Annotated in this window: 111 protein-coding genes, 1 tRNA gene and 2 pseudogenes (2 of these 114 cut by a window edge); 44 read left to right on the top strand and 70 right to left on the bottom strand. The window is 65.1% G+C overall.

Going from position 1 to position 113056, the window contains the following annotated elements; genetic code table 11:
* The 3 genes in view from purQ to MSP7336_RS08685 are tightly spaced (at most 50 nt apart) and all read right to left on the bottom strand, a layout consistent with a single transcriptional unit that may run on beyond the window.
* Positions 1–645 carry the 5' portion of a phosphoribosylformylglycinamidine synthase subunit PurQ gene (gene purQ, locus MSP7336_RS08695; RefSeq protein WP_069395776.1) on the bottom strand. The gene continues 30 nt to the left of window position 1, outside the view, so the window shows 645 of its 675 coding nt (coding positions 1–645); it begins with the start codon at positions 643–645; its stop codon lies beyond the left edge, outside the window.
* On the bottom strand, positions 642–881 hold the full coding sequence (gene purS / locus MSP7336_RS08690) for a phosphoribosylformylglycinamidine synthase subunit PurS (protein WP_069395775.1): 240 nt from the start codon (positions 879–881) through the stop codon (positions 642–644). Before purS ends, purQ begins: the two co-directional genes overlap by 4 nt.
* A gap of 50 nt (positions 882–931) precedes the next feature.
* The gene (locus tag MSP7336_RS08685; protein ID WP_069395774.1) at positions 932–1600 is read right to left on the bottom strand and encodes an ATPase; all 669 of its coding nucleotides are present in this window, start codon (positions 1598–1600) and stop codon (positions 932–934) included.
* A gap of 32 nt (positions 1601–1632) precedes the next feature.
* Between MSP7336_RS08685 and MSP7336_RS08680 the strand changes: the two genes are divergently transcribed.
* Positions 1633–2271: an MBL fold metallo-hydrolase gene (locus MSP7336_RS08680; RefSeq protein WP_069395773.1), complete on the top strand. Its 639-nt coding sequence runs from the start codon at positions 1633–1635 to the stop codon at positions 2269–2271.
* Here the strand turns inward: MSP7336_RS08680 and MSP7336_RS08675 are convergent.
* The 4 genes from MSP7336_RS08675 to MSP7336_RS08660 all read right to left on the bottom strand — a co-directional run bounded on the left by MSP7336_RS08675 (position 2268) and on the right by MSP7336_RS08660 (position 5792).
* Positions 2268–3914 (bottom strand): FAD-binding dehydrogenase, encoded by a 1647-nt coding sequence (locus MSP7336_RS08675; RefSeq protein ID WP_113963511.1) that lies wholly within the window; start codon positions 3912–3914, stop codon positions 2268–2270. The two genes, MSP7336_RS08680 and MSP7336_RS08675, sit on opposite strands and share 4 nt — an antisense overlap.
* 17 nt (positions 3915–3931) lie before the next feature.
* On the bottom strand, positions 3932–4636 hold the full coding sequence (locus MSP7336_RS08670; protein WP_113963510.1) for a DUF2334 domain-containing protein: 705 nt from the start codon (positions 4634–4636) through the stop codon (positions 3932–3934).
* A gap of 75 nt (positions 4637–4711) precedes the next feature.
* Positions 4712–5200: a glutathione peroxidase gene (locus MSP7336_RS08665; RefSeq protein ID WP_113963509.1), complete on the bottom strand. Its 489-nt coding sequence runs from the start codon at positions 5198–5200 to the stop codon at positions 4712–4714.
* Between the two features lie 28 nt (positions 5201–5228).
* Entirely contained in the window at positions 5229–5792 is a 564-nt protein-coding gene (locus MSP7336_RS08660) for a TetR/AcrR family transcriptional regulator (RefSeq protein ID WP_113963508.1), read from the bottom strand.
* Between the two features lie 95 nt (positions 5793–5887).
* Here MSP7336_RS08660 and MSP7336_RS08655 point away from each other — a divergent pair, with 95 nt between their 5' ends.
* Positions 5888–6334: a DoxX family protein gene (locus tag MSP7336_RS08655; protein WP_113963507.1), complete on the top strand. Its 447-nt coding sequence runs from the start codon at positions 5888–5890 to the stop codon at positions 6332–6334.
* On the opposite strand, the gene MSP7336_RS08650 is transcribed toward MSP7336_RS08655, so the two are convergent.
* Positions 6263–8413, bottom strand: coding sequence for a S9 family peptidase (locus tag MSP7336_RS08650; protein ID WP_113963506.1), 2151 nt, complete (start codon positions 8411–8413; stop codon positions 6263–6265). The genes MSP7336_RS08655 and MSP7336_RS08650 overlap by 72 nt on opposite strands.
* The gene (locus MSP7336_RS08645) at positions 8410–9303 is read right to left on the bottom strand and encodes a phosphoribosylaminoimidazolesuccinocarboxamide synthase (protein WP_113963505.1); all 894 of its coding nucleotides are present in this window, start codon (positions 9301–9303) and stop codon (positions 8410–8412) included. Before MSP7336_RS08645 ends, MSP7336_RS08650 begins: the two co-directional genes overlap by 4 nt.
* A gap of 241 nt (positions 9304–9544) precedes the next feature.
* Between MSP7336_RS08645 and MSP7336_RS08640 the strand changes: the two genes are divergently transcribed.
* Positions 9545–10168, top strand: a complete 624-nt coding sequence (locus tag MSP7336_RS08640; protein ID WP_113963504.1) for a hypothetical protein — start codon at positions 9545–9547, stop codon at positions 10166–10168.
* A 34-nt stretch (positions 10169–10202) separates the two neighbouring features.
* Here MSP7336_RS08640 and MSP7336_RS08635 read toward each other — a convergent pair whose 3' ends face one another.
* From MSP7336_RS08635 to MSP7336_RS08620, 4 genes are all read right to left on the bottom strand, one after another.
* A complete protein-coding gene (locus tag MSP7336_RS08635) occupies positions 10203–10733 on the bottom strand; it encodes a hypothetical protein (protein WP_142706770.1) in 531 nt (176 codons plus the stop codon).
* 48 nt (positions 10734–10781) lie between these two features.
* Positions 10782–11453, bottom strand: a complete 672-nt coding sequence (locus MSP7336_RS23555; RefSeq protein WP_142706768.1) for a hypothetical protein — start codon at positions 11451–11453, stop codon at positions 10782–10784.
* Positions 11454–11666: 213 nt separating this feature from the next.
* Positions 11667–12191 (bottom strand): hypothetical protein, encoded by a 525-nt coding sequence (locus tag MSP7336_RS08625; RefSeq protein ID WP_142706766.1) that lies wholly within the window; start codon positions 12189–12191, stop codon positions 11667–11669.
* 194 nt (positions 12192–12385) lie between these two features.
* Positions 12386–12928, bottom strand: a complete 543-nt coding sequence (locus MSP7336_RS08620) for a hypothetical protein (RefSeq protein ID WP_113963500.1) — start codon at positions 12926–12928, stop codon at positions 12386–12388.
* A 153-nt stretch (positions 12929–13081) separates the two neighbouring features.
* Between MSP7336_RS08620 and MSP7336_RS08615 the strand changes: the two genes are divergently transcribed.
* Positions 13082–13789 (top strand): TetR/AcrR family transcriptional regulator, encoded by a 708-nt coding sequence (locus MSP7336_RS08615; RefSeq protein ID WP_084226328.1) that lies wholly within the window; start codon positions 13082–13084, stop codon positions 13787–13789.
* A gap of 38 nt (positions 13790–13827) precedes the next feature.
* Here the strand turns inward: MSP7336_RS08615 and MSP7336_RS08610 are convergent, their stop codons facing one another.
* Genes MSP7336_RS08610 through purB form a run of 3 tightly spaced genes read right to left on the bottom strand, consistent with a single transcriptional unit; the run spans position 13828 to position 17440 of the window.
* Positions 13828–14784, bottom strand: coding sequence for a tellurite resistance/C4-dicarboxylate transporter family protein (locus MSP7336_RS08610; RefSeq protein ID WP_113963499.1), 957 nt, complete (start codon positions 14782–14784; stop codon positions 13828–13830).
* Positions 14781–16028 carry a cytochrome P450 gene (locus MSP7336_RS08605; protein WP_113963498.1) on the bottom strand — a complete coding sequence of 416 codons (1248 nt, stop codon included), beginning with the start codon at positions 16026–16028 and terminating at the stop codon, positions 14781–14783. Before MSP7336_RS08605 ends, MSP7336_RS08610 begins: the two co-directional genes overlap by 4 nt.
* Positions 16025–17440: an adenylosuccinate lyase gene (gene purB, locus MSP7336_RS08600; protein WP_113963497.1), complete on the bottom strand. Its 1416-nt coding sequence runs from the start codon at positions 17438–17440 to the stop codon at positions 16025–16027. Before purB ends, MSP7336_RS08605 begins: the two co-directional genes overlap by 4 nt.
* A gap of 40 nt (positions 17441–17480) precedes the next feature.
* On the opposite strand from purB, the gene MSP7336_RS08595 reads away from it, so the two are divergent.
* Entirely contained in the window at positions 17481–18341 is an 861-nt protein-coding gene (locus MSP7336_RS08595) for a DUF429 domain-containing protein (RefSeq protein ID WP_113963496.1), read from the top strand.
* Here the strand turns inward: MSP7336_RS08595 and MSP7336_RS08590 are convergent.
* Together MSP7336_RS08590 and MSP7336_RS08585 are read right to left on the bottom strand one after the other, a co-directional pair.
* The gene (locus MSP7336_RS08590) at positions 18338–19765 is read right to left on the bottom strand and encodes an APC family permease (protein ID WP_244917439.1); all 1428 of its coding nucleotides are present in this window, start codon (positions 19763–19765) and stop codon (positions 18338–18340) included. The genes MSP7336_RS08595 and MSP7336_RS08590 overlap by 4 nt on opposite strands.
* Positions 19766–19794: 29 nt before the next feature.
* Positions 19795–20415 (bottom strand): TetR/AcrR family transcriptional regulator, encoded by a 621-nt coding sequence (locus MSP7336_RS08585; RefSeq protein ID WP_069394907.1) that lies wholly within the window; start codon positions 20413–20415, stop codon positions 19795–19797.
* A 99-nt stretch (positions 20416–20514) separates the two neighbouring features.
* On the opposite strand from MSP7336_RS08585, the gene MSP7336_RS08580 reads away from it, so the two are divergent.
* Positions 20515–21387, top strand: coding sequence for an alpha/beta hydrolase-fold protein (locus MSP7336_RS08580; RefSeq protein ID WP_069394906.1), 873 nt, complete (start codon positions 20515–20517; stop codon positions 21385–21387).
* 93 nt (positions 21388–21480) lie between these two features.
* On the opposite strand, the gene MSP7336_RS08575 is transcribed toward MSP7336_RS08580, so the two are convergent.
* Entirely contained in the window at positions 21481–22656 is a 1176-nt protein-coding gene (locus MSP7336_RS08575; RefSeq protein WP_181786658.1) for a thiolase family protein, read from the bottom strand.
* Between the two features lie 72 nt (positions 22657–22728).
* On the opposite strand from MSP7336_RS08575, the gene ggt reads away from it, so the two are divergent.
* Positions 22729–24312 (top strand): gamma-glutamyltransferase, encoded by a 1584-nt coding sequence (ggt, locus tag MSP7336_RS08570; RefSeq protein WP_113963494.1) that lies wholly within the window; start codon positions 22729–22731, stop codon positions 24310–24312.
* On the opposite strand, the gene purD is transcribed toward ggt, so the two are convergent.
* The 5 genes from purD to MSP7336_RS08545 are packed head-to-tail and all read right to left on the bottom strand — an operon-like array spanning position 24309 to position 29117.
* Positions 24309–25577 carry a phosphoribosylamine--glycine ligase gene (purD, locus tag MSP7336_RS08565; RefSeq protein WP_113963493.1) on the bottom strand — a complete coding sequence of 423 codons (1269 nt, stop codon included), beginning with the start codon at positions 25575–25577 and terminating at the stop codon, positions 24309–24311. The genes ggt and purD overlap by 4 nt on opposite strands.
* Positions 25578–25588: 11 nt before the next feature.
* The gene (locus tag MSP7336_RS08560; RefSeq protein WP_113963492.1) at positions 25589–26026 is read right to left on the bottom strand and encodes a carboxymuconolactone decarboxylase family protein; all 438 of its coding nucleotides are present in this window, start codon (positions 26024–26026) and stop codon (positions 25589–25591) included.
* Entirely contained in the window at positions 26026–26883 is an 858-nt protein-coding gene (locus MSP7336_RS08555; protein WP_113963491.1) for an NAD(P)-dependent oxidoreductase, read from the bottom strand. Before MSP7336_RS08555 ends, MSP7336_RS08560 begins: the two co-directional genes overlap by 1 nt.
* Positions 26880–27629 (bottom strand): SDR family oxidoreductase, encoded by a 750-nt coding sequence (locus MSP7336_RS08550; protein WP_113963490.1) that lies wholly within the window; start codon positions 27627–27629, stop codon positions 26880–26882. The genes MSP7336_RS08555 and MSP7336_RS08550 overlap by 4 nt, the downstream gene beginning before the upstream one ends.
* Positions 27630–27647: 18 nt before the next feature.
* A complete protein-coding gene (locus tag MSP7336_RS08545) occupies positions 27648–29117 on the bottom strand; it encodes an aldehyde dehydrogenase (RefSeq protein ID WP_113964837.1) in 1470 nt (489 codons plus the stop codon).
* 172 nt (positions 29118–29289) lie between these two features.
* On the opposite strand from MSP7336_RS08545, the gene MSP7336_RS08540 reads away from it, so the two are divergent.
* From MSP7336_RS08540 to MSP7336_RS08495, 10 genes are read left to right on the top strand one after another with little or no spacing between them, the layout of a single operon-like run.
* Positions 29290–29883 (top strand): TetR family transcriptional regulator, encoded by a 594-nt coding sequence (locus MSP7336_RS08540; protein ID WP_181786954.1) that lies wholly within the window; start codon positions 29290–29292, stop codon positions 29881–29883.
* 28 nt (positions 29884–29911) lie between these two features.
* A complete protein-coding gene (locus MSP7336_RS08535) occupies positions 29912–31123 on the top strand; it encodes a cytochrome P450 (protein WP_069394898.1) in 1212 nt (403 codons plus the stop codon).
* Positions 31124–31948: an SDR family oxidoreductase gene (locus MSP7336_RS08530; RefSeq protein WP_069394897.1), complete on the top strand. Its 825-nt coding sequence runs from the start codon at positions 31124–31126 to the stop codon at positions 31946–31948.
* On the top strand, positions 31945–33291 hold the full coding sequence (locus MSP7336_RS08525) for a cytochrome P450 (RefSeq protein WP_069394896.1): 1347 nt from the start codon (positions 31945–31947) through the stop codon (positions 33289–33291). Before MSP7336_RS08530 ends, MSP7336_RS08525 begins: the two co-directional genes overlap by 4 nt.
* Positions 33292–33305: 14 nt before the next feature.
* Positions 33306–33512 carry a ferredoxin gene (locus tag MSP7336_RS08520; RefSeq protein WP_069394947.1) on the top strand — a complete coding sequence of 69 codons (207 nt, stop codon included), beginning with the start codon at positions 33306–33308 and terminating at the stop codon, positions 33510–33512.
* A 2-nt stretch (positions 33513–33514) separates the two neighbouring features.
* On the top strand, positions 33515–34057 hold the full coding sequence (locus MSP7336_RS08515; protein ID WP_069394895.1) for a nuclear transport factor 2-like protein: 543 nt from the start codon (positions 33515–33517) through the stop codon (positions 34055–34057).
* Between the two features lie 56 nt (positions 34058–34113).
* On the top strand, positions 34114–35241 hold the full coding sequence (locus MSP7336_RS08510; protein ID WP_069394894.1) for an NDMA-dependent alcohol dehydrogenase: 1128 nt from the start codon (positions 34114–34116) through the stop codon (positions 35239–35241).
* A gap of 18 nt (positions 35242–35259) precedes the next feature.
* Positions 35260–37260 carry an NAD(P)/FAD-dependent oxidoreductase gene (locus MSP7336_RS08505; protein WP_244917438.1) on the top strand — a complete coding sequence of 667 codons (2001 nt, stop codon included), beginning with the start codon at positions 35260–35262 and terminating at the stop codon, positions 37258–37260.
* 12 nt (positions 37261–37272) lie between these two features.
* Positions 37273–37698, top strand: a complete 426-nt coding sequence (locus MSP7336_RS08500; protein WP_069394893.1) for a nuclear transport factor 2 family protein — start codon at positions 37273–37275, stop codon at positions 37696–37698.
* 5 nt (positions 37699–37703) lie between these two features.
* Entirely contained in the window at positions 37704–38573 is an 870-nt protein-coding gene (locus tag MSP7336_RS08495) for an SDR family NAD(P)-dependent oxidoreductase (protein ID WP_113964835.1), read from the top strand.
* A gap of 28 nt (positions 38574–38601) precedes the next feature.
* Here MSP7336_RS08495 and MSP7336_RS08490 read toward each other — a convergent pair whose 3' ends face one another.
* A complete protein-coding gene (locus MSP7336_RS08490; protein ID WP_069394944.1) occupies positions 38602–39807 on the bottom strand; it encodes an IS110 family RNA-guided transposase in 1206 nt (401 codons plus the stop codon).
* A gap of 228 nt (positions 39808–40035) precedes the next feature.
* On the opposite strand from MSP7336_RS08490, the pseudogene MSP7336_RS08485 reads away from it, so the two are divergent.
* Positions 40036–41271 (top strand): annotated as a pseudogene (locus tag MSP7336_RS08485) (HNH endonuclease signature motif containing protein); the annotation flags it as partial.
* Positions 41272–41334: 63 nt separating this feature from the next.
* Positions 41335–41751 (top strand): HIT domain-containing protein, encoded by a 417-nt coding sequence (locus MSP7336_RS24195; RefSeq protein WP_139819698.1) that lies wholly within the window; start codon positions 41335–41337, stop codon positions 41749–41751.
* On the opposite strand, the gene MSP7336_RS08480 is transcribed toward MSP7336_RS24195, so the two are convergent.
* From MSP7336_RS08480 to MSP7336_RS08470, 3 genes are read right to left on the bottom strand one after another with little or no spacing between them, the layout of a single operon-like run.
* Positions 41723–42436, bottom strand: coding sequence for a hypothetical protein (locus MSP7336_RS08480; protein ID WP_069394892.1), 714 nt, complete (start codon positions 42434–42436; stop codon positions 41723–41725). The two genes, MSP7336_RS24195 and MSP7336_RS08480, sit on opposite strands and share 29 nt — an antisense overlap.
* A gap of 35 nt (positions 42437–42471) precedes the next feature.
* Complete coding sequence (locus MSP7336_RS08475) at positions 42472–43905, bottom strand: sensor histidine kinase (RefSeq protein WP_113963487.1); 1434 nt, start codon at positions 43903–43905, stop codon at positions 42472–42474.
* 17 nt (positions 43906–43922) lie between these two features.
* On the bottom strand, positions 43923–44642 hold the full coding sequence (locus MSP7336_RS08470; protein WP_069394890.1) for a response regulator transcription factor: 720 nt from the start codon (positions 44640–44642) through the stop codon (positions 43923–43925).
* Between the two features lie 129 nt (positions 44643–44771).
* Here MSP7336_RS08470 and MSP7336_RS08465 point away from each other — a divergent pair, with 129 nt between their 5' ends.
* A complete protein-coding gene (locus MSP7336_RS08465; protein ID WP_069394889.1) occupies positions 44772–45500 on the top strand; it encodes a hypothetical protein in 729 nt (242 codons plus the stop codon).
* Between the two features lie 25 nt (positions 45501–45525).
* On the opposite strand, the gene MSP7336_RS24190 is transcribed toward MSP7336_RS08465, so the two are convergent.
* The 6 genes from MSP7336_RS24190 to MSP7336_RS08435 all read right to left on the bottom strand — a co-directional run bounded on the left by MSP7336_RS24190 (position 45526) and on the right by MSP7336_RS08435 (position 51248).
* Positions 45526–45858: an HNH endonuclease gene (locus MSP7336_RS24190; protein WP_113963486.1), complete on the bottom strand. Its 333-nt coding sequence runs from the start codon at positions 45856–45858 to the stop codon at positions 45526–45528.
* Between the two features lie 32 nt (positions 45859–45890).
* Positions 45891–45966: transfer RNA gene (locus MSP7336_RS08455), tRNA-Thr, on the bottom strand.
* 225 nt (positions 45967–46191) lie between these two features.
* Positions 46192–46509 carry an STAS domain-containing protein gene (locus MSP7336_RS08450; RefSeq protein WP_069394888.1) on the bottom strand — a complete coding sequence of 106 codons (318 nt, stop codon included), beginning with the start codon at positions 46507–46509 and terminating at the stop codon, positions 46192–46194.
* On the bottom strand, positions 46509–49016 hold the full coding sequence (locus MSP7336_RS08445; protein ID WP_113963485.1) for a SpoIIE family protein phosphatase: 2508 nt from the start codon (positions 49014–49016) through the stop codon (positions 46509–46511). The genes MSP7336_RS08450 and MSP7336_RS08445 overlap by 1 nt, the downstream gene beginning before the upstream one ends.
* Positions 49017–49124: 108 nt before the next feature.
* Entirely contained in the window at positions 49125–50216 is a 1092-nt protein-coding gene (locus MSP7336_RS08440; RefSeq protein ID WP_069394886.1) for an NAD(P)H-dependent amine dehydrogenase family protein, read from the bottom strand.
* 6 nt (positions 50217–50222) lie between these two features.
* Positions 50223–51248 (bottom strand): aromatic ring-hydroxylating dioxygenase subunit alpha, encoded by a 1026-nt coding sequence (locus MSP7336_RS08435; RefSeq protein WP_113963484.1) that lies wholly within the window; start codon positions 51246–51248, stop codon positions 50223–50225.
* Positions 51249–51400: 152 nt separating this feature from the next.
* Here MSP7336_RS08435 and MSP7336_RS08430 point away from each other — a divergent pair, with 152 nt between their 5' ends.
* Positions 51401–51976, top strand: a complete 576-nt coding sequence (locus MSP7336_RS08430; RefSeq protein WP_069394942.1) for a TetR/AcrR family transcriptional regulator — start codon at positions 51401–51403, stop codon at positions 51974–51976.
* Here MSP7336_RS08430 and MSP7336_RS08425 read toward each other — a convergent pair.
* The 12 genes from MSP7336_RS08425 to MSP7336_RS08370 all read right to left on the bottom strand — a co-directional run bounded on the left by MSP7336_RS08425 (position 51949) and on the right by MSP7336_RS08370 (position 64492).
* The gene (locus tag MSP7336_RS08425) at positions 51949–52530 is read right to left on the bottom strand and encodes an ester cyclase (protein WP_069394884.1); all 582 of its coding nucleotides are present in this window, start codon (positions 52528–52530) and stop codon (positions 51949–51951) included. The genes MSP7336_RS08430 and MSP7336_RS08425 overlap by 28 nt on opposite strands.
* A gap of 5 nt (positions 52531–52535) precedes the next feature.
* Complete coding sequence (locus tag MSP7336_RS08420) at positions 52536–52988, bottom strand: universal stress protein (protein ID WP_069394883.1); 453 nt, start codon at positions 52986–52988, stop codon at positions 52536–52538.
* 86 nt (positions 52989–53074) lie between these two features.
* A complete protein-coding gene (locus MSP7336_RS08415) occupies positions 53075–54622 on the bottom strand; it encodes an MCE family protein (RefSeq protein ID WP_069394882.1) in 1548 nt (515 codons plus the stop codon).
* Positions 54616–55770 (bottom strand): virulence factor Mce family protein, encoded by a 1155-nt coding sequence (locus tag MSP7336_RS08410; RefSeq protein WP_069394881.1) that lies wholly within the window; start codon positions 55768–55770, stop codon positions 54616–54618. Before MSP7336_RS08410 ends, MSP7336_RS08415 begins: the two co-directional genes overlap by 7 nt.
* The gene (locus MSP7336_RS08405; RefSeq protein WP_069394880.1) at positions 55767–57329 is read right to left on the bottom strand and encodes a virulence factor Mce family protein; all 1563 of its coding nucleotides are present in this window, start codon (positions 57327–57329) and stop codon (positions 55767–55769) included. Before MSP7336_RS08405 ends, MSP7336_RS08410 begins: the two co-directional genes overlap by 4 nt.
* Positions 57326–58864, bottom strand: coding sequence for a virulence factor Mce family protein (locus MSP7336_RS08400; RefSeq protein ID WP_069394879.1), 1539 nt, complete (start codon positions 58862–58864; stop codon positions 57326–57328). Before MSP7336_RS08400 ends, MSP7336_RS08405 begins: the two co-directional genes overlap by 4 nt.
* Positions 58861–59901 carry a virulence factor Mce family protein gene (locus MSP7336_RS08395; protein ID WP_069394878.1) on the bottom strand — a complete coding sequence of 347 codons (1041 nt, stop codon included), beginning with the start codon at positions 59899–59901 and terminating at the stop codon, positions 58861–58863. The genes MSP7336_RS08400 and MSP7336_RS08395 overlap by 4 nt, the downstream gene beginning before the upstream one ends.
* A complete protein-coding gene (locus MSP7336_RS08390) occupies positions 59898–61208 on the bottom strand; it encodes an MCE family protein (RefSeq protein ID WP_069394877.1) in 1311 nt (436 codons plus the stop codon). The genes MSP7336_RS08395 and MSP7336_RS08390 overlap by 4 nt, the downstream gene beginning before the upstream one ends.
* A 5-nt stretch (positions 61209–61213) precedes the next feature.
* Positions 61214–62083: an ABC transporter permease gene (locus MSP7336_RS08385; protein ID WP_069394876.1), complete on the bottom strand. Its 870-nt coding sequence runs from the start codon at positions 62081–62083 to the stop codon at positions 61214–61216.
* A 1-nt stretch (position 62084) separates the two neighbouring features.
* Positions 62085–62879, bottom strand: a complete 795-nt coding sequence (locus MSP7336_RS08380; protein WP_069394875.1) for an MlaE family ABC transporter permease — start codon at positions 62877–62879, stop codon at positions 62085–62087.
* Positions 62880–63322: 443 nt separating this feature from the next.
* Positions 63323–63994 carry a TetR/AcrR family transcriptional regulator gene (locus MSP7336_RS08375; protein ID WP_113963483.1) on the bottom strand — a complete coding sequence of 224 codons (672 nt, stop codon included), beginning with the start codon at positions 63992–63994 and terminating at the stop codon, positions 63323–63325.
* 180 nt (positions 63995–64174) lie between these two features.
* Positions 64175–64492 carry a hypothetical protein gene (locus MSP7336_RS08370; protein WP_069394873.1) on the bottom strand — a complete coding sequence of 106 codons (318 nt, stop codon included), beginning with the start codon at positions 64490–64492 and terminating at the stop codon, positions 64175–64177.
* A gap of 398 nt (positions 64493–64890) precedes the next feature.
* On the opposite strand from MSP7336_RS08370, the gene MSP7336_RS08365 reads away from it, so the two are divergent.
* Positions 64891–66402 (top strand): LCP family protein, encoded by a 1512-nt coding sequence (locus tag MSP7336_RS08365; RefSeq protein ID WP_244917533.1) that lies wholly within the window; start codon positions 64891–64893, stop codon positions 66400–66402.
* Here the strand turns inward: MSP7336_RS08365 and MSP7336_RS08360 are convergent.
* The 3 genes from MSP7336_RS08360 to MSP7336_RS08350 are packed head-to-tail and all read right to left on the bottom strand — an operon-like array spanning position 66399 to position 69843.
* Positions 66399–67322, bottom strand: coding sequence for an alpha/beta fold hydrolase (locus MSP7336_RS08360; RefSeq protein ID WP_113963481.1), 924 nt, complete (start codon positions 67320–67322; stop codon positions 66399–66401). The genes MSP7336_RS08365 and MSP7336_RS08360 overlap by 4 nt on opposite strands.
* Before the next feature lie 49 nt (positions 67323–67371).
* On the bottom strand, positions 67372–68154 hold the full coding sequence (locus MSP7336_RS08355) for an SDR family NAD(P)-dependent oxidoreductase (RefSeq protein WP_069394871.1): 783 nt from the start codon (positions 68152–68154) through the stop codon (positions 67372–67374).
* 21 nt (positions 68155–68175) lie between these two features.
* On the bottom strand, positions 68176–69843 hold the full coding sequence (locus MSP7336_RS08350) for a flavin-containing monooxygenase (protein WP_113964834.1): 1668 nt from the start codon (positions 69841–69843) through the stop codon (positions 68176–68178).
* Between the two features lie 52 nt (positions 69844–69895).
* Between MSP7336_RS08350 and MSP7336_RS08345 the strand changes: the two genes are divergently transcribed.
* From MSP7336_RS08345 to MSP7336_RS08315, 7 genes are all read left to right on the top strand, one after another.
* Positions 69896–71080, top strand: a complete 1185-nt coding sequence (locus MSP7336_RS08345) for an acyl-CoA dehydrogenase family protein (protein WP_069394870.1) — start codon at positions 69896–69898, stop codon at positions 71078–71080.
* A 12-nt stretch (positions 71081–71092) separates the two neighbouring features.
* Positions 71093–72013 (top strand): biphenyl-2,3-diol 1,2-dioxygenase, encoded by a 921-nt coding sequence (gene bphC / locus MSP7336_RS08340; protein WP_069394869.1) that lies wholly within the window; start codon positions 71093–71095, stop codon positions 72011–72013.
* A complete protein-coding gene (locus MSP7336_RS08335; RefSeq protein WP_069394868.1) occupies positions 72010–73476 on the top strand; it encodes an FAD-dependent oxidoreductase in 1467 nt (488 codons plus the stop codon). Before bphC ends, MSP7336_RS08335 begins: the two co-directional genes overlap by 4 nt.
* 136 nt (positions 73477–73612) lie before the next feature.
* Positions 73613–74440 (top strand): IclR family transcriptional regulator, encoded by an 828-nt coding sequence (locus MSP7336_RS08330; protein WP_069394867.1) that lies wholly within the window; start codon positions 73613–73615, stop codon positions 74438–74440.
* A gap of 48 nt (positions 74441–74488) precedes the next feature.
* Positions 74489–75427 carry an alpha/beta hydrolase gene (locus MSP7336_RS08325; RefSeq protein ID WP_069394939.1) on the top strand — a complete coding sequence of 313 codons (939 nt, stop codon included), beginning with the start codon at positions 74489–74491 and terminating at the stop codon, positions 75425–75427.
* An 8-nt stretch (positions 75428–75435) separates the two neighbouring features.
* The gene (locus MSP7336_RS08320; protein WP_113963480.1) at positions 75436–75783 is read left to right on the top strand and encodes a hypothetical protein; all 348 of its coding nucleotides are present in this window, start codon (positions 75436–75438) and stop codon (positions 75781–75783) included.
* Positions 75776–76399, top strand: coding sequence for a Dabb family protein (locus MSP7336_RS08315; RefSeq protein WP_069394865.1), 624 nt, complete (start codon positions 75776–75778; stop codon positions 76397–76399). The genes MSP7336_RS08320 and MSP7336_RS08315 overlap by 8 nt, the downstream gene beginning before the upstream one ends.
* Before the next feature lie 7 nt (positions 76400–76406).
* Here MSP7336_RS08315 and MSP7336_RS08310 read toward each other — a convergent pair whose 3' ends face one another.
* Positions 76407–77294 (bottom strand): SDR family NAD(P)-dependent oxidoreductase, encoded by an 888-nt coding sequence (locus MSP7336_RS08310; protein WP_113963479.1) that lies wholly within the window; start codon positions 77292–77294, stop codon positions 76407–76409.
* Positions 77291–79189, bottom strand: a complete 1899-nt coding sequence (locus tag MSP7336_RS08305) for a flavin-containing monooxygenase (protein ID WP_113963478.1) — start codon at positions 79187–79189, stop codon at positions 77291–77293. The genes MSP7336_RS08310 and MSP7336_RS08305 overlap by 4 nt, the downstream gene beginning before the upstream one ends.
* Before the next feature lie 104 nt (positions 79190–79293).
* Here MSP7336_RS08305 and MSP7336_RS08300 point away from each other — a divergent pair, with 104 nt between their 5' ends.
* From MSP7336_RS08300 to MSP7336_RS08285, 4 genes are all read left to right on the top strand, one after another.
* Positions 79294–79767, top strand: coding sequence for a nuclear transport factor 2 family protein (locus MSP7336_RS08300; RefSeq protein ID WP_069394862.1), 474 nt, complete (start codon positions 79294–79296; stop codon positions 79765–79767).
* Positions 79764–80636, top strand: coding sequence for an SDR family NAD(P)-dependent oxidoreductase (locus MSP7336_RS08295; protein ID WP_113963477.1), 873 nt, complete (start codon positions 79764–79766; stop codon positions 80634–80636). Before MSP7336_RS08300 ends, MSP7336_RS08295 begins: the two co-directional genes overlap by 4 nt.
* Positions 80620–81552 carry an alpha/beta hydrolase gene (locus MSP7336_RS08290; protein ID WP_113963476.1) on the top strand — a complete coding sequence of 311 codons (933 nt, stop codon included), beginning with the start codon at positions 80620–80622 and terminating at the stop codon, positions 81550–81552. The genes MSP7336_RS08295 and MSP7336_RS08290 overlap by 17 nt, the downstream gene beginning before the upstream one ends.
* Before the next feature lie 95 nt (positions 81553–81647).
* Entirely contained in the window at positions 81648–82724 is a 1077-nt protein-coding gene (locus tag MSP7336_RS08285; RefSeq protein WP_113963475.1) for a hypothetical protein, read from the top strand.
* Positions 82725–82748: 24 nt separating this feature from the next.
* Here MSP7336_RS08285 and MSP7336_RS08280 read toward each other — a convergent pair whose 3' ends face one another.
* Entirely contained in the window at positions 82749–83003 is a 255-nt protein-coding gene (locus tag MSP7336_RS08280; RefSeq protein ID WP_113963474.1) for a ferredoxin, read from the bottom strand.
* Positions 83000–84133 (bottom strand): 3-ketosteroid-9-alpha-monooxygenase, oxygenase component, encoded by a 1134-nt coding sequence (locus tag MSP7336_RS08275; protein ID WP_113963473.1) that lies wholly within the window; start codon positions 84131–84133, stop codon positions 83000–83002. The genes MSP7336_RS08280 and MSP7336_RS08275 overlap by 4 nt, the downstream gene beginning before the upstream one ends.
* Before the next feature lie 99 nt (positions 84134–84232).
* Between MSP7336_RS08275 and MSP7336_RS08270 the strand changes: the two genes are divergently transcribed.
* The gene (locus tag MSP7336_RS08270; protein WP_113963472.1) at positions 84233–85936 is read left to right on the top strand and encodes a 3-ketosteroid-delta-1-dehydrogenase; all 1704 of its coding nucleotides are present in this window, start codon (positions 84233–84235) and stop codon (positions 85934–85936) included.
* Here the strand turns inward: MSP7336_RS08270 and MSP7336_RS08265 are convergent, their stop codons facing one another.
* Entirely contained in the window at positions 85937–86596 is a 660-nt protein-coding gene (locus MSP7336_RS08265) for a PadR family transcriptional regulator (protein WP_069394855.1), read from the bottom strand. It abuts the gene before it with no gap.
* 91 nt (positions 86597–86687) lie between these two features.
* Between MSP7336_RS08265 and MSP7336_RS08260 the strand changes: the two genes are divergently transcribed.
* Positions 86688–87302: a PaaI family thioesterase gene (locus tag MSP7336_RS08260; RefSeq protein ID WP_113963471.1), complete on the top strand. Its 615-nt coding sequence runs from the start codon at positions 86688–86690 to the stop codon at positions 87300–87302.
* Here the strand turns inward: MSP7336_RS08260 and MSP7336_RS08255 are convergent.
* Positions 87299–88573 (bottom strand): amidohydrolase family protein, encoded by a 1275-nt coding sequence (locus MSP7336_RS08255; protein ID WP_113963470.1) that lies wholly within the window; start codon positions 88571–88573, stop codon positions 87299–87301. The two genes, MSP7336_RS08260 and MSP7336_RS08255, sit on opposite strands and share 4 nt — an antisense overlap.
* 115 nt (positions 88574–88688) lie before the next feature.
* Here MSP7336_RS08255 and MSP7336_RS08250 point away from each other — a divergent pair, with 115 nt between their 5' ends.
* Positions 88689–89576: an NAD(P)-dependent oxidoreductase gene (locus tag MSP7336_RS08250; RefSeq protein WP_113963469.1), complete on the top strand. Its 888-nt coding sequence runs from the start codon at positions 88689–88691 to the stop codon at positions 89574–89576.
* Here the strand turns inward: MSP7336_RS08250 and MSP7336_RS08245 are convergent.
* Together MSP7336_RS08245 and MSP7336_RS08240 are read right to left on the bottom strand one after the other, a co-directional pair.
* Entirely contained in the window at positions 89559–90374 is an 816-nt protein-coding gene (locus MSP7336_RS08245; RefSeq protein WP_069394851.1) for an SDR family oxidoreductase, read from the bottom strand. The two genes, MSP7336_RS08250 and MSP7336_RS08245, sit on opposite strands and share 18 nt — an antisense overlap.
* A gap of 11 nt (positions 90375–90385) precedes the next feature.
* A complete protein-coding gene (locus MSP7336_RS08240; protein ID WP_069394850.1) occupies positions 90386–91321 on the bottom strand; it encodes an enoyl-CoA hydratase in 936 nt (311 codons plus the stop codon).
* A gap of 152 nt (positions 91322–91473) precedes the next feature.
* Here MSP7336_RS08240 and MSP7336_RS08235 point away from each other — a divergent pair, with 152 nt between their 5' ends.
* From MSP7336_RS08235 to MSP7336_RS08225, 3 genes are read left to right on the top strand one after another with little or no spacing between them, the layout of a single operon-like run.
* Positions 91474–91638, top strand: coding sequence for a hypothetical protein (locus MSP7336_RS08235; RefSeq protein ID WP_113963468.1), 165 nt, complete (start codon positions 91474–91476; stop codon positions 91636–91638).
* Positions 91639–93105: an alpha,alpha-trehalose-phosphate synthase (UDP-forming) gene (locus MSP7336_RS08230; protein ID WP_069394849.1), complete on the top strand. Its 1467-nt coding sequence runs from the start codon at positions 91639–91641 to the stop codon at positions 93103–93105. It begins immediately after the preceding gene.
* Positions 93106–93146: 41 nt separating this feature from the next.
* Entirely contained in the window at positions 93147–93722 is a 576-nt protein-coding gene (locus MSP7336_RS08225; RefSeq protein WP_425325737.1) for a hypothetical protein, read from the top strand.
* A gap of 131 nt (positions 93723–93853) precedes the next feature.
* Here the strand turns inward: MSP7336_RS08225 and MSP7336_RS08215 are convergent, their stop codons facing one another.
* The 12 genes and pseudogenes from MSP7336_RS08215 to MSP7336_RS08160 all read right to left on the bottom strand — a co-directional run bounded on the left by MSP7336_RS08215 (position 93854) and on the right by MSP7336_RS08160 (position 105796).
* A complete protein-coding gene (locus tag MSP7336_RS08215; RefSeq protein ID WP_113963467.1) occupies positions 93854–94336 on the bottom strand; it encodes a mammalian cell entry protein in 483 nt (160 codons plus the stop codon).
* Positions 94336–95016 (bottom strand): mammalian cell entry protein, encoded by a 681-nt coding sequence (locus MSP7336_RS08210; protein ID WP_113963466.1) that lies wholly within the window; start codon positions 95014–95016, stop codon positions 94336–94338. Before MSP7336_RS08210 ends, MSP7336_RS08215 begins: the two co-directional genes overlap by 1 nt.
* Positions 95013–96791 carry a virulence factor Mce family protein gene (locus MSP7336_RS08205; RefSeq protein WP_084226324.1) on the bottom strand — a complete coding sequence of 593 codons (1779 nt, stop codon included), beginning with the start codon at positions 96789–96791 and terminating at the stop codon, positions 95013–95015. The genes MSP7336_RS08210 and MSP7336_RS08205 overlap by 4 nt, the downstream gene beginning before the upstream one ends.
* Entirely contained in the window at positions 96791–97951 is a 1161-nt protein-coding gene (locus tag MSP7336_RS08200; RefSeq protein WP_113963465.1) for a virulence factor Mce family protein, read from the bottom strand. The genes MSP7336_RS08205 and MSP7336_RS08200 overlap by 1 nt, the downstream gene beginning before the upstream one ends.
* Positions 97948–99312, bottom strand: coding sequence for a virulence factor Mce family protein (locus MSP7336_RS08195; protein ID WP_113963464.1), 1365 nt, complete (start codon positions 99310–99312; stop codon positions 97948–97950). Before MSP7336_RS08195 ends, MSP7336_RS08200 begins: the two co-directional genes overlap by 4 nt.
* Entirely contained in the window at positions 99309–100370 is a 1062-nt protein-coding gene (locus MSP7336_RS08190; protein ID WP_113963463.1) for an MCE family protein, read from the bottom strand. The genes MSP7336_RS08195 and MSP7336_RS08190 overlap by 4 nt, the downstream gene beginning before the upstream one ends.
* The gene (locus MSP7336_RS08185; RefSeq protein ID WP_113963462.1) at positions 100360–101409 is read right to left on the bottom strand and encodes a virulence factor Mce family protein; all 1050 of its coding nucleotides are present in this window, start codon (positions 101407–101409) and stop codon (positions 100360–100362) included. The genes MSP7336_RS08190 and MSP7336_RS08185 overlap by 11 nt, the downstream gene beginning before the upstream one ends.
* Positions 101409–102611, bottom strand: a pseudogene (locus MSP7336_RS08180) (MCE family protein). Before MSP7336_RS08180 ends, MSP7336_RS08185 begins: the two are co-directional and overlap by 1 nt.
* Before the next feature lie 9 nt (positions 102612–102620).
* On the bottom strand, positions 102621–103463 hold the full coding sequence (locus MSP7336_RS08175) for an MlaE family ABC transporter permease (protein ID WP_113964832.1): 843 nt from the start codon (positions 103461–103463) through the stop codon (positions 102621–102623).
* 66 nt (positions 103464–103529) lie between these two features.
* On the bottom strand, positions 103530–104294 hold the full coding sequence (locus tag MSP7336_RS08170) for an MlaE family ABC transporter permease (protein ID WP_069394840.1): 765 nt from the start codon (positions 104292–104294) through the stop codon (positions 103530–103532).
* 261 nt (positions 104295–104555) lie between these two features.
* Positions 104556–105473: a 3-oxoacyl-ACP reductase gene (locus MSP7336_RS08165; protein WP_069394839.1), complete on the bottom strand. Its 918-nt coding sequence runs from the start codon at positions 105471–105473 to the stop codon at positions 104556–104558.
* Positions 105474–105604: 131 nt separating this feature from the next.
* Entirely contained in the window at positions 105605–105796 is a 192-nt protein-coding gene (locus MSP7336_RS08160) for a ferredoxin (protein ID WP_069394838.1), read from the bottom strand.
* A gap of 146 nt (positions 105797–105942) precedes the next feature.
* Here MSP7336_RS08160 and MSP7336_RS08155 point away from each other — a divergent pair, with 146 nt between their 5' ends.
* The 4 genes from MSP7336_RS08155 to MSP7336_RS08140 all read left to right on the top strand — a co-directional run bounded on the left by MSP7336_RS08155 (position 105943) and on the right by MSP7336_RS08140 (position 111303).
* A complete protein-coding gene (locus tag MSP7336_RS08155) occupies positions 105943–107124 on the top strand; it encodes an acyl-CoA dehydrogenase family protein (protein ID WP_069394837.1) in 1182 nt (393 codons plus the stop codon).
* 10 nt (positions 107125–107134) lie between these two features.
* Positions 107135–108232: an acyl-CoA dehydrogenase family protein gene (locus MSP7336_RS08150; RefSeq protein WP_069394836.1), complete on the top strand. Its 1098-nt coding sequence runs from the start codon at positions 107135–107137 to the stop codon at positions 108230–108232.
* A gap of 50 nt (positions 108233–108282) precedes the next feature.
* Entirely contained in the window at positions 108283–109791 is a 1509-nt protein-coding gene (fadD17, locus tag MSP7336_RS08145; protein WP_113963461.1) for a long-chain-fatty-acid--CoA ligase FadD17, read from the top strand.
* 78 nt (positions 109792–109869) lie between these two features.
* Positions 109870–111303 carry a flavin-containing monooxygenase gene (locus MSP7336_RS08140; protein ID WP_372507664.1) on the top strand — a complete coding sequence of 478 codons (1434 nt, stop codon included), beginning with the start codon at positions 109870–109872 and terminating at the stop codon, positions 111301–111303.
* Here the strand turns inward: MSP7336_RS08140 and MSP7336_RS08135 are convergent.
* Positions 111258–112712 carry an aldehyde dehydrogenase gene (locus tag MSP7336_RS08135; protein WP_069394833.1) on the bottom strand — a complete coding sequence of 485 codons (1455 nt, stop codon included), beginning with the start codon at positions 112710–112712 and terminating at the stop codon, positions 111258–111260. The two genes, MSP7336_RS08140 and MSP7336_RS08135, sit on opposite strands and share 46 nt — an antisense overlap.
* Before the next feature lie 92 nt (positions 112713–112804).
* Between MSP7336_RS08135 and MSP7336_RS08130 the strand changes: the two genes are divergently transcribed.
* A protein-coding gene (locus MSP7336_RS08130) for an aromatic ring-hydroxylating oxygenase subunit alpha (protein WP_113963460.1) crosses the window boundary here: on the top strand, positions 112805–113056 show its start. It continues 1017 nt past the right edge of the window; the window shows 252 of its 1269 coding nt (coding positions 1–252); the start codon lies at positions 112805–112807; its stop codon lies off the right edge, out of view.

Here is a 113056-nt window from a genome sequence, read left to right as displayed (position 1 = left end):
GTAGAACAGGCCGAGCCCGTCGTCGGAGGGCCCGGTAAGCCCCTCGATGGCATGCTCGGGATGCGGCATCAGGCCGACCACGCGGCCATTGGCCGAACTGATTCCGGCAATGTTGCGCAGCGAGCCGTTGACGTTATCGTGGTAGCGAAAGACCACTCGCCCTTCGCCTTCCAGTTCGTCGAGTACCTTTTCGGGGGCGACGTAGCGGCCCTCACCGGACTTCAGCGGCACCAGCAGATCAGCCTGAGGTTCGAAACGCGAGGTCCAGGCCGTCGTCGTCGACTCGACCCGCAGCCACACGTCGCGGCAAATGAAATGCAAACCGGCGTTGCGGGTCAGCGCCCCCGGCAATAGCCCAGCTTCACAGAGCACTTGAAAACCGTTGCAAATACCTAAAACTGGCAGACCGGCCCGGGCTGCGGCCATGACTTCACCCATCACCGGGGCGAACCGGGCGATCGCACCGGCGCGCAGGTAGTCACCGTAGGAGAACCCGCCCGGCACGACGACCGCGTCGACGCCTTTCAGATCGGCGTCGGCGTGCCACAGATTGACCACCTCGGCACCGACGAACCGGGCCGCGCGGGCCGCGTCGACGTCGTCGAGAGTGCCGGGAAAGGTGATGATCCCGATGCGCGCCGTCATTGCGCTTCCCTGCTGACGGTCCAATCCTCGATCACGGTGTTGGCCAGCAGCGATTCGGCTATCTCGGCAAGAACGGAGTCATCGACGCTGTCGTCGACCTCGAGTTCAAATCGCTTGCCTTGCCTCACATCTGAGATTCCGGTATGGCCCAGCCGGCCCAGTGCGCCGACGATCGCCTGGCCCTGCGGGTCGAGGATCTCGGCCTTGGGCATCACGTTCACAACCACCCGGGCCACCGGGGTCCTCCTTCGATCGGTTTGCTCGGCCATCAACTCTACCGGTGAGGTCAGCCACACGAGCTGATGTAGGCCTCGCACAGCGGCCCGGTCATCGCGTCCAGGACCTGGTCGTCGGAGAGCACCGGCCAGGGCACCCTCGGCGGCCCCGACGACCACAGCGCAAGCGTGCTGATTGTGCTGCTCTGCGGATGCGCGACCAGGTAGGTGTGCATGATCACCGGTCCGCTGATCACCACTGCCAGCCGATTCGGCCCATCGACGGTGACCGACGGCGACTGGTCCGGCGAGCCCAGCTGGCAGCCGCGCAGCGCCGCCCCGGCGATGGTGAACACCGACATGACGTTCTGGCCGCCGCGTGCGGTGTCACCGCGCCAGTGCAGTATCTGAGCCTGCAACTGCCACTGACCTTGGGGGTTGACCACACTCGCGCGTGCCGTGACCGCGAAGTCGCGAGTGTCCTGGGGGAACACCGGGGTGGCGCACAACTCCTCAAAGCGGAACCGCGGCGTCATCTGGGTCAATGGCTCGGCGATGCGGGCAAGGGATGGCCAGCGATATGCCGAGTTCAGCGGGATATCCCGGGGTTGGATCCACGCGGTGTCGGGGATCTTGTCGCACGTCGGCGGGCAGGTTTCCGAGTCGGCGCGGGCCGCGCCGAGCGCAGGTCCGCCCGCCAGAGCACTCGCCAGCAGCACCGCTGCCAGGATCACCCGCATAGCCTGCACCCCTCGAGCGCACAATCGTAGACATGGAACTTACGCACTTCGGCCATTCCTGTCTGCTCGCCGACTTCGGCCATACCACTGTGTTATTCGACCCGGGTAATTTCTCGCACGGTTTTGAGGGAATCACCGGCCTGTCCGCGATCGTGATCACCCATCAACATCCCGATCACGTGGACGCCGCGCGGTTGCCGGCGCTGTGCGAGGCCAATCCCGGCGCCGCGTTGTACGCCGACCCCCAAACCGCCGAGCAACTCGGCGAACCGTGCAAGGCCGTGCATGTCGGCGACGAGCTGTCTGTCGGCGGGCTGACGATTCGGGCCGTCGGCGGCCGGCATGCGGTCATCCACCCGGAAATCCCGGTTATCGACAACATCTCGTACCTGGTGGGCGACGGCGATCATCCCGCGCGTCTCATGCACCCCGGTGATGCGCTATTTGTTCCCGACGAGCCGGTGGACGTGCTGGCCACCCCGGCCGCGGCGCCCTGGATGAAGATTTCCGAGGCAGTGGACTATTTGCGTGCGGTCGCGCCAACCCGCGCGGTGCCGATCCACCAGGCCATTATCGCGCCCGAGGCGCGCGGCATTTTCTACGGTCGGCTCAGTGAGATGACCGACACCGATTTCCAAGTGCTGCCCGAGGAAAGCGCGGTCGGTTTCTAGGCGATGTCGCTCGCCGCGCCCCGGCCGGCGGCTCGGCCGGAGAAGATGCAGCCGCCCAGGAAGGTGCCCTCGAGGGCTCGGTAACCGTGCACACCGCCGCCGCCGAAACCCGCCACCTCGCCCGCGGCGTACAACCCGTCCAACGGGGTGCCGTCGGATTTGAGGACGCGCGAATCCAGGTCGGTCTCCAGCCCGCCCAACGTCTTTCGGGTCAGAATGTGCAGCTTGACCGCGATCATCGGCCCGGCCTTGGGATCGGTCAAACGATGCGGCGCGACCACCCGGCCCAGCCGATCGCCCAGGTAGGTGCGTGCGGCCCGAATCGCTGTGATCTGGCTGTCCTTGGTGAACCGGTTGGCCACCTCGCGGTCACGTGCGGTGACCTCCTCAGCCACCGTCGCATAGTCCAGAGGCACCACGTCGGGCAACTTGTTCATCGCAGACACCAAGTCCCGCAACGAGTTAGCGCTGACGAAGTCCACACCGCGATCGACGAATGCCTGCACCGGCCCCGGAGGGCCGGACCGGGCCCGCGACGCAAGCAGCTGACGAACGCTGCGTCCGGTCAGATCCGGGTTCTGCTCCTGCCCCGAAAGCGCGAACTCCTTCTCAATGATCTTGGCGTTCAACACAAACCAGGTGTAGTCGTAACCGGACTGTGCGATGTATTCCAACGTGCCCAGCGTGTCGAAACCCGGATACAGCGGCGCGGGCAGTCGCTTACCCTTGGCATCCAGCCACAACGACGACGGACCGGGGATGATGCGGATGCCGTGGCGCGGCCAGATCGGGTCATAGTTGGTGATGCCCTCGGTGTAATGCCACATCCGGTCACGGTTGATCACCCGGGCGCCGATTTTCTCGGCGATCCCTATCATCCGCCCGTCGACGTGGGCCGGCACTCCGCTGAGCAGCTGCTCGGGTACCCGGCCCATCCGCTTGGGCCAGTTCGCCCGGACCATGTCGTGGTTGCCACCGATGCCGCCGCTGGTGACAATTACCGCAGGCGCACGGAACTCGAACTGCCCCACCACAGTTCGCGACGATGCCACTCCGCGTGGCTCCGCCGAGGGTTCCAAAATGCTGCCCCGCACCCCGGTCACCGCGTCGTTTTCGACGATCAGCTCGTCGACTTGGTGGCGGTGCGCGAATCGCACGGTTGATCGATCGCGCAGTTGGCGCGCAAATATCTCTACGATCGCCGGCCCAGTGCCCCAAGTGATGTGGAAACGCGGCACCGAATTACCGTGCCCGCGTGCGTCGTACCCGCCGCGCTCGGCCCAGCCCACCAACGGGAAGATCCGCAGACCACGCGAACACAGCCAACTGCGCTTCTCCCCCGCCGCGAAGTCCACGTAGGCGTGTGCCCATTGCCGCGGCCAGTAGTCTTCCGGCCGGTCGAATGCGGCGGTGCCCAGCCAATCCTGCAACGCCAACTCGTGGCTGTCGCGGATACCGAGACGGCGTTGTTCGGGGCTGTTGACGAAGAACAGGCCACCGAACGACCAGAACGCCTGCCCACCGAGATTGGCGCTGTTCTCCTGGTCGACGATCAGCACCCGCATGCCGCGATCGGCCACCTCGCAGGCGGCGACGAGACCGGCCAACCCCGCTCCGACAATGATCACGTCCGCGTCAGTCATGCCGGCAACCCTAGCGGTCAGGCTGCGTCGCGCACCTTCCGATCGTCGGTCCACTGGTACACAGTCGGTTCGCAGCGGTGCAGCGCAGCAAGGTCGACGGCGTCCAACATCGCCTGCAGCGGACCGGGCTTTTGCAGCTGGCGGGCGGCGACCGCGACCCGGACTGTGCCGCCGCGGCGGGCGATGCGTTCGGCCGAGAGCACCAGCATCCGGCACCACCAGGACTCGGCGAGGAAGCCTTCACCGATGCCCAGCACGCGGGCGCGTTCGGTGGTGCCGCGAACCAGATCCGTGATGCCATGCAGAGCAGCAAGCAGCCGAAAACCATTGCGCGGCAATGCAGTTACCGCACTCGGCGAGGCTGTCCAGCCGGGCGGTGCGAATAGCCGGGTGCGCAGGCCGAGGTGTTCGAGGACGCGGTCGGCTGCCATCAGCCGCAGGTTGGCCTCGTGGGCCGGCAAGGTGGCGAACTCGCCTCGGCGCTTCTTGGTTGCCGCTTCGTCGTAGCCGTGCAAGACGATGGCGTCGCCGCCGGCGCGCCTCGCGGTCAGCCACTCGACGGTGCGCGGATCGCGGTCGAGCCGGTAGCCGCCCTTGAGTCGCGGCGCCACCAGCAACGACACCGGCACGTTGCGCGCGTCCATCTGCTCACAGAATGCGTCGACGTCGTCCAACGTTTGCTCGCCGATCCCGGAGACCGAGACGATCAGCTTTCCAGACACGCCACAAGTGTGCCGATCACAGGTTTACAGACGGTGAAATTTATGCAGCGTCTCGGCGTCGATACGTCCTGCCAGCTAACTCGGCAGCACGGCCTCGATAGCGGCGATGACCTCGGGCGCATCGGGCGTGGTCCGCGGCCTGAATCGATTAGCCACCGCCCCGCCCGGCGCGATGAGGAACTTCTCGAAATTCCACTGGATGTCGCCGGCCTCACCGGTTGCATCGGGCGTCTTGGTCAGCTCGGCGTACAGCGGATGCCGGTTAGGCCCGTTCACCTCGGTCTTGGCCAGCAACGGGAAGGTGACACCGTAGTTGGTGGAGCAAAACGCCTGGATCTCTTCGGGACTGCCCGGTTCTTGGCCCATGAATTGATTGCATGGGACGCCGATCACAGTAAGGCCGCGTTCGGCGTAATCCTGCGCCAGCTGCTGTAGCGCGCTGTATTGCGGAGTGAGACCGCATTTCGACGCGACGTTCACCACCAGCACGGCGCGGTCGGCGTAGTCAGCGAGCGACAACGGGCGGCCATCGAGAGTGGTCAGCGCAATCTCGGTAAGTGTCATGGCGATGAGGTTACGCGGCGCGGCTGCGCTAATCCGAAAACAGGATCGTGGCGATCCGTTCGACGGTTCGCATCGGATCGGCGCCCTTGACCCGTTCGTCGACCGCGTCGTTGAGCCATAACATCGAAAACCCGTGCACCAGTGACCATGCCGCCAGCTCGGCGCCGTCCGGATCGGCCTTGGCCCGCGGATCACGCAGACTCGCTATCCCTCGCGACAACTCCGCAGCGGCCGCGGCCTGGGCGGCAGCCAACTCGCTGTCCGACGCGTCGACCAGCGACCTGTCGAACATCACCGCGTAGTGGCCCGGATGCTCGATGGCGAACCGCACATACGCCAGCGCCGCATCCAAAAAGCGCGGGCGGGCCTCGACGAGCGCCGCGGCCAGCAGCTCGAAACCCTGCGTGGCCAGCGCGGTGAACAACCCGCGCCGATCGGTGAAGTGATGCGCCGGGGCGGCATGCGAAACGCCGGCCTCGCGGGCCAGTTCGCGCAGTGATATCCGGTCGGCGCCCCGCTCTGCGACCAACCGCGCTGCCTCGGCAAGGATCACTGCCCGCAAATCGCCGTGGTGATAACTGGAACGCGTCATGCGACCAGCGTACGGGACAATCTTGACAATGGCTAGATCTCGGCCGTATCGTCATCGCTCGTAACTTGTCACTGTCTAGATTGAGAGGTCAGCCCATGGCGCCGTTAATTACTTTGCTGGTCAGCGGCATCATTGCCCGGGTTGTCGGCGGGCTCGGCGTCGACTACGTCAGCACCTGGACCAAGGCGATCGCGGTCGGCCTGGCAGCTATGTTCGTCCTGACCGCTGTGGCGCATTTCGTGCCGCCGCTGCGCGGCGACATGATCGCGATCGTTCCGCCGCGACTGCCCGCGGCCGGTTTCCTCGTCACGCTCACCGGAGTGCTGGAGTTCATCGGCGCTGCGGGCCTGCTGCTCCCCGCGACGCGCGTCGCCGCCGCGATCTGCCTGCTGCTGCTGATGTTGTTGATGTTCCCGGCCAACGTTCACGCCGCCCGGATGCCCAATCCGCCGAAGTCGATGACGACCCGGCTACCCCGGCGCACCGCTGAGGAGATCGTCTACCTGGCCGCTGCCATAGTGGTCATGGTCGGCAGCAGCTAGCAGCCACGCATACTGGTAGGCGATCTCCTTCCATCGCTCGTAACGACCGCTGATGCCGCCGTGACCAGCGCTCATCTGAGTCTTCAGCAGCACCGGGTTACCATTGGCGTTTGTGTGGCGCAGTGCCGCAACCCATTTCGCGGGCTCCACATAATAGACCCGGGTGTCGTTGAGAGAAGTCATCGCAAAGATCGGCGGATAGTCCTTGCGGGTGACGTTCTCGTACGGTGAGTAGGACTTCATGTAGTCGTAGACGTCCTTGTCCTGCAGGGGATTTCCCCACTCGTCCCATTCGGTGACAGTCAGTGGCAGGGAAGGATCCAAAATGGTGGTCAGCGGGTCGACGAACGGGACCTGGGCCCAGATGCCGGCGAACAGCTCGGGCGCGAGGTTGGCGACCGCCCCCATCAGCAGCCCGCCCGCGCTGCCGCCGAACGCCACCAACCGATCCGGCCTGGTGACTCCGGAGTCGATGAGGTGCTTGGCCACCGCCACGAAATCGGTGAAGCTGTTCTTCTTCCTCAACAACTTGCCCTGCTCGTACCACAGCCGGCCCATCTCGCCGCCGCCGCGTACGTGGGCGATGGCGAAAACCATGCCCCGGTCCAGCAGCGACAAGCGGGGGATCGAGAATCGCGGGTCTTCGCAGATCTCATAAGCGCCGTAGCCGTAAAGCGCGGTCGGCGCCGGGAATTCGATACCGGCGCGGTGCACGATCGACACCGGGATGCGACTGCCGTCTTCGGTGCGCGCCCACTCGCGCCGTTCCACGTAGTCTTCGCGGCGATAGTCGCCGAGCACCGGCTCCTCACGCAGCAGCGTGCGTTCGCCGGTAGCCAGGTCGAGGTCGTAGATCTGCGCCGGCGTGACGAAGGATCCGGCGCCGATACGTAGTTTCGGCGAGTCCCAGGAAGGATTGGCGCCCAGGCCGGTCGACATCAGCTCGGACTCGAAGGAAACTTCGTCCGGCTCGCCATAGTTACCGTCGTCGCGGATGGGCCAGAGCTGAATCCGCGGCAGCGCCTCGCGGCGATAGCTGACCACGAGATGGCGCTTGAAGGCGTCCACCGCGTCGAGTCGTACGTCGTCGCGGTGGTCGATCAGGGTGCGCTGTGCGGTCGGATCACCGACCGGCACCTCCACCAGCTTGAAGTTCACCGCGCCGTCGTTGTGCAGGATCAAGAATCGGTCTTCGCCGCCGACCTTCGCGTGCTCCACGGAGTATTCGACTCCATCTCGGCGCGGCCACACGGTAACGAACTCGGCATGAGGATCGGCGGCGTCGCCGTAACGAACCTCTGAGGTGATCGCCGAGCCCGACACGATCAGCACGTAGGCGTCGCTGCGGGTGCGGCCCACCGCAAGCCAGAATCGCTCGTCGGGCTCGTGATAGACCTTCTCGGCGGGCAAACCCGACCCCAGCCGGTGCCGCCACACCGTGTCGGGACGCCACGCCGCGTCCACCGTCACGTAGTAGATCGTGCGATTGTCGGTGGCCCAGGTCGCGCCCGCACCGATCCCGACGATTTCGTCGGGGTACCGCTCGCCTGTCCGTAAATCTTTGAACCGCAACGTGTAACGTTCGTCCCCAACGGTGTCGACGGAGTACGCGAGGATGTTGCCGTCGGGGCTCACACTTGCCGCGCCCAGGGCGAAGAAATCGTGTCCTTCTGCTTCGACGTTCTCGTCGAGCAGCACCTGTTCGCCCGGAATCTCGGTTTCCTCGTCCAGCGTCGGCGGCTGCCAGTCCTCCGGATCCTTGATCGGGCAACGGCAATGGATCCCATACTGCTTGCCCTCGAAACTGCGAGCGTAGTACCACCATGCGCCACGGCGGATCGGCACCGACAGGTCGGTTTCCTTGGTCCGGGCCTTGATCTCGTCGAAAATCCGTTGCCGCAAGGGTTCCAGCTGTGCGGTGGACTGCTCGGCGTAGGCGTTTTCGGCCTCGAGATATGCGATGACCTCCGGGTCGGACTTGTCGCGCAGCCATTCGTAAGGGTCGACGAACACGTCGCCGTGAAATTCGCGCCGGTGCTCCACCCGCTTGGCGACCGGCGGCATGTGGTTTTTACTCATGCCGACGGCCCGATCCAATCGTCGAAGCGATGACCGGAAATCCGTTCGTAGGCTTCGATATAGCGAGCGCGGGTGGCATCGATGATGTCATCGGGCAGCGGAGGCGGAGGCTTGGATCCGGAGCGATCCCAGCCGGACTCCGGACTGGTGAGCCAGTTTCGGACGAACTGCTTGTCGAAGCTGGGCTGCACCACACCTGGCCGGTAGCCGGCGGCGGGCCAGTACCGCGACGAGTCCGGGGTGAATACTTCGTCCGCCAGCACCAGATTGCCGTTTCCGTCGAGGCCGAACTCGAATTTGGTGTCGGCGATGATGATTCCCTTCGTCAATGCGTGATCGGCAGCCTGCGCATAGGTCTGCAGAGTCCGATCGCGAAGCTGGTTGGCGCGCACCGCACCTACCATCTCTATCAGCCGGGCGAACGAGATGTTCTCGTCGTGTTGGCCGAGTTCGGCTTTCGTCGCCGGGGTGAACAGTGGACTGGGGAACTTGCTGGCCTCGACCAAGCCCGGCGGCAACGAGATGCCGCACAGTTGGCCGGTCTGCTGATAGTCCACTAGCCCTGAGCCGGTCAGGTAGCCGCGGGCCACACATTCGACCGGCAGCATCTCGAGCTCACGCACCACCAACGCGCGGCCGAGTACCTCGGCGGGGATGCGCGGGTCATCGGGTGGACCGGCCAGATGATTCGGGGCGTCGATAAGGTCGAAGAAGAACACGCTCATCGCGGTCAGAATCCGGCCCTTGTCCGGAATCGTGCTGTCCAAGATGTAGTCGAACGCCGAGATCCGGTCCGTGGCGACGAACAGCAGGGTCTCGTCGTCGACGCGATACAGCTCGCGGACCTTGCCGCTGGCCAGATGCTGATAGTCGGACAGGGCGGGACGCACCGGGCCAGCCTATGCGGCGATTGCAAGCGCGGCGAAGCCGGGCGCAGCGGGTCGCCGCGTATCTATCAGGCGGCGATCGCAAGCGCGGCGAAGCCGGGCGCAGCGGGTCGCCGCGTCTCCATCAGGCGGCGATCGCAAGCGCGGCGAAGCCGGGCGCTGGGAGCACCACCCGCTTGCGGGGGACGGCTCGCCGCGCGTCTACCGGTCGGCGACGGCTCGCAAGTGTGCTGGGATCGAAGGTATGAAATCGCGGTTCGTGCCCTACGCCACTACTCCCGGCCGGCTGTTGGCCCAGTTGTTCAGCGACCTGGCCGTCGCGGTATGGACTTTCCTCTGGGTGGTCGTCGGTTTGGCCGTACACAGCGCGGTGTCCACCATCGCCGACGTGGGCCGGCAGGTGCACGGCGGCGCAAACGGCGTTGCCGACAATCTGGCCTCGGCCGGCCATAGCGCGGATCGCATCCCGTTGGTCGGCGGTGCAGTCAGCAAGCCGCTCACCGCGGCGAGCGAAGCGGCCATGGACATCGCCGGTGCCGGGCAGAACCTGGACACCACTGCTTCCTGGCTCGCCGTGGTGCTGGCCGCCGCGGTCGCCGCGCCGCCCATCTTCGGGGTGATGATGCCGTGGCTGGTGTTGCGATTGCGGTTTTTCCGGCGGAAGCTGGCCGTTGCCGCACTGGCGGACACCGCGGCAGGCGAGCAACTGCTGGCGTTGCGGGCGTTGGCGAATCGGCCGCTGCGCCGGTTGAACGCCGTGAGCGACGATCCGGTGGGCGGATGGCGCCGAGAAGATCCCGGCGTCATCCATGGTTTGGCAGCCCTCGAACTACGCTCGGCCGGTATTCGGAGCGCTGGTGTGGGCTGAGCCGCGCGCGCGGCAGTATGTGCCGCCACGGGCTCTAAACGTTGAAGTATAAGTTGATGGGGAAATCGCCGAACGGCGTGTAGAAAACAAAACCGCCGGCTATTTCGGAAAATTCAGCCTCTAACGCATAACCAGCCGCCGGAAACCCAATCCGATCAGCGATTCCGAAAAAAGTGCTCTCGAACTGGAAATCGTTTTCGAAAAGGGCATCCGAAGCCGAGCCCATAGTCCCGGGGAGTGTGAGTTGTAACTCGTCGACGAAGATTAAGCCCCCGTATTCCAACAAGGCGGCGTTTTGGATTCCCAACACCGACGTGAACTCGTTCGCCGGTCCCACGCCGAAAAACGGAGTTTCCACATCTCCTTGGACATCTTGCAGGATGCCCGGGATCTCGAAAATCGTGGTCGGGGTATCGGTGAAGGCGGGGAACTCGCCGAGGAAGGGCGACGGTTCAACTGGTGTGTCCGCTTGCGCGGTGGCGCTGGTCGCCGCCAGCGCTAGCGCGGCTGCCGCGGTGGCCCCGCCAACCACGAGCGCAATACTCCGAACACGACGACCGTTCATGGCCGGCTCCTTTCCATGCTGCCCAAGCGATTACGAGACGTGTTCCGATCAGAACAGCGCGGTGAACTCCGCCATCAGCTGACTCAGATCCGTTGCTGGTGCGCCGGGGTCGGCCGCGGGGAATTCAAACACGGTCACAGTGGGCAGCCCGTAGGCACTGAGCACGTCTTTTATGCCCGCTGCGTCGCTGATATAGGTGTTCGTTATTCCCACCCCCGAGCCGAAAAACCCCTGCACGGTGAACGCGTCAGCGAATCCGAGGGCCGGATCGTTTAGATAGGAATTCACGAACAGCGGTTCCAGTCCCGGTTCGTTGAATCGTACGGGGATGAACGGGAAAAAAGTCGAAGCGTCTTCAACAGTTCCCACGTGGGGAAATGCCGAGCCGTCGAGGACGGCGGTTACTACTGAGTGACTCTCACCGCCAAGAATCGGGGTATAAGAAAAAGTTGAGTGGACCGTATACCACTCATCATCTACAGGGAGGCCAAGCGGATCGGGCTGATGTACATAAATCACGTCGTTAACGTCAGGGGCAGGCGCCGTAAGTGGCCCCCGGTAGCCGGGAAGTATGGCGGCCGAGTAATACGGATAAGAGAATTCCGGTGAAGGCGTGAGATACGGCCATGCATCGTCGATGGCGTCGGCGACGGCAACCGGACTGTGTCCGATGCCGACACCGAGGCCAGTACCCAACGCGGCTCCGAGAAACGCAACCACGATACGAGGATGCAGTGGCGAGCGGGTTCGCATCGTGATTACCCCTCAAGCTCGGTTACAGGTACGTTGTGTACCGCTATAGATTAGCGGGACAAACCGTACCATGTAAACCCCTGTATTCGAAGAACCGATCGGCGCGGCCCTGACCAGCACCGTTGATGGGCGGGTGAGCTGCCCGTCACCGAACCTGCGATCAGCCGTTCCTCCGGAGCCTTACTGGCTAACGCAACAACCGACGTCGGGTAGCCGATCCAGCTGCTGTAGCGATCGGTGAGCTTCGAGATAGGCATAAGCCGCCGATGCGTTTTGGCGTGGCATCTTCCCAAGCATCTTCGCCGCGATCCCGAGTCGCACCATCACATCGCCGACGTGGGCTTCCGGAATGTCCACCAGGTCTGGGCAGGGCCGGTATATTCCGTGCACCGACAACCACCAAAGATCCTCGGGTGCTCGCTGCGTGTCGAGGCTCAACCACACTCTGCTGCGCAGCCCACCGCCGACAACGTCGGCCGCATAAAGCATGATCGCGTCACTGACCGCCACGGTCTTGACACGCTGATCCGCAGCATAGCGACGAGCTTGCGCGAGGGCCCCCTCGATCGCCGTTCGATGGCCGATCAATGCACCGGGCCTTTTCGCCTCTACCACAAGCCATTTGAGGCCCAACCTCGTCAGGACGATGTCAGCAAAATCGACCTGCGGGTTGACGTTGGCGACCGGCCAGTCGAGGACGCTCACGAACAAATCCTCGAGTATGTTCTCGGCAATTCTCTCGACAGCTGGACCGAAAAGTCCGCCTTGCCGAAGTCGTTCCTGCCTGCGCGCGGCGAATGCCGGCCAAGCCGCACGGATGCGCGCGATGTACTTCTGATTAGAAGCGAGGTGCCGGACGGTACCATCGCCGATCGAATCGTCCGCCATCGGATCAACCGCTACAGACCCAGCAAGTCCAAGCCGCCGACAAGCAGAGCCTCAGCGGTGAAGACGCTGACATATTCCGAGGCGTTCAAAAGGTCGCCGATACCGACGCTGAACCCACCGGCCGACAAAGCTTCCACGCCAGCGGTCAGGTAGCTCTCACCCATGCCGAAGTTAACAATAAAGTCGGTTAACAAGTTTGGAGACGCGCCAATCTCGAAGGCGAACGACTCTTGGAGCAGGCCAATCGGTTCATGTGTCAACGCCGCAGCCGTACCAACCAAAACGGTGTCCAATACTGCGAACACATCGTTGTCCACACCGCTGAACAACGCTGCCAGACCGTCAGGCACGTCGCCACTGCCAAAATCAGTAGCAGCAAGGTCGAAATAGCTCTGACCAGTTGCGAATTCGCCATCCACAATGTTGATGATGTCGGTGAACTCATCGGCGCGGGCCGTGGGTGCGCTAACCGCCGACATCATCGCCGCGGCCGAAAAAACGCCCATAGCCGAACCGAAACCCACCATGACTCCGCGCTGCGACTTATAGCTCATGGAAAGCTCCAATCTCCTTTATCGATGCCGAGAAACGCGACCAACCTCCGAGGACGCGATAGCGAAGAGCGCCGCATCCTGATACCAAAACTAGGGTTACCGGTACGTCGTGTACCGGCATATGTTAGCGGGACATGGCGTACCGTGTAAAGCATGAGTGGGAGCGAGTCGGCCGGCGCGGCCACGTCCAGGTCCGTTGACGGGCGAGCGGCCCGGTGGTCGGGTCAGCGGGAAAGGCGTCGCGCCGAGTTCGTGGAGGCGGCCCTACAAGCAATCGCCCGCTACGGCCCGCAGACGTCGACCGAGCAGGTCGCCGGCTACGTGGGGGTGACCCGCACCAAGCTGTATCGGTACTTCGACGGCGCCGCTGACCTGCACCACAGCATCGCGCGGCGAGCAAGCGAAATGCTGATCGCCGCGCAGAGACCCGTGTGGAATCCGACCGGACGCCCGATCGACATGATCACCCACGCCGTGTCGAGGCATCTACAGTGGCGCGTCGACCATCCAAACCTGTACGAGTACCTGACCCGCCACTCGCTCAGCGATGACGACAACGGCGTCGCCGCCATCCGAGAAGTCAACAACGCTGTCGCCACCAACGTAACGCGCACACTCGAGGCATATTTCAAGGCAGTCGGATTGGACGAATCCCCAGTCGAGACACTGAGCTTCGGGGTCATCGGCTTCGTCGAATCGGCCGCCACCCACTGGCTCAACAACCCCGCGCCCCTGCCCCTCGCCGAATTCGCCGCACAAATCGCCGAATGGATGTGGGCGCTGCTGGACAAAACACTGCAGTCCGGCGGGATCCACCTTGACCCTCACCAGCCCATAGCCGCTCCATCCCAAACGCCTTGATTTCGGCGAGATCCCGGCGAGATCCCGATGAGAGCGGTTTAAAAACGGCGTCGCATTCGTAGCAGCCCGGCGACTACCACAATCAGCCACGCCGCCAACGCGGTCCAGAAGAACACCAGCGAAACCGTCTGCATCGACTGCAGGTGCAGCTCGGCGGTCATGGCGTCGGTGGCCACCGAGTACATCCCCAACGGAAACACCAGCGTCCACCATGCCCCGGTGAGCGCCAACACCTCCGGTCGCCGGTTGATGCGGTGCAGACCGAAGTAGACCAGCGGCGGTATCCACGCCGTGGCCAACGCCCACGTGACGACGGTGACGGTGCGCACCCCGTCGGCCAGCGGCCCGGTGGCCAGCTGGTGAATGTGGTTACCGGCCAAGGTCGCGATGGCCAGCCCTCCCATCAGAATCCAGGTGTCGGGCTCGAACCCGTCGCGGTCCTGCCTTTCGGCCACCGCGCGCCACAGGATCAGCCAGGTCATCAGGCCGTAGACGGCAAGCGCCGCTACCCAGATCGGCACGGCCACCCACAGCCACCAGCGGTCGTCGGTGTGCTCGGCAGCGTGCGCGGCCAGGATCGCCAGACCGGAGGTGCCGACGCTGGCCAGCTCCCAAGCGCCGTGGGCGCGGTCCCGCAGCGCCGCCCACCGCTGACCCGCCATGTTGCCAATGGTGAGCACCGTCAACGCCAGCCACGACGCACACGCGATCCCGCCGAGTACCCGGACCACGATCGGGTGGGACATCAGCCGGGAGTCCAGCACCGCGCACCCGGCGACGAACGTGAACAACCGCAGCGTCACGTCGGGGTCCCGCATGTCCCACCGTGCGATTCGGCGATTGCCGACGACGACCACCGCCACCAGAACGAGCAGGGCAAGCGAGGCGAGGATGCCCAGCGCTCCGCTGAGCCACGGGTAGTGATGGTTGCGTGCGGCGATGGACAAGATCCCGGTTGCCATCACCGCCGAGAAGACGTCCGGCTGGACTTTCACTCCGCCCCGTACAGCTCCACCACCAGATGGCGAATACCGGTGTGCCGGTTGCTGCGAGTCCACTCGACGGGCTGAACGACTCGCACACCGCTGAACCGGGACAGCAGCTCCTCGTAGAGCACCCGCAGTTCGAGGCGGGCCAGATTGGCGCCCAGGCAGTAGTGAATGCCCTGCCCGAAGCCCAAGTGCGGATTGGGTTTACGAGTGATGTCGAATTCGTCGCCGTTCTCGAACACGTCGGCGTCGCGGTTTGCCGAACCCTCCCAGATCTGGACCTTCTGGCCCGCCCGGATCGTCTGTCCACCGAGGGTGACGTCGCAGGTTGCGGTGCGCCGCTTGGACGGCGACGGTGACGTCCACCGCACGATCTCCTCTACCGCGGTGGGCAGCAGCTCGAAATCGGAACGCAGCGCCTGCAATTGGTCCGGGTGTTCGGCGAGCGCCAGCAGCCCACCGCCGACCGCGTTACGCGTCGTCTCGGCGCCGGCGCTGAACAGCAGGCTGAAAAACAGGTACAGCTCGAGGTCGGAGAGAGCCGGTGCGTCGGCGTCGTCCAACGTCGCATTGGCGACGAGCGACAGCATGTCGTCGGTCGGCTCGGCGCGCTTCGACGCGATCAGCTCCTGCCCGTAGGCATACATACGCGACCCGGCCTCCTCGACCGAGAGCGAGGACAGGGACGCCTTGCGGGAGCCGCCGAAGTCGAACTGCGGCTCGATGGCCTCGAACAGCCAATGCCGTTCGGATTCAGGCACTCCCAGCAGGATGCAGATCATCTGCATCGGTAGCTCCGCGGCCACGTCGACCAAAAAGTCGAACGGCTCGCCGGGCACCACGGCGTCCAGCAGCCGGCGGGCCCGGGCCCGCAGATCGTCCTCGACGCGGCGGATCATCCGCGGCGTAAGCCCCGAGCTGACAAGTCGCCGGATTTGCGAATGCCGTGGGTCGTCCATCATGTTGAGCACCTGACCGGCAATGGCCAGATCCTGCAACACGGTGCCCCCGAAGGGGCGTTGTCCGCCGGTCACCGACGAGTAGGTCTTCGGATCACGCAGCACCGCAAGGGTTTCCTCGTACGTCGCCACCGACCAGAAGCCTTCGCCGTCGGGGGTGTGCTCGGTGGGTTCGTGCCAGAACACCGGAGCCTCGCGCCGATGGATGGCGAACAACTCATGTGGGAACCCGTGCGCGAAGTTGTCCAGGTCGGTGAAGTCGATCTCCGAGAGGGCGCGCGCGAGAGTCATAGGATCGCTCCCGGGGTGTATTTGGCCGCGTCGGGGTAGCGGGCGACCAACGCGTCCACGTCCGCGGCCACCGCGTCGACCTGGTCGCCGGCGGCGCCGACGAACGTCTGCTTGTCGTCCAGTGCCGCGTCCACCGCGGCCCGGTCCAGCGGTAGCCGGGGGTCGGCGGCCAGCCGCTCGCGCAGATCCGGCTCGGCGCCTTCCCGCATCGCCAGCGCAGCCGCCACGGCGTGCTCTTTGATCACCTCGTGGGCGGCTTCGCGGCCCATCCCGGCGCGCACCGCGGCCATCAACACCTTGGTTGTGGCCAAGAACGGCAGGTAGCGGTCCAGCTCACGCTGAATCACCGCCGGGTAGGCCCCGAATTCGTCGAGCACCGTCAAAAACGTCTCGATCTGCCCGTCGATGGCGAAGAACGCGTCCGGCAACGCCACCCGCCGCACCACCGAGCAGAACACGTCGCCCTCGTTCCACTGGGCGCCGGCCAGTTCGGCTGCCATCGACGCATAGCCGCGCAGCACCACCTGCAAGCCGTTGACCCGTTCGCAGCTGCGGGTGTTCATCTTGTGCGGCATCGCCGACGAGCCGACCTGCCCGGGCGCGAAGCCCTCGGTGACCAGATCGTGGCCGGCCATCAGCCGGATGGTGTGCGCCAGCGACGACGGCCCGGCGCCCAACTGCACCAGCGCGGAAACCACGTCGTGGTCCAGCGACCGCGGGTAGACCTGCCCGACACTGGTCAGCACCGTGTGAAAGCCGAGAAAGTCCGCGACGCGCTGTTCCAGCGCGGCCAACTTAGCCGGGTCGCCGCCGAGCAGGTCGAGGATGTCTTGCGCGGTTCCCATCGGGCCCTTGATCCCGCGCAGCGGGTAACGGTCGATCAGCTCCCGCAGCCGGTTCAGCGCCAGCAGCGTCTCCTGTGCGGCCGATGCGAACCGCTTGCCCAAGGTGGTGGCCTGTGCGGCGACGTTGTGGCTGCGCCCGGTCATGACCAGGTCGCGGTAGGTCACCGCCCGCTCACCCAACCGGGCCGCCACCGCCACCCCGTGGGAGAACACCAGCTCCAGCGACCGGCGGATCTGCAGTTGCTCGACGTTCTCGGTGAGGTCGCGACTGGTCATCCCCTTGTGCACGTGTTGGTGGCCGGCCAGCGCATTGAACTCCTCGATGCGGGCCTTGACGTCGTGGCGAAGCGCGCGCTCCCTGGCGGCGATCGAGGCGAGGTCGACGTCTTCGAGCACCCGCTCGTAATCGGCCAGCGCCGCCGGCGGGACCTCGACACCCAGCTCTGCCTGCGCCCGCAGCACCGCCAGCCACAATCGCCGCTCGGCGACAACCTTGGCCTCCGGAGACCAGATCGACACCATCTCGGCGCTGGCATAACGGCTCGCCAGCACGTTCGGGATGCTCACAATCTCACAGCTTAAGGGTGTAATGCGGCAGGCTGGGCGAATGCACTTCGTCGGTGTGGACCTTGCGTGGGGCGAAATCAATCAGAGCGGCGTCGCGGCCGTCGATGTCGAGGGCCGGCTGCTGCACGTCGGAACCGCTCGCGACGACGCGAGCATCGCCGACGCGGTGGCGCCGTATGCCGGCGACCACTGCTGGATGGCCATCGATGCACCGCTGATCGTGAACAACCCGACGGGTTACCGGCCGTGCGAGACTGCACTCAACCGCGATTTCCAGCGGTTCGAGGCGGGCACGCACCCGGCCAACCTCAAAAAACCCGAATTCGCGCACGGTCCGCGCGCCGCCCGGCTGGCCGAGGCGCTCGCTTTGGACATCGATCCGGCCTCCAGCGCGACACGCCGAGCGATCGAGGTGTATCCACATCCAGCGACCGTCGCATTGTTCCGGTTGTCGAAGAGCCTGAAGTACAAGAAGGGTCCTTTCGCAGACCGTCAACGCGCGCTGCTGCAGTTGATGACGCTGATCGAAGGGCTCGACAAGGCCACCCCGCGGCTGCGGGTGAACCACAACGTGTCCTGGGTGGAGCTGCGCAAGCGGGTAGCCGCCGCGACCCGGCCGGCCCAGCTCGACAGAGACGAGGATCCGGTCGACGCCGTGCTGTGTGCGTACGTCGCGCTGTACTGGTATCACCGGCCGGACGACGTGACGGTCTACGGCGACTTCGCGACCGGCTACATTGTCACTCCGGCGCTGCCACCGGGTGTGGCGCCTGATTCTCGGCGGCGGGTGGGGTCGCAACCCGACGTCGACGACCTACGTGAGCAGGTCTCCCACGTCGCTGGGCTGCTTGCGCAGGCACAGCTGGAACTGAGCGCGATCCGCCAACAACTCGACAGCTAACTGAGCTCCGGTTCAACGCTGAGCCTCGCGGCGTCGACGATGACGGCCTCCCGGTTTCCGTGCCAGCGCTTGACCGCCAGGGTCAGCACCGACAGCATGACGCCGGCCACCACCAAGACCCCGGCCAGCAGATATTGCTGGCCGGGCCGACCGGACAGCGGTGTTACCAGATACATGCAGGCCACACATCCGATGACCGGTAGCGGGGTGGGGGTGCGGAAGTGCCGCTGATCCCGCACGTCGCGCCGAAGCACCAGGACGGCGACGTTGACCAGCGTGAACACGGCCAGTAGCAGCAGCGACGTGGTGCCACCCAGGATCTCGATGGCTTCGGTATTGGCGAAGCTCGTGACGTAAAGGATCAGCACGAACGCGATCGCCGTGGCGAACAACGTGGCCACCCACGGCGACCGGCGGATCGGACTCACCGCGCCCAATGCTTGTGGCAACACCCGCTCACGAGACATCCCGTAGAGCAGCCGACTGGCCATCAGCATGCTGATCAGCGCGGTGTTGGACACCGCGACCATCGAGATGAACGGCAGGATGTCCTTGATCGGCAAGCCCGGCGCCGCGATCCTGACCACGTCGATCAGCGGGGTGTCGCTGACCTTCAGCGGACCGACCGGTACCACCGCCACCGAGACGATCGCCACCAACATGTAGACGACACCCGCGATGCTCAGCGCCGCCAGTAGCACCTTGGGAAACACCCGAACCGGGTCTTTGGTCTCCTCGGCCATGTTCACCGAATCCTCGAAACCCGTCATGGCGAAAAAGGCCAGCGACGTCGCGGTGGTGACGGCGACGAAAACGTTCTTGTCGGCCGCGGTGTCGAACGCGACCGCCCGCGTGTAGTCGACATCGGCGCTGCGGAAAAAGGCCCACAACCCGGCCAGGATCACCAAAGCCAACCCGATGATCTCGATGACGGACAACACGACGTTGAGCTTGACGCTTCCTCCCACGCCGCGCAGGTTCACCGCGGCCAGCGCCGCCATGAACAGCAGCGCGATGACGGCGACACCGCCTGTACCCCAATTGAAGTGGAATGCAACAACGAAGTTCGCTGCAAAGAAACGCGACGCGGTTGCTGCGGACGTGATGCCGGCACACATCACCACAAACGCCACCAGGAACGTGACGAACGGTCTGCCGAACGCCTTTTGCGCGTACAGCGCCGCCCCGGCCGCCCGCGGATACTTGGTCACCAGTTCCAGGTAGCTCAACGCCGTCACACCCGCGACCAGGAAAGCCAACAGAAATGCGGCCCAGGCTGCGCCACCGACTTCGGCTGCGACATCGCCGATGAGGGCGTAGACGCCGGTGCCCAAGATGTCGCCGAGGATGAAGAACAACAGCAGGCCCGGACCCATCACCCGGTGCAGCTGCGGCTGATGCGCGATCGCCTCGGTCCCGTCCATGCTGCCCTACTAACGCGACCGCCGGGCGGTCAGATCTCTACCGGCCGCTGGTCGAACGGCGCAAGCACGTCGATGATATCGATCACCGTCGCCCGGGCGGCCGCACGCGGGTTCTGCTGATCGTCGACCAGCGCCGAGACCACCGCGCCGTCGATCGCGCAAATCAACGCCGACACCATTTCCAGACGCACCGAGCGTCCGGACCGCTCGATGGCCTCGCAGACCGCGTCCGCACGCTGACGCAGGTTACGGCGCTGAATGTCGCGCAGTGCCGGCAAGCGGGCACAGGCGATGTAGCGCTCGTACCGCGAGATCAGCTGCTCGGTCAGATGAGTGCCGCCCTCGTCGCCGACCAGCAGGTCGATCAGCACGTCGGCAGTGGTTTCGGGGCCCCGACGGCGTCGGGACAACGTCGCGACCCGGGCCCGCAACTGCGCCACCTCCAGCATCCCGACGTGCGCGACCGCGCTGGCGATCAGGTCGTCGAGACAGGAGAAGTAATAGGTAGTCGACGCCAGCGGCAGACCCGCCCGGCGCGCCACCGCCCGGTGACGCACCGCCTCGAAGCCGCCTTCGCACAGCAGCTCAGCGGCCGCGCTAACCAGCGCGTACCGGCGACGTTCTCCCTTGGGAGTGACAGCTGCGGTCACGCTTAGTCATGCTGCCAGCCAGGCCGGTGCCGTATTGCCTTTTCTGACAAACGACTACGCGATGACATCGCCGCGGCATGTCGGCTATGGCCGGCCCCTATGATGGCCGGCATGCCAGATCTGAGCCGCCGCACCGTATTGCGCCTCGGCGCCGGCGCGGCCGCCGGAGCGGTCGGCGGCTATGCGTTGGACATGCTGCTGGCCGTCCGGCCTTCGGCGGCGACGCCGGTGAACGTGCCGTTGGAGCCGGCCTCCGCGGCGGCGCCGACCATGGCGACCGGTTCGTTCGTTTCGGCTGCTCGTGGTGGTGTCCGCACCAATTGGGCGATCGCCCGCCCGCCGGGGCAGACCAAACCACTGCGGCCGGTGATCGCACTGCATGGCAAGGGATCCGATGCGGCCACGGTGATGGCCGGGGGCGTCGAGCAAGGTTTGGCCCAAGCGGTCGACGCCGGCCTGCCGCCGTTCGCGGTCGTGGCTGTCGATGGCGGTGGAAGTTATTGGCACAAAAGAGCTTCCGGTGAAGACTCGGGCGCGATGGTGCTGAACGAACTCATCCCGATGCTGGACAGCCAGAACCTGGACACCTCCCGGGTGGCTTTTTTGGGCTGGTCGATGGGCGGCTACGGCGCGCTACTGCTGGGCGGTCGGCTCGGGCCGGGACGCACCGCGGCGATCTGCGCGGTGAGCCCCGCGCTGTGGCTCTCCCCCGGGGCGACCGCACCGGGCGCATTCGACGGCGCCGACGACTGGTCGGCCAACTCGGTTTTCGGGATGCCCGCGCTGGCGTCCATCCCGATCCGGGTGGATTGCGGCACCGGTGATCCGTTCCTTGCCGCGACGAAGCAGTTCGTGGCCCAGCTGCCCAACCCCCCGGCCGGTGGATTTTCGCCCGGCGGACACGACGCGTCGTTCTGGAGCTCGCAGCTGCCGGCCGAACTGACCTGGATGGCGCCGCTGCTGACGGCCTGAGCGCACTGGGTCCGCCGAGATTGACGCTATCGAGGCTGCTCCTCGGTCTTTTGCGCGCTACCGTCGATCTCGGCGAAGGCCTCGCCGTGAAGGTCAGACCTCGATGACCACGGCACCGCCCTGGCCGCCGCCCGCACACATCGCCGCGACACCGAGGCCGCCGCCCCGGCGGCCCAACTCATGTACCAGCGTGGTGAGCATCCTGGCCCCGCTGGCCGCGATGGGGTGGCCCAGACTGCATCCGCTGCCGTAAATATTGACGCGTTCCTCGTCGAGCCCGTACTCACGGCAGGCGGCGATCGGGACCGAGGCAAACGCTTCGTTGATCTCCCACAACGTGACGTCGCCGGGCAACAGGCCCGCTCGCTCGAGCACCTTGCCAATCACCCGCACCGCGCCCAGGCCGGTGTCGCGGGGTTCTACACCCACCGATGCCCAGGTTTTGACGGTGCCCAGCGCGGCGAGGCCGGCCGATCGGGCGTACTCGTCGTCGACCAGCGTCAGTGCGGCGGCAGCGTCATTGGCGCCGCAGCTGTTGCCCGCGGTGATCGAGAACCCGTCGATCTCGGGGTGCAGTACCTTCAGCGACGCCAGCTTCTCCATGCTGGTGTCGCGGCGAGGGTGTTCGTCGACGCTGAATTCCTGCAGGGCACCGTCGGGTCCCTGGATTTTCAGCGGGACGATCTCGTCGGCGAACACACCGCTGTCGATCGCTGCGATGGCCCGCTGATGCGAGCGCAGCGCCCAGGCGTCCATCTCTTCGCGGGTGATCCCCACCGCTTCGGCGGTGTTCCAGCCCACCGTGATGGACATGTCGCGGGTCGGCGCGTCGGGCGCTTCGACGTGGGTCGGCGGCATCCAGGGCTCTTCGAATTCCAGGCCTTGGCCCGGGACACGCCATTTCATCAGCGGGCCGGTGGACAACGACTGCACGCCGCCGCCGACCACCACCCGCTCGACGCCCGAGCCGATCTGGGCGGCGGCGTTGGCCACAGCGGTGAGACTGCCGGCGCAATGCCTGTTGACAGCCTGTCCGGGAACCGACGCCATGTCCAAGGCTGCCGCGGCGTAACGCGCCAAATCACCGCCACCGTAATGAGATTCGGCGAAAATCACGTCATCGACAGCGGTCGGCTCAACTCCCGATCGCCGGACCGCTTCGGTCAGCACCGTAGTCGCCAGCACCTCGGCGGGCGTGTTGACCAGTGAACCTTTGAACGATGTCCCGATTGCGGTGCGGACAGCGCTGACGATGACGGGCTTGGGCATAGTGGGCAATAGTAACAACTACCGTAGTGCCAACGATAAGGCAGGGCAGACCACTTGGCTTACGATCCGACAGTGACTGTGCCGTTCGCCTGGAACCTGCCGTATGCCTGGCCGCGCAAGCCTGTTCTGGCGCGAAACGTGGTGTGCACGTCGCAACCGCTGGCCGCGCAGGCCGGTCTTCGAATGCTCGCCAACGGCGGCAACGCGGTGGACGCCGCAGTGGCCACCGCAATCACCCTCACCGTGGTCGAGCCGGTGTCCAACGGCATCGGAGCGGACGCCTTCGCGATCGTGTGGGATGGCCGAAAACTGCACGGGCTCAACGCTTCGGGCCGATCTCCGGCCGCTTGGACACCGGAGTACTTCGGCGATGACGGCATTCCGCTGCTCGGCTGGAATTCGGTCACCGTGCCCGGCGCGGTCTCGGGGTGGACGCAATTGCACCGAAAGTTCGGACGGCTCCCGTTCGAGCGGCTTTTCGAGCCGGCAATTTCGTATGCCCGCAATGGGTTTCTGGTCTCGCCGACGGTCGCGCAGCAATGGGCAGCGCAGGCGCCGGTCTTCGCGTCCCAGCCGGGATTCGCCGAGACGTTCCTGCCCGGCGGCCGGGCGCCCAAACCCGGCGAGCGCGTCACGCTGACCGACCACGCCACGTCGCTCGAGCAGATCGCCGCGACCGACGGTGATGCGTTCTACCGCGGTGAGCTGGCGGCAAAACTCGAGGCGCACGCCCTGGCGCACGGCGGCGCTATGCGCGCCGGCGACCTGGCCGCCCACCGGGCCGACTGGGTGGGCACGATCAGTCGCGACTATCGGGGCTACACCGTTCACGAGATCCCGCCCAACGGCCAGGGAATCGTCGCGTTGATGGCGCTGGGCATCCTCGAGCAGTTCGATATGGCGTCGTTGGCGGTGGATTCCGCGGACAGCGTGCATCTGCAGATCGAGGCGTTGAAGTTGGCGTTCGCCGACGCACAGGCCTATGTAGCCGATATCGACCAAATGGCGATGGCGCCGCAGCGTCTGCTGGACAGCGACTATCTGCGGCAACGGGCGGCGCTGATCGACCCGGCGCGGGCGAAGCCGGCACGCGCGGGAACCTTCAAGGGCGGCACGGTGTATCTGGCCGCCGCCGACGCCTCCGGGCTGATGGTGTCGATGATCCAGTCGAACTACTTCGGATTCGGCTCCGGCGTGGTAGTACCCGGCACCGGGATCGCATTGCAGAACCGCGGAGCGAACTTCGTTGCAACGCCGGGGCATCCGAATCGCGTCGGTCCCAACAAGCGTCCCTACCACACCATCATCCCGGGATTGCTGACCAAGGACGGTGCCCCGGTGCTGAGTTTCGGCGTGATGGGCGGCCCGATGCAGCCGCAGGGCCATGTACAGGTGGCGGTGCGCATCGTCGACTACGCCCAGAATCCGCAGTCGGCGTGTGACGGTCCACGGTTCCGTTGGGTGCACGGCAACCAGGTCGCCTGCGAGCCTGGTTTTCCGCATGACACCCTGGACGAACTGCGCCGGCGCGGTCACGAACTGGTCACCTCCGACGACTACAACCAGTTCGGAAGCTGTCAGGCGATTTGGCGCCTCGACGACGGCTACCTCGCGGTGAGTGACCCACGCCGCGACGGCCAGGCCGCCGGCTTCTAAACGGTGATTTTCCCCTCTGCGGCCGCCAGGCCGATGTCGTGGCGAAAGTGACTGCCGGGCAGCCGAATCGAGCTCATGATTTGATACGCAGCCGTACGTGCCGCTTTCAGGTCGGCGCCGGTGCCTACCACCGAGAGGACACGACCGCCCGAGGAAACGATCGCCCCGTCCTCGCGGCGTGCCGTTCCGGCATGCAGCACCCCGTCTGCCTCGGCGCCGAGGACAACGTCGCCCATCCGCGGCTTGCCGGGATAGTTCTCCGCCGCCAGCACCACCGTCACCGCTGCGCCACTGCGCCAGCGCAGTTCCCCGAAGTCGGCCAGCTTTCCGGTGGCCGTCGCGTACAGCAGCTGGCCCAGTGGCGAGTCCAGCAGCGCCAGCACCGACTGCGTCTCCGGATCGCCGAAGCGGCAGTTGAATTCGATCACGGCCGGACCTTGCGAGGTGATCGTCAGACCGGCGTAGAGCAGGCCGGTGAACGGGCAGCCGCGTTTAACCAGTTCGGCCGCAACCGGTTCCACTATCTCGGCCGCGATGTCGCGGCAGGCCTCGGCGGAAAGCCAGGGCAGCGGAGCGTAGGCGCCCATACCGCCGGTATTGGGGCCGGTGTCGTGATCGCCGACCCGCTTGAAATCCTGTGCCGGCAGCAGTGGAACCACGGTCTGCCCGTCGACGAGGCAGAACAGCGACACTTCGGGACCGTCCAGATAGGACTCCAACAGCACGGGGTGCCCGGCTTCGAGCAGTGCGGCAGCATGGGCGCGGGCCACCGTGCGGTCCGGCGTCACCACCACGCCCTTGCCGGCCGCCAACCGGTCGTCTTTCACCACCCAGGCCGGTTCGCCGACGGACTTACCGAATCTGTCCAGCGCCGCGTCCAAATGCGCTGGATTGTCGATGATTTCGCTGGCAGCTGTCCGTACGCCGGCCGCCGCCATGACGTCCTTGGCGAATGCCTTGGAGCCCTCGATGCGAGCGGCGTCCTTGCCCGGGCCGAAACAGGCGATGCCGGCGTCGCGTACCGCGTCGGCCACCCCCAGCACCAGCGGGACCTCGGGGCCGATGACCACCAGGTCCGCTTCGACCTGGCGGGCCAGCGCGGCCACCTCATCGCCCGAAGTGATGTCGACCTGGTACTGGTCGGCAATGGCGGCAGTCCCGGCGTTACCGGGCGCGATGGCCAGCGCGTCGACCTGTGGGTCCCTGCGCAGAGCCACCAGCAACGCATGTTCACGGGCACCGGAACCGATCACCAGGACGCGCACGAAACCTCACCCTAGCCCGGGTCTTTGCCCTTGTGCATTCGGATCGCGTCGTCGACATTGGCCTTCTTGTCCTCGGCGGCGCCCTTGGCGGCAGCCTTCCTGCGTTTCGCCACGACGGTGTCAACCGCGCCGTTGAGCATCGAACCCAGGGGGAACCCGAGATAGTGGGTCAAAAAGACCGCCATCTCCTTCAGTTCGGCTTCGGCGAGCTCCTCGTTGAGCAGGGCGGCATTGATCTGGATCTCGGCCAGGTCGCGGTTGCCGATGGCGGTCACCGCCGTCAGCGTCATGATGCGCTTGTCGCGCATGGACAATCCCGGTCGGGTCCAGATGTTGCCGAACAGGTGATCGACGGTCAGGTCGAAGTACGCGTCGCCCTCGACGTTGGGCATTTCCCAGCCGTAGACCTCGTTCATCTTCTCGAGGCCCTTGCGGCGGCGCTCGTCCATCACGTCTCTTCCTTCGTGTGCGGTACCCCAAGGCCGATGGCCAACTGCCGACGAGCCAGCTCGGCCAGCGGCAATTCCACCGAGACGGCCTCACCCAAGGCCAGTGCCAGGCTCAGATCCTTCTCGCCGAGTCCACGAGTGTGCAGAAATGGTTGGTACAGGAAATGGTCAGGCTCAAGGGGTTTCATGTCGTCGCGCACCATGATCGCTCCCGGCCCGCCGGTGAGGGCGTCGGTGTGCCGGACCACTCTGCCCAGCGCCTGCAGATCCAGACCGGCCGCCTCGGCCAGCTTCATCGCCTCGCATGCCGCGGCGTAGGAGGTGAACGTCAACATGTTGCGCGCCAATTTCATTCGGGTTCCGGCGCCGGGCTCGCCGGCGTGAATGACCAGCGAAGCCCACTGCTTGAATGCCGGCTTGACCCGCTCGTACACCTCGCGCGCGGCGCCGACCATCGTGGCCAATTCCCCCGTCTCGGCGGCGCCGGCGCCGCCGCTGACCGGCGCGTCGACGATGTGAATGTCTCGTGGCTTGAGCTCGTCGGCCAGCTCGACGGCGGTGGTGTCGCTGATGGTCGAGTGAATCGCGATGACCGTCCCCGGCTTCACCCGCGGTGCGAGCTCGCTGACGACGTCGCGCACCTGCGCGTCATCGAGCACGGCGACACTGATGATGTCGGCGGCCGCGACGTCGGCGACGCTGTCGGCCAGCGTGGCGCCGACTTCGGCCAGCGGCGTCATGGCCTCGGTCCGCACGTCGTACACGGTAAGCCCACCCGGCCAGCCGACCAGCCGCTTGGCCATCGGCGCACCCATATTGCCCAGCCCGATGTAGCCGAGTCGCAATTGCTCAGTCATGATCGGATTATCTGTCCGCCGTCGACGTTGAAGATCTGCCCGGTGATCCAGGACGCCTCGTCGGACAGCAGGAACAAGCACATCCCGACGAGATCCTCGGGAGTTCCCATCCGAGACAGCGGCAGACCCTTGACGATATCGTCGATGATTTCCCTGGGGGTGGTGGTGCGGTTGGCCTCGGTATCGATGGGGCCGGGCGCGATCGCGTTGATCCGGATGTTCCGGCCACCCAATTCACGCGAAAGCTGTTGGGTCAGGCCGTTGATGCCCACTTTCGCCAGGCCGTAGAAATTCGAGTACAGCCATGCCGCGGTGGACGACTGGTTGACGATCGCACCGCCGCCGCGCTTGGCCATCTTCTTGTACACCGCGCGGGTACACCACAGTGCGCCGTCGAGGTTGACGCTCATGAACTTCTTGTAGTACTCGGGATCGACGGTGAGCAAAAAATCCAGCTTCATTCCGCCGAAGATCGCGGCGTTGTTCACCAGGTAGTCGATGCCGCCGAACTCCGACAACGTGCGGTCTGCCATCGCCTTGGCCGACACCGGATCGGAGACATCGACGCCGATGCCCAGCGCGGTGCCGCCGTCGGCAGTGATTTGTTTGGCCACACCCTGTGCCGCCTCGGCGTTGATGTCGGCGACGACGACGGCCGCGCCTTCGCGAGCGAGTGCCTCGGCGTACGCCTGGCCGATGCCGCCACCGGACCCGGTGACGATGGCGACTTTGTTCTCGAAACGCATATGTTCCTCTCGGCGTTCTCAGTTCACCGCTGTGGCAATGACTTTGGCCTCCAGGTACTCCTCGAAGCCGAGCAATCCCATCTCCCGGCCGTTGCCGGATTGCTTGTAACCGCCGAACGGCGCGTCGGCGGAGTACCAGACTCCGCCGTTGACGTTGACGGTGCCCACCCGCATCCGGGAGGCCACCGCTGCGGCGCGTTGCGGGTCAGCGCTGAACACGGTTCCCGACAACCCGTACGGCGAGTCGTTGGCAATACGCACGGCGTCGTCGTCGCCGTCGTGAGCGATGACGGTCAGCACTGGCCCGAAGATTTCCTCGCGGGCGACCCGGGCGTCGTTGCCGAGGCCGGTGATCACGGTGGGCTCGATGAAGAATCCTCTTGCCTTGTTAGCCGGCCGGCCGCCACCGCAGGCGAACGAACCACCCTCTGCCACAGCTGAATCCAGATAACCCTGGACCCGATCGCGCTGGCGCGCCGAGATCAGCGGTCCGCAGACGGTGCCGGAGTCGTTGGGATCGCCGGGTTTGATCGACGACATGGTGGCAGCCGCGGCGGCAACTGCCTCGTCGTAGCGGGCGCGTGGCACCACCAGCCGGGTGGTGATCGCACAGCCCTGACCGGCATGCATGGACGCGGTAAACGCCGAGATCGAGCACGCCCCGGCCAGGTCCGCGTCGTCGAGCACGAGAAACGCCGATTTGCCGCCCAGTTCGAGGAACACCTTCTTGATCGTCAGCGCGGCGTCGGCCATCACGCTGCGGCCGGTCGCGGTGGATCCGGTGAACGAAATCATGTCGACCCGAGGGTCTTTGGCAAGCAGCGCTCCCACGCCGTGGTCGCTGGAGGTGACGATGTTGACCACCCCAGGCGGAAAGTCGGTGTGCTCGACGATGAGTTCGCCCAGCACCGCCGCGCACCAGGGCGTGTCCGGCGCGGGCTTGAGCACGACGGTGTTGCCCGCCGCCAGCGCGGGCCCCAGCTTGGCGAGGTTGATCTGGTGCGGGAAATTCCACGGCGTGATCGCGCCGACAACACCGACCGGTTCACGCGCGAGGGTGCGCCGGGTGGGGATGCCCATGGGGGACGCCTCACCGAGATCCTGATTCCAGGTGTAGGACTCGGCGGTGTCGGCCGCAAAGCTCAGGTCTGCCACCGGCCCTTCCAGCTGGGCAGCAGCGGTCAGCATCCGCGGCGCACCGGCTTCGGAGATGGTCAGCTCTCGCAATTCCTCGAGATGCGCGCTCATCGCATCGCGCAGCTGTCGCACGCAGCGCACCCGCAGCTCGGTGTTGGTGGGCCAGTCCGATTCGTCGAAGGCCCGCCGCGCCGCGTCGATGGCACGCGCCATGTCGTCGGCGTCGGCGTCGGCGGCGTCGCCGAGCACTTCCTCGGTGGCCGGGTTGACCGTCGGGAAGGTGCCGGCACTACCGGGCGACAACTTCCCGTCGATGAGCAGCGCACTCACACCGTCGGCCAGCAACGCCATTCTCAACTCCCGCCGCAGTATGGTGGACACTTGTCCGGAATAGTCCAGTCGCACCATAGCCGCCAGGTCGGCGGCCGGGCAAGTACGGTGGCGACGATAGCCCTCTGTCCTGCGGGCTTGCCTGAAGGCGTCGAAGTCCGATAACTTTGGACATGTGTCCAGCGATGCAGTGATGGCGATCACCGCGGACGCCGATCGCGATATCGGCGAGGCGCCGCGCAACCGGCGGCAGGAAGAGACGTTCCGCAGGGTGCTGGCTGCCGGGATCGAGGTGCTGCGGGAGAAGTCCTACGCCGATCTGACCGTGCGTGCGGTGGCCGCCCGCGCCAAGGTGGCGCCCGCCACCGCGTACACCTACTTCTCGTCGAAGAACCACCTGATTGCCGAGGTCTATCTGGACCTGGTGCGTCAGGTGCCCTACTTCACCGACGTCAACGAGCCGATGCCGGTCCGGGTGGACAAGGCGCTGCGACACCTGGCATTGGTGGTGGCCGACGAACCCGAGGTCGCCGCGGCGTGCACGACGGCGTTGCTCGGTGGCGGCGCCGACGCGGCGGTGCGCAGTGTGCGGGACCGGATCGGCGCGGAAATCCATCGCCGCATCACGTCGGCCATCGGTCCGGACGCCGACCCGCGCACGGTGGCCGCGCTCGAGATGACGTTCTTCGGCGCATTGGTCAATGCCGGCAGCGGCGCGGTCACCTATCACCAGATCGCCGACCGGCTGGCGTATGTCGTGGGCTTGATTTTGGGGGAGGACCGATGACCGCTCCCGTGAGAAGGAGCGGCGCCTGATGACGGTGACGCCCGAACTGCTGCTCGATCCTTACGATTACGACTTCCACGAGGACCCGTACCCGTACTACAAGCGGCTACGCGACGAGGCCCCGCTGTACCGCAACGAAGAACTGAAGTTCTGGGCGTTGTCGCGCCACCGCGACGTGCACGAGGGCTTTCGCAACAGCACGATGCTGTCCAACCGCGACGGCGTTTCGCTGGACCCGGTGTCGCGAGGGCCACACGCATCCAAGACGATGTCGTTTTTGGCGATGGACGACCCGGATCACCTAAGGCTTCGCACGCTGGTGTCGAAAGGGTTCACCCCCAGACGGATTCGCGAACTGGAGCCGCGCGTCACCGAAATCGCCTCGCAATACCTCGACACCATGCTGGACAAGGCGGCGTCGGTGCAAACAGTCGATTACGTGGACGAATTCGCCGGCAAGCTGCCGATGGACGTCATTTCCGAATTGATGGGAGTTCCCGAGCCGGATCGCGGCCAGGTGCGCGCCTGGGCTGACGGCGTGATGCACCGTGAAGACGGCGTCACTGACGTACCGGCGTCGGCGATCGAGGCATCGATCAACCTCATCGGCTACTACCAGGGCATGCTCGCCGAGCGCCGCAGACAACCCACCGGTGATCTGACCTCCGCGCTGCTGGCGGCCGAGATCGACGGTGACCGGCTCACCGAGGAGGAAATCCTCGGGTTCATGTTCCTGATGGTGATCGCCGGCAACGAGACCACCACTAAACTGCTTGCCAACGCCGCATTTTGGGGCTACAGAAATCCCGACCAGCTCACACCGGTCTACGCCGATCTGGCCCGCATTCCGCTGTGGGTCGAAGAGACCCTGCGCTACGACACATCCAGCCAGATCCTGGCGCGCACGGTCGCGCAAGAGCTCAGCCTCTACGGCACCACCATCCCCGAAGGGGACGTCTTGTTGCTGCTGCCAGGTTCGGCACATCGCGACGAGCGGGTGTTCGACAATCCCGACGCGTATGTGATCGGACGTGAAATCGGGTCGAAACTGCTGAGTTTCGGCAGCGGTGCACATTTTTGTCTCGGTGCGCACCTGGCCCGGATGGAGGCCCGGGTAGCGCTCACCGAACTGTTCAAGCGGATCCGCGGATTCGAGGTCGACGAGGCCAACGCCGTGCGCGTCCACTCCAGTAATGTCCGCGGGTTCGCCCACTTGCCCATTTGTGTGGAGGTGCGCTGAATGCCCCGTTTCGAACCGCATCCGGCCCGTCGACCCGCGATCGTTGCCGGCGCGTCGTCGGGTATCGGGGCGGCCACCGCGGTCGAGCTTGCCGCCCATGGCTTTCCGGTGGCGCTGGGCGCGCGGCGCGTCGACAAATGCCAGGAGATCGCGGACAAGATCCGCGCCGACGGCGGTGAGGCGATCGCGTTGCCGCTGGATGTCACCGACGCCGATTCGGTCAAAAGATTCGTCCACCAGGCCACCGACCAGCTCGGCGACATCGAGGTCATGGTGACCGGCGCCGGAGACACCTACTTCGGGCGCCTGCACGAAATCGACTCCGAGACTTTCGAATCCCAGATCCAGATTCATCTGATCGGAGCCAACCGGCTGGCCACCGCGGTGCTGCCCGGCATGATCGAGCGTCAACGCGGGGATCTGATTTTCGTCGGCTCCGACGTCGCGCTGCGCCAGCGCCCGCACATGGGCGCTTACGGAGCCGCCAAGGCGGGGCTGGTGGCGATGGTCACCAATTTGCAGATGGAACTCGAGGGCACCGGCGTGCGGGTCTCGATCGTGCATCCCGGCCCCACCAAAACGGGGATGGGCTGGAGTCTGCCCGCCGAGGCGATCGGCCCGGCGCTGGAGGATTGGGCCAAGTGGGGTCAGGCCCGCCACGACTACTTCTTGCGGGCTTCCGATCTCGCCCGGGCCATCACGTTCGTGGCGGAAACCCCCCGCGGCGGCTTCGTGGTGAACATGGAATTGCAGCCTGAAGCACCATTGGCCACGAACAAAGAACGCCAGCAACTCAAACTCGATGAGAAAGCGCTCGATTCATGACAACCCCTGTGGTCCCGCGCGTTTCCGGCGGCGATGAAGAACACGGTCACCTCGAGGAGTTCCGCACCGATCCGATCGGCCTGATGCAGCGCGTCCGCGACGAGTGCGGTGACGTCGGCTGGTTTCAATTGGCGGACAAGCACGTCATCTTGTTGTCCGGTGCCCAAGCCAACGAGTTCTTCTTTCGGTCCGCCGACGAAGATCTCGACCAAGCCGAGGCATATCCGTTCATGACGCCGATCTTCGGCAAGGGCGTGGTGTTCGACGCCAGCCCCGAGCGTCGCCGGGAAATGTTGCACAACTCCGCACTGCGCGGCGAGCACATGAAAGGGCACGCGGTCACCATCGAACGCGAAGTGCGCCGGATGATCGAGAATTGGGGCGAGGAAGGCGAAATCGACCTGTTGGACTTCTTCGCCGAGCTCACCATCTACACCTCGACCGCGTGCCTGATCGGTCCGAAATTCCGCAACCAGCTCGACTCCCGATTCGCGCACTTCTACCACGAACTCGAACGCGGCACCGACCCGCTCTGCTACGTCGACCCCCATCTGCCGATCGAGAGCTTCCGTCGCCGAGACGAGGCGCGAAAGGGGTTGGTGGCGTTGGTGCACGACATCATGAACCAACGGATCGCCAACCCACCGGCGGACAAGAGCGACCGCGACATGCTCGACGTACTGGTGTCGATCAAAGACGACGACGGCAATCCACGGTTCTCCGCCGACGAGATCACCGGCATGTTCATCTCGTTGATGTTCGCCGGGCACCACACCAGCTCGGGCACCGCGGCGTGGACGCTGATCGAGTTGATGCGCCATCCGCAGGTCTACACCGAGGTGATCAAAGAACTCGAAGAGCTTTATGCCGACGGGCAAGCGATCAGTTTCCATGCGCTACGGCAGATTCCCAAGCTGGAGAATGTCCTCAAGGAAACTCTCCGGCTACATCCGCCGCTGATCATCCTGATGCGGGTGTCCCAAGGCGAATTCGAGGTCCAGGGCTTCCCCATCCACAAGGGCGACTATGTCGCGGCCTCGCCGGCCATCTCCAACCGCATCCCCGAGGACTTCCCCGACCCGGACAACTTCGTGCCAGAACGCTACGACGAGCCTCGCCAGGAAGACCTGGTCAACCGCTGGACGTGGATCCCGTTCGGCGCGGGCCGGCATCGCTGCGTGGGTGCGGCGTTCGCCACCATGCAGATCAAGGCAATCTTCTCGGTACTGCTACGCGAGTACGAGTTCGAGATGGCGCAGCCGCCGGAAAGCTACCGCAACGACCACTCCAAGATGGTGGTGCAGCTGGCCCGGCCCGCCACGGCGCGCTACCGCCGCAAGTGAATCCGGAGGCGATCATGGGTTATCGAGTCCAAGCCGACTTCGACCTGTGCCAGGGGCACGCGATGTGCGAGCTGGAAGCGCCCGACTATTTCCGGGTGCCCAAGCGGGGCCAAGTCGAGTTACTCAACCCCGAGCCGCCCGAGGAAGCTCGCACGGAAATTGAACAGGCCGTAAGGGCCTGTCCCACCCAAGCGCTGTCCATCCAAGAAACAGGAGATTAACCGTGCCATTTCCGCGCGCAGAACTCGACGAGTGGGTGCAGTCCTGGCTCAAGGCCAACAAGGACTGCGAAAAGACCGGCGATTGGAAGCCATTGGCGGACTTCTACGCCGCCGACGCCACGTACGGCTGGAACATCGGTCCGAAAGAGGACGTGATGTGCGTCGGGATCGACGAGATCCGCGAGATCGCGCTCGGGCTGGAGATGGAAGGTCTGGAGAACTGGCAATACCCGTATCAGAAGGTGCTCATCGACGACCAGCAGGGCGAGATCGTCGGCTTCTGGAAACAGGTCGTCGTCGACGCCGACGGCGGCCGACAGGAGATCCACGGGATCGGGGGCAGCTGGTTTCGGCTCAATACCGACAAGCTCATCTCCTGGCAGCGCGACTTCTTCGACTTCGGCCACGTCCAGGCGCTGTACATGGATCTGATGAAAGCGGGCAAGCTGTCCAAAGGCATGCAGAGGCGAATCGAGCGCAGCCTCGCCGGGGAGAAGCTGCCCGGGTACTACCCGCTGGGTAAGACCCCGGTGCCGCTCTGGTGACCCGCGTCACTACGCTGTCGCTCAAGTGGTGTCGAACAAGTTGAAAGCAGGTTGCGGTGAAAACAAAAGGTGCGCTGATCTGGGAGTTCAACCAACCGTGGTCGGTCGAGGAAATCGAGATCGGCGACCCGCGCAAGCACGAGGTCAAGATCCAGATGGAAGCGGCGGGAATGTGCCACTCCGATCATCACCTGGTGACCGGCGGCATCCCGATGGGCGGCTTCCCGGTGCTCGGTGGCCACGAGGGCGCGGGAATCGTCACCGAGGTGGGTGAGGGAGTCGAAGACTTCGCCGAAGGCGACCACGTGGTGCTGTCGTTCATCCCGTCCTGCGGCAAGTGCCCCTCGTGTCAGGCGGGAATGCGCAATCTGTGCGACCTGGGTGCCGGCCTGCTCAACGGCGCGTCGGTTTCCGACGGCACCTTCCGCATCCAGGCCCGCGGCAAAGACGTCTTCCCGATGACACTGTTGGGCACGTTCTCGCCGTACATGGTGGTGCACGAAAGTTCGGTGGTGAAGATCGACCCGTCGATCCCGTTCGAGGTGGCCTGTCTGGTCGGCTGCGGTGTCACCACCGGCTACGGCTCGGCCACCCGGACCGCCGACATCCGCCCCGGCGACGACGTGGCGATTGTGGGTGTCGGCGGCGTCGGTATGTCGGCACTGCAGGGAGCGGTCAACGCCGGTGCCCGCTACATCTTCGTCATCGAGCCTGTCGAGTGGAAGCGCGACCAGGCGCTGAAGTTCGGCGCGACCCATGTCTACCCGGACGTCGACGCCGCGCTGATGGGTATCGCCGAAGTCACCTACGGATTGATGGCCAAGAAGGTGATCGTCACCGTCGGCGAACTTCACGGCAGCGACATCGACAACTACATGAACCTCACCGCCAAGGGCGGGACCTGCGTCGCAACCGCGATCGGCAGCCTGCTCGACACCCAGGTGACGTTGAACCTGGCGATGCTGACCCTGATGCAAAAGAACTTGCAGGGCACCATCTTCGGCGGCGGCAACCCGCAGTACGACATCCCGCAGCTGCTGTCGATGTACAAGGCGGGCAAGCTCAACCTCGACGACATGATCACCCGCCAGTACAAACTGGAGCAGATCAACGACGGCTACCAGGACATGCTGAGCGGCAAGAACATCCGTGGCGTCATCCGCTACACCGACGACGACCGGTAGCCGACCCGGAGCTTGGCGTTGACCGCCGGCTTCCCACATCTGTTTCAGCCGGGGCGCATCGGCGCGATGCCGGTGCGCAACCGGTTGGTGATGTCGCCGATGGAGACCCTGTACGGCACACCGGAAGGGCTGCCGTCTGGCCGCACCCGTGACTACTTCGCGGCGCGTGCTCAAGGTGGCGTCGGCCTGATCACGGTGGGCGCCACCGGAGTTGACCATCGACACCCGGAAACTCCCGGCGGACTGCACCTGGGGACCGATGCCGCCGTCGACGCGCATCGTGCGTTGGTCGACGCGGTGCACGAGCACGGCGCCAAGATCCAGCCGCAGCTCGTGCATGCCGGGCCCGACGCCCTGGGCCCGGAGATGCACGGCGTGACGTCGCTGGGCCCGTCGGTGATCCCGTCGTATTTGACCGGCCGCCCGTCGGCCGAGATCAGCACAGGACAGCTCATCGAGGTGCTCGACTTGTTCAAAGCGGCGGTGCGCCGGGCGCTCGAAGCCGGCTACGACGGCATCGAGTTGCACGCCGCGCACGGTTACATGTTGCTGGGCTCTTTCCTTGCTCCACAACGTAACCGGCGCACCGACGACTACCGCGGCGACTCGGTGCACGGCAGGATCCGGATTGTGCTGGAGACGCTTGCAGCGATCCGCTCCGAGATCGGCGATGCGCTACCGATCACGCTGCGGATCTCCGGATACGAGCGGGTGGCCGGCGGCCGGCCGATCCACGAAACCGCGCAGGTAGCCCCGGAACTGGTGGCCGCCGGGGTGGACGCGTTTCACGTCAGCGGCGGCGTGATCGACCGGCTGGTCACGCGGATGGTCAACGGCGCCGACGACGGCGACGCGCTCAACGTGGGCGCCGCGGCCGCGGTCAAAGAGGTGGTCGACGTCCCGGTGATCGCCGTCGGCCGCATCCACGACCCGGCGCGCGCCGAGCAGATCCTTGCCGACGGACGAGCCGATTTCATCGCCATGGGGCGTCCGCTGCTGGCCGACCCCGACCTGGCACGCAAACTGCGATCAGGGCGGGCACATCGGATTCGTCGGTGCATCTCGTGCGAAAACTGCATCGACGCCATGGAACAACGATTCTCGGTCGACTGCGCCGTCAATCCGCGCACGGGCAAGGAGCGTGACCTGGCGTCGACGCGCGCCGCGCGCGCCAAGGAGGTGGTCGTGATCGGGGGCGGCCCGGCCGGGATGGAGGCCGCCCGCGTCGCATCCGAACGTGGACATCGTGTCACCTTGTTCGAGCGCAACGGCCAGCTGGGCGGCGCGCTACTTTGGGCGGCGCTGACGCATCCGGAGAACGAACCGTTCCTGCGCTACCTGCGTGACGAGCTGCGCTACAGTCCGGCGAAAGTTGAGCTAAACCAGTCCATTTCGCCAGGAGATGTCATCGACCTGGCACCGGACGCTGTCGTGGTGGCAACCGGCGGCCGCATCGAACTGCCCACGATTCCCGGCGATCAACTCCCACATGTGCGGACCGGGCCGGCGCTGCGGGAGATGTTCGCCGGACGGCGACAGCGGCTGGTCCGTCCCAAACTCGTGCGGTTCGCCACGCGGGCCTGGATGCCGCTCGGGCGGCGCGTCGCCATCATCGGCGGCGATCTGGCGGCCATCGAGCTGGCCGAATTCCTCGCCGGCCGTGGCCGTTTCGTGTCGATCCTGGAGGCCGGCCAGACGATTGCCCCCGAGGTCGGCAACAAGCGCAGGACCGAGCACATGGACCGGCTGGACCGTCTGGGTGTCACGGTCCACGTCCGCGCGTCCGTTCAGCGGATCGCGGCGGACACCGTGGAATTCACACCCGCCGGCGGGGCAACCCGCCACCTTCCCGCCGACACCGTCATCGTGGCCGGGACGCCCAAACCCGACACCGCCTTGTTCGACGACCTGGTGGCCGCTCTGCCGAACACCCAGGTGCAGGCGGCCGGGGATTGCACCGGTCTGGGTTTGATCCGCAAAGCAACCGAAGACGGCGCCCGTGCCGCCTGCCTGATTTAGATAGGAGCGCAAATGTCGCAAGAAACCGTTCAGCAATCACCGGCATTGGCTGCCTCGCAGGCATCCTGGCGATGCGTCCAAACGCACGACCGGGAGGGCTGGCTGGCGCTGATGGCCGACGACGTCGTCGTCGAAGATCCGATCGGCAAGGCCGTCACCAACCCGGACGGAACGGGTCTGCGCGGCAAAGACCGGGTTGCCGAGTTCTACGACACCAACATCGCCGCCAACCAGCTGACGATCACCTGCGAGGAGACATTCCCGTGCAGCTCGCCGAATGAAATCGCGCATATCCTGGTGCTGGACAGCAAGTTTGACAACGGTGTCACCAGTTCGGTGCGTGGTGTGTTCACCTATCGGGTCAACGACGCCGGCCTGATCACCAATCTGCGTGGCTATTGGAACCTTGACATGATGACATTCGGCACCGCCGAGTGACGCCGCTGCTGGACGGGCGCGGCGCGGTTGTGGTCGGCGGCTCCCGGGGTATTGGTGCCTCGGTGGCCGCGTTACTGGCGCAGCACGGCGCCGGCGTCGTGGTCAACGGCCGCGATAGCGGTGCGGCCCAGTCGACCGCGCGGGCGATTAACGCAGCGGGTGGGCGGGCACTGGCTTACGCGGGTTCACCATCCGATCACCCGACCGCAGAAGCGTTGGTGGACAAGTGTGTTGGCGAATTCGGCGCCATCAACATTCTGGTGAATTGTGCCGGCATCCCTGAACCGCCGTTCTCGTCGATCCTCGACATCACCGCGGGTGACTTTCACGCGCTGCTCGACGCACACCTGGGCACGGTGTTCGCCACCTGCCGGGCGGCCGCGCCCAGAATGGTCGCGCAGGGCGGCGGCAGCATCGTCAACACCGGCTCGATGGCGTTCCTGGGCGACTACGGCGGCACCGGGTATCCGGCCGGCAAGGGCGCGGTCAACAGTCTGACGCTGGCGATCGCCGCCGAACTCAAACAGCACGGAGTGCGCGCAAATGTGGTGTGCCCCGGCGCCAAGACCCGGTTGTCCACCGGACCGGAGTACGAGGCGCACATCACCGACCTGAACCGCCGCGGCCTGCTGGATGACATCAGCATGCAAGGGGCGCTGGACGTGGCGCCACCCGACTACGTCGCCGCGACATACGTCTATCTGGCCAGCGATCTGGCCAACGAGGTGTCCGGACGAATCTTCGTCGCCGCAGGCGGATTCGTCGGCGAATTCGCCCGCCCCACTCCGACGGTGATCGCCTATCGCGACCACCACGACTCGCCGCCGTGGTCGGTGCTCGAGATTGCCGAGCTGATTCGCACCGGACGAACCTGAACGGGTCTACTTGATGCTCCTATTCGTGTCAAGCGGCTTTGAGCCAATTTCTGTAGGTCTGGGCGAAGGTGTCGTCGCGTTGTAGTCCGCGTTCGATGCGGGAGATCACGGTGGGCCAGACTCCGAAGTGGTTGGCTGCGGCTGTGACGGTGATGTTCTTGGCCTGCCGTGCCGGGCGCAGGTCGGTGTAGTCGGGCACGGCGATCTGGCGGGTCAAGAGTTTGAAGACCTCTCGGGCGATGGCGCGTTTGAGCTTGCGCAGGATCTCCATCTTGCTCTTGCTGTGGCCGTGAAGTAGTTGGCGCTGTACGTAGTCTCTGGTGGGCTGGTGACTCGACATACGCACCAAAGCGATGCGGTGCAGCGCGTTGTTGGCGGCGCGGTCACCGCCGCGCGAGAGTCGGTGTCGGTTGGTCTTGCCCGAAGACGCCGGGACCGGCGCCACGCCGCACAGCGCGGCGAACGCCGCCTCGCTGTGCAGTCGGTGCGGGTTGGCCCCGGCGGTGATCAACAATTGGGCTGCAGTGTCCGGGCCGACACCGTAGGCCGCCCGCAAAGCTGGATTCGCTTCGGTGGCCAAGGCGTCGATCTGGGCTTCGAGAGCCTCTGCCTGGGTTTCGAGGAACTGCACGCGTTGGGCGAGCATCTTGGCCGCGATGAGCACCGACTGCGCCCACGGTTCGGCCTGTGAGTCGGGTCGGCAGCGAGCGATCGCCTCGATCAACCTGAATGTCGTTAAGGCGCGGTACTTCTCACGCACACAGTCCGGTGCGGACACCAGCATGGCCTTGAGTTGATTAATTACCGCGGTGCGATGCTTGACCGCCGAACGGCGCGCATGGTGCAAAGCGCGCAATCCTGCGGTGGCGTCGTCTTTCGGAGTGGCCAGCCCGTCGCCGGCCAACGCGGTACGGGCAGCACTGTAGGCATCGAGCGGGTCGGACTTGCCCTTGAGCCGGCGGCTCGACTTGACCGCCCTCGTCACCTCGACGACCTCGATGCCCGCTGCGATGAGTGCCCGGGTAAGCCCAACGCCGTAGCTGGCGGTGCCCTCGACCCCGATCCGCTGCACCTGGCCCAGCGAGCGCAGGAACCTGATGGCCGCGGCATAACCGGCCCGCGTGGTCGGGAACTCGCGGTCGCCGGCCAAGGCACCGGTGATGGTGATGGCGGCGACATGGATGGTGTCGGCGTGGGTGTCCGCACCGGCGACGATGAGCACAGATTCTGCCAAGATGATGGTGTCCCTTCTGACCAGCGTTGGGTGGGCACACACCGGCCAGGGCGGGCAGACAAGACATTGATGAGGAACGGCCAGGCTCCTGATTAGGTCATGTCCGTCCTGTCCGGCGTGAACAAGACGCGCACCACGCAGACCGGACAGATCAAGTTAAAGACAACCCAGCAGGGCGTCAGTCATACCCAGAGTCACGACCTGCGCGGTGACGCTCTTCCATCATCAATGTCGTACCCGGGTGTGATGATGCGGTTATGTCTTCGATCGCATCGGCTGGAGGTGTTGTTCGAGGAGTTGGCGGAGTTGGCTGGTCAGCGCAATGCGATTGATGGGCGCATTGTGCAGATTGCCGCGGAGTTGGATCGCGACCAGTTGTGGGGTTTGACCGGTGCGCGTTCGCTGGCGGCGGTGGTGGCTTGGAAGTTGGGCTGGTCGTCGGCCAATGCGCACACGATGGCCACGCTGGCGCGTCGGGTGGAGCAGTTTCCGCGTTGTGCGGCGGGTATGGCTGAGGGTCGGTTGTCGCTGGATCAGGTCGGTGTGATTGCCGCGCGCGCCGGAGACGGTTCCGATGAGCATTATGAGCGGTTGGCGAAGGTGGCCACGGTCAGCCAGTTGCGTACCGCGTTGAAGCTCGAGCCGCGGCCCGGACCGGATTCTCGGCGCGAACCGCGGCGCTCGATCACCAAGACCAGCGATGCCGAGGGCAGCTGCTGGCGGATCAAGTTGGGGCATCTGGAGGCGGCGACGTTCGATGCGGCCTTGGCCTCGCATCGTGATGCGCTGATCACGCAGTGGAAACACGACCGCGAGCGTGGATCGGTGAATGGGCCGCCGCTGCCGTCGACGGTGGATGCGTTTATGCGGTTGGTGGAGACCGGCTGGGACACCGAAGCCGCGCGCCGCTCGCACGGGCAGCACACCACGGTGGTGATGCATCTGGACGTCGGGCAGCGTGTCGCGGCGCTGCATGTGGGTCCGGTGCTCTGCGATGCCGAGCGCCGGTATTTGAGCTGTGATGCCACCTGTGAGGTGTGGTTCGAACGGGCCGGGCAGCCCATCGGCGCCGGGCGAAGCACGCGGGTGATCAATCGGCGGTTGCGCCGCGCGCTTGAGCACCGCCACCCGATGTGCGCGGTGCCCGGCTGTACGGCCACCCGCGGTCTGCATGCTCATCACATCCGGCATTGGGAAGACGGCGGGCCCACCGAGTTGGCCAACCTGGTGCTGGTGTGTCCGTATCACCACCGGTTGCACCATCGCGGGGTCATCACCATCAGCGGAACCGCCCATGAGTTCACCGTCACCGACAGCGACGGGCAGGCACTGAGCACAGGATCACTGGCGCGCCCACCAAACAAACCCCCGCCGGCGGTGCCGCCGTGTCGCGGACCCCTCGGCGAACGCGCCGACTGGTGGTGGTACGAACCCTTCCAACCCCAACCCCCACCAACAACCAACTCAAGCGGCTACCGGAAACAAGCCCAAACGGGTTGCGGCATAAACAACCATTGGCCGGTCCATATGCTGAAGCCCATGGCAACTGTCTTCACCAAGATCATCAACGGCGAGCTTCCGGGACGGTTCGTCTACGAGGACGACGAAACCGTCGCGTTCCTGACGATCGAACCGATGACGCAGGGGCACACGCTGGTGGTTCCGCGCGCCGAGATCGACAACTGGCAAGACATCGACCACGCAGTGTTCAGCCGAGTGATGGGGGTGGCACAGCTGATCGGCAAGGCCGTGTGCAAGGCGTTCACCACCGAACGGGCCGGGCTGATCATCGCTGGGTTAGAAGTTCCTCACTTGCACGTGCACGTCTTCCCAACCCGCAGCCTGAGCGACTTCGGCTTCGCCAACGTCGACCGCAACCCGTCGCCTGAATCGCTTGACGAAGCGCAGGCCAAGATCAAGGCGGCCCTGGCCGAGCTGACCTAAGCCCCGCGGGGGTCTTGAATTGCTCGGGAAAAGCCTCGGGAAACGAGTTGTGGGCTGATATCGCCCACTCGTCCATTTTCGCGATGTTGATGTCGAAGGTCGACTTGTAGGAGGCGGCGAGCAGGAACACGATGACCGCGTACACCACCGCCATCGCCCACGCCAAACCCTGCCAATCCTGGTTGACGACGATCGGCACCACGAGGCTTGAAACCGTCAGGCCCAGCACGATGATCAGCAGTCCCCCGTACGCGATGAGGCTGGCGGCGGCAATCCCAAACCTTCGTTCTTTCAACAGAATCGGGATCTCATTCACCAATCGGCCGCTGGTGTGTCCGATCCAGAGCCGTGTCGGATATTCGATACTGGGGATCTGATCCAAGAGCCTCTGCTCGAGTATGAAGATCGCTTGGTTGTGCGCCCACACTCGGCTGTTGAGCTGCGAATGCCACGCGATCACCAGCAATGCGGGTATGGGAACGATGGGCACCAACGCGTGCGGTATCGTGTCCGGCCTCGTCGCCCAGGCCGCACCAATTACCGTGGTATAGGCCACCAGAATGCTGACCAGGGTGAGTGCGTGCCCCAGAATGTTTTGCACGTCGGTCCGTTCAGCTGCGTACAGAGCAGCGAGCGCGGTCGGGGTGTCACGGTCGGGCACCAACCTTTGTTTCTGCGTCGTCATCAAACCCTCGTCTGCTCGAATCGTGCACAGCCGAACTAACTTACCTTGGCGGGGACATCGGCGACACGCGGCAGCACGACGCAGAACCGGCAGCCCTGCCCGGGCGCCGTGGTCACCGAGACTTTGCCGCCATGTGCGCGTACCAGCGAATCGACGATCGACAAACCCAGCCCGGTGCCGCCACTGCTACGCGCCCGCGACGAGTCGGCGCGGTAGAAACGCTCGAAGATGTGCTGGGCGTCTTCCTGACTCATTCCCGGACCCTGGTCGACAACCTCCAAAATGGCGTTGTCGACATCGGTTCCGACTCGCACGGTGACATCGGCGCTGTCCGGCGTGTGCTGCAACGCGTTGGCCATCAAGTTGCTCAGCACCTGACGCAGCCGGGCTTCGTCGCCAAGCACCTCTGGAGTGCCAGGACCGTCGAGCACAACCATGGTGATCGTGCGCCCCGGGGCGATCGCCTGTGCGTCATGCACCGCGTCACTGGCCAGCGCCAGCAGGTCCACTCGGTGGCGTTCGACAGGCCGTTGTGCGTCCAGCTGGGCCAACAGCAGCAGATCGTCGACCAGCAGCCCGATCCGGCGTGATTCGCTTTCGATGCGCGACATCAACATCTCGACGTCGCGTGCGGCACCTTGCCGATACAGTTCGGCGAATCCACGGATGGTGGTGAGCGGCGTGCGTAGTTCGTGGCTCGCATCGGTGATGAATTGGCGCATCCGCTCCTCCGACGTGCGCGCCTTCTCCGCCGACGACTCCGAAGACGCCACCGCTTGCTGAAGCTGAGCCAGCATGCTGTTGAGCGCCAACGAAAGTCGGCCCACCTCGGTCCGCGAACTACGCTCCGGAATGCGGCGATCGAGCTGTCCACCGGCGATCGCGGCCGCGGTCTGCTCGACCTCGTTCAGCGGACGCAAGCTCATATGCACCACCGCCGAACCCGCGACACCGATCACCACCAACACCACCGCGCCGATGCCCAGCTGCAACCACACCAGTGAGCGGACCGTGTGCTGCACGTCGGAAAGGTCGTAGGCGACGGTGATCAGCCTGCCCATCGGCCCCCGCACCGACACCGCCCGCCATTGCACGCCGGAGTTGTTCACCGATCCGATCGTCGTCGGTTCGGGTCCCACATCGTTGTTGTCAGGCAGTGCAGGCTCGGCGCGGCGATCGTTGACCACCGTCCAGGTACGACCGTCACGGCCGATGCTGCGCACGTAGAAGTTGGACGGCGGGCGGTTGACGTTCGGGGCCTCGCTTTGAACCTGCGCGGACCGGTGCTGCGCCTGCGCCCAGCCGCGCGACGCGTCGATCAGGTTCTGGTCGACGCGGTTGATCAAGCTGTGCCGCAGGATCGAAGTAACCGCGATCCCGGAAGCCGCCAGACCGCACGCAACCAACACCAACGTGGCGGCAATGAGGCTGACCCGCAGCGGCAGTGCACCGCGATGGTGGTTGGCCATCGCCTACCAACTGCTAGTCATCGCGGTTCTCGCAGCACGTACCCCACCCCGCGAAGCGTGTGCAGCAACCGCTTTTCACCAGTGTCGATCTTGCGTCGCAGATACGACACATACGACTCGACGACGTTCACGTCGCCGCCGAAGTCATACCGCCACACGTGATCGAGGATCTTCGGTTTGCTCAACACGGTGCCGGCGTTGATCACGAAATAACGCAACAGCGTGAACTCGGTCGGAGACAACGAAACTGGTTTGCCGGCCTTCCACACCTCATGAGTGTCCTCGTCGAGTTCGATGTCGGCGAAGGTCAGCCGGGAGTTGCGGTGCTCGGTAACGCCCTTGCCGGCGCGACGCAAGATGACGCGCAACCGCGCGACCACTTCTTCCAGGCTGAACGGCTTGGTCACGTAATCGTCGCCGCCGAGGGTCAATCCGGCAATCTTGTCCTGCAGTGAGTCGCGGGCGGTCAAAAACAACGCAGGCGCGTCGATACCGTCGGCACGTAACCGTCGCAGCACACCGAAGCCGTCCATGCCCGGCATCATCACGTCGAGGATCACCGCGTCCGGCTTGACCTCGCGCGCAAGATCCAGCGCCACCGGCCCGTTGGTCGCGGTATGCACCTCGAAACCCTGAAATTTCAGACTCACCGAGAGCAATTCGACGATGTTGGGTTCGTCGTCGACGACGAGAACACGCGCCTCGGGCGGGTTGCCGTTTCCGTTTGCCGGTGTCATGGGATCAATTCCCTCGTACTTGCATAAGCGTAACCTCCATGGAACCTGCAAAGTTGCTGTGAAATTTTGTGAGAAGTCCGTCTGGCTCGTACTGGGATAACCGCAGGCTGACGTGCCTACACTCAGGGGATGAACCTCGGCAAAAGCCTGGCTAGCATCGCCACCCTCCCCGTGCGCGTAGGGCTCGCTGCGGCCGAAACCGGGGTGAATGCTGCCGCCTCGGCGGTCGACTTGGCCAAGCGAGCCGTCGGCGACACAGGGGCACAGAGCAGGCCGAATGCGGTCACGCACATGCTGGGCATCGACGACGCGATCACGCGCGCGAACCGGCTTGCGCGACTTCTCGACGACGACGCACCGCTGGGTCGGGCGCTGGCGCCGGACGGTCCGCTGGATCGGCTGCTGCGCCCCGGCGGGGTCGTCGACATGCTGACCGCACCGGGCGGTCTGCTCGACCGGCTGACCGAGGAGGGCGGCGCATTGGAGCGGGCCCTGAAACCGGGCGGGTTGGCCGATCAGCTGCTGGCCGACGACGGGTTGATCGAGCGAGTGCTGGCCGAGGACGGGCTGGCCGACCGGCTGCTGGCCGAGGGCGGTCTGATCGACAAGCTGACCGCGCGGCACGGCCCGCTCGAGCAGCTTGCCGACGTCGCCGACACCCTCAGCCGACTGGCTCCCGGGATGGAGGCGCTGGAACCGGCCATCGCCACGCTTCAGGAAGCCGTCATTTCGCTGACCATGGTCGTCAACCCGCTGAGCAACATCGCCGACCGCATCCCGCTGCCCGGCCGGCGCCCGTCGCGGCGCACCTCGACCCGCCCGGTGCGCTCGCAGCGGGTCATCGACCACGACGAGTAAGCGGTCAGGCTCACCTTCGGCCTTATCAATACGACTGACCGTCGGCGTACCGCTGTCGCCGATAGTGGCGACCGCTACCGCGATTCCTCGCCTTGTACGTCGGTAGCTGGCTGTCACAGTTGGTCACGCCATTCCACTTGTCCTCGATGCCGCAAATCGCACAGCAACCGCCCTGCTGCTCATGGAGGTAGTCACGAACGTAGTGACCTTGGTATGACATGCGACCACAAGATCCGGTATTGAGCCAATTCTCCAAGAGCAAGCGTCGGCGATATGACTGTTGGCATGCATTGGTGCAGAACACTTTTGGCCGACGCCCTTCAAAATCGACTCCGCAACCGAGACAGGTCATAGACACAAGATGACGCTATCGGTTAGCGCCGACAGAAATGGAGCCGCGTGAGAGACTCGAACTCTCGCCATTCGCCTTACAAGGGCGACGCTCTACCAACTGAGCTAACGCGGCCGGGACCGGCCCGATGGGCCAATGACGATTCTACGACCCAGTGACCCTGTCGGATCTGTGCGCCCGACTTGAGCGGGTCCCGGTGGAGCTCCACCGGGACTGGTTGCCTAGGTCGGCGTTACCGATATATCGCCAAATCTCCCGACTCCGCAAAATCACGACTCCCGCCTGGGTTCGTCAGGTGAAGATGGGTCTGCACGACGATGTGCCACCCTCCTAGGGGGCTCAAGCTTTCGGCGGGGCCTCGACTGTGGTCAGTTCGGTCAGGCCACTGACCGTGCAGACGCGGACCAGCAACGGGTGGACGATGAGACGGATCTGCTCGGCGTGCGGAAACAGGGCGTTGATGGCGGCGCTGTCCAGATACTCCACGGCGCTGAGGTCGACCGTGAGTTTCCTTTTGCTGCCGGCATTCTCGGTGATGGCCGTGTCGAGTGCCCGACTGAAGGCCTCGACGTTGCTCAGGTCGATTTCGCCCGCCGCGACCAGCGTGAGTGCGCCGTCGTCGCCGCGCGCGGTGTCGACGGTGAGCAGTGTGGTCATCAGGTGATCCTCGCGGAGAGGTGGACTGTCGTTCCGGTGGTGTCGGCGTGGATGGCGACGTCGCGCATGAGCGCCCGCATGAGGTTGATACCCCGGCCACGGTGCGGGTTGGCGGCTGGTTGCGGCGTTTTCCACGAGCCGGTGTCGGTGACGGTCAGATGCACCTCGTCGACGAGCATGGTCGCACGCAGCCTGATCATGCCCTCGGGACTGTGCCGGTGGCCGTGCTCGATGGCATTGGCGACGGCCTCGCCGGCGGCGACAACCATGTCGTGAGCCTGATCTGTGCCCACCCGGGCCCGGCTCAACCAGCCGCGCAAGGCGCTGCGGCTGTGGGCGAGCTGGCTGGCGTGGGCGGGGAAGTCCACCTGCAGCGGGGCCGGATGGCGATATAGCAGCATCGCCACATCATCCTGATACCCACCGCTTGGCGCGAGCCGCGACATGATCTGGTTCGCCAGATCATCGAGTGAACTGGTGCGCCCGTCCTGGACCAGGCTCACCGCGCGCGCGATGCCGTCATCGAGCGCGACGCGGCGGCGCTCGACCAAACCGTCGGTGTACAGCAGCAGCGTCGCCCGCGCCGGGATAGTCACCCGGGCTTCCGGACGGGGCCGATCGGGTCGTACGCCTAACGGGATGGTGTGGCCGTCGTCGAGTATTCGCGTGGCGCCGTCGGCGTCGACCAGGATGGGCGGCGGGTGACCGGCACTGGAGTACACCAGCTCTCCGGTGTCGGGATTGAGTACCGCGCAGACGGCGGTGGTGCATTGGGCGCCGGGCAGCCGCGCGGCGAAACGGTCCAGCCCCGCGAGAGCCGCACTGGGGCTGGCGCGCTCGAGCAGCAGCGCGCGGCAGGCGCTGCGCAACTGCCCCATCACGGTCGCCGCCGTGAGGCCGTGGCCGACACAATCGCCGACAATCAGCGCGATGCGCCCGTCGTCGAGGTCGACGACGTCATACCAGTCACCGCCCACGTGCAGGGGCCGGCTGGCCGCCTCATAGCGCACCGCGAACCCGCTCGGAAGACGAGAGGGGCCGAGGATTGCATGCTGCAACGCCAGTGCGGTTTCACGTTGCTGGTCAACCTGATGCACCCGGTGCAGGCCCTGGCCGAGTCGGCCGGCCAGCACCGTGAGCAGCGTTTGGTCCTCCAAAGTGAACGGTCGTTGTTCGGCCAGCTCGATCCAGACGACGAGCACACCCTCGGGATGCTGCAGCGCGATGCCCGCCGTCCCGGGCTGTGTTGCGTTGGGGGTGAGCAGGTCGCCGTCGCGCAGCGAGCTGAGCATCTGACGTGTGTCGGATGGCAGGTCGGCCCACTGCGCGGGCTCACCAACTGAGACCAAAACCGGTGTATTCGAGGAGATTTCGGAAGGAGGGCGCTGAGCGGGAAAGGTGACGGCCAGCACCCGGCGAGCCCGCCACAGCCGACGCAGTTCCTCAGCAGCGGTCCGCACCGCCTCGTCGACGGTGTCGGCTTGCGCGAGTTGCTGATTGAGCGCGTGTTCGCGACCTGCTGTCAGCGCCAACGCGATAGCAGCGTGCCGGGCGAAGTCGCTGACCAGGTCGAGGTAATCGTTACCGAACGGCGGCTGCTGCGGATTGCGCGCGACGGCGATGACACCGAGCACTGCGTCGTCGGCGATCAGCGGCATCACCACCGCCGAGCGTTCGCCGACATCGGTGAATCCCTCGATCGGGTATTGGAAGGAGTCGGTGATCAGCGGAATGCCGCGACGCGCAACTCCACCTGTGGTGGAGCCGTCGATCGGAACCTGCCGCCCGATCACTTCTGCGGAGTACCGGCCCGCCGTCGCGGCCACCACCAAGGTGTCGACCTCGTCGGCGGCGAGTTCGGTTTCGGCCGGAACCAGCAGTATCGCTTGTTCGGCTTGGGCCAACTCGAGGGCACGGTTGACAATGAGCTGCAATGGCCCCGTCTGCGGGTCGCCGGACAGTAGCGCGGTGGTGATCTGGCGACTGGCCTTCGTCCATTTCGCCGATTCGCGTTCTCGTTCGAACAGTCGCGCGTTGTCGATGGCGACTGCCGCCGCCGAGGCCAAGGCCCGAACGGCGCTCTCCTGGGCTTCGGAGAACACTCGGCCAGGGCGGTCGTCCGCCAGATAGAGGTTGCCCAAGTCAGCCGACCGCGCGATGATCGGCACGCCGAGCAGAGCGCGTATCTGCAGGTCGTGGCCCTGCAGCGCGGCGGCCTTCGAGTGAGTGCTCGCATCATCGACCCGAAGGCCCTCACCTACCGGCAGATCGCCGAGCCGCCGCGCCGTGTCGTCGTCGATACCTGTGCAGATGAAAGAATCCAGGCCACCGGCCGGTCCGCGTATGCCCAGCGCGGCCAGGCGCGCACCGGTCAGTTCCATCGCTGCATCGACGATTCGTCGCAACGTCACGTCCAGGTCCAGATCGGAACCGATCTCGACGATGACCTGCACCAACTGTTCCAGCTGGTCGCGGGCGGCCCGCAGCTCGTCAAGCTGCTCGTCCATGCGACTCACCAAATCGCACCGACCGGGCCCGGTGAGCTCGGATCCCGCTGGTCGCTGTCCATATAGGCCAACTTAACCGTTTCAGCGGCCATGGGGTCGGGGCTGGGCCTACCGCGACTTGAACCTGCCGGCGAATCCACGCAGCGGCAGGTCAGCACTGGTGAGCAATCCTGGTGGTGCGGCTACCACGGACGCGATCGCATGCAGCGCCGGCATGCCGGTGACGGTCATGCCGATCGACGCGAAGTTTTTCGGGTCGGACAGATCCACACCGTCCTTGGGAAAAATCATGTGTTTGTTGTAGATGTTGGGGTCACCTTTGATCTGGGTGATGTAGCAGCCCTTGATGTTCCAGCTCGGATCGGTGTGCGGCGTCATCTGCCATTCCAGATGCGTCTCGATCCGCGGAACCCCGTCGACAATGCCCTGATACTTGATGTAGTTGCCGCCCAGCGAGCCCTTGGGCAGTCTGTACCAGCCCAGATCGACGTCCTTGGTGCACGCGCCCAGCTCATAGCTGAACGTGACGTCGTCGAGCGGCAGGTCGAAGCAGTCGGCCATCATCAGCACGCTGTCGGCGAAGACGCGGGTGTAGCGCTCCAGCTTCGCCGGGATTTCCGGATCGTCGACGGGCTGGCCGTAGCCGACTTCGACCCAGGTTTCCTTCGAGTGGTGGCACGACACATCGACCGACTCGATCGTGGTGATGTTCTCGATTTCGGAGACGTCGGCCGAACAGACCACGCCGAGAATCTGATTCAGCCCTGGATTCATTCCAGTCCCGTAGAACGTCGCACCGCCCTTCTCGCAAGCTTCCGCCAGCAGTTGGCTCACCGGCTTGCCCGACGGGTGCGGGTGGTTCTTGTCGCGGTGCCAGCCGGTGATCCAGTCGGCGGTGGTGACGATGTTGATCCCTGCCTCGAGAACTTTGACGTAGAGGTCTTCGTCGGGAAACACGCCGTGAAACGTCAACACATCAGGCTTGGCTGCGATGATCTCCTCGACAGTGCCGGTCGCCTTCACCCCGTTGGGTGCCAAGCCGACCAGTTCGCCGACGTCCTTGCCGATCTTCTCCGGCGAATAGCAATGCACGCCAATCAGTTCCAGGTCCGGATGCGCGGCGATCCGCTTGATCATCTCCGAGCCGACGTTGCCGGTGGCGACCTGGAACACGCGGATCGGTCGAGCGGGTGCAATCATTGGAATTCAGCCTTTCTGCGATGCCGCGTACACTTCGGCTGCGCTGCCGCCGATACCGTCGGGATAGAACTGCTTCGCCCACTTGCGAATTGCGGTGAAGCCTTTGTACTCATCGGTGGTCAGGCCCGGCGGATCCGAGTAGCGCTGGTGTCGCCATATTTCGATGTCCTGTTCGAACTGCCGAATCACCTCGCGCCCAACCTCTTTTGCCCGGGACTCCGCCCGGACCGGATCCTTGCCGTGGCGCCGGCCGATGTAGACCATGAACCGCACATCGGAGGTGGACTCGTCGACCGGGGTGATCGCGGAGATGGTGCGGTTGTCGACCATGCCCCAGCTTTTGGTCACCGCGACGCCGAGACCGCCGTTGATGGCCTCGACGCCGCTGTTGACGTCCTCGATCGACTGGGCGTCGTCACCTTCGAAGGTGATGGTGAAGTCGACGTAAGACACCGGCTCGTCGAAGTCGTGGCGGGTGAACACCGGCACGATCGGGGTGTTGTGCACATACTTGAAATGGGCGAAATCCACACCGTTCTCCAGCACGTACTGCGGGTGCAATTCCAGGCCGGGCTCGTAGAGGCGCTGCTGTGGGTAGTAATCGGCCGCGCTGGCACCGTCGGCGAAATCGGCGAATACATCGGGCACTTCGAAGAACGGCGCGCGCGCCTCGACGTCATGCCAGATGTAGACCGACTCGTTGCGCTCGACGACCGGGTAGGTGCGGATGCGCCGGCCGCGGTTGGGCCGGTCCTGGTACGGGATGCACACGTTGCGTCCCTGCTGGTTCCACTGCCAGCCGTGAAATGGGCACTGCAGCACCTCGCCGACGACTTTGCCGCCGTAGCCCAAATGAGCGCCGAGGTGCTCGCAGTAGGCATTCATGACGGTCAACTGTCCTGACTCGGCCCGCCAGGCCACCATCTCCTGGCCGAAGTACTTCATCTTGTGGACGGCGCCGACCCCGATCTCGTCGGACCATGCGATTTGGAACCAGCCTGTCGGTTTCATCGACAGCGGCGGCTTGGCCATGTGAGCTGGTCCTTCCTGCGGTTGTTAACAGGCGACGCCAGGAATAGTAGTTCGTTCGGCAGCAAGTTCATAGAGGGTACTATGAATTTGTGACACCGGCGGAGGCGCGGCAGCGTCGGAGCAACAAGCGCGGACTGGCCACCCGGCAGAACATGCTCGATGCGGCGGTGCGTTCGCTTGCCTCGGGCGACCCTGCTGCGGTGTCGGCCAGCCGGATCGCCAAGGAAAGCGGGGCGACCTGGGGGGCGGTCCAGTACCAGTTCGGCGACGTCGACGGCTTCTGGGCCGCGGTGCTGCACCGCACCGCCGAGCGGCGCGACGCGACGATCTCGGCGTTGGCGAACGTCGAATCCGACGCGCCGCTGCGCGAGCGTGTCGGCGCGATCATCGACACGCTCTATCGTGGGCTGGCCTCAGAGGATTCCCGCGCGATTGAAAATCTGCGGGCCGCGCTGCCGCGGGACTACAAAGAGCTGGAGCGTCTCTACCCGCGCACCGCTGCCGAACTGTTCTCCTGGGGTAAGAGTTGGCAGGAAACCTGCCAGAACGCTTTCGCGGACTTAGGTGTCGACCCCCAACGTGTCCGCGAGGTTGCCACCCTCATCCCCGGCGCGATGCGCGGGCTGGTCTCCGAACGCCAACTCGGTTCTTATGCCGACCTCGACGAGGCCCGCCAAGGATTGATCAACGCTCTGGCAACCTATCTGGAGGAGTCTCGCCCGGGCTGACCGTTCAGATCCGGCGGCGTGGTGCTCAGCAGCCGCGGGTCAGGTGCGCCGGACATGGTCGCGACAGCGCGCAACGCCCGCACCAGCTTGGGCCACGAGCGGGGATCCTTGAGGCTCAGGCCGCCGAGCAGTTGCTTGAGCATGGTCAAGGTGTCGAAGTAGATGCGCTCGCACACCAGATTCTCATCAGCGTCGAAGACGAAATAGGCGCTCATCCGCACCCGGAACTGCTGCCCGGTCGGCGGCAGCGCACCGAGCGGTCCCAGATGGGTGCCGAGCAACCAGAACTCGACGACGACAGCGTCGGCGCTGTGGCGCAGCGCGATGATCTCGTGGTGCTGGTCGGGGAAGGCCACCCGGGTGTCGTGGTAATAGCGCCGCACCTCTGCCTGTCCGTCGTGCACCGTGAGGGTCGGAATCAATTCATAGTGCGGGACAGGGAAGGTGGCCAGCACGTCGTCCCACCGCTGGGCGACCTCGTCATGGAAGTGATCGAGGACGAGCTTCTCTCGAGCGCGCAGAGTGTCGATGTCCGGAATGTCGAACCGGCCCATGGCTTTCAGCCGCTGGTGTGCACGATCAGCACATCGACCTTGGACCGGCTGGCGACACTTCCGGGAATCGAGAACATCCGGGCCACGATGGCAGAGCGCGCGTCGAGCCCGACGTTTCCGACGACCAGCAAATCCGCGCCGACTTCCTCGGCGAGGTCGACCAGCGCGTCTACCGGGGCGCCCTGGATCGCCCGCTCCTCGATCTTGGTTGCGCCGGCCGCCTTGGCCCGCTCACGAGCGTCGCGCAACAGGTCGTAAACCGGGGCGGCGCCCTGCACCTTGTACGCCTCGTCGCCGAGGATGTCGGCGGCGCGCGTATCCGTCTTCTGGGGCACGTATCCGGTGGCAAGAACGAGCCTCGCGTCCGACTCGGCGGCAATCGCGCCCGCACGGGCGACCGCACGTAGCGAGGATTCCGAGCCGTCCGTGCCGACTACTACGGTCTGATAGGCGGTCATGTCTGCCCTCCGGCCTCATTGCCAACGCCTGTCCAAGACCCTAACGCCCCGATGCGCGCGAGCCCGAATATTCCGTGAAACGCAGGCTAGCGGGGCGCCAGCATCTCCTTCCAGCCGTCGTCTCCTGTTCCACGTGAATTCTCGACCGAATACCTGACGCCGTCGGGCCCTACCAGTTCACCGCTCTGCGGACTGTAGACGGCCCTGGGCAGCTCGCCGGGGATATAGACGCACGGATTTGGCTGCTGCCCATTGCACTGCACGGTGCCCGAACCGGGGCGTTGCAGCGGGTCGTTGACGGGCGGCGGTGTCGGCGTTACTTGGTCGGCGGGCGCGGGGTTCAGGCCGGTGTTGACCGACGGCGCGGGTATCACCTGACCGGGATTCACCGGCTGGTCGCAGCGCGCACCGGGCGCGGGACAGTTGCGGATTTGGTTCGGGTCGCCGTACCAGGGGTTGGTTCCCAGTGGAACGTACGGGTTGGGGTCGCGGCACTCCCGCGGTGTCGCAGCACGTTTGCCGGGGACGTCGACGCATGGGATGTTGCGCGCCCCGCGCACAACATTGGCCGGAGTGTCCTGCGGGATCTTGCAATATGTTCCGGACGGCAGCGGTCGCAGGCTGGTGTCGGCCGGAGATCGCCACTCGGACGCCGGCACAAAGCCGGTCAGACACGGTGGCGGCTGGTTGATGGTCAGCGCGTTGTCCAGCGACGCGTAGCCGGGAAAAGCCACCGTCACGGTCTGGGCGGCCGCCGCGCCCTGCGGATAGGCGACCAGCAGCTGCTCGACGTTTTTGTGGTAGCGCTTGAGCATGTCGAGCACGATCGCCAGATTCGCCAGTGTCTGCGGCAGCGATTCGCGAATGTCGCCGAACACCGAATTGATCTGGTCGGCGGTGGGCGCACCTTGGCTGAGGATGCTTTGCACGTGCTGGTCTTGTTCTGCGGCCTGCGCGGCCAGGATGTCCAGGTTGTGCGACCAGCGCTTGATCGCCTCGCCCGAGTCGACCTGACTGTCCAGGATCGGTCCCGCGTTTTCGATGATGTCGTCGATGTCGCCGATGTTGCTCTTGAAGTCGCTGGCAATGGCCTGGGTTGCGTCGACAAGCCGTTGCAGCGCGGGCCCGAGCCCGCCGACCGCCTGAGCCGTCTCGTCGAGCAGCACCGAGATCTTGTCCCGGGGCAGCACAGCCAACCCGCGGTTGGCAGCGTCCAGCGCGGGCCCGATGTCGGTGGGCACGGTGCTCTTGGTGATGGTCTGTCCGGACGAGAAGTATTTGCCCGGATTGCCCTCCGACACCAGGTCCACATACTGTTCGCCGAGCGCCGACACCGAATGCACGTTGGCCGACGCGTCGATCGGGATCTTGTACCGGCTGGCAATTCTCATCGTGGCCTGCACGCCCGTCTCGGTCGGCACGACGGCGGTGACCTTGCCGATGGTTTCGCCGCGGTAGGTCACGTTGGCCGTTTTGTAAAGGCCGCCCGATACCGGCAGATTGACCTTCAGCGTGTACTGCCCGATCCCCATCGCGCTCGGCAGCCGCAGATAATACCCGCCCAGCACCACCGCCGTGATCGCGGTGAGTACGCCGAACAGGACCAGCTGGCGTTTGATGAATCGGGTCAGCATTGTGCCCGCTCCACCAGTGGCCCCCCGGGTGCGTCGTTGGGGTTGGATGTGTAACGGACGTCGGGAATCATCGTTTCGGGATCGCGGCCATAGGCCTGCTCGAGCGCGCGCAGCGCTCCGGAGAATCCGGTCCCGGTGAGCACTGCGTTGTCGACTGAGCTGAGGGTCAGGTCTGCGGTCAGCGACAGGTTGAAGTAGTCACCGCGGAACGACTTCGGCACGGAGTCGACATCGAACGGCTGGGCGAGAATCAGTTTGAGTGCGCGAATCAGATACGGTGCGGCACGGCCGAGCTCGCGTGACGGACACTGCAGCGACAGCAGATCGGAGTGAATGTCACTTCGCGACGCGGACAGGTACTGGTCGGCAACCTGGCTGAGCCGGCCCACCGCGTCGACCGCATCGATCAGAAGACGTTGCTTCTCGTCGAAATGCTTTATCAGCGGCGGGAATTCGGTGAGTACCCGATCCAGGACCTGCGAGCGGGAAGCTACATATTCCAACAGTCGGTTGGTGGAATCGATGGCTCGGGTGATGTCGTCGCGTTGCTCGTTGAGCCGGGCGGTAAAGGTGTCCAGCTTGGAAAGGAAGGCGCGGATCTGCTCGGCCCGACCGTTGACGACGTTGTAGACCTCGTTTTGCACGACTTCGAGGTTCGGGATGCCGCCGCCACGCAGGACCAGCGCGAAACTGGCCAGCGTCTGTTCGGTCGTGGGGTACGTGGATGAATTGGCCAGTGGGATGGTGTCGCCGTCGTGCAGCAGCTGCGGGGACGGGTTGGCCGGCGCGGCCAGTTCGACATGCTGCGAACCCAGCAGGCTGGTCTGCCCGATCCTGGCGGTGGCGTTCTTGGGAAGCTTGACGTTCTTGTTCAGACCCAGGGTCAGCGTGGCCACCCAGTTCTTCAATCTGATCGACCGCACCGTGCCCACGAACACGTCGGCCACCCGCACCCGGCTGTTCTCGTTGAGAGCCAGCGTGTCCGGCATCTGCACATACACGGTGTAGGAGCCGGGGCCGGTGCCCGGGCCGCCGGGCATCGGAACATTCGCAATCCCACGCCAATTCGCGCACGACGACAGCGTCACAGCGGCCAGCAGTAGCGCCAGGCCCTGCCGGGGCCGGATTCGACGGCGTTGTCCGCTCATGATCCGGCCTCCGCGGGTAGCGCAGGCGCGGGCGTCGGCGCGACCGGGCCCGGGATCACCTCGGGTCCCGGCGGCGGTGGCGGGACCGGCACCTGCGGGGCCGACACACCGATCGGCGGCACGACGGGGTACTCGTCGTAGGCGTTGGGCGGTCCCGGCGGGGTTTGCAACCCTGATTGTGGCGGCTCGATGTCAGGGCCGCCCATCAGCTCGGCCAGCGATTCGGCGGTCAACAGCCCCGCCGTGATCGGCCCCACCTGGGTGCCCTGCATACCCGGTGCGACAACCCAGCCGGGCTGAGTGTTGCGGTGCGACAACGGGGTATCGGGCACCCAGATCCCGGGCACGGTGGTGTCCTTGTAGCCGGGCGGCGGCTGTAGCCGTGGCTCGGAATAGGCGACGTGCTTCGGCAGCGTCTCGGCGGTGCTGAACAGATTCAACCCGAACGGCAGATAGTTGAACTTGATCGCATCCAGAATCGGCGCCAGGTATTGCGCACACAATTCCGCCGATTCTTGATAGCCGAGTCGGCTACCGGCCTGAATCATGCTGCAGAAGAACTGCATTGGGTTGGAGAAGTTCGGGATCGCCGGAATGGACATGACCGCGCCGTGCGACGGGTGATAGATCCCGTTGAGATTCGCCTGCAGCGTCGGCAGCACGTGCAGGGCGGTCTCCAAACCATTGAGTGGCTCGGGTTGGACCAGCGTGGTGGTCAGGTCGGCGAGGTTGTCGACATCGTGCGCCAACACCTCGCGGTTCTTGTCCAAGAACGGGCGCAGTGTGCCGATCAGACTGTCGAATTGCTGTATCGCGTCGGCGAGGTCCCGGTCGGATTTGGCCAACCTAGAAGTGAACTGCGCGAGGTTGTCGTTCAATGCGACGAACTGGCGGCTGTCTTTGTGCAGGGCGTTGACGAACAGCGCCAGGCTGCGTGCCACCGCGAAGAAGTCGCCGCGTCCCTCGTTGAGCGCGGTCAAGGCCTGCGACAGGCTGTCCAGCGTGGTGCTGATCTGTTTGCCCTTGCCGGCCAGCCCGTCGGCGTAGGACTCGATGAATTCACCAAACGGGCCCTTAGGCTGTTCGGGCGTCGGACCGAGTTTGTCGATGATATTGGCTACGCTGCTACGTAATTCGTCGAACTCGGTGGGCACGCCGGTGCGCTCGATCGGGATGACTGCGTTGTCGGCGAGCACCGGGCCGCCTCGGTAGGGTGGCTCCAACGCAATGTTGCGTGAGGCCACCACGGTCGGATTGATGATCACCGCGGAGGCGTTGGCGGGCACCTTGTATTTGTTGGCGTAGTGAAACGTCACCTTCATCTTGTCGCCGGCCGGCTCGACCTTGTCGACCGAACCCACGCGGATGCCAAGGATCACGACCTTGTCCCCGGAATAGAGTGCGTTGGCTGCCGGGAAATAGGCGACCACAGTGTTGTTGGTCAACTTGTGGTAGAGCCGCAAACCGCCGTAGCCGACGAGCAGAACGATCACGGCAATGAGCACTCCGCCGATCACCGATGCCCGGCGCAGCCTGCGGGTAGGGAAGATGCTGCTCAACTCGGGCTACCTCCCGTTCCACCGGGTGTGATGAATGGGGCGGGCAGCTGCGGGCCCGGTCCCGGCGGCGCCGGCGGGCCAGGTGGCAGCCCCGGGGCGAACGTCGACGGCGGCGGCGGCGGACCGGCCGGACCCAGCGGTTCGCTGCGCGCACCGGGCGGCCCCGGCGCAATCGGCACCGGTGTGCCCGGCACGTTCGGTGGTGCCTCACCGGGCCGCCCGGCAATCGGGATCCCCGGCGTCGGCGGCAGACCCTCCGGATTCGGGTCCGACGTTTGCACATCGAGCGGCGCCGGGAAGCTACCGCCGAACGGGCCGGCGTCTACGTTCGCGCACGGCAACGGGTTCCAAGGCCGCGGCAGCGCGTCGGGTGCCGGTGTGTACGAGCACGCCGATCCGGGCGGGACGGCCGGGCCGGGGTGATCCGGGGTCCCCTCGAGCACCGGCGGTGCGGGCGGCGGCGCGCCGTTGGGGAACCGGGTGCCGTTGGGGTCGGGCCAGCGGAACGCGGGCAGCCCGGCGCTGCGCCAGAAGTCTTCCGGGTCGATGCCGCGCTTCTTGAACGCGGCGTCCACCCATGGCTGCATGATCCAGTACGGCAGCAGGTTGGACAGAACAATCTTGAAGTACGGCCCCGATGCCACGGATTCGCCCAGGGACGCGGCGAATTGGCCGATATTCTGCAGACCTTGAGCGAGGTCGTTTTTGCGCTCGACCAGCAAGTCGCTGAGCGTCCGCAACTGCTCGAGCGCAGAGTTCAGGTTCGGGTTGTCGTTGATGAGCCCCTGCACCTGCGCCGAGAACGCGGAAACATTGTGCAGCAACGCGTCGATGGCCCGGCCCCGTTCGTTGAACGCGGCCAGCAGGGTTTTCGCGTTGATCAACAGCCGGTTGATCTGTTCGCTGCGGTCACCGAGCACGCTGGCCACCTTGTTGGCCTGCGCAAGCAGATGCTTGATCTCCTCGTCCCGTTTGCCGATGGTGTCGGACAGTTTTGCCAACCCGTCCAAGGCTGGGCTCAGGTGCGTGTAGGTCTGATTGACCGTCTGCGACAACACGTTCAGTGATTGCTTGACGGTGTCGGTGTCCCAGCCGGTGGCGGCCTTGGTGACGTCGAAGACGGCGTCGAACAGCTGATAGGGCGTGGTTGTTTGGCCCAGCGGCAATGTGCCCCCCGGCCGCAACGGTTGGGTTCCCCGTGGCTCGATCTCGAGTATCTTCTTACCCAAAATGGTGTCGGTCTTGATCGCCAGCCGGCTATCGGTGCCGATGGTGTTGGCGCCGATCGAGAATTTGATCAGCACATGATCGCCGTCGAGCTCGAGTCCTTGCACCGTGCCGACATCCACCCCGGTGATGCGGACCTTGTCGTTTTTGCTCAGTTGACCTGTATTGGCGAACTGCCCGTAGTAGCTGGGGCTGGCGAACAGCATCGGCACGCTGGTGAAGCTTTGGCCCACAACGACGACGAGCGCCAGCACAACCACGCCGACGAGCCCGACGCGAAAACGGTTGAATTCGGTGAGTGTTCTCATTGCGGCGTGCACCTGCCGGAGGGTTGCTGCCAGAGCTTGACCGTGCGCACCGGGCCGCCGGCCTGCAATCCGTTCCACTTGATCGTGACGTCGCAGACGTAGAAGTTGACCCAGTCGCCGTAGAGGCCGATGCTGCGGCCGATCAGGTTGAGCGCGGTCGGCCAATTGTGGATCAAATCGCTGAGTTGATCGCTCTGGTCGATCAGCGGTTGCTGAATAGCCTGCAGGTACTCGATCTGCTTGTGCAGCAGATCGCGGTTGTCGGCCAGCAGGTCGGCCACCGTTCCGGCGGCGTCGCTGATGTTCGCGGTGCCGGCGGCCAGCGGGTCGGCGTGGTTACGCAGGCCGGTGATCAGCTTCTCGAAGTTGTCGACCGTCTGATCGAATTCCTTGCGGTGCTTGACCGTCGTGTCCAGCACGATGTTCAGGTTCTTGATCACCTCACCGATCGCCTGATCCCGCTCGGCGATATGCGAAGTGGCTTGGGCGGTCTGGTCCAGAATGTCGTTGATGGTGCCGCCCTGTCCCTGAAACACCGTGACGATCGCCGACGCGATGGTGTTGACCTTGTCCGGGTCGAGCGCTCTGAACAGCGGCTTGAACCCACCGATCAGGGCGTCGAGATCGAGCGCCGGTGAGGTTCGAGACAGCGGAATGAACCCGCCCGGCGGCAGCACCCGGTCAGCGCCCTCACCCTGTCCGCGAGTGAGTTCCAAGTAGCGGTCACCGATCAGGTTCAGGTAGCGAATCTGCGCGGTTGTCGACTGATACAGCGGTATCGACCGGTCGACATCGAAGTCCACCCGCACCCGCTTGCCCCCGTCGAATAGCTGTACCGCTTTGACCTTGCCGACCTCCACTCCGGAGGCGCGGACGAACTGACCGGCACGCAGTCCGCTGCCATTGCTGAATTCCGCTGAGTAGTGGTTGACTTCGTTGAAGCGCATCTGGCCGAACACGATGACGATCGAGACAGTGATCAGTAGCAGCACCAACGAAACGATGCTGAATTTGACTGCGGTGCCGGCGATTTTCATGGGTTGATCGTGTTATCCCCTACTTGGCGGCCCCAGACGTACTCGATGGCGTACGGGGAGCCGGTGTCGATGTGGTTGTACGGCGCGAGACTGGCGCCGGTGTCCATCACCAGCCACGGTGCCGGCCATAGATCCCGGGTGATCGGCTGCCAGCAACCGGGCGCGCCGCCCGGTCCGCCACGTGCGTTTACTCGTGGCAGATTCTCCGGATAGACGTAGGGATTCGGTGCGCCGCCTACCAGACCGGCCACGCCCAGGAGGCCTCCGGTGAGCAACGTGCCCGCTATCCCCGCGGGAGTCAGTATTCCGCCCAATCCGGACATCAACTCGGTCATCGTTCTCAGCGCGTAGCCGTTGCCGCCGCCCGTCGTCTCATAGGTTTTAGGTTCGGCGTCGTGGTAATTGCGGATGGTGCAGAAGATCTCGGGACTGTAGGTGTCCAGCAGCTGCGCCGTGGTGACGAGGTCGGCAGCACCCCGCTGCAGGTAGGGTCCGCCCCGGCGGAAGATGTCTTCACCGGTGTTGCCCAATCCGGTTGCGGCCAACAACGCAGCGTCCAAGTCGGCTTCCTGCCGGTGCAGGGTCCGCGCCGTGATCACCGCGTTGTCAAGGGAGTCCAACAGATCCGGTGCGGCGTCGGCGTAGGTGTCACCGAGGGCCGCCAACTGCGCAATGTCATGCCGGACCTGTGGCATTCGCGGGTTGATGTCGTCGAGGATGGCGTTGCCGTTGACGATGGACTGCCCAAACTTGTCACCCAGCCCGTTCAATGCCTCCGCGGCCGCTGCCAACGTCAGGTTCACCTTGACCGGGTCCACCTTTTTCACGATCGCGGTGATCGTCTCGAACAGTGTGTTGAACTCGGTCGTCACCGACGTTGCATCGATAACGTGCTCTGATGTGATTCGCTGTGGCACAGGATGCTTCGGCGATCTGAATGACACGTACTTGTTGCCGAAGATTGTGGTGCCCTTGATACTGGCATCCACATTCGCCGGTATGAGGTTGATGTATTTCGGGTGCACGTCCAAGACAAACTCGGCCGCCGGCAGGCCATCTCGCTCGATCTCCGAAATACGGGCCACCCGGCCGATTTCCACGCCGTTATAGGTGACCTTCGATCCAGGATCCATCACCAGACCGGACCGGGGGGCGAGCATCGTCAGTGTGACCTTCGGCGTGAGCGAGCCCCGAAACTGGAACCACACGAACGCCAACACCGCTGCAGCAACCACCAGGAACACAACAGCCGTTGTCTTGTATCGCGGGATACGAGGCGGGTTGATCTTGCCCCCGGGCGTAGTCATGACAGCTACACCGTGAGGTTGAAGTTCGGGTTCTTGCCGTAGACCGCCATCGCGGTCAGTACCACCACGACCACGATCGTGATCAACGACAGTCGCATCGACCGGCCAACCGCTTCGCCGACACCGACCGGTCCACCGGTGGCGTTGTAGCCGTAATAGCAGTGGGTGGTCATCACGACGATTGCGACCAGGATCACCTCCGCGAACGACCAGGCGACGTCATCGAGGCGCAGGAATGTGTGGAAGTAGTGGTTGTAGGTGCCGATGGATTGCCCGTAGAAGAAGACGGTCGTGATCTGGGCGGACAGGAACGCCAGCGTGATCGCCAACCCGTAGAGCGGGATGATGACGACCAAGCCCGCCACCACGCGAGTGGACACCAGGTAGGCGATCGACCTGACGCTCATCACCTCCAGCGCGTCGATCTCCTCGCTGATGCGCATGGCCCCGAGTTCGGCGGTGGCGCCGGCGCCGACCGTGGCGGCCAGCGCCTGACCGGCGGCCACCGGCGCCACAAACCGGACATTGACCATCGCGGCCAAAAAACCGGTGAATGCCTCGACACCGATGTTGCCCAGCGACGCGAAGCCTTGGATGGCGACCAGCGAGCCCGCGGACAAGGTGATGAACCCGACGATCGCGGCCGTGCCACCGACCACGGCCATCGCGCCGGTGCCCATCCCCATCTGCGCGATCATCCGCAACAGCTCGTTGCGGTAACGGTGCACTGCGAACGGGATCTGCGCGACGGCGCTCAGCGCGAACCGGACGATCTGGCCGATCTCGGTCAGTTGCTGCGCCGGGATGCCGCTGTAGCGACGGAAAATGTCGTGAGCCGAGGGGGCCCCGGGACGCGGTGCGGCGACCGTCGCCATGTCAGCGCCCCGTTCCGAAGCGGACGCCGATCGTCGTCAGCGCCGCGTTGACCGCGAACAGCGCGATGAAACACAGCACCACGGTCTCGTTGACGGCGGTGCCCAGACCTTTGGACCCGCCGCGGGCGATCAACCCCCGGTAACAGCCGACCAAACCGGCGATCAGTCCGAACGTCGCGGCCTTGATGATCGCGATCACCACCTCGGGCAGACCGGTGAGGGCAGTCAGGGTGGCCAGGTAGGCACCGCTCGAGACGTTCTGCAGGTACACGCTGAACAGATAGCCGCCCCCCAGCCCGACGGCGACCACCAGACCGTTCAGCAGCACCGCGACGACTGTCGAGGCGACGACGCGGGGCAGCACCAGCCGGTGGATCGGCTCGATGCCGAGCACCTCCATGGCGTCGATCTCTTCTCGGATGGTCCGGGCGCCCAGGTCGGCGCAGATGGCGGTGGCGCCCGCACCGGCGACCACCAAGACCGTCACGATCGGGCCGAGCTGGGTGACCGCACCGATCGCGGCGCCGGCACCGGAGACGTCGGCGGCGCCGAACTCCGCCAGCAGAACGTTGAGCGTGAAGATGAGCAACACCGTTTCCGGGATGGACACCGCGATGGTGGGCAGCAGCGACACCCGCATGAGAAACCAGCCAGTCCAAATGAACTCGCGCCATTCGAATGGCCGCGCCACGGCTTTGCCGGTCAGCACACACATCCGGAAAAAGCCACCGGCGACTTCCGCTCCCGGTCGGATTTGGTTGCGCAGTCTGCCGACAAACATGGTCGATGCCGTCATCGGTGCCACTCCTCGACGTGACCGCGCTGGACGGCCCGCAGCGAAAAGCACTCAGCTAGGGGCCATTTGGAGCTTTGCGCGAGCGAGGAACGTCGCTGGCTCGGGTGCAGCGCGTCAGGGCGCGACGGTTGTCGACGCGGCCCGCGGCCCAGCGCAAGATCCTCCCCGTCGTCAGGGCCGACCCTTGCCTGTTGGCGCGATGTCGCCGTCGTGTGAGCCACGCTGCAACTATGGCATCAGACCGTACGTGCAGTCAATAATTCGCCGCGCAGCGACTCAAGCTGGATTTTCACAGTTTGCATCGCGATATCGCAGCTAGATGCCGTATTACCTGGTCATTTAGTCATTTGCCGGGCCGTCGGCAGGGGTACGGACTTACTGCGTGGTGTACTTCGCGGGTCCGATTAACCGACTATACGTACAGTCATAACCGTCTGGGATGGTCAATCGGTCGCGCTCAATACCGCGGCAAGGCATTCGCGCACCACCGATACCACTTCCCCGGAGGGGTCAGCCCACTTGCTGAGCCCCAGGCGGTCGAGTAGCAATCCGCCGAGGAACACGTCGACGAACGCGGCCCCGACTTGTTCCGGACTTCGGGAATCGGCGGGGTCGAACCACACCCACATCCACTGCAGCGATCCCCAAAGCTGCAATGCCGCCAAGTCGACGTCCACGCTGCGGAAAGCCCCGCTTTCGACTCCCTTGCGGATCTCCTCGATCGTGAGTGTTTGCAACTGATTACGCAATTTGCGTACTTGCCGCATCGCCGGGTCGTCGTACAAGTGAATCACCTCGCGCTGGCTTGCGACCGTCGCGTCGCACGCAACCACCTGCAACAGCACGGATGTGTAGATGACGGCGGCGATCCGTTCATGCGGCAACGCCAAGCGGTCCCAGACCTTGCCGAGCACCTCGAGCTGGCGGGTCAGATGGGTTTCTTCGAGCTCTCGCAACATCTGCGCTTTGGTTCCGAAGTGATGAACGATGGTGCCCTTGGACATGCCAAGCTCATCGGCGATGTCACCGATGTTCGTTCGTTCATAGCCACGTTCGGCGACATAGCGGACGAACGCGTCGAGAATCTCGCCACGCCTGCCAGGCGACCTGGGCATTCGCACCCTTCAGAACTAAACTAACCGTACGAGCGGTCTATCATACGCTCGCCGCGCAAGCCCCCACCGGGTGTGGCGGCTGGGCCGCCCGACCCGAACGACACCGATCAGCCTGCGGACAGCCTGCACGCAACAGATCGCGCCTGCGGTCCACCGGGCGCTTGGCTCAACTCAAGACTGTCAACAGGGCCGCAACATCCTACGACCGCTGGAGTGGTCCGGCGCCGTCACGACATACATGTTCGCTCCGGGCGCCGACCTGATTTCACCCGCGGTGTACATGGTCATGAGTTCTCTGCCGTCGCTGTCGGCAACACACACATAGGTGTCGGTCTCAGCGTCGTAAACGAAGTTGTCCCAAGCCAATAAGAACGCCAAGCAGTTGCCTTCGCGGTCAGCGATGACGAGCTTGTGCACACCTGACTCTTTCAACAACTCGGCATCCTGCGCTTGCTGTGCAGAGCCCCGATTGTCGTGGACCGGTACGGTGCTTAGCATCTGCGTACTCCCTTCATGGGGATGTCCCCTCGTTGCGGAAATTTGAAAAAGCGGTCCCCCGCGCGCCCGAACCGGGGACCGCTGACCAGGTGGGCAACCGCATTCGGCCGGTACGGATGCGGAGGCGATGATTGCTGAACCGCCCGCCACCGCCGCCGGACTCGCTGTGGTTGCAACGGCGTACATCGTGCTGGTCTCACTTCGTCGGCCGATTATCGAAGTCTGGCACCCGCGGACCCCTCGTCGTGGCGAACTTGCAGATTCAACCGCTGGTCACACCCGGTGGCGGAAGCCTCGGCGATCAGTTACGGCATACTTGGATGTCAAGACCTAGACGTTGTCGCCGCAACATGCCGTCGGGGGGCGGGCGCGGCGCTCCTGGCAGATTCGAGATTGTGGTGTCCAATCGGACCGGCGGTGGCAAGCACCGCCGTAAGAAACCAGCGCCATGGCAGATCCGCCGACGGTTGGCCCGCGGCGTGGTTGCCCTGGTGTCGGTATTGGCCGTGCTCGCGACCGGGGCCGGCTGGTGGATGGCCCACGGTGTCCTGGGCGGGGTCACCGTTTCGCAGGCACTGGGCTCTGACGACCCGCACTCGGCCGGCGGCGCGATGAATATCCTGCTGATCGGCCTGGATTCCCGCAAAGATCAGGACGGCAACGAACTGCCGTGGGCCGTGCTCAAGCATCTGCATGCCGGCGACTCCGACGACGGCGGGTACAACACCAACACCTTGATCCTCGTGCACGTGGGCACCGACGACAAAGTGAGCGCGTTTTCGATTCCCCGTGACGACTATGTGCGGTTCACCGGCGTGCCCGGATACGACCACATCAAGATCAAGGAAGCCTACGGGCTCACGAAGGCTTACACCGAAGAAAAGCTCATGGACAAAGGCGTGAGCGACCAAAAAGAACTCGAGACCAAGGGCCGCGAGGCGGGTCGGTCGGCCACCCTGCGGGCGGTGCGCAATTTGACCGGCGTGCCGATCGACTACTTCGCCGAGATCAACCTGGCCGGTTTCTACGACCTGACCCAAAGCCTCGGCGGGGTACAGGTATGCCTCAAGCACGCCGTTTACGACCCGTATTCGGGTGCTGATTTCCCGGCCGGCCGCCAGACGTTGAACGCCGAACAGGCGTTGTCGTTCGTGCGCCAGCGCCACGGCCTGGAAAACGGCGACCTCGATCGCACTCACCGCCAGCAGGCGTTCCTTTCATCGGTCGTGCGCCAGCTCCAGGACTCGGGCACCTTCACGGACTTGAGCAAGTTGAAAAGCCTGATGGCAGTGGCGCGCAAAGACGTTGTGTTGTCGGCGGGTTGGGACGAGAGCCAGTTCCGTCGCATGGGCGCCCTCGCCGGCGCCGACGTCGAATACCGCACGCTTCCGGTGTTGCGATACGAAAACGTCAACGGCCAAGACGTCAATATCGTTGACCCCAGGGCGATCAAGGCCGAAGTAGCGGCGGCGTTCGGCATGAGCGCGCCCGCCGCGCCGAACCCGTCGACCGTCGTCGACGTGGTCAACGCCAGCGACACTGGTGGGCTCGCGAGCAAGGTGTCTCGGATTCTGAGCCAGCACGGCTACGCGGCCGGCACAGTGCGTGACAGCGAGTACGGCGAATCGAAGGAAACAACAGTCGATTACGGACCCGGCGCCAAAACCGATGCGCAGTCCATCGCCGCGTTGCTGGGCATCGATGCCGCCGATCACAGCGACTCGGCGTTGAGCACCGACCGCATTCAAGTCGTCGTCGGCGACGACTACTCGGTGTCCTCCACCGGCTCCTTGGACCGAACCACCGGGGCGGCCAGCTCCTACTACGGCTCACATAGCACGACGAGCACTGAGCCGACGCCCGACCAGGGTGCACCGATCGACGGCGGCGGGGTGCCGTGTGTTAACTAGCCGCGAGAGTGCAACTGCTGACGCATTTCTCGAGTAGACCCGTCGCCAGTTGCACTCTCGCGGCGAAGAAGAAACGCCGACACCACATTCTCGAAGGCTTCTTTGGCCTCGATCATGGTCCAGTGACCGCAGTTCGGGAACACATGCAGCTCCGCGTTGGGGATGGTGCGCATCGGGATCAGCGCCATGTCCAGGGGACTCACCCGATCGTCGCGACCCCAGGTGATCAAGGTCGGCGCCTTGATCCGGTGCATCATGGCCCACGGCTGCGGGCCGTTGGACGACTCCATCGCCTTGATCATCTGCTCGAACGCTTCTTTGCTGTACATCCGCCGTGCGCTGGCCAGGGTGGCCGGATCGGTGGCGTGAGCCCACCGTTCTTCGATCAGCTCGTCGGTGATGACCGCGGGGTCGTACACCATCGAGTGCAGCCAACGGATCAACCGCTCGCGGCTGGGCTCCTCGGTGAACTCCTGCAGCAGCCGAATACCCTCCGGCGGGCCGGGACTGAAGACATTGCGGCCGATACCGCCGATGGTCACCAGCCGGCGCACCCGGTCGGGCTGGGACATCGCGACGTTGAGCGCGACTCCGCCGCCCATCGAATTGCCGATGATGTCGACGGTGTCGAGGTCAAGAGCGTCCAAAAACCGCGTGACCGCGTCGAACGCGGTGATCATCGGATGCCCGCCGAAGTCGTCGCTGACACCGAAGCCGGGGAATTCCAGGACCAGGCAGCGGAAGAACTCGGAAAACGTGCCCAGCACCCCGCGGAAGTTGCGCCAGCCCGTCACCCCCGGCCCGGAGCCGTGCAACAACACCAGCGGCGGCCCGTCGCCGGCCTCGTGATAGCGCAGAACACCTGGCTCCGTGGCAATTTCGCGGATTGTTTCCTCGTGAGTCACCTGGGCTGCTGTCATTGGCGCCGCTCCTCCCCATCGCTGCGCTCTGCATCGTCGCCGGCGCGTGTCACGCGTGTGTCCCGCCGTCGATGCGGATTTCGGTGCCGGTGATGAACGCGCCGTCGTCGGAGACCAGCATGGCGATCACACCGGCGACGGCGTCGGGCCCGCCCATCGGTGCGCCGCTGGACTCCAACGTGGTGGGCATGATCGGCGAGAGCCGGCCGAACAACGCCCAGTCCGCATCGGGCGGGATGTATCCGGCTGTGGCATCGGTGATTCCGGACTTGATGCTGCCGGGTGCCACACAGACCGCACGCAGCCCCTGCTTGGCGTACTCGAGCGCCAGTGCGTGCGTGAAGGATTGGACGCCGCCCTTGCTCGCCGCGTACGCCGCCATGTAGGGATGCGCGAAGGACGCCGACGTCGAGCTGAAATTCACGATCGCGCTGCGCGGGTTGCCCAGCAGCGCCGGCAACGCCTCCCGGACTACCAGGAAGGTCCCGGTCAGGTTGACGCCGATGATCCGGTTCCAGTCATCGAGGCTCAACTGGTGGGTGTGAGCGGCGCGCAGTATCCCTGCCGCATTGACCAGCGAATCGAGACCGCCCAGCGTGTCGACGGCCGAGCGCACACCGTTGATCACCGAACTCTCGTCGCCGATGTCCATCTGCACCGTGGTCAGATGCTCGCTGCCGCCCGCCTCGGCCCGGGTCTTGGCCAGCCCGTCCGCAGAGATGTCGGCGGCGACGACGGCCGCGCCCTCGTCGAGTAGGCGCAGCGTGGTGGCCTGCCCGATACCCGAGGCGGCGCCGGTCACCAGGATCCGGTTGTTTTCAAGACGCTTCATCTGAACTCCCGTCGTATCAGCTCAAGACGCCTTGATCAGGTTAAAGCCCTTGTAACCGGCCTGGGCCACCTCGGCGCAGATGTCGTTGTAGACGGCGAATCCGCCGGTGAACAACATGAACACCCTCGGCTTGCCCGGAACGTTGGCGCCCATGTACCACGAGTTTGCCTTGGGGAAAAGCGTGGCCTCCGCGCGCTGGGCGCATTCGGCGATCCAGTTGTCTACCGCGTCCGGGTTGGCCTCGATGGCGGTGTAGCCATGCTTGTCGAGATAGGCGATGCACTCGGCGATCCAGTTCACGTGCGCCTCGGCATGCAGCACCATGTTGGCCAGCACACCTGGTGCGCCCGGGCCCGAGACAATGAACAGGTTGGGAAACCCGTCCACGCCCAAGCCCAGATACGTGCGCGGGCCGTCTTTCCAGTCTTCGCGCAGCATTTCGCCTCCGCGGCCGATGATGTCGATCTTGGCTAAAGCCCCCGTCATCGCGTCAAATCCGGTAGCCAAGACGATCGCGTCGACTTCGTAATGTGCGTCGGTGGTGTTGATGCCCGTCGCGTCGACTGACGTGATCGGTGTCTTGCGCACGCTAACCAGCTTCACATGCGGCTTGTTGAAGGTCTGAAAGTAGTTGGTGTCAGTGCAGATACGCTTGGCCCCAATTGGATGGTCGCTCGGGATCAGCAGATCGGCGACTTCTGGGTCGTCGATGACGGCACGAACCTTTTCTTGGTAGAAGCTGATGGCCTCCTCATTGGCAACCGGGTCACTCATCTGATCGGGGAAGGTCTTGGAGAAGAGCACGCCTCCTAGCTGCCAACGCTTTTCAAAGGCGGCTCGGCGCTCTTCGGGAGAGACCTCCATCGTATTGTTCGGGTGAGCGATATGCGGTGAGCCGCCGCCACTGCGCCACGAAAGACGGCGCCGCTCAGGGTAATTGGCTTTGATCTCGGCCATGTCTTCGGTGGTGAGCGGCTTGTTGCCCGCTGGGACGCTGAAATTGGGCGTGCGCTGAAAGACGTAGAGTTGCGCCGCCTTCTCGGCGATGACCGGAATCGACTGGATGCCCGACGAGCCGGTGCCGATCACAGCGACACGCTTGCCGGTGAAATCGACGGGGTCGTGCGGCCAATGGGCGGTGTGGTACACCTCGCCGGCAAAGGTCTCCAGGCCCGAGAAATCCGGCGTCAGCGCGGCCGACAGCGAGCCGGTGGCCATCACACAGAACCGGGCGGTCACGACCTCGCCGCTGTCGGTGGCAACCGTCCAGTACAGGGTTTGCTCGTCGAGGATGGCCGAACACACCCGGGTGTTCACCGTGATGTCTCTGCGCAGATCGAGCTTGTCGGCGACCCAATTGATATAGCGCAGGATCTCCGGCTGCGACGCGTACTTCTCGGTCCAGTTCCATTCCTGCTGCAATTCGTCAGAAAACGAGTAGCAGTAGTCGACGCTTTCCACATCGCAGCGACAACCTGGATACCGGTTGAAGTACCAGGTACCGCCGACGTCGGGAGCAGCCTCGAACACGCGCACCGACAAGCCCTGCGAGCGCAGTTTGTGTAAGGCATACAGTCCGGCGAATCCAGCACCGACAACCACGACATCAATGGTCACGACGTGACGGTAGGCCGTTTTGGTCACGAGCAACAGTTGCTTCCCGTTCACCGGGATCGCGAAAGGTGCCATCATCTCCGTTAAGAGACGATCGATCGCGGCCCCACGAACTAAGGACGACACCATGACCGAACGAGTCATCGACCAGGTGATGGCGATAGCGGAGCAGTTGCGCGGCCAGGCCGCCGAAGCCGAGCGAATTGGCCGGCTCACCGACGACACCGTCAAGCTGATGAAGGGCGCCGGACTGATCCGGCTGCTGCAGACCAAGCAATACCAGGGCTTCGAGGTTCATCCCCGCGAGTTCGCCGAGACGACGATGGCCACCGCGGCGCTGGATCCGGCGGCCGGCTGGATCGTCGGCGTGGTGGGCGTTCACCCCTACCAGCTGGCCTATGCGGACCCCAGGGTCGCCGCCGAGATCTGGGCCGACGACGTCGACACTTGGATGGCCTCGCCGTACGCGCCCCAGGGCGTGGCCAAACCCGTGGACGGCGGCTACCTCTTCAACGGTCGCTGGCAGTTCAGTTCGGGCACCGACCACTGCGACTGGATCATCCTGGGGGCCATGCTCGGCGACGACAAAGGCGTTCCGTTGATGCCGCCGCAGATGCTACACATGATCCTGCCGCGCAAGGACTACGAGATCGTCGAAGACTCGTGGAATGTGGTGGGGCTGAGGGGAACCGGATCCAAGGATGTCATTGTCAAAGACGCGTTCGTGCCGAGCTATCGGACCATGGACGCGGCCAAGGTGATGGACGGTACCGCCCAGCGCGAGGCCGGCATGACCGAGCCGCTGTACCTGATGCCGTGGTCGACGATGTTCCCGCTGGGTATTTCGGCGGCCACCATCGGCATCGCCGAGGGCGCGCTGGCCGCGCACCTCGACTACCAGCGGGAGCGCGTCAACGCCACCGGAACCGCGATCAAAGACGACCCCTACGTCATGTACGCGATCGGCGAGGCCGCGGCCGACATCAACGCCGCCCGTCAGGAGCTGCTCGCCAATGTCGACCGCATCTACGACATGGTTGCTGCCGGCAAGGAGGTGTCGTTCGCGGACCGCGCGGCCGGCCGTCGTACCCAGATTCGCGCCGTGTGGCGCGCGGTGTCGGCGGTCGACGAGATCTTCGCCCGCTCGGGCGGCAACGCGGCGCGGATGGACAAACCGCTGCAACGGTACTGGCGCGACGTGCACGTCGGCCATCTGCATGCCATCCACATGCCCGGCACCACCTACCACGCGTCGGCGCTGAGTTCGCTGGGTATCGACCCGCCGGAGGGTCCGCTGCGGGCCCTGATCTAGGAGAACGTGCAAGTGAGCGACCTGAAAAGCCTGGGCTACATCACCGTTTCGACCACCGACATCGACCGCTGGCGCCATTTCGCCTTCGACGTCCTGGGTTTCGCGGAAGGCTCCCCTACTTTTAGAGGCCCGGACCCTTCGGCACTGTACTTGCGGATGGATGAGCGGGCGGCCCGGCTCATCGTGGTGCCCGGTGACACCGACCGAGTGCTCACGGTGGGCTGGGAAGTGCGCGACCACCCGGCACTGCAGCGCGTCCAGGCCACACTCGACGGTGCCGGGGCGGCGTTCAAACAGCTGTCCACCGACGAGGCCGAGGCCCGCCGCGTTGAAGAGGTCATCACCTTCGAGGATCCCGCCGGCACCACGCTCGAGGTGTTTCACGGTGCGGCGCTCGACCACAGCCCGGTCATCACCCCGTTCGGCGCGAAATTCGTCACCGGTGATCAGGGCATGGGCCACGTCGTCGTGCCGGCGATGGACCCCAATGGCTTGTACGAGTTCTACACCGAAGTGCTGGGTTTCCGTTCCCGGGGCGCATTCCGCGTACCGTTACCGAAAGAGTTTGGGCCAGTGCGAGTTCGGTTCCTCGGGATCAACGAACGACATCACAGTCTGGCGATCGTCCCGGCCGCGCATCAGCGCGACCCACGGCTGGTTCACATCATGGTCGAGGTCGACAGTCTCGACGCCGTGGGTCAGGCGCTGGACCGCGTCAATGCCTCGGACTTCCAGCTGTCGTCGACCCTGGGGCGCCACACCAACGACAAGATGGTGTCGTTCTATGTCCGCGCACCCGGTGACTGGGACATCGAATTCGGCACCGATGGTATGCGTGTCGACGAAACATATTACACCGCAGAGGAAATCACCGCCGATAGCTATTGGGGCCACCAGTGGGTCGGCGAGATGCCCGCGGCAATGCGGATGTGACGGTGGACACCGACGTCCGTCCGGTCCCGGCTTCGTCCATCGGCTCGTGGGATCACGAAGCCGACGTCGTCATTGCCGGATACGGGGTGGCCGGGGCGGCCGCGGCGGTCGAAGCCGCCAGATCCGGTGCCGACGTCCTGGTGCTCGAACGCACGGGCTCGTGGGGCGGAGCGGCGGCCATGGCGGGCGGCTTCATCTATCTAGGTGGGGGTACGCCGCTGCAAAAGGCTTGTGGCTTCGATGATTCCGTCGAGAACATGACGGCGTTTCTCAACGTCGCGATGGGGCCTGGCGCGGACGAGAACCGCATCGCCGACTATTGCGCCGGGAGCGTCGAGCACTTCAACTGGCTCGTCGAGTGCGGCGTGCCGTTCAAGGCGGAGTTCTTCTCCGAGCCCGGCTGGGAGCCGATGGGCGACCAGGGGCTGATGTACAGCGGAGGAGAGAACTCGTATCCCTTCAACACCATCGCCGCCCCCGCGCCGCGCGGCCACGTCCCGCAGATGTCGAACAAGAAGCAGGGCGAGGCCAGCGCCGGCTACATGCTGATGAAACCGCTCGTGCAGGCCGCTACCGTGGCGGGCGCACGGGCGATCTACGACGTGCGGGTGCGGCAACTAGTCGTCGAATCCGACGGTCGGGTCGTGGGACTGTGCGCCCGACAGTACGGAAACGATGTGACGATCCGCGCCCGCCGTGCCGTGATACTCGCGACGGGCAGCTTCGCCTACAACGACGCCATGGTGGCGCAATACGCTCCGCGGATCGCGGGACGGCCGGCCGCCTCGATCGAGCAGCATGACGGGCAGGCCATCCGGATGGCACAGGCGCTGGGCGCCGATCTGGCACACATGGATGCCACCGAGGTGGCGATCTTCATCGACCCGCAGCAACTGGTGCGCGGCATCCTGGTCAATGGCCGCGGTCAACGCTACGTCGCCGAGGACACCTATCCGGGCCGCGTCGGCCAGCTCACGCTCTACCACCAGGACAACACCGCATACCTCGTCATCGACGAGGCCGCGCAGAACGAGGCCATGGCGTCGTGGTCACCTCAGATGATGCTGCGTCCGCCGACTTGGGTGTGCGAGACAGTCGCCGAACTCGAGCAGGAGATTGGTCTCGCGCCGGGTTCGTTGCAGGCGACGGTGGCGGCCTTCAACGACGGCGCCGCACGCGGTGAGGATCCACTGCTGCACAAGAAGCCCGAGTGGCTCCGGCCCATCGGATCGCCCGTGGGCGCGGTCGATCTGCGCGAGAGCACCGGCGGATTCACCCTGGGCGGACTGAAAACGACCCTAAATTCCGAAGTGCTGCATGTCGGCGGGGAGCCGATCCCCGGTCTGTACGCCGCGGGCCGCTCCACCGCCGGTCTCGCGGCGTGGGGCTACGCCAGCGGGATCTCGCTCGGCGACGGCAGCTTCTACGGGCGCCGCGCCGGCCGGGCTGCCGCAAAGGCCTGAAAACCGTCTGCATTCACCGAGGTCAGCGGCGCTCTGTGTGGTTTTGGACTGTCGGTGTGACAGCGACCACACCGGTGTGGTACAAACAGACATATTTCTATTAGTCATATGCTGCCGCGCAGGAGGCGTCGTGAGCGTGACCGCGGAACCCACCACTCCCAGTGCCGTCATAGATCGGGTGTCGTTGGTGCTGGACGCCTTTGACGGCCCTGGCCGGTTGACCCTGGCCCAGATCGTGCGCCGCACGGGCCTGCCCCGGTCCTCTGCACACCGCATGCTGGAACGGCTGGTGCAACTGCGCTGGCTGCGCCGAAGCGGTCGCGACTACGAATTGGGCATGCGCCTCGTCGAACTGGGATCACTGGCGGTCCACCAAGACCGACTGCACCGCGCAGCGGTCCCATTGCTGCACGATCTGCATCGTGCCACCGGGCTGGTTGTGCACTTGGCTGTACTCGACGGCGCCGACGTGGTGTATCTGGAGAAGATCGGCGACCGGATGGCCGCGGCGATTCCCAGCCGTGTCGGCGGACGTCAGCCTGCGCACTGCACAGCGTTGGGCAAAGCACTGCTGGCGTACCGCGACAATGTCGACGCCATCGATCTCGCCAGCCGCAAAACGCGGTATTCGATCAGTAGTCCAGCGCATCTGGCGGCCGAACTGGCCAAGGTTCGCGCCCACGGCGTGGCGTTCGACCGCGAGGAGTCCCTACCCGGATTCGGTTGTGTCGCAGCGTCGATCGGCGATCCCACCAAGGCCGTCGCAGCGGTGTCTGTCTGCGGGCCGATGAGCAAGATGGTATTCGACCAGCGCATGGCCGCGCCGGTGCGAATGACGGCGACGGGCATCTGGCACAACATCGAAGATGGGCCGCAGCGGGTAGCGCCGACACTGCAGCAGGTACGTCCGTTGCGGGTGGCCACGCGTTCTGTGCCGCATGAACGTGCAGTGCAGTACGCGTGAGTCGCGCCGGCGACGATGCAGAGCGTAGCGATGAGGTGGAGCGGCGCCATTAACCTCGATCCGCAGATTGCCGGCATGCTCGAGGCGCTCGACGCCGGCTTTCCTCCAGTGCACACGATGACCGGAGCACAGGCGAGGGCGGCCATCCGGGAACGCTTCGTCGCCCCGGACCAGCCTGAACCGGTCGGCACCGTGAGCGACGAAACCATCCCCGGCAGCATCGCCGTCCGCATCTATCGGCCCGCGGTAGATTCGCCGCAGCCAATTCTGGTGTACGCCCACGGCGGCGGGTTCGTGTTCTGCGACCTCGACAGCCATGACGGCCTTTGTCGTAACTTGACGAATCTCATTCCTGCCGTGGTTGTTTCGGTGGCGTACCGGCTGGCCCCAGAGCACCGGTGGCCGGCCGCAGCCGAGGATATGTACGCGGCGACGAAGTGGGCGGCTCGTAACGCGGCCAGTCTTGGCGGAGATGCCAGCCGGATAGTCGTCGGCGGCGACAGTGCCGGGGGCAACCTGGCGGCCGTGACGGCCCTGATGGCGCGCGACCGCGACGGACCATCGCTGGCCGCGCAATTGTTGGTCTACCCAATGATCGCCGCTGACTTCGGCACCGAATCGTATCGACTGTTCGGGCAAGGCTTTTACAATCCACGTCCTGCGCTGCAATGGTATTGGGATCAATACGCGCCCTCCGTCACCGACCGCGAGCATCACTACGCATCGCCGCTGAAGGCGGATTTACACGGGCTGCCCCCCGCCGTCGTCGTCACGGCGGGCCACGACCCACTGCGCGATGAGGGTATTGCATTCGGTGACGCACTGAGGGCGGCGGATGTCAATGCCGTGCATTGTCACTACGAAGGCGGCATCCACGGCTTCATGACGATGCCGATTCTTCACTTGGCTCAGCGGGCACGCGCGGAGGTCTGCGGCGAACTGTCGCGACTACTGGCGGCGACCCAGCGATCGACCGGAATTCCATAGGCGTACGCATGACTGACGATCAGGTGTACGTCATCGATCGGGTGATCACGCGGCCGGGATGCGCCAAAACATTTGTTGACGCATACCTTTCGGGCTATGCACCCGGGGCGCGCGGACGCGGTATGACGTTGCAGCGGGTGCTGGTCAGCCCACCGATTTGGTGTGCCGATCAGACCAACACAGTCACCATCATCTGGTCGCTGCAGAGTCCGCAGGCATGGTGGGAAATGAGATGGCAAGGCCGTTCCGATCCCTCAATCGGCCAATGGTGGGCCGGTATCGCCGATTTGGTCGCGGAGCGCACCCGCAGTGTGGCCGCCGACGCCGAGAACGTGGATGGGATGTGCGATGTTTAACGTCGTCAACCTTATCGACGTGGCCGCCGGTGACTCTGACCGTCTGGTGGCCGCGCTTCGTGACGCGGCGTCGAAGGTCGCCGCCCACCACGCGCTGGTGGAACCGACGCTGCCCGGCTCCCGCAACGGCGGCGACATCCTGATGCATCTACGGTTTGCCAGCCGAAGCGAATGGAACTCTGTTGCAGTGGATTTCGCCGATGTATTGCGGGATCCTGCAGTTGGCCGTGTCAATGGCGCCACCTACTCGGGCTGCCCCGTCGACACTGGGTGGTCCAGTGGCCGAGGCACCGTCTATCGCACGTTGTTGGTGAGCGTGGCGCCCGGTACCGACGACGGCACCATCGCCCGTTTCGAGGCCGATCTGCGGCTGATGCCGCGCTACATACACAGCATCACCGCGTGGCAGTTGAGCCGAGTTGAGCAAGCCAGCGGCGACTCAGCGTGGACGCACGTGTTCGAGCAGGAGTTCACCGATGTTGAAGGGCTGATGGGCCCGTATCTCATGCACCCGATTCACTGGGCCTATGTGGATCGCTGGTTTGATCCCGAATGCCCTGAAGTCATTGTGCAGGATCGCCTCTGCCACAGCTTCTGTCGCGCGGGCGGTCGCTGAAGCCGCGCTACAAGCCAGCGGGCAAGATGTTCGGGTTGGCCGCCGCCGGCGGTTCCAGCGAACCCAGCAGCGTTCTGCCGTCGAGGCTGTGCACCGGCAACCCTTGAGACGATGGATAGTGCAGGCTGAACGCCACCAGCCCGGTACGCTCGGCCGCAGGCAGATGGCACATTGCGAGTACCGTTTCAGCCAGGTACTCGACCGGTTCGGTGGGAAAGGTGTCCGGAATCAACGGCGCTGCACCGGGAGTGCGTATCGCGGTGGACGGCCCTACACAGTTGACGGCGATGTTTGCATCAAGCAGCTCGGCAGCGACTCCCTGTGTGAAGCGATGCAACGCCGCCTTCATCGACGCGTACACCACGTCGCCCGCAGTCTTGTTGTAATCGCGATACGGGCGGACCGGCGTAATCCCGGTCACCGATCCGATGTTGACGATCCAGCCCCCTCCCTGTTGACGCATGTGTGGCACCGCGGCCTTCGTCAACACGAACGGCGTCTTCAGATAATGCTCCACCGTGCGGTCGAAGGTCTCCAGGCTCATCTTCTCGACGAGCGAATAGTCGGCGTATCCGGCGTTGTTGACCAAAATGTCGAGCCTTCCGGTGCGGGCGACCACCTCGTCAATGAGCCGCTCACGCTGCTCGGCGTCCTCGAGATCGGCGGCGATGCCCAGCGCAGTTCCGCCGTCCTGCTCGATCAGTCCGATGGTTTCACCGATCGTCCCGGGCAGCGTGGTGGTTTCACCGGCCCGCTCCGAGGGCGATGGCTCATAGGACCGCGCCGTCACCACGACGGTTGCCCCTTCGGCCGAAAGCCGTTGTGCGATAGCTCGTCCGATGCCGCGGCTGCTGCCAGTGACCAGAGCCGTTCTGCCGGACAGTAGTTTGCTCATCGCAGTTCGAAGTGCTCCTCGATGGGCGCCCGGTGCTCTTCCCACCAGTCGATCATACGGAGCGGACTGGCTACCACGACGCGACCGGATGCCACGCGGTAGTAGGTGTGTGCGGTCGGTGTATGGCGCCAGACAAGATGTTCCATCAGGTTGTCCAGACGAGCGACGTAATCGTCGTACGCCTCCCGGGTGGGTTCCATCGACCGCGCACCGCGTAGCGCCATCAGTTGCAGGCACTCCCTGATGTAGTGCACGGCCACCTCGACGCCGAAGTTGTGTCCACCACCGTGGCCTGGGCTACCGTTGGGGTGCGATGTCATGAACAGGTTCGGGAATCCGGGCACGGTGCCGCCGCGGTAACTGCGGGGAGTGCCTGCCCATTCCGCCTTCAGGGTGCGGCCGTCGCGGCCGCGAATATCGATTGTTGACAGGAAGTCGAGGTAATAGCCTGTCGCATAAACGATCACGTCCAGGTCGACCTCACGTCCGTCCTCGGTAACGATCCCGTTCGGCGTGACGCGTACTGGCTCGCTGGCCTCGACGTCGACGTGGGGGCGGGTCAGCGCGGCGTAGTAGCCACCGGGGTCGCGGATGATGCGCTTGCCGTACGGGGCGAAGTCTGGGGTGACCTTCTGCGCCAGTGCACTACCGGCACCGAAAGTGCGGTCGATGTAGTCGAGGCAGTACTTGAGGAGCACGTCGTTAGCCGGCGAAATCGATAGATGCGAGTCCGCCCAGTCCGGGTCCACCTGGATAACGGGGTAGTTGTTGTCTGCTGTGGACCAATACGACTTCAGCCGAATCCAATTCGCGTAGTACGGCACGCGCCTGGCCAGCCATCGATGGTAGTCGGGCACGTCGTCGGACGGCCGTCGGCGTGGGGCCACCCAGTGCGGCTGGCGCTGGAACACGGTGAGGTGCTTGACGTCGTCGACGACCGCGTCGACGATCTGCACCGCGGTGCAGCCGGCCCCGATCACGGCGACCCGCTTGCCGGTCAAGTCGAGGTCGGGATCCCACCGTGCCGAATGAATGCTGGTGCCGGCGAAGGTCTCCCGGCCTTCCAGATCGGGGTATCGCGGCCGGTTGAGAAAGCCGGCCGCGGTGATGACTACGGTCGCATTGCTGACGGTGCGGGTTCCGTCGGCCGAGTGGGCGTGGATCTGCCAGAACTGGTGTTCGTCGTCCCACCACAGCGCCTCGACCTCGGTGTTGAAGCGGGTGTGGTCACGGATCTTGTACTTGTCGGCGACGGCCTGCAGGTACGACTGGTACTCCCATCCCATCGGGTAGTAGCTGGACCAGTCCGGATTGAGTTCACGCGAGAACGAGTAATACGTGGACGGCGTGTCCACGCCGATGCCCGGATAGGTAGTGGTCAGCCAGGTGCCGCCGACTTCAGGGTTGCGCTCGTAAATCTCGTAGTCAACGCCGGCGTCGGCCGCCATGATCGCGGCGGCAATTCCGGCCATCCCCCCGCCGACAATGGCGATCTTCACCGTCGCCGGGATGGCGACGGTGCGCGGTAGCACTGGGCGTGGCTTGTGAAACCCGCCTTGCTCCAACAACATGGGCACCTCGCGCTCGTCGACGGCTACCCCGAGCCCGAGAGGTGCGATACGGGCGAACAGCGCAGGATCATCCGCAGCGACCGTGCCGTCGCGTCCTGATGCCCCGGTCAGGATGTCCACCAGCGCCCCGACGATGGCGGCCGCGGTCTGCGGATCGGTGACCCCCGCTCGTTCGGGTGGGTCGGGTACGTGTGAAATTGCCGGGCCGAACTTGTCGGCGACGGCGGGGTCTCCGCTCAGTTGTGCCAGCACGGCGACCAACACACCGGGATCGGCTTGCTCGAGGTTGGCACGCAGCTCTGCGGCCGTCGATTCGGTAGGCATGGCGATGGCAGTATCGACCGACGGGGGCTCCCCGTGGTCGCCATGTTCCACTGACCGGTCATCCGGGGTGCTGACATAGCGTGCAGCGGCTTGACTGAACGATCGTGAGCAACGACATCGCATTGACCGAGCTGCAGGAGTTCATCGCCGAGTTCTGGTACCACTACGACGAGGCGCACTATGACGAGCTGGCGGCCCGCTACAGCCAGGACGTCCGCTACCTGACTCGAAGTGACTCAGGCGCCAGTCCTTTCGAAGAACTCATGTCGCCCGAACTCCAGGGGCGCGACGCGGTCATGGAGTGGTTGTCCGAGCATCGGCAACAAAGCCCCTATCCGTTGCGGCATCACGCCACCAACGTGCACCGCACCGGCACCGACGGCGACGTCACTCGCGCGCGTTTCTACATATTCGTCAACCAGATCGCCAACTTTGTGCCGTTCGCAGTGTCCAGCGGCGTAGCCAACGTTGCTGTGCGCCGCGGAGCCAAAGGTTTAGAGTTCACCGAGATGGACATCATCCTCGACACCACCAACTCGGTCCTGCTGTCCGAGGTCACCGCCGACAGCGCCCGGTGAGCGCCCGGGAGCTATTTTCTGGCGGGGTGGCCGTCGTCACCGGTGCCGGCGCGGGCATCGGAGCGGGCCTGGCCCGCCACGCCGCAACGCTCGGCATGACAGTCGTGCTTGCCGATGTCGACGCGCAAGCCATCGCGTCACTGCGCCAGCAACTGCGCGCCCAGGGCGTCACAGCCGTCGACGCAGTGTGCGACGTGCGTGATTGGGAGGCGGTGGAACAACTGGCCGAAAAGACCTACCGGGACGTCGGGCCGGTGCGGCTGTTGGTCAACAACGCGGGTGTCGAGCAGTTCGGATACCTGTGGGACACCCCGGTGGAGAACTGGAACCGCGTCGTCGACATCAACATCACCGGCGTGTTTCACGGGGTGCGCGCATTTCTGCCGAAAATACTTGCCTCGCGAGATCCCGCCTGGGTGTGGAACCTGTCGTCTATCGGAGGAGTGCTGGCGACGCCGCTGCAGGCGTCGTACATCATGAGCAAGCACGCAGTGCTGGCGCTCACCGAATGCCTGCAGTTGGAGGTTCAGTTGGCCGGGCACGACGACCACGTTCACGTGCAGGCCGTGCTGCCAGGAGCGGTGGTGTCCAACATCTTTGAATCCGCCGGCGGGGTTGATGACGGCGATGTCGTGGCGGCCGAGTCGCAGCGCTCGGCCATGCTCGACATCAAGGCCGAGGCGATGGATGCCCTCGCCGCCGCCGAAGCGGTGTTCGACCAGGCCGCCGAAGGGCGCTTCTACTTGCTCACGCAGCCAGAGTATGTCGGCTCGGCGATGGCTGAGCGTGCGGAAGTCCTTGTCTCTCAACGTGCTCCCGCATTGCGCGGGCGCCGATTCGATCCAGCGCACAATGAATCTGGATCCTGACGCCGCCGCGCGGGTCGCCTCGTTCGGGGTCATTCCGCCGATGCGTCAGCGCGGCCTGGCAGCCGTGCGGGAAGCGATCGAGACCGCGCCTGCGCCGGACACCATGCCAGAGATGGCTATCGAGGAGTGTGCGGCGCCCGGTCCCGGGGGATCGATCCCGTTGCGGATCTACCGCCCAACGCGTGCCACCAACACACCGGTGCTGGTGTATTTCCACGGCGGCGGAATGGTTCTCGGCTCCAATCACTCGTTCGAACCGCTGGCGCGGGCGGTGGCGTTCGAGAGCGACGCGACGGTGGTGGCCGTCGATTACCGGCTTGCCCCGGAGAACCCGCCGCCCGCGCAATTCGACGACGCCTACGTCGCGACGCGATGGGTCGCCGAGAACGCCGACCGACTCAGCGTTGACAAGACTCGGCTTTCGGTGGTCGGCGACAGCGCGGGCGGATCGTTGGCGGCCGGGGTGGCGCTGGCCGCACGCGACCACGGCGGCCCGGCGATCTGCTGTCAGGTGCTGCTGTATCCGGGGCTCGACCGGGACATGGATGCGCCGTCGATCGCTGCGCTGGCAGACGCGGCGATGCTCTCGCTCGATGACATCCACTACATGCACGAGCTCGCCGATGGCGGCGCGGGTGCACCGCATGATCCCTACCAAGTGCCCGCCTACGCCGACGACCTCTCCGGGCTGCCGGCGGCGATCGTCGTCACCGCCGAATGTGACCCGATCCGCGACTGGGGCGAGCGCTACGCGATCCGCCTGCGCGATGCCGGGGTCCAGGTGAACCTGACTCGCTACCCCGGCATGTACCACGGGTTTTTGATGCGCTCCGATGCGACCGCGCGGGGGCGACTGGCGATCGCCGAAGTCGGTGCGTTGTTGCGTGCGAAATTCGCACACCCGTTGCCGTTTTGACCGCCGTTTGGTGTCCCGATCACCGGACATGTGCCTGTCGCCAAAGCGGCGACGGCCGCAGAATCGAGGGACCACAGGTAACCAGAGGAGATTCGATGCTCACTGATGAGCGACGCGTGGAGCTGTCCGAAGTGTTGCGGCCCGCGTCGCCTCCCCGGGAGATCCACAACATCTACACCGACGACCAACGGGAACGGCTGTTGGACGTGGTGCGCACCCAGGGGCCATGGAGGCTGATCATCGCGCACCACTTCTCCTCCGCCGAAGAGCTGATCGCCACCATGAGCGGCGCGTTTCCGGAGGGCTTCGAGCCGTCACTGGACCTGTTCTTGACACCGACGTTCCGCGGCTACCTGGCGAACTACGGCACCGTTCTGTACCCGGAACTGCACGACTGCTTCTACAACGCTCGGTTTGTGGAACTTGCCAAGGCGTACTGGAAGGCGGAGTACGCCAAACCGCAGATGATGCTGTTCAACATCAACGGCCCATGCGCGAATCGCGATCCGGGACACCTGGATTCACCCAGCTTTCGGGGGGTGCGCCACGAGAACGCGCCGACATGGCTCACCAGCGTCATGGGCAAATCCGGGCTTTTTCAGGATTATCTGATCAAGATGGCCCAGGTGATCGCGTGGTTCTCGCTCGATCCGCACAGTGGCTTCACCTACTGGCCTGACGGCCCACTCAAGCCCCCGCAGCGCGTCCTGCCGCCGGTGTACAACCGCGGCGTGGTGGTGCAGAACGAGATGATGGTGCACCGCGGCGAAGCCAATGGCCCGCTGGATCAGCAGATCCCGGACGGGCTGACGTTCGACACCGTCTTCACCGGTGACCCGGCCGACCGGGACCGGTGGCTGCTGAAGAACGGCGACGACGTCATTGCCCGCCACCACACCGAGGAGCTGCGTTTCCTGGTCCACTGGTCCGCCGAAGTCTTCTCCGACCACGACGAACTGAAGAAGAACATGGAAGGCTCCGACGACCTGACCATCGAGCAGGCCATCGACGTGCTTGTCAAAGACGTCAACGCCCAAGGCATCAAACTGGCGATGCCCGATGACCCGCTGCACGACCAGGAATTCATCCGCACCCTGAACGCAGCGTATGACATCGGGGGTCCGTCGAATTATCCCGACGAGGCGCCGATCAGCGCCTTCCAGCTGGCATGACACACTTAGCTGCGGGTGACCACCTCACGCGTTGACCTCGTCCACGATCGGGACGGCACCACTGCGCGCGGCCTCTTCGATCGACTGACGGAGTTTCGAGCAGACCAAAAACGGCTTGCGCGCCTCCCGTCGCTCCACGCATCTGGCCATGGCGTCCGCGCTCCACTGGACGCTGGTCTGCTGCCAGCTACTCTTGCGGGCCAGCACCGTTGCGCCGCAATACTTGCAACTCACCTGAACCGGAGGCGAGTCGAGCAACCGCTCGTCGGTGCGAATCATCCGGCCATGGTTGCGGCGATGTTTTCGTCGACTTGCATTTGCCATGCTTCGCGCGGCCGCGTCACATCGATCTCGTACTCGAAGCGATCCACCATGTCCGGCGTCACGTCGGCCACGTCGACGTAAAACTGCTCATACCAACGGCGCAGTTGATACACCGGACCGTCCTCCTCGCACAACAGCGGATTGTCGATGCGCGCCTTCGTCTTCCAGATCGCTACATCCTGCTCGAATCCGACCTTGACCCAATCACCGAGAGCGATCGCAGCCTGCACTGCCGCCTCTTCGGGCAGATGGGCTGACTTCTTGACGATGATGCCGTATTGCAGCACAAACGAATTCGCATCGATGGGATAGTGGCAGTTGATCAGCACCGTGTGCTGGTCTGCATCCTCGAAGTGGTAGGTCAGGTCGTCGATCATGAATGAGGGCCCGAAATACGATGCGGCCGAAGTGGTGCCGAGCATCCGGGGCTGCCCTTCGGGGCTCGGTATGTCTGGGCGTGCCCCGCTGTTCATGTATTGGGTGGCGATGTGGCCTTCGAAGATGTTCTTGAAGTACGTCGGCATCGACCCGTGCACGTAGAAGAAATGCGCCATATCGACGACGTTGTCGATGATTTCGCGGCAGTTGGTGTTGACGACCGTGGTGTACCAGTGCCAGTCGGTCCATTCATCACTGGTGGCGCCCTCGATGCGAGGGATGGTCACCTCCGGCGGCGGTGCCGTGCCCTCGGGGTCGTTCCAGACGAACAACATCCCGTCTTGTTCCAGGGTCAGCCAGGTGGCGGTGCGGGCCAGCCTGGGTGTCCGGCGGCTGTAGGGCACCTTTTTGCACCGACCGTCGCCGCCCCACCGCCAGTCGTGAAAGGGGCAGGCGATTTCGTCGCCCTTCACCTCGCCTTGCGACAGATCGCCGCCCATATGGCGGCAGTAGCTGTCCAGCACGTTCAGCCTGCCGTCCCCGCTGCGAAACACCACCAACTTCTGACCGAAAGCGTGGACGGCATGCGGCTGCCCGTCGCCGAACTCTTTGGACAGGCCCAGGCAATGCCAGCCGCGGGCGAATCGCGAGGGGGCAGCCTCGGCTTCGATCTGCCGGATCTCGTCAGGAGTCGAATGCAACGTCATGACCTTGTTCTACGACGGTCCACCCGCTTCCGGCAGGGATCGTCCCGCTGGCAGGGAAAACATGCCGCGCCGCCGATTTCGCCACCTAATGTCATCCCTGTGACGATTGCTCCACCAGCCACGATCCCCGCCGGCGTTCCGATCCGCGATACCGCTGTCGACCTGCTTGTCGTCGGTTCGGGCACGGGGATGGCAGCCGCATTGGCCGCCCGCGAATGCGGATTGAACGTCTTGGTGGTGGAGAAGTCGTCTTATGTCGGCGGTTCGACAGCCCGCTCGGGTGGGGCGTTGTGGTTTCCGGCCAGCCCCATCCTTGCGGAGAACGGTGGCGACGACACGGTCGACCGTGCCGAGGCGTATCTGCGGTCGGTGGTGGCAGGCACTGCCCCGGCCGAACGCTCCACAGCGTATTTGGCCAACGTCACAGCGACCGTCCAGATGCTGCGACGTACCACACCGATGCGGTTCATCTGGGCCAAGGACTATTCGGATTACCACCCCGAAACGCCCGGTGGAACCGCAGCGGGGCGGACGTGCGAATGCCGCCCGTTGAACTCCGGCATCCTCGGCGAGTACCGGGCGCGGCTGCGACCCGGGCTCATGGAACCGAAGATCCCGATGCCCACTACGGGCGCCGATTATCGGTGGATGAACCTGATGGCCAGAGTGCCGCGCAAGGGTATACCGATCATCGCCAAGCGCTTCGGCCAAGGAGCAGGTGGGCTGCTGCTCGGCCGGCGCTACGTCGCGGGCGGGCAAGCGCTGGCCGCCGGGCTATTCGCCGGTGCACTTCGTGCGGGCATCCCGATTTGGACCGACGCGCAGTTGCTACGGCTGGCGGCCGACGGAGGGCGGGTCAGCGGAGCGGTGATCGGCCACGACGGGCGCGAGGTGGTCGTCACCGCCCGGCGTGGCGTGGTGTTGGCCGCGGGCGGTTTCGACCACAGCATGGCTATGCGGCGGAAGTTTCAGTCGGAGTCGCTCGGCGAGCACCTGAGCCTGGGCGCGGAGACCAACACCGGCGACGCCATCCGCACCGCCCAAGACGTCGGCGCCGCAATAGAGCTCATGGACCAAGCGTGGTGGTTCCCTGCCGTCGCACCACTACCCGGCAAGGCGCCGTTGGTGATGCTGGCCGAACGAGCGCTGCCCGGCTCGCTGATCGTCGACCAAAACGGCTCCCGGTTTGCCAATGAGGCAACGGATTACATGTCGTTCGGGCAGCGCCTGCTGGGGCGGGAACGCTCGGGTAATCCGGTGGAATCCATGTGGATCGTTTTCGATCAGCAATATCGAAATAGCTATGTCTTTGCCGCCGAACTGTTTCCGCGTATGCAGATTCCGCAGGCTTGGTACCGAGCGGCTATTGCCCACCGATCGAATGACCTCGCCGACCTCGCCAACAAGATCGGTGTTCCTGACGCACAGTTCGCGGCTACAGTGGCCCGGTTCAACGAGATGGCGCGGCGCGGAAATGACGCGGATTTCCACCGCGGTGCCAGCGCCTATGACCGTTACTACGGCGATCCGACCATCACCCCTAACCCCAATCTCCGCGCTCTCGACAAGGGGCCCTTCTATGCGGTCAAGATGGTGCTGAGCGACCTCGGCACCTGCGGGGGTGTGCGAGCAGATGATCGCGCTCGCGTACTGCGTGAGGACGGCAGTGTCATCGAGGGCCTGTACGCGATCGGCAATACTGCGGCCAACGCGTTCGGAACCACATATCCCGGCGCGGGCGCCACGATCGGTCAGGGCTTGGTGTACGGCTACATCGCAGCGCGGCACGCCGCCGGAACGTGATCAGTCCGGTTCTTCGGCGTCAGCCTTCTTCTCGACTTCGTACCAGAATTCCGGTGTAGGCCAAGGGATTTTCGCTCGACCTTCCTTCGGCTGCGGGAAGGCGGCTTCGGCCTCGTCAAGTTCTTTGATCATCTTCAGGGCGAGCTCCCGCTCATTGGCGTAATACCGCTCAGCCCATCGCAACGCGACGCGCGCGTACGACCAGGACGGGTCCACGCCGGCCCACCGTGCATCCTTCGCCGCCCTACGGTGCATCTCGTCGGCAAATGCCACGTGTTCTTGCAGCACTTCCTTCAGCCGTTCCGGGCTGGTGAGATGACCCAATGTCACGCGTAACAACGGGCCGTGCTTGAGCGTGGGCGGGTCGACCGGCGCCTCGTTTGCCCAGCGGGTTACCGCCTCCAGGCCGGCTTCGGTGATCTTGTACAGCCTGCGATGGCGGGCGCCGCGGGTGTTCTCGACACGCGAGGTCACCAGGCCCAGCTGCTCCATCTTCTTGAGCTCGGAGTAGATCTGGCTGTAGGCCGGGCTGCCGAAGTAAAAGCGCATGCTCCAGTCGATCCACTTTCGGATGTCATAGCCAGAGAGCTCATACTCGTATGACAGCATGCCCAGCAGGGCCCAGCTGGTTGCCGCGAGATTCGGCTTGCTGCCTTTCATTTGCCCAGGTTAACAAGCCGCCAGCCTGAGTGTCGGCTGCTCACCACTGACCGGGAGATGGCCTTGCTGACGAGGCACGCCGTCGCGCACCATGTGTGCCGTGACATCCAACGCGGAAATCGCACAGCTGGAGTCGGTATACGGGCCGTTAGCCGATTCGGTGCGCCGCCTCATCGACGCCACCATCAGAACAACAGCCGAGCCCACAGCCGTCGCCGCCGCGAAAGAGAAGATCGATTGCGCAACTGTGGAATTGAGTGCAGCACTGATACCCGACTCTTTCGGTGTGCAGCAGGCCGATGACGGACAAACGATGGCATGGGGCAACGTCATGATCGGTTTGCGCAACCCGGTCGCCCCGCCCCTGACGATCCACCACGAGGCCGATGGCCTGGTGTGGACCGATTTCGTCCTCGGTGCGGCTTATGAAGGTCCGCCCGGCCACGTGCACGGCGGCATGTGTGCAATGGTTCTCGACCACGTCCTGGGCGCGACCGCGCACAAGCCGGGACGGCCTGCCTTTACCGGCACTCTCACGCTGCGTTATCTGCGAGGCACACCGCTCGGCCCGCTACACGCGGAGGCACGGATCGACCGGGTGGACGGCGTCAAGACATTCGCCGTCGGCCACATTGCCGACGCCCAGGGCATCACCGTCGAGGCGGACGGCGTGTTCATCCACCCGCGGCAGAATCGATCGGCCTAGCTGCGTGCGGGAGCCAACCGCTTGAGCGCCAGTCCACCTTCGAACGGTCGGTACCCGAACGCCGCCGGCGCTTGATAACCGGTGTCCCCCAGCGGCGTGTGCACCTCTTCGACCGTGGGCCCGATCTTGGCGGCGACCGGCGCCAGCGCGTCGAGGTCGAAACGGTACAAGCGACCCGCGTTGCCGCCCAGTATCTTTCGGCAGTTTTCTTCGGATTGTTTGTGCAAAGCCCAGCGGATCGCCAGCTTGGAGTGCGGGGTGAACCCTTCCTCGTGCGGGTAGTCGCTGCCCCACATGATGTGGTCAGCCCCCATGAAATCGATCATCGCGGAGTCGTAGGGTGCCAGCTCGCTGGCCAGATAGCAGTTGCGCTGGGCGTACTCGCTCGGGGTCATGGTCAGCGCGTCGACGGACGACCCGCCGAACATCCCATAGGTGCGGTTGTGGGCCTCAGACTTCATGGTGGGCACCATGGCGTCCAGCACCGCCAGTTGCTGCGGGACCCACATCGTGCCCTGCTCGGTCGGCACGAACCGCAGCTCCGGATGGCGCTCGAACACTCCCGCCAAGATCAAATGACCGAGGGTGCGATTGGCCCACATCGCCATCTCGGTGATCAACACAGCGTTGGACGCCGGCTGGTCCATCGGCATCTCGGGGCTGCCGGCGCCCGCGTGCTGCACCACGGTCAGGTCCAGCTCCTCGCACAGCGCCCAGATCGGTTCGTAGCGCGTGTGAAACAGCGGGGCGACCTGCGGATCACCCGGCGACACCGGCGGGATGAGCACGCCGCCGAAACACTCCTGCTCTGCACCCCAGCGGATCTCGTCCAGCGCCAGCTCGACGTCGTTGGGAAAGATCTGGATCAGCGCGCGGCGTCGGGTCGGGGCCAGCGAGCAGAAATCGACCTGCCAGCGATTGTGCGCCTGTACCCCGGCCCACCGCTTCTCGAACTCGTCGCGCGTGCGGGGCAGGCTGATGGTGATGTTGGGTGTGGTCGGAAAGAACGGCGGAACCGTGTTGGGCAACAGCACCTCGGCCGCCACCCCGTCGGCGTCCATCTCGGAGATCCGAAGCTCGTGGTCCCAGTTGCGGGCGGCGGTGGCGATGATCAGGTCATCGAACGGACTGACATAGGTCTTGGCCCAGGCGTCGAAGTCGTCGTGCAGGCGCGCCGGCAGGTACGGCTTGTAGTCGTGCAGATCGGCCCCGGCGTGGGTGTCCGTCGAGATGACGACGTAGCGATCGATCGTGTCCCAGGTTTGCGCCATCGCGTCCTCCGGTGTCGTTGCTATATGAGGCTAGTCTTCCGGCCAGCCCGCCGACCACAAGTTCCCCATCTCATTTGAGCCGAACCGCGCCGCAACACGGGGCAAGCTGACAGTCATGAAGATCGGATTCATCGGCTTGGGCAAAATGGGCAGCGGCATGGCCGCCAACCTCGTCCACGCGGGGCACAGGGTCACGGTCTACAACCGCTCCCCCGCCAAGGTCGAGGCACTCGTTGAGCAGGGCGCGACCCGCGCGAGCACCGTCGCCGAAGCCTGCCGCGGCGATGTGGTGTTTACCATGCTGGCCGACGACACGGCCGTCGAAGATGTGGTGTTCGGCGCGGACGGCATCCTGGCGGCGCTGAGCAGGGGCGCCACCCACATCTCGTCGAGCACCATCAGCGTCGCACTGTCCCAGCGCCTGACCGCTGCGCACCGCGACGCCGGCCAACGGTACGTCGCCGCGCCGGTCTTCGGCCGACCCGAGGCAGCCGCTGCCGCAAAGCTTTTCGTCGTGGCAGCAGGTGCACCGCAGGCGCTCGAGCCGTTGACTTCGTTGTTCGACGCGATCGGGCAGCGCACGTTCGTCGTTTCGGGGCAGCCGGCTGCGGCGAACCTGGTGAAGCTGTCCGGCAACTTCATGCTCGCGTCGGTGATCGAGTCGATCGGCGAGGCCGTCGCCCTGGTCGGCAAGGCCGGCGTCGACCCACTGCAATATGTCGACATCCTCACCTCGACGCTGTTCAGCGCGCCGGCCTACCAAACGTACGGCGGGCTGATCGCCCGCCGGGAATTCGAGCCGGCCGGATTCACTGCGACGCTGGGGCTCAAGGACATTCAGCTGGTGCTGGCCGCCGCCGAGGAGCTGGCGGTGCCATTGCCCGTCGCCAGCCTGCTGCGCGACCGGTTCTTGGCCCTACAGGCCGGCGGTGCTGGGCATCTGGATTGGTCGGCGATCGCCACCCTCGCCGGCCGGGATGCGGGCTTAAACCACCCCGCGTAACCCGTCGGCGCCGAACACCGGCTCCAGCATCGCGGTGAAGTCCGGGCCCCGGCGCAACATGTGCCCGCCGTCGACATTGATGACCTGCCCGGTGATCCAGGCGGCGGCATCGCTGAGTAAGAACATCGCGGCGGCGGCGACGTCGGTGACCTCACCGACCCGCGGCAGCGGGGTGCAGATCCGGTAGTCCTCGGACAGTTCCGGCGACTCGGTGATCGCCGCGACCAGCTCCGTGCGGATCAGCCCGGGGCGGATGCCGTTGACGCGCACCCACGATGGGCCCAGTTCGTCGGCGGCCAATTTCAGCATGTGATCGACGGCGGATTTGGTCACGCCGTAGGCGCCGAACCACCGGTGGGTGTTGCTGGCCGCGATCGACGAGATGCCCACGAAAGATCCCCCGCCGCCGCGCACCAACTGGCGGGCGGCGTGCTTGAGCACATACATCGTTCCATTGACGTTCAGGTCGACGGTGCGGCGCCACGCCTCGGAGTCGACCTGGGTGATCGGGCCGATCGTCTCCGACCCACCCGCGCAATGCACGACGCCGTGCAGTCGGCCGTGCCAGCCGGCCGCGGCGTCCACGACCGTAGCGATCTGGTCTTCGTCGGTGACGTCGGCGGCCTCGCAGCGGACCTGACCGCCGATCTCCGTGGCGGCCGCCGCCAGCCGCTCGGAATTGCGGCCGACGATGACCACCGCCGCTCCGGCCGCCGCCAGGCCGGCGGCCACCGCCTTGCCGATGCCGCTGCCACCGCCGGTGACCAGGTAGGTACGGTCTTCGAAGGAAAGCTGCACGGTGGCTCCGGCTACGGCTCGTCGCGGCGGGCGATCTTCGACGGCTTGGGGTTACGCCAGTCCTCGACCTCCGGCGGCAGCCCCACCGGCCAGCGATTTTCGTTATGCGCCGCCCAGTGCGCATGCCCGAGCTCGTGGACGTGGAACGCGTGCCGCAGGGCCTCGGTGAACCCCATCGCGTCGGAGGCTGCGTTCACGGAGTCCTTGATCAGCAGCGCCGCCATTGTGGGCCGCTCGGCGATGCGCCGGGCGAACTCCAACGTCTTGGCCTCCAGCTCGTCGAGCGGAAAGACCTTGGACACCATGCCAAGTCGGTACGCTTCATCGGCGTCCAGCGAGTCACCGGTCAGCAGCAGCTCTTTTGCCTTACGCGGACCGAATTCCCAAGGGTGCGCGTAATATTCGACGCCCGGCATACCCATCCGGACACCGACCACATCGCTGAACTTTGCGTTGTCGGCGGCAACAATCAGGTCGCAGGCCCAGATCAGCATCAAACCCGCCGAGATGGCATTGCCTTGAACCTGGGCGATGGTTATTTTGCGCAAATCACGCCAGCGGCACGTGTTCTGGTAGTAGAAGTGCCACTCCTGCAGCAGAGTCTTCTCGGCGACCGGGTCGCGGGTGGCGCCGTATCCTCGAAACGTCGGATGCTGGCCCGGGCCGGGCTTGCGCTCGGCCAGCGCAGCCTCCGACCCCAGGTCGTGACCGGCCGAGAAGTTCCGGCCTCGCGCCGCCAGGATGACCACCCGCACCTGATCGTCGGCCTCGGCACGCGCGAACGCCTCATCGAGCTGAACCAGCAGCGTGCGGTTCTGGGCGTTGTGCGCCTCGGGCCGGTTCAGCCAGACCCGGGCGATCCGACCCTCGTCGAGTGTTTCGTAGGCCACCAGGTCAGCAGAGTCGCCGTTGACAGAGCTGGTGCCCACATCGTCGTGGACTGCCATTCGCCACCTCATTCGCATCAGCTTGATTGCCTGGCTTCGCCTCGGGCCTACCGGCCCGCATCATTGCCAGGCGGTTTCGACCTGCACATTACGTCCAGCGCCCAGCGGACCTCCCGGAGGGTCTTCGATACAGTTTTCGATACAGTTGAAGCATGCCCGCAAAAACTGACCCTGCCGAAATCGGCGATGTGGAACCGTTAGCTGACAGCACCGCACGCCAGGCCAGGCGCGTTGTCGCAGCGTATGCAGCCGACGCCGACGAGTGCCGGATCTTTCTTTCGATGCTTGGTATCGGGCCAGCGAAAAACGAGGCATAAATGGCTCCCCGGGGAGGCCGGTCGGCCAAGGGCTCGGGGGATTCTGACTTCGTAGTGGTCGCCAATCGGCTGCCCATAGACATGGAGCGGCAGCCCGACGGCACCACCACCTGGCAGCGCAGCCCCGGCGGGCTGGTCACGGCCTTAGAGCCGCTGCTGCGCCGTCAGCGGGGCGCCTGGGTCGGCTGGCCCGGGATCGCCGACGGCGACTTCGATGAGCAGCCCATCGAGGCCGAAGATCTGCGGCTGCATCCGGTGCCGCTGTCCGGCGCCGACGTCGCCGAATACTACGAGGGATTTTCCAACGCCACGCTGTGGCCGCTGTACCACGACGTCATCGTCAAACCGCTCTATCACCGGCACTGGTGGGAGCGTTACGTCGACGTCAACCGACGCTTTGCCGAAGCCACCTCACGCGCCGCCGCGCACGGTGCCACGGTCTGGGTGCAGGATTATCAGCTGCAGCTGGTGCCCAAGATGCTGCGCGAGCTTCGGCCCGACCTGACCATCGGCTTTTTCCTGCACATCCCGTTCCCCCCGGTCGAACTGTTCATGCAGATGCCGTGGCGCACCGAGATCATCGAAGGGTTGCTCGGCGCCGATCTGGTCGGCTTTCACCTGACCGGGGGCGCCCAGAATTTTCTGATCCTGTCGCGACGGTTGATCGGTGCCAACACATCGCGCGGATCGGTCGGCGTGCGCTCGCGCTTCGGCGAAGTCGAGCTCGATTCCCGGGTGGTTCGCGTTGGCGCCTTCCCGATCTCCATCGACGCAGGTGAGCTCGACCGCAAGGCCCGCGAGCGCAGCATCCGCCGTCGGGCCCGCGAAATCCGCGCCGAGATCGGCAATCCGCGCAAGATTCTGCTGGGCGTGGACCGGCTCGACTACACCAAGGGCATCGATATTCGGCTGAAGGCGTACTCCGAGCTTCTGGCCGAAGGCCGGGTCAAACGCGACGACACCGTGCTGGTGCAGCTGGCCACGCCCAGCCGTGAACGGGTCGAGAGCTATCAGATCCTGCGCAGCGACATTGAACGCCAGGTCGGCCACATCAACGGCGAATACGGCGAAGTGGGTCACCCGGTGGTGCATTACCTGCACCGCCCGGTGCCGCGCGACGAGCTCATTGCGTTTTTCGTCGCCAGCGACGTCATGCTGGTCACCCCGCTGCGTGATGGGATGAACCTGGTGGCCAAGGAGTACGTCGCCTGCCGCGGCGATCTGGGCGGCGCCCTGGTTTTGAGCGAATTCACCGGCGCGGCAAGTGAACTCCGGCAGGCCTATCTGGTCAACCCGCACGACACCGAAGGCGTCAAGGACGCGATCGAGGCTGCGCTCAACCAGTCTGAAGAAGACGGGCGCCGCCGGATGCGGGCCATGCGGCGCCAGGTGCTGGCCCATGACGTGGACCGTTGGGCACGGTCGTTTTTGGACGCGCTCGCCGATGCGCATCCCCAGAATCGCTGAACCGTTGCTTGCCGGATAGCGACGCTGCGATACTCGTTGCCGTGATCATTTCCCGTGGTCTGGCCCGTAGTCTGGCCATCGCCGCCATCCTGCCGCTGGTCGGCCTGGTACCGGCAGGTCCCGCCAAGGCGTTGGGTCCGCCGACTGACGGCCTCTACACCTTCACCGAAGCCGGTGTGCCGCCGACGACCTGGAAAATCGCGGCGCTCTGCGATCCGATATCGCGCCAACGCGCCATTCCCGACTTCACCGACCCGGTCATCGCGGCCGACCTGTGCGCGCTCAATATCGTCAGCACGACCGCCCGCAGCATCTCCCGGGCGGAGAAGCTGGCGAACTTCTCCGGCCGCGCCCGGTTGACCAGTGATCTGTGGACTTTCCAGGTACCCAAGGCAACTGGCGTCACCTGCCCGGACGGGAGCACCGCGCCGTCGACGGACACCTACGCGTTCGACGACGTGACACTCGCCGGCACCCACACCAGCATTCACGGGGCCGTCTGCGGCCTGGAACCGGCGATGACCAAGACACCGTTTTCGCTGGCGTTCCAGTCGCCGCTACCGGTCCCGGTGGAGCGCTACCCGCTCGATTGCGACCCGATCGGCAGCTGCCGCTAGATCAATGGCGCCGACCCGCTGCGCCCGGCTTCGCCGCGCTTGCGATCGCCGCTAAATCAATGGCGCCGACCCGCTGCGCCCGGCTTCGCCGCGCTTGCGATCGCCGCTAAATCAATGGCGCCGACCCGCTGCTAGATCGGCGTGATGTAGTTGATCAGCCAATTGCCGTTTATTCGCTTGTAGTCGACCCGCAACCGGCTGCCGTCGTACACCGGCTGACGCGATTTGTCAGTCACCGTACGGTTCATGTAGACCATGACCGACGCCGAATCCCGTTGCGCGGTCATGACTCCCACGCCGACGACATGGGCCTGGACGACGACTTCGCGTTTGCGTGCCTCCGGGATGATCTGTTGGTTGGCGCTTTTTTCGAACTCCTGCCGATAGCTCGGCGTGAGCATCGGGTACGCGGCGCCCAGGCTGCGTTCGACGGTCTGGTAGTCGTAGCCGAACACCGCCGGGATCTGCTTGGCGGCCAACGGCGGCAGCACCGCCCGCGCCGACTGCTCGCCGCGGGTTTGCACCCGGTCCCAGTACAACCAGCCTCCGGCTGCGGCCAGCCCGACTAACACGATGGTTAGCAGGCTGACGACGGCGGCGGTCCACCACCGCATCAATTGCCTCCGTCCGGATATTTCAGGTCATAGCCAGTCATTTTTCCGGCGTCGTCCTCGTGGACGATGACCCGCATCCGGTAGGGCATGGATGGCTTGTTGACACCGTTGATGTCGGTCACTGTCACTCGTGCGGACACCAGGACCGACGCGTTGTTGGTGACGCTGTCGATGTCCTCCAGCGCGGCACCGTTGATGACCGCCTCCGAATTGGCGTTGGTGTGGCGGAACAACGTCTTGATGTTCTCGACGTTGTTGTCGGCGCTGAGCATGCCCCGCAGCGGCCCGCTGGTCCCCTCGACGAACCGGTTGACGCTCTCGTCGATGTTGTCCTGGGTGTAGCTGAACATGTTGACCACCGTCTGAGTGGCGGTGTCGACGAAACGCTGCTGGCGGTCGCGCGCAGCGTCGGCTTGCAGCTGGCCTCGGGCGAGAACGATCACGCCCGCGGCCAGCGCGCCGATCCCGGCCAACCCGGCCGACAGCGCGATCAGGCCGACCAGCCGACGGTGCGCAGGGCGCCGCGCCGGCCGGGCGACCGGCGCGGTAGGCCGCTTGACGGTCACCGCCGGTGCCTCAAGCCGAACAGTGCCGGCGGCTGCCTGCCCGCCCGCCGGGCCCGCCGCACGCGAAGCCCGCCGACGTGCGCGCGGCTTCGTCGGTTCGGTGCGAGCGGTCACAACGACCTCGGATCACGCATCAGGTCCACCCAGTTCTCCGCACTCCTGCCGGGCGCGAAGATACCAGTGCCTCCTGCGGGGTCCTGGAACGTTCCCGTCTGCTGGTCATAGGTGGTGTACACCGCGGCTGGTTCTGCGGCGCTGCCTGGCTGCGCGGCGGCCGCGGCTCCGGCCGGCGCGGCCGGTATCGCCGCCGAACCGCCGCTGGCCTGCGGCACCGGTCCCGGCGGCGGGCCCCACGGCTTCTCAGGCCCCGGGCCTGGCGGCGGGGGCGAGATGCCGAGCGGCGGCGGGGGCGGCGGAAGCCATTTCGGGTACGGCAACTGCGGCGGCTGCGGCGGGTACGGCGCGGGCGGTATCCACGCCTGCCGCCCGTCGGTGCCGCCGGTGTTGGGCGGCGGGGGCACCGGGAACGGCTGGTGCGGGGCCGGGCCGGGCCCTGGCACCACCCCGGGTGGCGGCGGCCCGACAATCGGCGTGCCCGGATCCGGGTCAGCCTCCGGCGGGACGTACGGATACTTGTTGGGCGGCAAGATGTTCAGCCCATTGGTCACCGGCGTGCCGTACGGGATCGGCGGGCCGCGCCACGGGTTGCTGCCGATCGGGACGTAGCCGCGAGGGTCGCGGCACAATGCCACCGTAGGCGCCCGCTTGCCCGGGAACTCCTGGCACGGGTAATTACGCGCGCCGCGCACCGTGGACGGGTCGTTCTGGGCTGTCTTGCAGTACATGTCGTTGGGGATGTCCCGAACCGTTTCGTCGGCGGGCGTGCGGATCAAAGTCGGCGGAATGAAACCGACGTTGCACGGCGGCGGGTCGATGTTGATCTTGAAGTCCAGCTTGGCGCCCTCGTCCTGGGGGTAGGCGTTGGCGGCGGTGATGATCGCGGCGAACAGCGCCGGCAATACGACCAACAGGTGCTCGATCGACTTGTGGTAGATCACGCCGACCCGGCCGAGGTTGGCCAGACTGGCCGCCAGCATCGGAAACGACGGCCGGATGCCGGAGAAGGCGGTATTGGCCTCGTCGGCGGCGGGCGGAACCACACTGAGCAGCTCGCGCAGCTGCGGATCCGCTTGCCGTACTTCGGAAGTGAAACGCGCCAGCCCGTCGGCCAATGACCTGATGTCGTCGCCGGAGCGGATCTGCGCCTGCAGGAAGGGCTCGAGCTGGTCGATCAGCTGCGAGGTCTGCGGATAGTAGGAGTTGGCCTCGTCCACCAGCAGCCGCGACGACTCGATCAACCGGGCCAGCTCCGGGCCGGTTCCGTTGAACGCCTTGAACGTTTCGTGCAGCAACTCACGCAGCCGGGTGTCGGCGACACTGTTGACCAGCGTCTCGGATTCGTGCAGCAGGGTCGCGATGTCCTGACCGATCCTGGTGTTCGCCTGCTCGATGCGCGAACCGTTGTGCAGCTTGGTCGTCGCCGGGGTCTTGTCCGGCACCAGGTCGACGTACTGCTCGCCGACCGCCGACACGCTCTTCACGGTGGCGGTGACGTTGGAGGGGACCGATGTGCCGCTGTTCAGCCGCATGACCGCGTCCACACCATGAGAATTGAGCGTCACCGATTCCACCCGGCCGACGGCCACGCCCCGGTAGGTCACGTTCGCGTTCTTGTACAGCCCACCGCCCGCAACGAAGTCGGCCGTCACCCGGTAGGTGCCGACGCCCATCGCGGCCGGCAACCGCAGGTAGAAAATCGCCATCAAGGTCACGGTGATCACCGTGACCACCCCGAAGATGGCCAGCTGGGCTCGAGTCAAGCGGCTCATCAGCGCCCCTGCTCGCTCGATGCGCCCGGCGGAATCTTGAACGGGTCCGCGGCCTGTCCGGACAGGTTGGCCAGCTCCCCGATCAAAAAGTCCGGCGGATTGAGGATTTCGTCCATATGCCGCATGTTCGGATCCAACACCGATGTCGTGAAGAAGGTTTCACCGAGTCGGCGCAGCGTGAGGTCGAAAGTGGTGAACACGTTGAGGTAGTCACCGCGCACCGCCTGCTTGATACCGAAGTTCGGGAACGGGAACGTCAGGAAGATCTGCAACGACGTGACGAATTTGTCACTGCTGTCGGCCAGCGCCTTGGTCACCTGATACAGGTACTTGGCGTCCTCGGCGAAATCAACCTTGGTTTGCGACAACACGTGGGAGGCAACGGTTGACACCTTCTTGAGTGCGGCGAACGCGTCGATGATGTGATCGCGGTTCTTGTTCAGCACTTGCAGCGCTTCCGGCAGGGTGTTCAGCGCGCGCCCCAGGTTGTCTTTGTTGCCCGCCAGGATCTTCGAGAACCGGTCCAGCCCGTCGATGGCCGCGATGATGTCGTTGACCTGGTTGTTCAACCCGGCGGTGAACTCGGCGAGCCGCGGTACCAAATCGACGAAGTCATTCTGCCGGCCTGCTACCGCCGTGTAGGTTTCATCGGTGATCTCTTGCAGCGCACCGAGGTTGCCCTTGTTGACCACCACGCCGAGCGCCGAGAGCACCTCTTCGGTGGTGGGATAGCGGCTGGTGTGCGCCTCGCGGATCGTCGCGCCGTTGACCAGCTTCCCCACCGCAGGTTGGCCCTTCGGAGCCGCCAACTCGACGTGCTGTGAACCCAACAGCGACGTTTGCGCCACCTTCGCGGTCGCGTTCGCCGGCAGCACAACATGGGGATCCAGCGCCAATTCGACAGCGGCATAGAAGCTTCCGTCCGGACGCTGCTTCGCGTCGATTCCCGACACGCTACCGACGGTGACGTCATCGACCATCACCGGGGAGTTCTGCGGCAGCGTCGCGACATCGGCCAACTCGACCGTGATCGAGTACGCGCCTTTGCCGTGACCGGCCGTACCCGGCAGCGCGATCGAGTTCAACCCGCCGAACTGGCACCCGGCCAGCAGCATGCTGCCCATCACTAGTGCACTGCCGGCCAGCAAGTTTCGGTTCATCGCCCGGCTCCCTGCTCTGCCGGCAGCGCAGCACCGGCCGGCGCGGGTGGACCCGGAGCCGGGCCCGGCGCCGGACCGGGGGCGGGCGGTACGAGCATGGCCTGCAGATCGTCCGGGCTGGGCGGGTGCACTCCCGGTGCGGGTACCCAGGTCAGTTCCGGAATCGGCGTCTGGGCTTTGGCTTGGGTGGCCGGGGTGTCGTAGATGATCTGGCCCTTGTACGCGGTGATCGAGTTGATCGGGTGGAACATGATCGGCGGGTAGTTGGCCGTCAGCCGGCGCAGCGGCGGGGCGAGGCGCTCACGGCAGATTTCGGCCCGCTTGTAATAGTCCGGTGCGACCAGCCCCGCGGCGGTGTCGAAGGACCCGCCGCAGATGAACTGGACCGGGTTGGAGAACTCCGGAATGGAGATCAAGCCGTTCAGAGTGCCCTGCGCCGGGTCGTAGATGTTGTAGAAGTTGCTGATTCCGGGTCCGGCGACGTGCAGCACCTGCTCGATGTTCTCGCTTTGGTCGCTCAAGGTCTTGCTCAGGTCGCCGAGCTTGTTCACCGTTCCGATCAAGGTCGAGTTGTTCTGGTGCAGAAACTCTTTCACGTCGGACAACGCCTGGTTGAGCGTGCCGAGCGTGTGGTCGAGCTGGCTGGAACTGTCGGCGAGCACCGCAGACACCGCCGCCACGTGCCCGGCGAACTGGACGATCTGCTCGTTGCTCGACGACAGCGCGTCGACCAACACCTGAAGGTTCTTGACCGTGCCGAAGAGGTCTGTCCGAGAATCACCCAACCGCCCGGCGGCTTGTGACAGCTCACGCAGCGCGGCATGAAACGTGTCCCCCGTGCCGTCGAATGTGTCGGCGGCCTGATTGATCGCCTTCCCCAGCGGACCCTGCATTTCTCCCGCCGCGGGGCTCAGCTGTCTGGCGAGATCGGTCAGGGCCGCTTTCACCTCGTCCCACTCCACCGGGACAGCGGTGCGGTCCAGGCCGATGGTCGCGCCGTCCGGCAGCACCGGCCCCTCCCGGTAGGCGGGTGCGAGCTGGATGAACCGTGCCGCAACCAGATTCGGTGACATGATGACCGCCCGCGCGTCCTGCGGCACCTTCACGCCACTGTCGACCGACATGGTGATCTTCACATCAGAGGGGCGCGGCTCGATCGAGACGATCTTGCCCACCGGCACACCGACAATGCGGACCTGGTCACCGGGATAAAGTCCGACCGCCGAGGTGAAGTAGCCGACGATTTTGTGGCCGGTGCGCCCCGGCCACACCAGGTAGACGCCGGCCACGATGAGCACGGCCAAGCCGGCAGCCGCAATCCGCCGCAGGGTGCGGCTACGCTCGTCGACGACTCTGGTCATGGTGTCTGCGGCCTTATGATCCACCGCTCCTGAATCATTCCGCGCAGATAGTCCGCGAAACTGTCCGGAAGCTTGCCGGGCTGGAAGACGGCGTCGAACATGATCCCGACGATCGGCGCCGGTACCACGCCGTAGACGTTCACATTGAACCCGGGTCCGGAGCCGACCACCTCACCGAGCGTGGTCGCGTACGCGGGCAATCGCTTCAGCGCCTCGCTGATGTACTCGTGGCGCTGGTTGAGCTCGTCGAGCACCAGGTTCAGCTTGGAGAGCGCAGGACCGAACTCCTTGCGGTTGTCGGCTACGAATCCGGAAAGTTGCTGCGAGACATCGTCAATGCCGGAGATCAGCTGAGCCAGGGCGGCGCGGCGGGCGTCCAGCGCGGCGAACAACTGGTTGCCGTCGAGGATCAGCTTGTTGACCTGGTTGGCACGGTCGGCCAGTACCGCGGTCACCGATTTCGCGTGGGCCAGTAGGGATTCCAATGCCTCATCGCGCCGGTTCAGCGTGCGGGACAGCGAGGTGATGCCGTCCAGCGCCCCGCGTAGCTGCGGGGTGGCGTCGTGCAATGCATCGGTGATCACCTGCAGCGACTTCTCGAACTGAGCCTTGTCCAAATCCCCGGCGTTGCGGCCCAGATCCCCCAGAGCCGAGCCCAGTGCATACGGTGTCGTCGTGCGGTTCAGCGGGATGGTGGTGGCCGTGCCGCCACCGGCCGGCGTCACCGCAAGCGCTCGCTGGCCGAGGATGGTGTCGGTACGAATCGCCGCCAGCGACTGGCTGCCGACCCTGATGCGCCGGTCCACGGTGAAGCTCACCTTGGCCGTTTCCCCCGCCAGTGCGACCGACTTCACCTGTCCGACTTTGATGCCCGAGACGTACACGTCGTTTCCGGGTGTGATTCCGCCGGCATCGGCGAAATAGGCTTCGTAGATCCTGCCCTGCGGCCAAAACGGCAACTGGGTGTAACCGAACGCGACCAGCACCAGGCACACCACCAAGACCAGGCCAAAAATGCCTGTTCGCAGTGGATCTCGGTCTTCTCGCCTATTTGGCAAAAGCGCACCTCCCCTGGCTGGGATCGGGCTGTCCGCCCATGCCGATCAAGATGTCACTGCCGGCCGGCCCGTTGATCTTCAGCGCCACCGAGCAGAAGTAGATGTTGAAGTACGCGCCGTAGGCACCGAGTGCGGCCAACCGCAGGTAGTCCTCCGGCAGCTGCTCGATGTCGTTGTTCACCTCGTCTTTTCGATCGTTGAGCTCCTTGGCGATCGGCCGGGTGTTCTCGATGACGCCCTGGAGCGGCCGGCGCGAGCCCTTCAGCAGCTCGGTCAGATCCGACGTGGTCGACGCCAACGGCGGGATCGCACCGGCGATCGCGTCGCGGCCGTGCGCCAGCCCGGTGATCAGTTGTTGGAGTTGGTCGACGCTGGCGGAGAACTGGGCGCCTTTCTCGTCGACGGTCTTGAGCACGGCGTTGAGATTGTCGATGACGTCCCCGATCACCTGCTCACGTGTGCCCAGCGTCGAACCGAAAGCATTGGTGTCGGCCAACAAGTTCGACAGCGCTCCGCCCTGGCCCTGCAACAGCTCGATGACATAGCTGGCGATGGTGTTGACCTTGCCGGCGTCCAAACCCTTGAGCACCGGCCGCAATCCGCCGAGCAGCGCGTCGAGGTCCAGCGCAGGCTGGGTGTGGCTCTGGTCGATCGTCCCGCCCGGCGGCAACTTGCGCAGTTGTCCCGGCCCGGCGGCGATCTCCAGGAACCGGTCGCCGACAAGGTTTTCGTAACGGATCACCGCCCGCGTCGACGAATACAGCGTGTAGCGCTTGTCCACGCTGAACGCCACGTCGACGGTGTTGTCGTTGTTGAGCTTGACACTTTTCACCGAACCGACTGGCACTCCGGAGATCCGGACCTTCTGGCCGGACTTGAGTCGCGTCGCGTCGGTGAAGGTGGCGTGGTAGGTGTTGGAGGGACCGAACCGGAACTCGCCGAAGATCACCACCAGGCCGACCGCGACGAGCAGCATGCTCACGGTGAAGATGCCGACCTTGATCAGCATCGAGCGGTGTGACTCATGCGGGGCGGCCATCAGAAATCGTCCCGTTCGGCGAACGCGCCGTGGAACAAGAACTGCAGCGTCGACGGCGCGTCGACCTACATCTCGGTGAACGGCTCGTAGGGCACGTAGGCGTTGTCGGTGACCAGGAACGGCGCCCGATACCAGGACCCGCCGGTCTGCTTGGTGGGAATGTCGGGCAGCCCGCGGCAGTTCGGGCCGCCTGAGGCGTTGACGATCGGCAGGCTCTCCGGGTAGGTGTACGACGGCGCGCCCAGCACGAAGCTCGACGAGGTGAACAGACCGGCCTTCTTGACCCCGAGGATCGGCGCGAATTCCTTGATACCCCGGTCGATACCCGCGAACAGACAGCCGAATTCCGGCGAGTAGTCACCGCCCACTTTGAGCGGGGCCCGCAGCCGCTTGATGGCGTCGATGAGATCCTGCTCGGCCGGGGCCAGCGTCTCGTAGGCGTTGTTGGACAAGCCGATTGTCGCCAGCAGTGCGTCGTTGAGGTTGTCCTGTTGATCCACGATGGTTCGAGAGATCGTCGGCACGTTGTTGATCACCGTGTTCAGATCGGGCGCGGCGTCAGCGTAGATGTTGGAGACCGTCGCCGTCTTCTGAAAGTCCTGCCGCAGGGTGGGCAGCTTCGGATTCGTCTGCCGTGTCAGGGTATTCAGGCCGGCCAGCAGCGCCCCGAAGTCGTTGCCGTGACCGCGCAGGCCTTCGGCGAGGGCGCTGAGTGTCCCGTTCAGCTCGACCGGGTCGATCTTGTGCAGCAAATCGATCAGCGACTGGAACAGTGTGTTGACTTCCAGCGACACCGCCGATGCGTTGATGTGCGCGTCCGGGCGCAGGGAGCGCCCCGAGGGGGATTGCGGCGGAATGAATTCCACCGACTTAGCGCCGAAGATCGTGGTGCCGGCGATGTGCACGGTTGCGTTGTCGGGAACATAGTGCAGCTCGTTGCTGTCGATGGACAGCGTCAGCACAGCCCGCTCACCGCTGTAGCTGATGTCTTTGACCTTGCCGATCTGAATCCCGCGGTATTTGACCTTGTTGTCTCGCTCCATCATCAGGCCGGCCCTGGGCGCGGTCACGGTGACGGTGTCGGTCGAGGAAAACGCGGCGCTGTAGGACAGGTAGGTAAGCAGTGCGAAGCCCACCAACAGAGAGGCCAGCAGCGCCGCTGCCAGCCTGACATGAGTGCGTTTCGCCCCTGTGCTCGCCATCCGCTTCCCTTACCCCGAGAGGTTGAAATTACCGGACGCGCCGTATACGGCCAGCGAGATGAACAAAGTGATGACAACGACGACGATCAGCGACGTGCGCACCGCCTGACCTACCGCCAAGCCGACCCCCACCGGACCACCAGATGCGTTGTAGCCGTAGTAAGTATGGATCAGCATCACGGCGATCGCCATCACGATCGCCTGCAAAAAAGACCACAGCAGATCTGTGGGATTCAGGAACGTATTGAAGTAGTGGTCGTAGAGGCCCGCCGATTGCCCGTTGATGAACACCGTGGTGAACCGGGCGGCGAAAAACGACGCCAGCACCGCCAGCGAGTACAGCGGCACGATCGCGATCAGCCCGGCGATCAACCTGGTGGACACCAGATAGGACACCGAATGCACGGCCATCGACTCGATCGCGTCGATCTCTTCGGCCACCCGCATGGCGCCGAGCTGCGCGGTGGTGCCGGCACCGATCGTCGCGGCCAGCGCGATGCCGGCGACCACTGGCGCGACGATGCGGACGTTGAGAAACGCCGAAAGGAACCCGGTCAGCGCCTCGATTCCGATGTTGCCCAGCGACTCGTAACCTTGCACCGCGATGACGCCACCGGAGGCCAGCGTCAAAACCGTTGCCCCCCCGACTGTCCCGCCGATCAGCACCAACGCGCCAGTGCCCATCGTCATCTCGGCGATCAGCCGGATCGTCTCTTTGCGGTATCGGCCGAAGGCGTTCGGGATGTAGCGCATCGATTCGCCGTAGAACAGCGCCTGCTCGCCGAAGTTGTCGACCGGCTCGCCGAAGCGGGAGATGAGCCGGCGGATGCGCAGGGTGGCGTCGTAGCTCATGTGCGCCACCCCGCGACGCAGGCCACGCCGGCGTCGTCGTCGGTGTCTGTGGCGTGGCTCATGAGATCACCGCGCCAGCACCCGAACGCCGATCGCCGTCATGATCACGTTGATCACGAACAGACAGATGAACGCATACACCACGGTTTCGTTGACGGCCACGCCGACGCCTTTGGGGCCGCCCTTGACCGTGAGTCCTCGATAGCAGCCGACCAGTCCGGCGACGACACCGAACAACAACGCCTTGACTTCAGAGAGCACCAACTCGCCGAGGTGGGTCAGCACCGTCAACCCGTTGACGAACGCACCCGGATTGACGCCCTGCAACAGCACCGAGAACACGTAGCCGCCGGCGATGCCGATCGCCGAGACCAACCCGTTCAGCAGCAGCGCGACGAACGTCGACGCCAGCACCCGCGGCACGACCAGGCGCTGGATCGGGTCGATGCCCAGCACCCGCATCGCGTCGATTTCCTCGCGGATGGTGCGCGCTCCCAAGTCCGCGCAGATCGCGGTGGCACCCGCGCCGGCAACCACCAGCACGGTGACGACGGGCCCGAGCTGGGTGATGGTTCCGAACGCGGTGCCCGCCCCGGACAGGTCGGCCGCACCGATCTCACGCAACAGGATGTTGAGCGTGAATGCGACCAGCACCGTGAACGGGATCGAGACCAGCAGGGTCGGGACCAGTGAGACGCGGGCGATCATCCAGGTCTGGTCGAGGAACTCGCCGAGCTGAAACGGCCGACGGAACATCTCGCGGAAGGTTTGCAGCGACATCTCCATGAAGCCGCCGACAGCCCGGGCCGGAACCGTCAGCTGTTCGATCAACTTCGGTCCCTTCTCGCGCGGGTCCCTGCAACTTCAGAGCGAAGCGTTTGCCTCTCCGGTCGGCGCCGTCTTTGCTGCCCCCTCTGCCAACGGCGCTCCGCGTGAGCCGGATCATAGTAACTAGAACAAGTTCGCAGTGTCAAAGAACTGCAGAATTAGACAAAAGTTAATAGTTTGTCCTGGTCAGAGGCTGTGTGATTCATTTCATTTTGAAACATGTTCTAGCCGCCGGGGGGCGATACAAAGTGTCTCGCGATCCGATCAGGACTGCATCAGCGCGGTAGCTGCGAAGTTGCGTTCCGGATCGCGCTCAGCAAAGTATTCCTGCAGTGTCGCGCTGAGGTCTTGCGGCTCCCAGGCCGGCGCGTCCGCGGTGAACCGGCGCTCCACTGTCGGCGCCGCCACCAGCGTCACCTGCGGTCCGTAGACGATGAAAACCTGGCCGTTGACCGCCTGGGCCGCCGGGGAGGCCAAAAAGCGCACCAGTGTGACGACGTGCTCCGGGGACAACGGGTCGATCTGGCCGTCACCGATCTCGGGCGCATCACCGAAGACGTCGGCCGTCATCGCCGTGCGGGCGCGCGGACAGATCGCGTTGGCGCACACCCCGTAGCGGCCCAGCGCGCGGGCCGCGGACAAGGTCAGCGCGATGATCCCCGCCTTGGCGGCGCCGTAGTTGGCCTGGCCCACCGGGCCGACTAGGCCCGCCTCCGAGGAGGTGTTGACGATCCGGCCGTAAATGCCGGCATCCCCGGCTTCTTTGGCTTTTTGGCGCCAGTAGGTGGCGGCGTTGCGGGTGAGCAGGAAGTGGCCGCGCAAGTGCACGGCGATCACGGCGTCCCACTCCTCGTCGGACATGTTGAACAGCATCCGGTCCCGGGTGATGCCGGCGTTGTTGATCACGATGCTCAGCCCGCCCAGCCGGTCGGCACTGCTGAGAAGTTCGTCGGCGGTTGTGCGCTGGCTGATGTCGCCGGCCACCGCGACGGCTTTGGAGCCGGCGGCGCTGATCTCGTCCATGACGTCGGAAGCGTCCAGTGCCGCGGCGATGTCGTTGACGACGACGGTGGCGCCGGCCCGGGCCAGACCGATCGCCTCGGCCCGGCCCAACCCTGCGGCCGCACCGGTCACCACCGCGACCTTTCCGGACAGATCGGTCGCGTTCGTGCTGCTAGTCATGCTGGGTACGCCGCTCCTGTTCCTCGCTGGCGCTCCGTCGTCGCCCGCGGTTATGAATACCTCTAGTTAGTACTGTCGCCGGTCGTGCGACGACCCCGCAGCCGCCGGGGCCGCCGCGGTTGCGATCGCCGTTAGTCTTCGCGCTTCAGGGCGGCGCGTGGACACTCGGCGATCGCCTGCTCGGCCAGCGGCTCCCGGTCGGCGGGGATCGGATCGGTCTTGACGACCGCGTAGTCCTCGTCGTCGAGCTCGAAGATATCCGGGGCGATTCCTACGCACACCGCGTTGCCTTCGCACCGATCACGGTCCACTATGACCCGCACGGCATCCTCCTTGGACGTGGCCTTCTTCTACGTTGCACCACCATACGACCACTGGTCGGTTCCCCGGTCGCTGGACCCTCAGACTAGAACGTGTTACAACCAGGAGTGGCGAATGACCGGCCGCGATCAGACGAAGGGCGACGGGAATGCGGATCAGTTACACCCCGGAGCAGGAGGAGCTGCGTCGCGAACTGCGGTCGTACTTCGCCAAGCTGATGACCCCGGAGCGCCGGGAGGCACTGAGTTCCACGTCGGGCGAGGTCGGCGAGGGCAACGTCTACCGGGAAACGGTCGCACAGATGGGCAAGGACGGGTGGCTCACCCTGAACTGGCCCAAGGAGTACGGCGGCCAGGACCGCTCCCCGATGGACTCGCTGATATTCACTGACGAGGCCGCGATCGCCGGTGCGCCAGTTCCGTTCCTGACCATCAACAGCGTCGCCCCGACCATCATGGCGTTCGGTACCGAGGAGCAGAAGAAGTTCTTCCTGCCCAAGATCGCGGCGGGCGAACTGCACTTTTCCATCGGCTATTCCGAGCCGGGGGCCGGCACCGACCTGGCGAACCTGCGGACCACCGCGGTGCGCGACGGCGATGACTACATCGTCAACGGTCAGAAGATGTGGACGAGCCTGATCCAATACGCCGACTACGTGTGGCTGGCGGTGCGTACCAACACCGAAGCCAAGAAACACCGCGGGATTTCGGTGCTGATCGTGCCGACCACGGCCGAGGGTTTTTCGTGGACGCCGGTACACACCATGGCCGGCCCGGACACCAGCGCCACCTACTACTCCGACGTGCGGGTCCCGGTGACCAATCGGGTCGGCGAGGAGAACGGCGGCTGGAAGCTGGTCACCAACCAGCTCAACCACGAGCGTGTCGCACTGGTTTCGGCGATGCCGATCATCGTGGCGCTCAACGAGGTTCGCGAGTGGGCTCAGAACACCAAGGACACCAGCGGTGCCCGGCTCATCGACTCCGAGTGGGTGCAACTCAACCTGGCCCGGGTACACGCCAAGGTCGAGGTGCTCAAGCTGATCAACTGGGAGCTGGCATCCTCGGCGGATGCCGCCCCGTCACCGGCCGACGCGTCGGCGGCCAAGGTGTTCGGCACCGAGCTGGCCACCGAGGCTTACCGGTTGCTGATGGAGGTGCTGGGCACCGCGGCCACCCTCCGCCCGGATTCGGCGGGCGCCTTGCTGCGCGGCCGAATCGAGCGGATGCACCGGGCCTGTCTGATTCTGACCTTCGGCGGCGGCACCAACGAAGTGCAGCGCGACATCATCGGCATGGTGGCGCTCGGACTGCCCCGAGCCAACCGGTAAGGATCCCGTCATGGATTTCTCGACAACCGAAGCCGCGCAGGACCTCGGCGGTCTGGTGGACACCATCGTCGACGCGGTGTGCACGCCCGAGCATCAACGTCGGCTCGACGGCCTCGAGCAACGCTTCGACCGTGACTTGTGGAGCAAGCTCGTCGACGCCGACGTCCTGAGCACTGCCGCATCCGAGGCGCTGGGCGGCGGCGGTTACGGGGTGCTGGAGCAAGCCGCAGTGCTGGTGGCATTGGGCCGCGGCCTGGCCGCGGTGCCGTATTTGGAGTCAGTGGTGCTGGCGGCCGGCGCGTTGGCCCGGTTCGGCTCGAGCGAACTGCAACAACAGTGGGGCGCGCCCGCGGTGAACGGAGAGAAGATTCTCACCGTCGCCCTCGAAGGGGAGATGGGCGACGGACCCGTACAGGCCGCGCGGGCCGGCGACGGGTACCGCCTGACCGGAACCCGCACCCAGGTCGGATATGGGCCGGTGGCCGACGCGTTTTTGGTGCCTGCCGAAACAGATTCCGGCACGGCGGTTTTCGTGGTCACAGCGGGCGAGCCGGGTCTGGCCGTCACACCCCTGGCGACAACCGGCCGCGGTAGCGTGGCGAACATTCGGCTGGACAGCGTCGAACTCGGCTCCGAGCGACACGTCGGCGGCGCCGACGTGGTGAACTGGATTTCCACGCATGCAATGCTGGGCCGCAGCGCTTTCCAGCTCGGCGTGTTGGAGCGCGGACTACAGCTCACCGCCGAATACGCACGCACCCGTGAGCAATTCGACCGTCCGATCGGCAGCTTCCAGGCCGTCGCGCAACGACTGGCGGACGGCTACATCGACGTCAAAGGGCTGCGGCTGACCGTCACCCAGGCGGCGTGGCGGCTGTCCGAGGACCTGCCCGCCGACATCGAGGTCGCCACCGCCGCGTTCTGGGCCGCCGACGCCGGACATCGGGTGGCGCACACGATCGTGCACGTGCACGGCGGAGTCGGTATCGACATCGATCACCCGGTGCACCGCTATTTCCTGGCGGCCAAGCAGACCGAGTTCGCGGTGGGCAGCGCCACCGGTGCGCTGCTGCGAATCGGCCGCGAACTGGCGGACACGCCCGCATAGCCCGGCGACAATTGCGGGGGCGCGTAACGGACCTGAGGAGGAGGCGGGCATTGACCGCGGATCTGCCCACCGTCACCGACTTGCTGAAGCCGCTCGTCGACGTCGATGACCGGGGCGTCTACTTCGAGGACTCCTTCACCAGTTGGCGCGATCACCTTCGGCACGGCTCGGCGGTGGCGGCGACGCTGCGGGCGCGCCTCGATCCGGCGCGTCCGCCGCATGTCGGGGTGCTGCTGGAGAACACCCCGTTCTTCTCGGCAATGCTCGTCGCCGCCGGGCTGTCCGGCATCGTCCCCGTCGGTCTCAACCCGGTGCGCCGCGGCGCCGCCCTGGTGCGCGACATCGACCACGCGGACTGCCAGCTTGTGCTCGCGGATTCGAATTCCGCGGCCACACTGGGCGATATCGCCCACATCAATGTTGATTCGCCCGATTGGGCCGACGAAGTCGCCGCGCACGCCGACACTGAAGTCACCTTTCGGTCCGCACAGCCCGACGACCTGTACATGCTGATCTTCACCTCCGGCACCAGTGGCGACCCGAAAGCGGTGATGTGCAGCCACGGCAAGGTCGGGATTGCCGGTGTGACGATGACCGAACGGTTCGGGCTGGGCCCCGCCGACCGCTGCTATGTGTCGATGCCGTTGTTCCACTCCAACGCGGTACTGGCCGGATGGGCGGTGGCCTTGGCTTGCCATGGCTCGATTGTGTTGCGGCGCAAGTTTTCTGCTTCCGGTTTCATCACCGATGTCCGCCACTACGGCGCCACCTATGCCAACTACGTGGGCAAACCGCTGTCGTATGTGCTCGCCACACCGGAACAACCCGACGACGCGGACAATCCGTTGAAGGTGGTCTATGGCAACGAGGGCGCACCTGTCGACGTGCAGCGCTTTGCCCGCCGGTTCAACTGTCTGGCCGTCGACGGCTTCGGCTCGACCGAAGGCGGGATCGCGATCACCCGCACACCGGACACTCCGTCCGGCGCGTTGGGCCCGTTGCCGGAGGGAATCGACATCATCGACGTCGACACCGGCCAATCCTGCCCGCCGGGGGTCACCGGCGAGCTGGTCAACCGCGCCGGGCGGGGCCGATTCGAGGGTTACTACAAAGATCCCGAGGCCAATGCGCAGCGAATGGCCGACGGCGTCTACCACAGCGGCGACCTGGCCTACCGCGACGAGCAGGGCTACGTGTATTTCGCTGGCCGACTTGGTGATTGGTTGCGAGTCGATGGCGAAAACCTCGGCACCGCGCCCATCGAGCGGGTGTTGTCACGCTACCCCGGGGTGAGCGAGGCCGCCGTGTACGCGGTACCGGACCCGGCGGTCGGCGACCGGGTCATGGCCGCATTGGTGATGACACCGGGCGCGGAGTTCAACGCCGACAAGTTCCGTGCGTTTTTGGCCGAACAGTCAGACCTCGGGCCCAAGCAGTGGCCTTCGTACGTGCGGATCAGCACGGCATTGCCGCGGACCGCGACGTTCAAGGTGCTCAAGCGCGAGCTCTCCGCCGAGGGCCTCGACTGTCGCGATCCGGTGTGGCAGATTCGGCGGTAGACGCGTTCGCCGGCGACGATGCAGACCGGAGGCAGCCAGGTGACACGGCAACCGAGTGTTGTGATCGTCGGTGCGGGCATGTCGGGTCTGTGTGCTGCGATCACCCTGCAGCGGGCCGGCGTCGATGACATCACGGTTTATGAAAAGGCGCACGAGGTCGGCGGGACCTGGCGAGAAAACACCTATCCTGGCCTGACGTGCGACGTGCCGTCGCGGCTGTACCAGTTCACGTTTGCCATCAAACCGGACTGGAGCCGGTACTTCTCGCCCGGCCACGAGATACAGGCGTACTTCACCGACGTGGTGAAGCGGTACGGGGTATCAGAACGCATCCGCTTCGGTACCGAAGTCGTCGACGCACAGTTCGACGGCCGACGCTGGTTGGTGCAGACCAGCCGAGGCGAAAAGCGCCGGGTCGACTTCTTGATATCGGCGGCGGGGGTGTTGCATCACCCGAAATATCCGAACATTCCCGGATTGGACGACTTCTCCGGTTCGGCGTTTCACTCGGCGCGTTGGGACCATGGTGTCGAGGTGCGCGATCGGCGGGTCGCCGTGGTCGGGACGGGGTCGACGGGAGTGCAGCTGGTCTGCGGGCTCGCCGGCAAGGCAGCCAAAGTCGTTCTGTTTCAGCGCACGGCGCAGTGGGTGCTGCCGCTGCCCAACCCGCGCTATCCGCGGCTGACACACGCCTCGCACCGAGTGTTTCGTGCGCTGGACAAGATCGCCTACCGCGGCTACCAGGCCGCATTCGACTTCTTCGCGGGCGGATTGGTGCAAGACGACTGGCGCCGACGATGGGTCGCCGCGGCATGCCGGGCGAATCTGCGCACGGTGCGCGATCCTGCGCTGCGCAAGGCGCTGACTCCGAGTTATACGCCGATGTGCAAACGACTGGTCATATCGGGCGGGTTCTATCGAGCGATCCAGCGCGATGACGTCGAGCTCGTCACCGCGCCCATCGACCACGTCGAGCACCGCGGCATCGTCACCGACGACGGCGTCCGCCATGACGTCGACGTCATCGTGCTGGCAACGGGATTCGACGCGCACGCGTACATGCGGCCCATGCAAGTCATCGGCCGCGACGGCCTTCGCCTCGATGACGCCTGGCGTGACGGGCCGCACGCTTTCGAAACCGTGGCGATACCGGGGTTTCCGAATTTCTTCATGCTGCTCGGCCCGCACAGCCCGGTCGGCAACGTCCCACTGACGTCGGTCGCCGAATCGCAAGCCGAGCACATCGTGGGGTGGATACGTCGCTGGCAGCGCGGCGAATTCGACACGATCGAACCCAAGGCCGAGGCAACGGACTCTTACAACGCCTCGGTGGCGGCCGCGATGCCCAACACCGTGTGGACCGCCGGCTGTGACAGCTGGTATCTGGACAAGAACGGCTTACCGGGCGTGTGGCCGTTCACCCCCGCCCGGCACCGGGCCATGCTCGCCAAGCCGAACATCGACAACTACGAGTTCGGCACCGCGACCGATATCGACTTGGTGTCCAGGTAGCTCTCGATCCCCTCGCGACCTAATTCCCGGCCATAGCCACTGGATTTGACGCCGCCAAAGGGGGCATACGGGTCCATCGTGTATCCCTGGTTGACCCCGAAGGTGCCGGTGCGGATCTGCTCGGCGAGCTTTATCCCCCGTTCGGCGTCAGCGGTCCAAACCGACCCGGCCAGACCATAATCGGAGTCGTTGGCCATCCGTACGGCGTCGTCCTCGTCGCGGTAGTCGATGACGGTGAGCACCGGGCCGAAGATCTCTTCCCGGGCGATCCGCATGCCGTTGTCGACGTCGGCGAACAGTGTCGGCGCCACGTACCAGCCGCGTTCGACGCCGGCCGGCATACCGGTGCCGCCGGTGACCAGACGGGCACCTTCTTGCTGTCCGGTCTCGATGTAGCCGATCACCCGCTGTTGTTGGCGCCGCGCCACCAGCGGACCGACCTGGGTCGCGGGCTCGGTCGGATCTCCCACCACAAGTGCTTCCATCTCGGCGGCCAGGGCGTCGACGAACTCGTGACTTCGCTTGAGGGGCACCAGGACTCGGGTCAGCGCGTTACAGATCTGCCCACTGTTGGACAAGCTGGCGGAGCGAATTCCCCCCGCGACCGTGCCCGGATCGGCATCGGACAGGACGATCGCTGCGGATTTGCCGCCCAGCTCCAGGCTCACCCGCTTCAGGCCCGCGGCGCAGGCCTGCGCCACCCGTTGGCCCGCGGCGGTGGATCCGGTGAACGACACCTTGTCCACATCCGGATGACCGACCAGGTACGCGCCGACATCAGCGCCGCCCGGAAGCACGCTGACCACGCCGGGTGGCAGGTCGAGTTGTTCGATCATTTCGGCGAGCAGCAGCGCGTCCAGGGGTGATTCCGGTGCCGGCTTGACCACCACGCAACAACCGGCCAGCAGCGCCGGCACCAGCTTGGTGACGATCAAGAACTGCGGCATGTTCCACGGCACGATCGCCGCGACCACCCCGACCGGTTCGCGGCGCACGTGAATATCGGCGCCGTAGCGGCCGGGCCGAATCTCTTGCCACGGCAGGCTTTCGGCCAGATCACAGAAGGCGGTCATCATCATCCACGGCAGGCCGACCTGGGCGCGCTGGGCGAAGCTGATCGGCGCGCCGATCTCGGCGGTGATGAGCTCGGCCATCTCGGAGCGCCGCGGGCCGTAGCTCTCGACGAGTCGTCGCAGCGCCGCAATGCGCTCAGCCGGATCGAGCCGGGGCCACGGCCCCTCGTCGAACGCCGTTCGGGCCGCTGCGACTGCCGCGTCGACATCGGCCGGGCCCGCGGCGGCCACCTGCGCGATGGGTGCCTCGGTGGCCGGCGAGATCACTTCGATGACCTCGCTGCCCGTAGGCGCCGACCATGTCCCGCCGATGAATAACGCGTCGTGTCGCCGCACACCAGCCTCCTCGAGAGGAATATCAACTACTTGCGATTGCGGGGTTGAGCATATACGGTCAGCGCTGCGGGTGGTGAGCAACAGGAGTAGGCATGCCTCGTTTCCCCAAGCCGCCGGAAGGCAGCTGGACACAGCATTACCCCGAACTGGGCATCGGGCCGGTGTCCTACGAAGACTCCATCTCACCGGAGTTCTACGAGCTGGAGCGGGCAGCAATCTTCAACCGGGTGTGGCTGAATGTCGGTCGCACCGAACAACTTCCGCGCAACGGCAGCTACTTCACCAAGGAGCTGAAAGTTGTCAACACCTCGATTGTGGTGGTGCGCACCACCGACGGCGAGGTC

Source organism: Mycobacterium shimoidei, from assembly GCF_900417275.1.
Taxonomy (GTDB): domain Bacteria; phylum Actinomycetota; class Actinomycetes; order Mycobacteriales; family Mycobacteriaceae; genus Mycobacterium; species Mycobacterium shimoidei.
Note: the sequence above shows the minus strand (reverse complement) of the source record. Positions and strands in the feature narration are given on the sequence as shown.

Excerpts from the sequence above, each read along its gene's own strand:
- MSP7336_RS08475 (WP_113963487.1), bottom strand. The coding sequence starts at position 43,905 with ATGGCCAACCACCATCGCGGTGCACTGCCGCTGCGGGTCAGCCTCATT.
- MSP7336_RS08615 (WP_084226328.1), top strand. The coding sequence starts at position 13,082 with ATGAGTGGGAGCGAGTCGGCCGGCGCGGCCACGTCCAGGTCCGTTGAC.
- MSP7336_RS08525 (WP_069394896.1), top strand. The coding sequence starts at position 31,945 with ATGACAACCCCTGTGGTCCCGCGCGTTTCCGGCGGCGATGAAGAACAC.
- MSP7336_RS08435 (WP_113963484.1), bottom strand. The coding sequence starts at position 51,248 with ATGGCCAAGCCGCCGCTGTCGATGAAACCGACAGGCTGGTTCCAAATC.
- MSP7336_RS08395 (WP_069394878.1), bottom strand. The coding sequence starts at position 59,901 with ATGAAAATCGCCGGCACCGCAGTCAAATTCAGCATCGTTTCGTTGGTG.
- MSP7336_RS08140 (WP_372507664.1), top strand. The coding sequence starts at position 109,870 with ATGTCGGGTCTGTGTGCTGCGATCACCCTGCAGCGGGCCGGCGTCGAT.
- MSP7336_RS08345 (WP_069394870.1), top strand. The coding sequence starts at position 69,896 with ATGACCGAACGAGTCATCGACCAGGTGATGGCGATAGCGGAGCAGTTG.
- MSP7336_RS08305 (WP_113963478.1), bottom strand. The coding sequence starts at position 79,189 with ATGCCTACCGAATCGACGGCCGCAGAGCTGCGTGCCAACCTCGAGCAA.
- MSP7336_RS08250 (WP_113963469.1), top strand. The coding sequence starts at position 88,689 with ATGAAGATCGGATTCATCGGCTTGGGCAAAATGGGCAGCGGCATGGCC.
- MSP7336_RS08320 (WP_113963480.1), top strand. The coding sequence starts at position 75,436 with ATGACTGACGATCAGGTGTACGTCATCGATCGGGTGATCACGCGGCCG.
- MSP7336_RS08400 (WP_069394879.1), bottom strand. The coding sequence starts at position 58,864 with ATGAGAACACTCACCGAATTCAACCGTTTTCGCGTCGGGCTCGTCGGC.
- MSP7336_RS08530 (WP_069394897.1), top strand. The coding sequence starts at position 31,124 with ATGCCCCGTTTCGAACCGCATCCGGCCCGTCGACCCGCGATCGTTGCC.
- MSP7336_RS08555 (WP_113963491.1), bottom strand. The coding sequence starts at position 26,883 with ATGACTGAGCAATTGCGACTCGGCTACATCGGGCTGGGCAATATGGGT.
- MSP7336_RS08440 (WP_069394886.1), bottom strand. The coding sequence starts at position 50,216 with ATGATTGCACCCGCTCGACCGATCCGCGTGTTCCAGGTCGCCACCGGC.
- MSP7336_RS08150 (WP_069394836.1), top strand. The coding sequence starts at position 107,135 with ATGGATTTCTCGACAACCGAAGCCGCGCAGGACCTCGGCGGTCTGGTG.
- MSP7336_RS24195 (WP_139819698.1), top strand. The coding sequence starts at position 41,335 with ATGCTGAAGCCCATGGCAACTGTCTTCACCAAGATCATCAACGGCGAG.
- MSP7336_RS08285 (WP_113963475.1), top strand. The coding sequence starts at position 81,648 with ATGCTCACTGATGAGCGACGCGTGGAGCTGTCCGAAGTGTTGCGGCCC.
- MSP7336_RS08260 (WP_113963471.1), top strand. The coding sequence starts at position 86,688 with ATGTGTGCCGTGACATCCAACGCGGAAATCGCACAGCTGGAGTCGGTA.
- MSP7336_RS08290 (WP_113963476.1), top strand. The coding sequence starts at position 80,620 with ATGAATCTGGATCCTGACGCCGCCGCGCGGGTCGCCTCGTTCGGGGTC.
- MSP7336_RS08385 (WP_069394876.1), bottom strand. The coding sequence starts at position 62,083 with ATGGCGACGGTCGCCGCACCGCGTCCCGGGGCCCCCTCGGCTCACGAC.
- MSP7336_RS08205 (WP_084226324.1), bottom strand. The coding sequence starts at position 96,791 with ATGAGCCGCTTGACTCGAGCCCAGCTGGCCATCTTCGGGGTGGTCACG.
- MSP7336_RS08560 (WP_113963492.1), bottom strand. The coding sequence starts at position 26,026 with ATGGACGAGCGCCGCCGCAAGGGCCTCGAGAAGATGAACGAGGTCTAC.
- MSP7336_RS08175 (WP_113964832.1), bottom strand. The coding sequence starts at position 103,463 with ATGAGCTACGACGCCACCCTGCGCATCCGCCGGCTCATCTCCCGCTTC.
- MSP7336_RS08520 (WP_069394947.1), top strand. The coding sequence starts at position 33,306 with ATGGGTTATCGAGTCCAAGCCGACTTCGACCTGTGCCAGGGGCACGCG.
- MSP7336_RS08595 (WP_113963496.1), top strand. The coding sequence starts at position 17,481 with ATGCACTTCGTCGGTGTGGACCTTGCGTGGGGCGAAATCAATCAGAGC.
- MSP7336_RS08360 (WP_113963481.1), bottom strand. The coding sequence starts at position 67,322 with ATGACAGCAGCCCAGGTGACTCACGAGGAAACAATCCGCGAAATTGCC.
- MSP7336_RS08480 (WP_069394892.1), bottom strand. The coding sequence starts at position 42,436 with ATGACGACGCAGAAACAAAGGTTGGTGCCCGACCGTGACACCCCGACC.
- MSP7336_RS08380 (WP_069394875.1), bottom strand. The coding sequence starts at position 62,879 with ATGACGGCATCGACCATGTTTGTCGGCAGACTGCGCAACCAAATCCGA.
- MSP7336_RS08540 (WP_181786954.1), top strand. The coding sequence starts at position 29,290 with ATGGCGATCACCGCGGACGCCGATCGCGATATCGGCGAGGCGCCGCGC.
- MSP7336_RS08470 (WP_069394890.1), bottom strand. The coding sequence starts at position 44,642 with ATGACACCGGCAAACGGAAACGGCAACCCGCCCGAGGCGCGTGTTCTC.
- MSP7336_RS08640 (WP_113963504.1), top strand. The coding sequence starts at position 9,545 with ATGAAATCGCGGTTCGTGCCCTACGCCACTACTCCCGGCCGGCTGTTG.
- MSP7336_RS08370 (WP_069394873.1), bottom strand. The coding sequence starts at position 64,492 with ATGCTAAGCACCGTACCGGTCCACGACAATCGGGGCTCTGCACAGCAA.
- MSP7336_RS08660 (WP_113963508.1), bottom strand. The coding sequence starts at position 5,792 with ATGACGCGTTCCAGTTATCACCACGGCGATTTGCGGGCAGTGATCCTT.
- MSP7336_RS08500 (WP_069394893.1), top strand. The coding sequence starts at position 37,273 with ATGTCGCAAGAAACCGTTCAGCAATCACCGGCATTGGCTGCCTCGCAG.
- MSP7336_RS08575 (WP_181786658.1), bottom strand. The coding sequence starts at position 22,656 with ATGCCCAAGCCCGTCATCGTCAGCGCTGTCCGCACCGCAATCGGGACA.
- MSP7336_RS08230 (WP_069394849.1), top strand. The coding sequence starts at position 91,639 with ATGGCTCCCCGGGGAGGCCGGTCGGCCAAGGGCTCGGGGGATTCTGAC.
- MSP7336_RS08350 (WP_113964834.1), bottom strand. The coding sequence starts at position 69,843 with ATGGCACCTTTCGCGATCCCGGTGAACGGGAAGCAACTGTTGCTCGTG.
- MSP7336_RS08165 (WP_069394839.1), bottom strand. The coding sequence starts at position 105,473 with ATGACTAGCAGCACGAACGCGACCGATCTGTCCGGAAAGGTCGCGGTG.
- MSP7336_RS08425 (WP_069394884.1), bottom strand. The coding sequence starts at position 52,530 with ATGGGCCGGTTCGACATTCCGGACATCGACACTCTGCGCGCTCGAGAG.
- MSP7336_RS08450 (WP_069394888.1), bottom strand. The coding sequence starts at position 46,509 with ATGACCACACTGCTCACCGTCGACACCGCGCGCGGCGACGACGGCGCA.
- MSP7336_RS08235 (WP_113963468.1), top strand. The coding sequence starts at position 91,474 with ATGCCCGCAAAAACTGACCCTGCCGAAATCGGCGATGTGGAACCGTTA.
- MSP7336_RS08415 (WP_069394882.1), bottom strand. The coding sequence starts at position 54,622 with ATGCTGACCCGATTCATCAAACGCCAGCTGGTCCTGTTCGGCGTACTC.
- MSP7336_RS08265 (WP_069394855.1), bottom strand. The coding sequence starts at position 86,596 with ATGAAAGGCAGCAAGCCGAATCTCGCGGCAACCAGCTGGGCCCTGCTG.
- MSP7336_RS08605 (WP_113963498.1), bottom strand. The coding sequence starts at position 16,028 with ATGACTCTCGCGCGCGCCCTCTCGGAGATCGACTTCACCGACCTGGAC.
- MSP7336_RS08430 (WP_069394942.1), top strand. The coding sequence starts at position 51,401 with ATGCTCGATGCGGCGGTGCGTTCGCTTGCCTCGGGCGACCCTGCTGCG.
- MSP7336_RS08675 (WP_113963511.1), bottom strand. The coding sequence starts at position 3,914 with ATGACTGACGCGGACGTGATCATTGTCGGAGCGGGGTTGGCCGGTCTC.
- MSP7336_RS08685 (WP_069395774.1), bottom strand. The coding sequence starts at position 1,600 with ATGCGGGTGATCCTGGCAGCGGTGCTGCTGGCGAGTGCTCTGGCGGGC.
- MSP7336_RS08410 (WP_069394881.1), bottom strand. The coding sequence starts at position 55,770 with ATGAGCGGACAACGCCGTCGAATCCGGCCCCGGCAGGGCCTGGCGCTA.
- MSP7336_RS08355 (WP_069394871.1), bottom strand. The coding sequence starts at position 68,154 with ATGAAGCGTCTTGAAAACAACCGGATCCTGGTGACCGGCGCCGCCTCG.
- MSP7336_RS08390 (WP_069394877.1), bottom strand. The coding sequence starts at position 61,208 with ATGACTACGCCCGGGGGCAAGATCAACCCGCCTCGTATCCCGCGATAC.
- MSP7336_RS08545 (WP_113964837.1), bottom strand. The coding sequence starts at position 29,117 with ATGGCGTTGCTGGCCGACGGTGTGAGTGCGCTGCTCATCGACGGGAAG.
- MSP7336_RS08310 (WP_113963479.1), bottom strand. The coding sequence starts at position 77,294 with ATGAGCAAACTACTGTCCGGCAGAACGGCTCTGGTCACTGGCAGCAGC.
- MSP7336_RS08215 (WP_113963467.1), bottom strand. The coding sequence starts at position 94,336 with ATGCGGTGGTGGACCGCCGCCGTCGTCAGCCTGCTAACCATCGTGTTA.
- MSP7336_RS08550 (WP_113963490.1), bottom strand. The coding sequence starts at position 27,629 with ATGCGTTTCGAGAACAAAGTCGCCATCGTCACCGGGTCCGGTGGCGGC.
- MSP7336_RS08195 (WP_113963464.1), bottom strand. The coding sequence starts at position 99,312 with ATGACCAGAGTCGTCGACGAGCGTAGCCGCACCCTGCGGCGGATTGCG.
- MSP7336_RS08635 (WP_142706770.1), bottom strand. The coding sequence starts at position 10,733 with ATGAACGGTCGTCGTGTTCGGAGTATTGCGCTCGTGGTTGGCGGGGCC.
- MSP7336_RS08535 (WP_069394898.1), top strand. The coding sequence starts at position 29,912 with ATGACGGTGACGCCCGAACTGCTGCTCGATCCTTACGATTACGACTTC.
- MSP7336_RS08155 (WP_069394837.1), top strand. The coding sequence starts at position 105,943 with ATGCGGATCAGTTACACCCCGGAGCAGGAGGAGCTGCGTCGCGAACTG.
- MSP7336_RS08280 (WP_113963474.1), bottom strand. The coding sequence starts at position 83,003 with ATGATTCGCACCGACGAGCGGTTGCTCGACTCGCCTCCGGTTCAGGTG.
- MSP7336_RS08650 (WP_113963506.1), bottom strand. The coding sequence starts at position 8,413 with ATGAGTAAAAACCACATGCCGCCGGTCGCCAAGCGGGTGGAGCACCGG.
- MSP7336_RS08580 (WP_069394906.1), top strand. The coding sequence starts at position 20,515 with ATGATGGCCGGCATGCCAGATCTGAGCCGCCGCACCGTATTGCGCCTC.
- MSP7336_RS08445 (WP_113963485.1), bottom strand. The coding sequence starts at position 49,016 with ATGGACGAGCAGCTTGACGAGCTGCGGGCCGCCCGCGACCAGCTGGAA.
- MSP7336_RS08185 (WP_113963462.1), bottom strand. The coding sequence starts at position 101,409 with ATGGCCGCCCCGCATGAGTCACACCGCTCGATGCTGATCAAGGTCGGC.
- MSP7336_RS08240 (WP_069394850.1), bottom strand. The coding sequence starts at position 91,321 with ATGGCAGTCCACGACGATGTGGGCACCAGCTCTGTCAACGGCGACTCT.
- MSP7336_RS08680 (WP_069395773.1), top strand. The coding sequence starts at position 1,633 with ATGGAACTTACGCACTTCGGCCATTCCTGTCTGCTCGCCGACTTCGGC.
- MSP7336_RS08315 (WP_069394865.1), top strand. The coding sequence starts at position 75,776 with ATGTTTAACGTCGTCAACCTTATCGACGTGGCCGCCGGTGACTCTGAC.
- MSP7336_RS08255 (WP_113963470.1), bottom strand. The coding sequence starts at position 88,573 with ATGGCGCAAACCTGGGACACGATCGATCGCTACGTCGTCATCTCGACG.
- MSP7336_RS08620 (WP_113963500.1), bottom strand. The coding sequence starts at position 12,928 with ATGAGCTATAAGTCGCAGCGCGGAGTCATGGTGGGTTTCGGTTCGGCT.
- MSP7336_RS08590 (WP_244917439.1), bottom strand. The coding sequence starts at position 19,765 with ATGGACGGGACCGAGGCGATCGCGCATCAGCCGCAGCTGCACCGGGTG.
- MSP7336_RS08200 (WP_113963465.1), bottom strand. The coding sequence starts at position 97,951 with ATGAACCGAAACTTGCTGGCCGGCAGTGCACTAGTGATGGGCAGCATG.
- MSP7336_RS08375 (WP_113963483.1), bottom strand. The coding sequence starts at position 63,994 with ATGCCCAGGTCGCCTGGCAGGCGTGGCGAGATTCTCGACGCGTTCGTC.
- MSP7336_RS08420 (WP_069394883.1), bottom strand. The coding sequence starts at position 52,988 with ATGACCGCCTATCAGACCGTAGTAGTCGGCACGGACGGCTCGGAATCC.
- MSP7336_RS08665 (WP_113963509.1), bottom strand. The coding sequence starts at position 5,200 with ATGACACTTACCGAGATTGCGCTGACCACTCTCGATGGCCGCCCGTTG.
- MSP7336_RS08465 (WP_069394889.1), top strand. The coding sequence starts at position 44,772 with ATGAACCTCGGCAAAAGCCTGGCTAGCATCGCCACCCTCCCCGTGCGC.
- MSP7336_RS08655 (WP_113963507.1), top strand. The coding sequence starts at position 5,888 with ATGGCGCCGTTAATTACTTTGCTGGTCAGCGGCATCATTGCCCGGGTT.
- MSP7336_RS08275 (WP_113963473.1), bottom strand. The coding sequence starts at position 84,133 with ATGACGTTGCATTCGACTCCTGACGAGATCCGGCAGATCGAAGCCGAG.